The sequence below is a fragment of the Lysobacter helvus genome, from assembly GCF_018406645.1.
Classification (GTDB): domain Bacteria; phylum Pseudomonadota; class Gammaproteobacteria; order Xanthomonadales; family Xanthomonadaceae; genus Noviluteimonas; species Noviluteimonas caseinilytica.
The window spans coordinates 2,904,908-3,017,862 of the sequence record NZ_AP024546.1 but is presented as its reverse complement, the minus strand read 5'-3'; the positions used below and the strand labels follow the sequence as shown (position 1 = coordinate 3,017,862).

104 protein-coding genes, 2 tRNA genes and 1 other RNA gene (2 of these 107 running past the window's edge) are annotated in these 112,955 nt (G+C 67.6%); 66 read left to right on the top strand and 41 right to left on the bottom strand.

Annotation, left to right across the window (positions count from 1 at the left end; all coding sequences use genetic code 11):
- Nucleotides 1-1,169: the 5' portion of a heavy metal translocating P-type ATPase gene (locus tag LYSHEL_RS14745; RefSeq protein ID WP_244858570.1), read on the bottom strand. 1,036 nt of this gene lie to the left of the window's left edge; 1,169 of the gene's 2,205 nt are visible here — the first part of the coding sequence; its start codon is at nt 1,167-1,169; its stop codon lies beyond the left edge, outside the window.
- A gap of 152 nt (nt 1,170-1,321) precedes the next feature.
- On the opposite strand from LYSHEL_RS14745, the gene LYSHEL_RS14740 reads away from it, so the two are divergent.
- The 15 genes from LYSHEL_RS14740 to LYSHEL_RS14670 all read left to right on the top strand — a co-directional run bounded on the left by LYSHEL_RS14740 (nt 1,322) and on the right by LYSHEL_RS14670 (nt 16,400).
- A complete protein-coding gene (locus tag LYSHEL_RS14740; protein WP_213434798.1) occupies nt 1,322-1,555 on the top strand; it encodes a heavy-metal-associated domain-containing protein in 234 nt (77 codons plus the stop codon).
- A 13-nt stretch (nt 1,556-1,568) separates the two neighbouring features.
- The gene (locus LYSHEL_RS14735; protein WP_213434797.1) at nt 1,569-1,823 is read left to right on the top strand and encodes a heavy-metal-associated domain-containing protein; all 255 of its coding nucleotides are present in this window, start codon (nt 1,569-1,571) and stop codon (nt 1,821-1,823) included.
- A gap of 136 nt (nt 1,824-1,959) precedes the next feature.
- Nucleotides 1,960-2,355, top strand: a complete 396-nt coding sequence (locus LYSHEL_RS14730; RefSeq protein WP_213498459.1) for a hypothetical protein — start codon at nt 1,960-1,962, stop codon at nt 2,353-2,355.
- Between the two features lie 89 nt (nt 2,356-2,444).
- Nucleotides 2,445-2,885 (top strand): CopL family metal-binding regulatory protein, encoded by a 441-nt coding sequence (locus LYSHEL_RS14725; RefSeq protein ID WP_213434795.1) that lies wholly within the window; start codon nt 2,445-2,447, stop codon nt 2,883-2,885.
- Between the two features lie 81 nt (nt 2,886-2,966).
- Complete coding sequence (locus LYSHEL_RS14720; protein WP_213434794.1) at nt 2,967-4,796, top strand: copper resistance system multicopper oxidase; 1,830 nt, start codon at nt 2,967-2,969, stop codon at nt 4,794-4,796.
- Complete coding sequence (locus LYSHEL_RS14715) at nt 4,793-5,827, top strand: copper resistance protein B (RefSeq protein ID WP_213434793.1); 1,035 nt, start codon at nt 4,793-4,795, stop codon at nt 5,825-5,827. The genes LYSHEL_RS14720 and LYSHEL_RS14715 overlap by 4 nt, the downstream gene beginning before the upstream one ends.
- Before the next feature lie 71 nt (nt 5,828-5,898).
- Nucleotides 5,899-6,561 carry a c-type cytochrome gene (locus LYSHEL_RS14710; protein WP_244858569.1) on the top strand — a complete coding sequence of 221 codons (663 nt, stop codon included), beginning with the start codon at nt 5,899-5,901 and terminating at the stop codon, nt 6,559-6,561.
- Nucleotides 6,562-6,691: 130 nt separating this feature from the next.
- Nucleotides 6,692-8,788, top strand: a complete 2,097-nt coding sequence (locus tag LYSHEL_RS14705; protein WP_213437859.1) for a copper-transporting P-type ATPase — start codon at nt 6,692-6,694, stop codon at nt 8,786-8,788.
- Between the two features lie 20 nt (nt 8,789-8,808).
- Nucleotides 8,809-9,315, top strand: coding sequence for a DUF305 domain-containing protein (locus LYSHEL_RS14700; RefSeq protein WP_213434791.1), 507 nt, complete (start codon nt 8,809-8,811; stop codon nt 9,313-9,315).
- Nucleotides 9,316-9,394: 79 nt separating this feature from the next.
- A complete protein-coding gene (locus LYSHEL_RS14695) occupies nt 9,395-9,607 on the top strand; it encodes a hypothetical protein (RefSeq protein ID WP_213434790.1) in 213 nt (70 codons plus the stop codon).
- Between the two features lie 64 nt (nt 9,608-9,671).
- On the top strand, nt 9,672-10,052 hold the full coding sequence (locus LYSHEL_RS14690; protein ID WP_244858568.1) for a hypothetical protein: 381 nt from the start codon (nt 9,672-9,674) through the stop codon (nt 10,050-10,052).
- A gap of 75 nt (nt 10,053-10,127) precedes the next feature.
- The gene (locus tag LYSHEL_RS14685; RefSeq protein WP_244858567.1) at nt 10,128-11,420 is read left to right on the top strand and encodes a TolC family protein; all 1,293 of its coding nucleotides are present in this window, start codon (nt 10,128-10,130) and stop codon (nt 11,418-11,420) included.
- Nucleotides 11,417-12,880: an efflux RND transporter periplasmic adaptor subunit gene (locus LYSHEL_RS16055; protein WP_213434789.1), complete on the top strand. Its 1,464-nt coding sequence runs from the start codon at nt 11,417-11,419 to the stop codon at nt 12,878-12,880. The genes LYSHEL_RS14685 and LYSHEL_RS16055 overlap by 4 nt, the downstream gene beginning before the upstream one ends.
- The gene (locus LYSHEL_RS14675) at nt 12,877-16,035 is read left to right on the top strand and encodes an efflux RND transporter permease subunit (protein ID WP_213434788.1); all 3,159 of its coding nucleotides are present in this window, start codon (nt 12,877-12,879) and stop codon (nt 16,033-16,035) included. The genes LYSHEL_RS16055 and LYSHEL_RS14675 overlap by 4 nt, the downstream gene beginning before the upstream one ends.
- Nucleotides 16,032-16,400 (top strand): copper-binding protein, encoded by a 369-nt coding sequence (locus tag LYSHEL_RS14670; protein ID WP_213434787.1) that lies wholly within the window; start codon nt 16,032-16,034, stop codon nt 16,398-16,400. The genes LYSHEL_RS14675 and LYSHEL_RS14670 overlap by 4 nt, the downstream gene beginning before the upstream one ends.
- 1,380 nt (nt 16,401-17,780) lie before the next feature.
- On the opposite strand, the gene LYSHEL_RS14665 is transcribed toward LYSHEL_RS14670, so the two are convergent.
- The 4 genes from LYSHEL_RS14665 to ssrA form a co-directional block, all read right to left on the bottom strand.
- Entirely contained in the window at nt 17,781-18,194 is a 414-nt protein-coding gene (locus tag LYSHEL_RS14665) for a hypothetical protein (protein ID WP_213434786.1), read from the bottom strand.
- 384 nt (nt 18,195-18,578) lie between these two features.
- The gene (locus tag LYSHEL_RS14660) at nt 18,579-19,028 is read right to left on the bottom strand and encodes a hypothetical protein (protein WP_213434785.1); all 450 of its coding nucleotides are present in this window, start codon (nt 19,026-19,028) and stop codon (nt 18,579-18,581) included.
- A 72-nt stretch (nt 19,029-19,100) separates the two neighbouring features.
- A complete protein-coding gene (locus tag LYSHEL_RS14655) occupies nt 19,101-20,360 on the bottom strand; it encodes a tyrosine-type recombinase/integrase (protein WP_213434784.1) in 1,260 nt (419 codons plus the stop codon).
- 161 nt (nt 20,361-20,521) lie between these two features.
- Nucleotides 20,522-20,875: a transfer-messenger RNA gene (gene ssrA / locus LYSHEL_RS14650) on the bottom strand.
- A gap of 120 nt (nt 20,876-20,995) precedes the next feature.
- Here ssrA and LYSHEL_RS14645 point away from each other — a divergent pair.
- Nucleotides 20,996-22,864: a sensor histidine kinase gene (locus LYSHEL_RS14645; protein WP_213434783.1), complete on the top strand. Its 1,869-nt coding sequence runs from the start codon at nt 20,996-20,998 to the stop codon at nt 22,862-22,864.
- A 6-nt stretch (nt 22,865-22,870) separates the two neighbouring features.
- Here LYSHEL_RS14645 and smpB read toward each other — a convergent pair whose 3' ends face one another.
- Nucleotides 22,871-23,404: an SsrA-binding protein SmpB gene (smpB, locus tag LYSHEL_RS14640; protein ID WP_213434782.1), complete on the bottom strand. Its 534-nt coding sequence runs from the start codon at nt 23,402-23,404 to the stop codon at nt 22,871-22,873.
- 46 nt (nt 23,405-23,450) lie between these two features.
- On the opposite strand from smpB, the gene LYSHEL_RS14635 reads away from it, so the two are divergent.
- The gene (locus LYSHEL_RS14635; protein WP_213434781.1) at nt 23,451-23,882 is read left to right on the top strand and encodes a type II toxin-antitoxin system RatA family toxin; all 432 of its coding nucleotides are present in this window, start codon (nt 23,451-23,453) and stop codon (nt 23,880-23,882) included.
- Between the two features lie 11 nt (nt 23,883-23,893).
- A complete protein-coding gene (locus tag LYSHEL_RS14630; protein WP_213434780.1) occupies nt 23,894-24,157 on the top strand; it encodes an RnfH family protein in 264 nt (87 codons plus the stop codon).
- Nucleotides 24,158-24,167: 10 nt separating this feature from the next.
- Here the strand turns inward: LYSHEL_RS14630 and LYSHEL_RS14625 are convergent, their stop codons facing one another.
- A complete protein-coding gene (locus LYSHEL_RS14625) occupies nt 24,168-24,563 on the bottom strand; it encodes an outer membrane protein assembly factor BamE (RefSeq protein ID WP_213434779.1) in 396 nt (131 codons plus the stop codon).
- A 50-nt stretch (nt 24,564-24,613) separates the two neighbouring features.
- Between LYSHEL_RS14625 and fur the strand changes: the two genes are divergently transcribed.
- Nucleotides 24,614-25,015 carry a ferric iron uptake transcriptional regulator gene (gene fur, locus LYSHEL_RS14620; protein ID WP_213434778.1) on the top strand — a complete coding sequence of 134 codons (402 nt, stop codon included), beginning with the start codon at nt 24,614-24,616 and terminating at the stop codon, nt 25,013-25,015.
- On the opposite strand, the gene recN is transcribed toward fur, so the two are convergent.
- The gene (recN, locus tag LYSHEL_RS14615; protein WP_213434777.1) at nt 25,012-26,688 is read right to left on the bottom strand and encodes a DNA repair protein RecN; all 1,677 of its coding nucleotides are present in this window, start codon (nt 26,686-26,688) and stop codon (nt 25,012-25,014) included. The two genes, fur and recN, sit on opposite strands and share 4 nt — an antisense overlap.
- Nucleotides 26,689-26,784: 96 nt before the next feature.
- Between recN and hrcA the strand changes: the two genes are divergently transcribed.
- The 4 genes from hrcA (at nt 26,785) to dnaJ (ending at nt 31,719) form a co-directional block, all read left to right on the top strand.
- Nucleotides 26,785-27,843, top strand: a complete 1,059-nt coding sequence (hrcA, locus tag LYSHEL_RS14610) for a heat-inducible transcriptional repressor HrcA (protein ID WP_213434776.1) — start codon at nt 26,785-26,787, stop codon at nt 27,841-27,843.
- A gap of 88 nt (nt 27,844-27,931) precedes the next feature.
- Nucleotides 27,932-28,438, top strand: a complete 507-nt coding sequence (grpE, locus tag LYSHEL_RS14605) for a nucleotide exchange factor GrpE (RefSeq protein WP_213434775.1) — start codon at nt 27,932-27,934, stop codon at nt 28,436-28,438.
- 110 nt (nt 28,439-28,548) lie between these two features.
- Nucleotides 28,549-30,468, top strand: coding sequence for a molecular chaperone DnaK (dnaK, locus tag LYSHEL_RS14600; RefSeq protein ID WP_213434774.1), 1,920 nt, complete (start codon nt 28,549-28,551; stop codon nt 30,466-30,468).
- A 114-nt stretch (nt 30,469-30,582) separates the two neighbouring features.
- Nucleotides 30,583-31,719: a molecular chaperone DnaJ gene (gene dnaJ / locus LYSHEL_RS14595; RefSeq protein WP_213434773.1), complete on the top strand. Its 1,137-nt coding sequence runs from the start codon at nt 30,583-30,585 to the stop codon at nt 31,717-31,719.
- A 33-nt stretch (nt 31,720-31,752) separates the two neighbouring features.
- Here the strand turns inward: dnaJ and LYSHEL_RS14590 are convergent, their stop codons facing one another.
- Nucleotides 31,753-33,255, bottom strand: coding sequence for a tyrosinase family protein (locus LYSHEL_RS14590; RefSeq protein ID WP_213434772.1), 1,503 nt, complete (start codon nt 33,253-33,255; stop codon nt 31,753-31,755).
- Between the two features lie 148 nt (nt 33,256-33,403).
- Nucleotides 33,404-34,945: a tyrosinase family protein gene (locus LYSHEL_RS14585; protein WP_213434771.1), complete on the bottom strand. Its 1,542-nt coding sequence runs from the start codon at nt 34,943-34,945 to the stop codon at nt 33,404-33,406.
- 252 nt (nt 34,946-35,197) lie between these two features.
- Between LYSHEL_RS14585 and dapB the strand changes: the two genes are divergently transcribed.
- From dapB to LYSHEL_RS14510, 15 genes are all read left to right on the top strand, one after another.
- Nucleotides 35,198-35,914, top strand: a complete 717-nt coding sequence (dapB, locus tag LYSHEL_RS14580; protein WP_213434770.1) for a 4-hydroxy-tetrahydrodipicolinate reductase — start codon at nt 35,198-35,200, stop codon at nt 35,912-35,914.
- A gap of 241 nt (nt 35,915-36,155) precedes the next feature.
- The gene (carA, locus tag LYSHEL_RS14575) at nt 36,156-37,325 is read left to right on the top strand and encodes a glutamine-hydrolyzing carbamoyl-phosphate synthase small subunit (protein WP_213434769.1); all 1,170 of its coding nucleotides are present in this window, start codon (nt 36,156-36,158) and stop codon (nt 37,323-37,325) included.
- Nucleotides 37,322-37,723: a four helix bundle protein gene (locus LYSHEL_RS14570; RefSeq protein WP_213434768.1), complete on the top strand. Its 402-nt coding sequence runs from the start codon at nt 37,322-37,324 to the stop codon at nt 37,721-37,723. Before carA ends, LYSHEL_RS14570 begins: the two co-directional genes overlap by 4 nt.
- The gene (locus LYSHEL_RS14565; RefSeq protein WP_213434767.1) at nt 37,723-38,148 is read left to right on the top strand and encodes a DUF6973 domain-containing protein; all 426 of its coding nucleotides are present in this window, start codon (nt 37,723-37,725) and stop codon (nt 38,146-38,148) included. Before LYSHEL_RS14570 ends, LYSHEL_RS14565 begins: the two co-directional genes overlap by 1 nt.
- Nucleotides 38,149-38,160: 12 nt before the next feature.
- Complete coding sequence (gene carB, locus LYSHEL_RS14560; protein WP_213434766.1) at nt 38,161-41,406, top strand: carbamoyl-phosphate synthase large subunit; 3,246 nt, start codon at nt 38,161-38,163, stop codon at nt 41,404-41,406.
- Complete coding sequence (gene greA / locus LYSHEL_RS14555; RefSeq protein ID WP_213434765.1) at nt 41,403-41,882, top strand: transcription elongation factor GreA; 480 nt, start codon at nt 41,403-41,405, stop codon at nt 41,880-41,882. The genes carB and greA overlap by 4 nt, the downstream gene beginning before the upstream one ends.
- Before the next feature lie 4 nt (nt 41,883-41,886).
- Entirely contained in the window at nt 41,887-42,828 is a 942-nt protein-coding gene (locus LYSHEL_RS14550) for a phosphoglycerate mutase (RefSeq protein ID WP_213434764.1), read from the top strand.
- Nucleotides 42,825-44,549, top strand: coding sequence for a single-stranded-DNA-specific exonuclease RecJ (gene recJ, locus LYSHEL_RS14545; RefSeq protein WP_213434763.1), 1,725 nt, complete (start codon nt 42,825-42,827; stop codon nt 44,547-44,549). The genes LYSHEL_RS14550 and recJ overlap by 4 nt, the downstream gene beginning before the upstream one ends.
- 146 nt (nt 44,550-44,695) lie before the next feature.
- Complete coding sequence (locus LYSHEL_RS14540; protein WP_213434762.1) at nt 44,696-45,637, top strand: class I SAM-dependent methyltransferase; 942 nt, start codon at nt 44,696-44,698, stop codon at nt 45,635-45,637.
- A gap of 77 nt (nt 45,638-45,714) precedes the next feature.
- Nucleotides 45,715-48,744 (top strand): VIT domain-containing protein, encoded by a 3,030-nt coding sequence (locus tag LYSHEL_RS14535; protein WP_213434761.1) that lies wholly within the window; start codon nt 45,715-45,717, stop codon nt 48,742-48,744.
- Between the two features lie 74 nt (nt 48,745-48,818).
- Nucleotides 48,819-49,947 (top strand): peptide chain release factor 2 gene (gene prfB / locus LYSHEL_RS14530; RefSeq protein ID WP_213434760.1). Its coding sequence is split into 2 segments (ribosomal slippage): nt 48,819-48,893 and nt 48,895-49,947, totalling 1,128 coding nucleotides; the frame shifts between segments, so codons are not numbered across the junction.
- A 14-nt stretch (nt 49,948-49,961) separates the two neighbouring features.
- Nucleotides 49,962-51,488 (top strand): lysine--tRNA ligase, encoded by a 1,527-nt coding sequence (gene lysS, locus LYSHEL_RS14525; RefSeq protein WP_213434759.1) that lies wholly within the window; start codon nt 49,962-49,964, stop codon nt 51,486-51,488.
- A gap of 41 nt (nt 51,489-51,529) precedes the next feature.
- Nucleotides 51,530-51,916 carry a PilZ domain-containing protein gene (locus LYSHEL_RS14520; protein WP_213434758.1) on the top strand — a complete coding sequence of 129 codons (387 nt, stop codon included), beginning with the start codon at nt 51,530-51,532 and terminating at the stop codon, nt 51,914-51,916.
- 136 nt (nt 51,917-52,052) lie between these two features.
- Nucleotides 52,053-53,129 (top strand): cyclic di-GMP phosphodiesterase response regulator RpfG, encoded by a 1,077-nt coding sequence (gene rpfG, locus LYSHEL_RS14515; RefSeq protein ID WP_213434757.1) that lies wholly within the window; start codon nt 52,053-52,055, stop codon nt 53,127-53,129.
- Nucleotides 53,129-55,312 carry a response regulator gene (locus LYSHEL_RS14510; RefSeq protein WP_213434756.1) on the top strand — a complete coding sequence of 728 codons (2,184 nt, stop codon included), beginning with the start codon at nt 53,129-53,131 and terminating at the stop codon, nt 55,310-55,312. Before rpfG ends, LYSHEL_RS14510 begins: the two co-directional genes overlap by 1 nt.
- 59 nt (nt 55,313-55,371) lie before the next feature.
- Here the strand turns inward: LYSHEL_RS14510 and LYSHEL_RS14505 are convergent, their stop codons facing one another.
- Both LYSHEL_RS14505 and LYSHEL_RS14500 read right to left on the bottom strand, forming a co-directional pair.
- Nucleotides 55,372-56,244 carry a crotonase/enoyl-CoA hydratase family protein gene (locus LYSHEL_RS14505; protein ID WP_213434755.1) on the bottom strand — a complete coding sequence of 291 codons (873 nt, stop codon included), beginning with the start codon at nt 56,242-56,244 and terminating at the stop codon, nt 55,372-55,374.
- A 177-nt stretch (nt 56,245-56,421) separates the two neighbouring features.
- Nucleotides 56,422-58,101: a long-chain fatty acid--CoA ligase gene (locus LYSHEL_RS14500; protein ID WP_213434754.1), complete on the bottom strand. Its 1,680-nt coding sequence runs from the start codon at nt 58,099-58,101 to the stop codon at nt 56,422-56,424.
- A 146-nt stretch (nt 58,102-58,247) separates the two neighbouring features.
- On the opposite strand from LYSHEL_RS14500, the gene LYSHEL_RS14495 reads away from it, so the two are divergent.
- The gene (locus LYSHEL_RS14495; protein WP_213434753.1) at nt 58,248-58,685 is read left to right on the top strand and encodes a nuclear transport factor 2 family protein; all 438 of its coding nucleotides are present in this window, start codon (nt 58,248-58,250) and stop codon (nt 58,683-58,685) included.
- A 49-nt stretch (nt 58,686-58,734) separates the two neighbouring features.
- Here LYSHEL_RS14495 and acnA read toward each other — a convergent pair whose 3' ends face one another.
- From acnA to LYSHEL_RS14470, 5 genes are all read right to left on the bottom strand, one after another.
- Nucleotides 58,735-61,506: an aconitate hydratase AcnA gene (acnA, locus tag LYSHEL_RS14490; protein ID WP_213434752.1), complete on the bottom strand. Its 2,772-nt coding sequence runs from the start codon at nt 61,504-61,506 to the stop codon at nt 58,735-58,737.
- 148 nt (nt 61,507-61,654) lie between these two features.
- Nucleotides 61,655-62,284, bottom strand: coding sequence for a high frequency lysogenization protein HflD (gene hflD, locus LYSHEL_RS14485; RefSeq protein ID WP_213434751.1), 630 nt, complete (start codon nt 62,282-62,284; stop codon nt 61,655-61,657).
- Nucleotides 62,281-63,405 (bottom strand): tRNA 2-thiouridine(34) synthase MnmA, encoded by a 1,125-nt coding sequence (gene mnmA, locus LYSHEL_RS14480; protein ID WP_213434750.1) that lies wholly within the window; start codon nt 63,403-63,405, stop codon nt 62,281-62,283. The genes hflD and mnmA overlap by 4 nt, the downstream gene beginning before the upstream one ends.
- A 19-nt stretch (nt 63,406-63,424) precedes the next feature.
- Entirely contained in the window at nt 63,425-63,886 is a 462-nt protein-coding gene (locus LYSHEL_RS14475; RefSeq protein WP_213434749.1) for an NUDIX hydrolase, read from the bottom strand.
- Nucleotides 63,887-64,396 carry a hypothetical protein gene (locus tag LYSHEL_RS14470; protein ID WP_213434748.1) on the bottom strand — a complete coding sequence of 170 codons (510 nt, stop codon included), beginning with the start codon at nt 64,394-64,396 and terminating at the stop codon, nt 63,887-63,889.
- Nucleotides 64,397-64,476: 80 nt separating this feature from the next.
- Here LYSHEL_RS14470 and clpS point away from each other — a divergent pair, with 80 nt between their 5' ends.
- Entirely contained in the window at nt 64,477-64,797 is a 321-nt protein-coding gene (gene clpS / locus LYSHEL_RS14465; protein WP_036168938.1) for an ATP-dependent Clp protease adapter ClpS, read from the top strand.
- A 103-nt stretch (nt 64,798-64,900) separates the two neighbouring features.
- A complete protein-coding gene (gene clpA / locus LYSHEL_RS14460) occupies nt 64,901-67,171 on the top strand; it encodes an ATP-dependent Clp protease ATP-binding subunit ClpA (RefSeq protein WP_213434747.1) in 2,271 nt (756 codons plus the stop codon).
- 70 nt (nt 67,172-67,241) lie between these two features.
- Here clpA and infA read toward each other — a convergent pair whose 3' ends face one another.
- The 4 genes from infA to trxB form a co-directional block, all read right to left on the bottom strand.
- A complete protein-coding gene (gene infA, locus LYSHEL_RS14455; protein ID WP_036168934.1) occupies nt 67,242-67,460 on the bottom strand; it encodes a translation initiation factor IF-1 in 219 nt (72 codons plus the stop codon).
- A 116-nt stretch (nt 67,461-67,576) separates the two neighbouring features.
- A complete protein-coding gene (gene aat, locus LYSHEL_RS14450) occupies nt 67,577-68,308 on the bottom strand; it encodes a leucyl/phenylalanyl-tRNA--protein transferase (RefSeq protein WP_213434746.1) in 732 nt (243 codons plus the stop codon).
- Nucleotides 68,305-69,438 carry a GNAT family N-acetyltransferase gene (locus LYSHEL_RS14445; protein ID WP_213434745.1) on the bottom strand — a complete coding sequence of 378 codons (1,134 nt, stop codon included), beginning with the start codon at nt 69,436-69,438 and terminating at the stop codon, nt 68,305-68,307. The genes aat and LYSHEL_RS14445 overlap by 4 nt, the downstream gene beginning before the upstream one ends.
- Nucleotides 69,438-70,391, bottom strand: a complete 954-nt coding sequence (gene trxB, locus LYSHEL_RS14440; protein WP_213434744.1) for a thioredoxin-disulfide reductase — start codon at nt 70,389-70,391, stop codon at nt 69,438-69,440. The genes LYSHEL_RS14445 and trxB overlap by 1 nt, the downstream gene beginning before the upstream one ends.
- 156 nt (nt 70,392-70,547) lie before the next feature.
- On the opposite strand from trxB, the gene ald reads away from it, so the two are divergent.
- From ald to LYSHEL_RS14400, 8 genes are all read left to right on the top strand, one after another.
- On the top strand, nt 70,548-71,615 hold the full coding sequence (gene ald, locus LYSHEL_RS14435) for an alanine dehydrogenase (protein ID WP_213434743.1): 1,068 nt from the start codon (nt 70,548-70,550) through the stop codon (nt 71,613-71,615).
- 46 nt (nt 71,616-71,661) lie between these two features.
- Nucleotides 71,662-74,025, top strand: coding sequence for a DNA translocase FtsK (locus LYSHEL_RS14430; protein ID WP_213434742.1), 2,364 nt, complete (start codon nt 71,662-71,664; stop codon nt 74,023-74,025).
- 73 nt (nt 74,026-74,098) lie between these two features.
- On the top strand, nt 74,099-74,719 hold the full coding sequence (gene lolA / locus LYSHEL_RS14425) for an outer membrane lipoprotein periplasmic chaperone LolA (protein ID WP_213434741.1): 621 nt from the start codon (nt 74,099-74,101) through the stop codon (nt 74,717-74,719).
- A gap of 17 nt (nt 74,720-74,736) precedes the next feature.
- Nucleotides 74,737-76,098, top strand: a complete 1,362-nt coding sequence (locus LYSHEL_RS14420) for a replication-associated recombination protein A (protein WP_213434740.1) — start codon at nt 74,737-74,739, stop codon at nt 76,096-76,098.
- On the top strand, nt 76,098-77,279 hold the full coding sequence (locus tag LYSHEL_RS14415; protein WP_213434739.1) for an MFS transporter: 1,182 nt from the start codon (nt 76,098-76,100) through the stop codon (nt 77,277-77,279). The genes LYSHEL_RS14420 and LYSHEL_RS14415 overlap by 1 nt, the downstream gene beginning before the upstream one ends.
- 20 nt (nt 77,280-77,299) lie before the next feature.
- Nucleotides 77,300-77,674: a fluoride efflux transporter CrcB gene (crcB, locus tag LYSHEL_RS14410; protein ID WP_213437852.1), complete on the top strand. Its 375-nt coding sequence runs from the start codon at nt 77,300-77,302 to the stop codon at nt 77,672-77,674.
- A gap of 72 nt (nt 77,675-77,746) precedes the next feature.
- Entirely contained in the window at nt 77,747-78,316 is a 570-nt protein-coding gene (locus LYSHEL_RS14405; RefSeq protein ID WP_213434738.1) for a C40 family peptidase, read from the top strand.
- Nucleotides 78,317-78,359: 43 nt separating this feature from the next.
- Complete coding sequence (locus tag LYSHEL_RS14400) at nt 78,360-80,498, top strand: sensor domain-containing diguanylate cyclase (RefSeq protein WP_213434737.1); 2,139 nt, start codon at nt 78,360-78,362, stop codon at nt 80,496-80,498.
- On the opposite strand, the gene LYSHEL_RS14395 is transcribed toward LYSHEL_RS14400, so the two are convergent.
- A complete protein-coding gene (locus LYSHEL_RS14395) occupies nt 80,495-81,241 on the bottom strand; it encodes an MHYT domain-containing protein (protein WP_213434736.1) in 747 nt (248 codons plus the stop codon). The two genes, LYSHEL_RS14400 and LYSHEL_RS14395, sit on opposite strands and share 4 nt — an antisense overlap.
- Nucleotides 81,242-81,279: 38 nt before the next feature.
- On the bottom strand, nt 81,280-82,053 hold the full coding sequence (locus LYSHEL_RS14390) for a V4R domain-containing protein (protein WP_213434735.1): 774 nt from the start codon (nt 82,051-82,053) through the stop codon (nt 81,280-81,282).
- Nucleotides 82,054-82,376: 323 nt separating this feature from the next.
- Here LYSHEL_RS14390 and LYSHEL_RS14385 point away from each other — a divergent pair, with 323 nt between their 5' ends.
- From LYSHEL_RS14385 to LYSHEL_RS14370, 4 genes are all read left to right on the top strand, one after another.
- The gene (locus tag LYSHEL_RS14385) at nt 82,377-82,763 is read left to right on the top strand and encodes a DUF4124 domain-containing protein (RefSeq protein WP_213434734.1); all 387 of its coding nucleotides are present in this window, start codon (nt 82,377-82,379) and stop codon (nt 82,761-82,763) included.
- Nucleotides 82,764-83,176: 413 nt separating this feature from the next.
- Complete coding sequence (locus LYSHEL_RS14380; protein WP_213434733.1) at nt 83,177-83,527, top strand: hypothetical protein; 351 nt, start codon at nt 83,177-83,179, stop codon at nt 83,525-83,527.
- Nucleotides 83,515-83,748 carry a hypothetical protein gene (locus tag LYSHEL_RS14375; RefSeq protein WP_213434732.1) on the top strand — a complete coding sequence of 78 codons (234 nt, stop codon included), beginning with the start codon at nt 83,515-83,517 and terminating at the stop codon, nt 83,746-83,748. The genes LYSHEL_RS14380 and LYSHEL_RS14375 overlap by 13 nt, the downstream gene beginning before the upstream one ends.
- A 308-nt stretch (nt 83,749-84,056) precedes the next feature.
- Nucleotides 84,057-84,380, top strand: a complete 324-nt coding sequence (locus tag LYSHEL_RS14370; RefSeq protein WP_213434731.1) for a hypothetical protein — start codon at nt 84,057-84,059, stop codon at nt 84,378-84,380.
- Nucleotides 84,381-84,489: 109 nt separating this feature from the next.
- Here the strand turns inward: LYSHEL_RS14370 and LYSHEL_RS14365 are convergent, their stop codons facing one another.
- A complete protein-coding gene (locus LYSHEL_RS14365; RefSeq protein ID WP_213434730.1) occupies nt 84,490-85,044 on the bottom strand; it encodes a hypothetical protein in 555 nt (184 codons plus the stop codon).
- 708 nt (nt 85,045-85,752) lie between these two features.
- Here LYSHEL_RS14365 and LYSHEL_RS14360 point away from each other — a divergent pair.
- Both LYSHEL_RS14360 and LYSHEL_RS14355 read left to right on the top strand, forming a co-directional pair.
- Nucleotides 85,753-85,828: transfer RNA gene (locus tag LYSHEL_RS14360), tRNA-Ala, on the top strand.
- A 35-nt stretch (nt 85,829-85,863) separates the two neighbouring features.
- Nucleotides 85,864-85,939 (top strand) — tRNA-Glu (locus tag LYSHEL_RS14355).
- Nucleotides 85,940-86,076: 137 nt separating this feature from the next.
- Here LYSHEL_RS14355 and LYSHEL_RS14350 read toward each other — a convergent pair.
- A complete protein-coding gene (locus LYSHEL_RS14350) occupies nt 86,077-87,147 on the bottom strand; it encodes an MBL fold metallo-hydrolase (protein ID WP_244858564.1) in 1,071 nt (356 codons plus the stop codon).
- A gap of 213 nt (nt 87,148-87,360) precedes the next feature.
- Here LYSHEL_RS14350 and LYSHEL_RS14345 point away from each other — a divergent pair, with 213 nt between their 5' ends.
- Genes LYSHEL_RS14345 through LYSHEL_RS14320 form a run of 6 tightly spaced genes read left to right on the top strand, consistent with a single transcriptional unit; the run spans nt 87,361 to nt 91,275 of the window.
- Nucleotides 87,361-87,690, top strand: a complete 330-nt coding sequence (locus tag LYSHEL_RS14345) for a BufA1 family periplasmic bufferin-type metallophore (protein WP_213434728.1) — start codon at nt 87,361-87,363, stop codon at nt 87,688-87,690.
- 40 nt (nt 87,691-87,730) lie between these two features.
- On the top strand, nt 87,731-88,627 hold the full coding sequence (bufB, locus tag LYSHEL_RS14340; RefSeq protein WP_213434727.1) for an MNIO family bufferin maturase: 897 nt from the start codon (nt 87,731-87,733) through the stop codon (nt 88,625-88,627).
- A complete protein-coding gene (locus tag LYSHEL_RS14335; RefSeq protein ID WP_213434726.1) occupies nt 88,624-89,385 on the top strand; it encodes an HvfC/BufC N-terminal domain-containing protein in 762 nt (253 codons plus the stop codon). Before bufB ends, LYSHEL_RS14335 begins: the two co-directional genes overlap by 4 nt.
- Nucleotide 89,386: 1 nt before the next feature.
- Nucleotides 89,387-89,920 (top strand): DoxX family protein, encoded by a 534-nt coding sequence (locus LYSHEL_RS14330; protein WP_213434725.1) that lies wholly within the window; start codon nt 89,387-89,389, stop codon nt 89,918-89,920.
- Between the two features lie 34 nt (nt 89,921-89,954).
- Nucleotides 89,955-90,620, top strand: coding sequence for an RNA polymerase sigma factor (locus LYSHEL_RS14325; protein ID WP_244858562.1), 666 nt, complete (start codon nt 89,955-89,957; stop codon nt 90,618-90,620).
- Entirely contained in the window at nt 90,613-91,275 is a 663-nt protein-coding gene (locus tag LYSHEL_RS14320) for a DUF1109 domain-containing protein (RefSeq protein ID WP_213434724.1), read from the top strand. Before LYSHEL_RS14325 ends, LYSHEL_RS14320 begins: the two co-directional genes overlap by 8 nt.
- Here LYSHEL_RS14320 and LYSHEL_RS14315 read toward each other — a convergent pair.
- Complete coding sequence (locus LYSHEL_RS14315; protein ID WP_213434723.1) at nt 91,272-91,760, bottom strand: DUF1249 domain-containing protein; 489 nt, start codon at nt 91,758-91,760, stop codon at nt 91,272-91,274. The genes LYSHEL_RS14320 and LYSHEL_RS14315 overlap by 4 nt on opposite strands.
- 116 nt (nt 91,761-91,876) lie before the next feature.
- A complete protein-coding gene (gene ppsR / locus LYSHEL_RS14310; RefSeq protein ID WP_213434722.1) occupies nt 91,877-92,698 on the bottom strand; it encodes a posphoenolpyruvate synthetase regulatory kinase/phosphorylase PpsR in 822 nt (273 codons plus the stop codon).
- Between the two features lie 92 nt (nt 92,699-92,790).
- Between ppsR and ppsA the strand changes: the two genes are divergently transcribed.
- Complete coding sequence (gene ppsA, locus LYSHEL_RS14305) at nt 92,791-95,163, top strand: phosphoenolpyruvate synthase (protein ID WP_213434721.1); 2,373 nt, start codon at nt 92,791-92,793, stop codon at nt 95,161-95,163.
- Here ppsA and LYSHEL_RS14300 read toward each other — a convergent pair.
- Both LYSHEL_RS14300 and orn read right to left on the bottom strand, forming a co-directional pair.
- A complete protein-coding gene (locus LYSHEL_RS14300; RefSeq protein ID WP_213434720.1) occupies nt 95,160-98,174 on the bottom strand; it encodes a ligand-binding sensor domain-containing diguanylate cyclase in 3,015 nt (1,004 codons plus the stop codon). The two genes, ppsA and LYSHEL_RS14300, sit on opposite strands and share 4 nt — an antisense overlap.
- A gap of 48 nt (nt 98,175-98,222) precedes the next feature.
- Nucleotides 98,223-98,792 carry an oligoribonuclease gene (gene orn / locus LYSHEL_RS14295; RefSeq protein ID WP_213434719.1) on the bottom strand — a complete coding sequence of 190 codons (570 nt, stop codon included), beginning with the start codon at nt 98,790-98,792 and terminating at the stop codon, nt 98,223-98,225.
- A 66-nt stretch (nt 98,793-98,858) separates the two neighbouring features.
- On the opposite strand from orn, the gene LYSHEL_RS14290 reads away from it, so the two are divergent.
- Nucleotides 98,859-99,314: a DUF2721 domain-containing protein gene (locus LYSHEL_RS14290; RefSeq protein ID WP_213434718.1), complete on the top strand. Its 456-nt coding sequence runs from the start codon at nt 98,859-98,861 to the stop codon at nt 99,312-99,314.
- A gap of 1 nt (nt 99,315) precedes the next feature.
- Here the strand turns inward: LYSHEL_RS14290 and tadA are convergent, their stop codons facing one another.
- From tadA to folD, 5 genes are all read right to left on the bottom strand, one after another.
- On the bottom strand, nt 99,316-99,765 hold the full coding sequence (gene tadA / locus LYSHEL_RS14285; RefSeq protein WP_213437848.1) for a tRNA adenosine(34) deaminase TadA: 450 nt from the start codon (nt 99,763-99,765) through the stop codon (nt 99,316-99,318).
- Between the two features lie 26 nt (nt 99,766-99,791).
- Nucleotides 99,792-100,214, bottom strand: a complete 423-nt coding sequence (locus tag LYSHEL_RS14280; RefSeq protein ID WP_213434717.1) for a YciI family protein — start codon at nt 100,212-100,214, stop codon at nt 99,792-99,794.
- Nucleotides 100,215-100,317: 103 nt separating this feature from the next.
- The gene (gene guaA, locus LYSHEL_RS14275; protein WP_213434716.1) at nt 100,318-101,886 is read right to left on the bottom strand and encodes a glutamine-hydrolyzing GMP synthase; all 1,569 of its coding nucleotides are present in this window, start codon (nt 101,884-101,886) and stop codon (nt 100,318-100,320) included.
- A 97-nt stretch (nt 101,887-101,983) separates the two neighbouring features.
- A complete protein-coding gene (guaB, locus tag LYSHEL_RS14270; RefSeq protein ID WP_213434715.1) occupies nt 101,984-103,441 on the bottom strand; it encodes an IMP dehydrogenase in 1,458 nt (485 codons plus the stop codon).
- 38 nt (nt 103,442-103,479) lie between these two features.
- On the bottom strand, nt 103,480-104,367 hold the full coding sequence (gene folD / locus LYSHEL_RS14265) for a bifunctional methylenetetrahydrofolate dehydrogenase/methenyltetrahydrofolate cyclohydrolase FolD (RefSeq protein ID WP_213434714.1): 888 nt from the start codon (nt 104,365-104,367) through the stop codon (nt 103,480-103,482).
- A 101-nt stretch (nt 104,368-104,468) separates the two neighbouring features.
- Between folD and LYSHEL_RS14260 the strand changes: the two genes are divergently transcribed.
- From LYSHEL_RS14260 to LYSHEL_RS14250, 3 genes are read left to right on the top strand one after another with little or no spacing between them, the layout of a single operon-like run.
- A complete protein-coding gene (locus LYSHEL_RS14260; RefSeq protein WP_213434713.1) occupies nt 104,469-104,780 on the top strand; it encodes a DUF1244 domain-containing protein in 312 nt (103 codons plus the stop codon).
- On the top strand, nt 104,777-105,562 hold the full coding sequence (locus tag LYSHEL_RS14255) for an alpha/beta hydrolase (RefSeq protein ID WP_213434712.1): 786 nt from the start codon (nt 104,777-104,779) through the stop codon (nt 105,560-105,562). Before LYSHEL_RS14260 ends, LYSHEL_RS14255 begins: the two co-directional genes overlap by 4 nt.
- A gap of 19 nt (nt 105,563-105,581) precedes the next feature.
- Nucleotides 105,582-105,785 carry a hypothetical protein gene (locus LYSHEL_RS14250; RefSeq protein ID WP_213434711.1) on the top strand — a complete coding sequence of 68 codons (204 nt, stop codon included), beginning with the start codon at nt 105,582-105,584 and terminating at the stop codon, nt 105,783-105,785.
- A gap of 6 nt (nt 105,786-105,791) precedes the next feature.
- On the opposite strand, the gene LYSHEL_RS14245 is transcribed toward LYSHEL_RS14250, so the two are convergent.
- The 7 genes in view from LYSHEL_RS14245 to LYSHEL_RS14215 are tightly spaced (at most 57 nt apart) and all read right to left on the bottom strand, a layout consistent with a single transcriptional unit that may run on beyond the window.
- Nucleotides 105,792-106,811, bottom strand: a complete 1,020-nt coding sequence (locus LYSHEL_RS14245) for a DUF2272 domain-containing protein (protein WP_213434710.1) — start codon at nt 106,809-106,811, stop codon at nt 105,792-105,794.
- A 34-nt stretch (nt 106,812-106,845) separates the two neighbouring features.
- Nucleotides 106,846-107,973, bottom strand: a complete 1,128-nt coding sequence (gene moeB / locus LYSHEL_RS14240; RefSeq protein ID WP_213434709.1) for a molybdopterin-synthase adenylyltransferase MoeB — start codon at nt 107,971-107,973, stop codon at nt 106,846-106,848.
- Between the two features lie 23 nt (nt 107,974-107,996).
- A complete protein-coding gene (locus tag LYSHEL_RS14235) occupies nt 107,997-109,217 on the bottom strand; it encodes a molybdopterin molybdotransferase MoeA (protein WP_244858560.1) in 1,221 nt (406 codons plus the stop codon).
- Nucleotides 109,218-109,219: 2 nt separating this feature from the next.
- Nucleotides 109,220-109,804 carry a molybdenum cofactor guanylyltransferase gene (gene mobA, locus LYSHEL_RS14230; RefSeq protein WP_213434708.1) on the bottom strand — a complete coding sequence of 195 codons (585 nt, stop codon included), beginning with the start codon at nt 109,802-109,804 and terminating at the stop codon, nt 109,220-109,222.
- Nucleotide 109,805: 1 nt separating this feature from the next.
- Nucleotides 109,806-111,206 (bottom strand): ribosome biogenesis GTPase Der, encoded by a 1,401-nt coding sequence (gene der, locus LYSHEL_RS14225; protein ID WP_213434707.1) that lies wholly within the window; start codon nt 111,204-111,206, stop codon nt 109,806-109,808.
- A 57-nt stretch (nt 111,207-111,263) separates the two neighbouring features.
- Nucleotides 111,264-112,478 (bottom strand): outer membrane protein assembly factor BamB, encoded by a 1,215-nt coding sequence (gene bamB, locus LYSHEL_RS14220; protein ID WP_213434706.1) that lies wholly within the window; start codon nt 112,476-112,478, stop codon nt 111,264-111,266.
- Nucleotides 112,478-112,955, bottom strand: the 3' portion of a protein-coding gene (locus LYSHEL_RS14215) for a YfgM family protein (protein ID WP_213434705.1). It continues 164 nt past the right edge of the window; the window shows 478 of its 642 coding nt (coding positions 165-642); the start codon falls outside the window, past its right edge — the gene reads right to left on this strand; it ends in the stop codon at nt 112,478-112,480. The genes bamB and LYSHEL_RS14215 overlap by 1 nt, the downstream gene beginning before the upstream one ends.

The window sequence follows — 112,955 nt, the reverse complement described above, 5'->3', positions numbered from 1 at the left end:
CCCAGGGCGCACGGACAGGCGATGACGAGCACCGCGATCGCGTGCAGGATCGCCGCGCTCCAATCGCTGGTCCCAAGGCCCCAGGCAGCGAAGGTAACGAGCGAGATCCCCACCACGACGGGGACGAACACGGCGCTCACCCGATCAACGACCTGTTGGATCGGCGCCTTGCGCCCTTGCGCTTCCTCGACCATGCGGATGATGCGGGCCAGCACGCTTTCGGAGCCGACCGCCGTCGCGCGCAATACAACGCGACCATCGCCGTTGATGGCGCCGCCGGTAACACGGTCGCCGACCTCCTTTGCCACCGGCAGCGATTCGCCCGTGACCAGCGATTCGTCGGCATGCGTGCGGCCTTCGACCACATCGCCATCCACGGGGAAGCGCTCGCCGGGACGCACGATCACGACGTCGCTGGTGACGACCGCGTCGATCACAAGGTCTTGCTCGACGCCGTCGCGGATGACGCGCGCCGTGCCCGGCCGCAGCGCCTGCAACGCTCCTATCGCCTCAGTGGTCTGTCGCTTCGCGCGTCCTTCCAGCCACTTGCCGAGCAAGACCAACGTGGTCACCGCGGCCGACGCCTCGAAGTACAGCGGCCAGTTGCCGTGGTGACCTGGTGCGCGCAGCAGGTTGAACAGGCTCAACCCGAATCCCGCCGACGTGCCCAGCGCGACGAGCAGGTCCATGTTGCCCGTGCCTGCGCGCACGGCCTTCCACGCTGATTTGTAGAAGCGCAGGCCGAGCCCGAACTGCACCGGCGCAGCGAGTGCCAATTGCCACCAGCCCGGCAGGCCCCAGTGCAGCCCGAAAGGCATGGCTGCCATCGGCAGCATGAGCGGCAGCGACAAGACTGCGGCGACGATCAGGTTGCGTGCTTCGGTCGACATGCCAGACACCGAGGCCTCGTATTCGGGCATGCGCGGGTTGGCCGCTTTGACGGCGTATCCGGCATCGACCACCGCGGCGTGCAGCGCCTCATCGGCTACGTCGTCATCGACGTGGACGGACGCTCGTTCCGTGGCCAGGTTGACGGTGGCCCCGACCACGCCAGGCACCTTTCGCAACGCGCGCTCGATGCGGGCCACGCAGGACGCGCAGGTCATGCCCTCGATGGCGAACTCCATGGTCCGCTGCGCTGCGTTCGAGGGGACGGCGATGGCGTTCATGGCGATGGCCTCGGGAAGGATGCGGCGCACTTTCGGGCTTCCCATGAGGGGAAGGTCAACCACCGCATCCCATGGGTTGCTTCCGCTTGACCTTCCCATCGGGGTAAGCCGGAGTCTCCTTCCGCCGGCAATTCGCCGGACGGGAGAAGGCCATGAAACTGATCGTCGAAGGGATGACGTGCGGGCATTGCGTCCGCGCAATCACCAAGGCCATCCAGTCGTTGGATGCGAATGCAACCGTGCAGGTGGATGTCGCCGGCGGCAGCGTGATCATCAAGGGCGGCGTGGACGCCGGCCTGGCGACCGCAGCGATCGAATCGGAAGGTTATCGAGTGGTGTCGGTGCAGGACGCGCCGAAAGCTTGCTGCGGTACGTGCCAAGCCTGATCGGAGAGGCGAAATGAAATTCCTCGTTGACGGCATTCGCTGCGGCGATTGCGTGCGTGCCATCGTAGACGCGGTGCTTGATATCGACATCGGCGCGCGCATCAAGGTCGATGCGGGCACGCGCCATGTAGGCATCGCGGGCCGGATGTCGCTCGAACAAGCATGCACGGCCATCGAAGCGCGCGGTTTCCACATCAGATCGGTTCTCGACGGGTCGATCGAGGATGCGATCTGGAACGGCACGCGACCCCCCACGCAGTACGTCTGATCCGCGAGGCTCGCTAGTTCCGGGCCCCAATGATCCCGCACCGTGCCATTTACACCCGTCCCATCCATCCGCAGACTCGCCCAAGTCGGGCCCGGGTCGTGCCCGTCTGAACCCCTCGATGAGTGGAGGCACCGCAATGGGTTACATCGCAGGCACCCTGGTCGCGTTCATCTTGCTCGGACTGGCGGCATTGTCGGGTTTCTCGCGCGACCGCTCCTTCCACGCCACGCTTTTGATGGTGGTCGCGTCGTACTACGTGCTGTTCGCGGCGATGGCAGGTTCGATATCGGCGATGGTGGTGGAATCAGCGATCGCGACCGCCTTCCTCCTTGCCGCCGTCGCAGGCTTCAGGCGCTGGCATTGGCTCATCGTCGTTGGACTTGCGGCACACGGCGTCTTCGACTTCGTGCTCCACCCGCTCGTGACCAATCCCGGCATGCCTGCATGGTGGCCCGCCTTCTGCGGCACCTTCGACATCGCGGCAGCCGCGTGCATTGCCCTGCTGCTGTCCACCAGGCATCGCCGCGCATGAGGACGGCGTCGCAGCCGAGCTGGCCCCGCCGAAAACCTGCCGCGGGTACAGTTGACCTGTCCTCCGCCTGGTTCGGGTAGAGTGCCGCCATGCGTCTCCGGTCCATCCTGCTTCGCCTACTGCTGTGCATCGCCCTCGTGGCGAACGGCACGTCGGCGGTGTATGCGAGCACGATGATGGCCTTCAACGCCGGCATGGCTGCTACGCCCGCCGCCGGGCAATTTGCCGAACGGCCGTGCCACGACATGCCAGGGATGACGCACGCGGCGATGGCTGCGGACCACGCCATGCCGGCGATGATGCATGCGGCCATGGCTGCCGACCACAACGCACCCGCACCACCGGCCGCGCATTACGACTGCTGCCTGCCGGGCGCCTGCCTGTGCAGTTGCGTTTCGCACGCGCCCACGATCCCTGCGTTCGGGGCGTTTGCCATCTCGACGCTACCTTCGGCCGCGCCCGTCGCTGCGTTGCGCGTTTCGTTCGCGAGCCCGGCGCTTCCACACCTGATCCGACCTCCCATCGGCTAAGCGGACCCCCAGCGCCTGCGTGGCGCTTCCGCTCGTGCGCGTTCGATCGCGTACGCATGCCCGATTCTTTGGAGTGGTTGGATGTCTTCCGATCGTTTTCTAGGAGCGCCTGTCTATCCGGCGCGTCGTCAGTTTTTGCAAGGTCTTGCCGCAGCCGGCGTACTGGCCGGCTTCGGCGGCTTCCCGCTGCGCGCTTCCCCTGGTGTCACGCGCAACGCCACGTTGAGCGGCACCGAGTTCGACCTAGTCATCGGCGAGTCGCCGGCCAACTTCACCGGCCGCACGCGCACGGCCATTACCGTCAACGGCTCCATCCCCGCGCCCTTGTTGCGCTGGAAGGAAGGCACGACGGTCAACCTGCGCGTGAGCAACGCGCTGCCCGCCGGATCGATCCACGGGCATGAAGCCTCGATCCATTGGCACGGCATCCTGCTGCCCGCCAACATGGATGGCGTGCCGGGCATCAGCTTTGACGGCATCGGGCGCGGCGAGACGTACCACTATCGCTTCACGGTGAAGCAGGGCGGCACGTACTGGTATCACAGCCACTCCGGGTTCCAGGAGCAGGCCGGGCTCTACGGGCCGCTCGTCATCGACCCCATCGCGTCCGAGCCGTTCTCATACGATCGCGAGCACGTCGTGATGCTCACCGACTGGACCGATCTCGACCCCACGGCACTGTTCGCGCGCTTGAAGAAGATGCCGGGGTACGACAACTACTACAAGCGCACCGTCGGCGATTTCATGCGCGACGCGAAGCGCGATGGTCTGTCCGCCACGATCGACGACCGCAAGTTGTGGGGCAAGATGCGGATGACGCCGACCGACCTGTCGGACGTCAACGCGAATACCTACACCTACCTGATGAATGGCGCGACGTCGCTCGCGAACTGGACCGGCCTGTTCCGGTCCGGCGAAAAGGTGCGCCTGCGCTTCATCAACGGCTCGTCGATGACCTACTTCGACGTGCGCATCCCGGGCCTCAAGATGACGGTGGTCGCCGCCGACGGGCAGTACGTGCATCCGGTGACGGTCGATGAGTTCCGGATGGCGCCTGCGGAAACGTACGACGTCATCGTCGAACCGACCGGGCAAGACGCCTACACGATCTTCGCGCAGGACATGGCCCACACGGGCTACATCAGCGGCACGCTCGCGGTGCGCGACGGGCTGCGCGCGCCCGTGCCCTCGCTTGACCCGCGCGCGATCCTGGCGATGGCTGACATGGGTCACGGCGGCATGGGACATGACATGCCCGGCATGGGCGGCGGCGCGATGCAGCACGACATGGCGGGGATGCAACCTGGCGCGATGCAACACGACATGGCTGGGATGGACCATGCGGGCATGGGGCACGACATGCCCGGCATGCAGCATGGCGCCGCGATGCCGGTGCATCCGACAAGCGAAGCCGGCAATCCGTTCGTCGACATGCAAACGATGTCGCCCATGCCGCGGCTCGACGATCCCGGCATCGGCCTGCGCGACAACGGCCGCAAGGTCCTCAGCTACGGCATGTTGAAGAGCGCGTTCGAGGACCCCGATGGCCGCGACCCCGGCCGCGAAATCGAATTGCACCTCACGGGCCACATGGAACGCTTCGTATGGGGCTTCAATGGCCAGAAGTTCTCGGAGGTTGAACCCCTGCGACTGAATTACGGCGAGCGTCTTCGGATCGTGCTCGTCAACGACACGATGATGTCGCACCCCATCCACCTGCACGGCATGTGGAGCGACCTGGAAGACGATGACGGCAATTTCCACCTACGGAAACACACGCTCGATATCCCGCCGGGAACGCGGCGCAGCTACCGCGTGCGCGCAGACGCGCTCGGTGGCTGGGCGTACCACTGCCACCTTCTGTTCCACATGGAAGCCGGGATGATGCGCGAAGTGAGGGTCGAAGAATGAAGATGTTCAAGTTCAAGACTCTCGCGATCGGGTTGATGCTGTCGACCGGCGCGGCCGCGCAACATCACGATCATTCGTCAATGCCGATGCCGATGCCGATGCCGGCGAAGCCCGCGCAGCCGCCGAAGGCAACGCCGCCTGCGAAGCCAGCACCCAAGCCAGCGACCAAGCCGAAGCAGAAGCAGAAGCCTGCGCAGAAGCCGCGCGCCGAAAAACCCGTCGACCACTCGACGATGGACCATTCGCAGATGCAGATGGAGCACCCGACGATGGACCATTCGCAGATGCAGATGGACGGCGCGGTGCCCGTGCCCGGCGAGCTTCGCACGCCGATCCCGGCGTTGACCGACGCGGACCGTGAAGCAGCGCGACCTACCGAGCACCACCACGCTGAGCACGACAACACCGTGCACTCGAAGGTCCTGTTCAATCGCCTCGAAGCCTTCGATGCCGACCATGGCAACGGGCTGGCCTGGGAAGGGCAGGCGTGGATCGGCACCGACACCGACAAGGTGTGGCTGCGTTCCGAAGGCGAGCGTGTCGACGACCGCACGGAATCCGCCGATCTTGAGGTCATGTATGGCCGACCAATCGCTCGCTGGTGGGATGTCGTCGGCGGCGTTCGACACGACTTCAAACCCGGCAAGTCGCAAGATTGGGCCGCGATCGGTCTCGTGGGCATCGCGCCCTACAAGTTTGAAGTCGAGGCCACGGCGTACGTCGGCGCGTCAGGCCGAACAGCGGCGCGGATCGAAGCCGAGTACGAGGTGTTGCTGACCAACCGGCTCATCCTGCAACCGCTTGTGGAGGCCAACTTCAACGGCAAGGACGACGAGCGCCGCGGGGTTGGCTCCGGCCTCTCGACGATGGAGGCGGGACTTCGACTTCGGTACGAGGTGCACCGCAAGTTCGCACCCTACATCGGCGTCGTGTACGAGCGCGCGTTCGGCGACACGGCGGACTTTCGTCGCGCGCTGGGCGAAGACAAGAGCGACACCCGCATCGTTGTGGGCGTCAGGGTTTGGTTTTGAAGGGGAGAGCCACCATGCCATTCGTAAAGCGATCAACGCTTCTCACACTCGCAGTCCTGTCAGGCGTGGGCGTGCTCGCCTTCGCTGGATTCGTTTACTCCGGTTCGTACGACATCGGCGCCGACAACGCGCACACGCGCCCGGTGTTGTCGCTCTTGAGGACGATGCGCGAACGGTCCATTGCCGTCCGCGCGAAAGAGCTCACGCTACCGCCGTTGAACGATCCCGCCCGTATCCGCCAGGGAGCCGGAAACTACGACGCCATGTGCACGGGATGTCACCTCGCGCCGGGTATCGCGGAAACCGAGTTGAGCAAAGGTCTTTACCCAGCGCCACCCAACCTGGCGCGCGAGCAAGTGCCGCCTCGTGAGGCGTTCTGGGCAATCAAGCACGGCATCAAGGCGTCGGGCATGCCGGCCTGGGGCAAGAGCATGAACGACGAGTACATCTGGAACATGGTCGCGTTCCTCCAAAAACTGCCGAAGCTGGACGCCGACGCCTACCGCGACACGGTGGCGCATAGCGAAGGGCACTCGCACGGAGGTGGCGAAACCGGCCACCACCACCACGACAACGACGATCACGAGATGGAAGAAGCGCATGGCGAGCATCACGAGCACGAGATGCCCGCGTCCTCGTCGACGGTGTCCGCGCACGCCGAGCAACACGAGCATCAGATGCCGGCCGCCGCGTCGACGGTGCCCGCGCACGGCCAGCCTGGTCATCATCACTGAGCCACCGAGCATGAACAACGCCAATCATGACAATCCGCACGCGCATGGCCACGCGCATCACCATGGTGACGGGCATACGGCGGTTTCGATGCCGCCCGCGAAGGATGCGGGAACGATCTACACCTGTCCGATGCATCCCCAAATTCGCCAGGCCGGCCCGGGCATTTGCCCGATCTGTGGCATGGCGTTGGAGCCGGAACTCCCGTCCCTGGACGACGACGAGAATCACGAGTTGCGGGACTTCTCCCGGCGCTTTTGGTTAACGCTGCCGTTGACGATCATGGTCGTCGTGCTCGCGATGTGGGGCCATCGATGGACCGCGTTGTCGCCGCAGGCAAGGGCGTGGTTGGAGATGGCGCTCAGCGTGCCGGTCGTAGCGTGGGCGGGGTTGCCGTTCTTCGTGCGTTGCGTGCAATCCATCCGCCACCGCAGCCCCAATATGTGGACGCTGATCGGCATCGGTGTGGCGGCGGCTTTCGGGTACAGCGTCGTCGCCACCGTTGCGCCAGGGCTGTTCCCGGCGTCGTTCCATGCGCACGGGCGTGTCGGCGTGTATTTCGAGGCGGCCGTGGTCATCGTCTCTCTCACGCTGTTGGGACAGATGTTGGAGTTGCGCGCAAGGTCCAAGACATCTGCGGCGATCAAGGCGTTGTTGGGGCTCGCACCGAAGACCGCGCGCCGGATCGGAGACGACGGCGCCGAAGAGGATGTTCAGCTTGAGGACGTGCACGTCGGCGATCGGCTGCGCGTGCGCCCCGGAGAAAAGGTGCCGGTGGACGGAACGGTGTTGGAGGGGCAGGGCAGCGTCGACGAATCGATGATCACCGGCGAGCCGATCCCGCAGCGCAAGGACGCGGGCGCGCGCCTGATCGGTGCGACGATCAACGGCACCGGCTCGCTCATCATGCGCGCCGAAAAGGTGGGCGCCGACACCGTGCTGTCGCAGATCGTGCAGCTCGTCGCGCAGGCTCAGCGGTCGCGTGCGCCGATGCAGCGCATGGCCGATCGCGTCGCCTACTGGTTCGTCCTCGCGGTGCTGGCCGCTGCTGCGATCACGTTTCTGGCGTGGGGCTTCTTCGGGCCGGAACCCGCATGGACCTACGCGGTGCTGAACGCAATTTCGGTGCTGATCATCGCGTGCCCGTGCGCGTTGGGCTTGGCAACGCCGATGTCGATCATGGTCGCCACCGGGCGCGGTGCGACGGGCGGCGTGTTGTTCAAGGATGCGGAAGCGATCGAGCGCATCCGTCGCATCGACACCTTGATCGTCGACAAGACGGGCACGCTGACCGAAGGGCATCCCGCGTATCGCGATGCCGTGGGCGCCGACGGTGTCGCGCCAGCAGAAGTATTGCGCATCGCGGCAAGCCTGGACCAGGGAAGCGAGCATCCGCTGGCCGCGGCGATCGTCGCGGAAGCGCGACGGCGTGAAATGACACTTGCTGCCGTCGACGGATTCGACTCAGTGACCGGGTTCGGCGTGCGCGGCCACATCGAAGGGCGCGACGTGGCGCTCGGCAACACCCGCTTGATGGAACAGGTCGGCGCGGATATCACGCAATGGCGGGACAGGGCGGAAGCGTTTCGGAAGGACGGCGCCAGCGTGATGTTCCTCGCCATGGACGGTCGCGTTGCGGGTTTGCTCGCCGTTGCCGACCCGATCAAGGAATCGGCGCTGCCCACGTTGGAGGCGCTGCGGCGCAGCGGCCTGCATGTGGTCATGGCAACCGGGGACGGCGAAACGACCGCGCGCGCGGTCGCCGCGCGCCTCGGCATCGACGAGTTCCACGGCGAAGTCAGTCCGGCAGACAAGGCGGAGCTCGTGCGCGCTCTACAGGCGCAGGGAAAACAGGTCGCGATGGCGGGCGATGGCATCAACGATGCACCGGCGCTGGCAGCGGCCGACGTGGGCGTGGCGATGGGCACGGGCACGGATGTCGCGATGTCCAGCGCCCAGGTCACCTTGGTCAAGGGCGACTTGCGCGGCATCCTGCGCGCGCGCGAGCTGTCCGACGCCACGGTGCGCAACATGAAGCAGAACCTCGGGTTCGCATTCGCCTACAACGCGCTCGGCGTCCCGATCGCGGCCGGTGTGTTGTACCCGGTGTTCCACCTCTTGCTCAGCCCCATGATCGCGGCCCTCGCGATGAGCCTGAGTTCGGTTTCCGTAGTGGCCAATGCGCTGCGCCTGGGCGCAGGTGCGCGCATCACCCCCGATTCGCAGTAGCCAAGACAAGGAGAAACACCATGCAGCACGAACATGCGGCACACGGAAAGCAGGCGAAGCAGCAAATGCACGGCGGGCATTACGTTCGCCTGCTGGTGATGATGGGCCTGTCGTTCCTGGCGATGTACGCCTTGATGTACGCGATGGTGGATCGATTGGGGAATGTGTATGGAAGCGTCAACCAAGCCTGGATGGCTGGGCTGATGGCGGCCCCGATGCTTGTGATCGAATTGCTGGTCATGTGGGGCATGTATCCCGACAAGAAGCGCAACGCGCTCCTGGTGTCCATCGGGGTCGTGGCGATGATCGTTTTCTGGGCACTGATCCGGCAGCAGGCCGCCGTGACCGAACGCCAGTTCCTGCGCTCGATGATCCCGCACCATGCCGGCGCGATCCTCATGTGCGAGGAACGCAAGGGTCGCGATGGCGCCGAAGTGCAAGCGTTGTGTGCGGAAATCCTGGCGTCGCAGCGCGACGAGATCCGGAGGATGAAGGCGTTGCTCGGCGACGAGAATCCGAGGCCATGAACATCGCCGACGACCGGATGCAAAGCGGTTGCTGGGCAGGTACGTATTCCGACAGGCGACTCAAGGGGAGCGACACACCATGACGTTCAACTTGTTCCGATGCAGCGCTGGATACGTGCTCACGCCTAACAACTCACCCGAGCCGGAGAGTAAGCGCGATCTGGGGCCGCTGGAGTACATCGGGCAATTGACCGGCGACGCGCTGGGGCAGGAGGTGTATCGGCGCGTCGTTGTCGAGATCGCCCGGAGCACCTTTGCCGTGATTTCCAAGTCCGAGCTTGGACTTGCATGAGGGGGCCATGCAGGCTTCGCCAAGACGCTCCACCATCGGCCGGGCCGGTAGTAACATCCCGCCCATGACCCGGCGCGCCCGCCATCGCCTGAGGATTGCCTTGTTGGCAATCGTCTGCCTGCTGTTCCAGCAGGCCGCGCTGGCGGCGTACCTGTGCCCCATCGAGCAGATGCCGGCCGGGATGGCGGCAATGGCCGGGCACTGCGCGGAGATGGGGATGGACCTGGCCCGGGATAACCCCGCGCTGTGCGACAAGCACTGCAATCCGGAACATTCCGTGGTCGTCGATACGGTGAAACTGTCGGTGCCCCCACTGGCGCTGCCGGCACCGATGCTCGTGCCACTCGTCCTGCAATCCACCTCCCGCGTCGCAGTCCAGGCCGACGTGCCGATCGCGCGATCGGACCCTCCACCGCGGCTGCGTTTCTGCAGCCTTCTGATCTAGCCCCCGAAATGACGTAGCAATCCGCGCCGGTGCCAGTAGCGCCGCGCGCGTCGCCATGTCCGTTTTGGAGGCTTCATGAACGCCCGATTCGATCGTTGCAGCGCGTGGCGCTTGCCAACGCACGCGCTCGCCCATTTCTTCAGCGTGGTCATGTTGACCACGCCATTCGCGACTGCGGTCGCGGCCGATGACATCTCATTGTCCGAGGCCTTGCGCCTGGCCGGCACGCGCGCGCCCATGCTCGATGCCCGTCGGTTCGGCGTCGCCGCCGCGCAGGAGGAAGCCGCCCGCGCCGGGGCCCTTCCTGATCCCAGGCTGACGATTGGCGTCGATAACTATCCGGTGACGGGAAGTGATGCGTTCGATGCGAGCGCGGACGACATGACCATGAAGAAAATTGGTCTGTGGCAAGAGATCCCGTCCCGTGCGAAACGTTTGGCGCGAGTGTCGTTCGCGGACCGGCAGGTCGACGAGGCGACGGCCAAGGCGGAGGCAGAAGCGCTGGCGGTACGCCGTGCCACCGCGGAAGCATGGATCGCCGTGTGGTCGGCCCATCGCGAATTGACAGCGCTGCAGATGCTGAGGGAGCAAGCCGCGCTGGCGGCGAAACTGGCCAAGGCGCGCGTGTCGGGCGGTAGTGAAACGGTCAGCGACGCACTCGCCACCGAAGCCGCCCTGCTCGAACTCGACAACCGCATCGAGGCCACGCAGGCAGAGAAACGCGCAGCGCAAGCCGGACTCGCGCGCTGGGTGGGTGATGCCGCGGTCGAGGTGAGCAACGTGGCGCCGGATTTCAATTCGCTCCCGATGTCCGAGTCCCAGTTGCTTGCGGCGGTTGATCGGGTCGGCCCGTTGCTGCCCGCGACCGCGCAAGTCGAAACAGCGGCGGCCGCGATTGACGTGGCCCGCGCGGACAAGCGATCGGACTGGAGCGTTGGGGCTTCGTACGGCCAGCGCGCCGGTGGTCGCAGCGACATGATCATGTTGGAGGTGGGCATCGGCTTGCCGCTCTTCTCGCGCAATCGGCAAGACCGTGGAATCAGCGCCCGAGAGGCCGACTACCAGGCAGCGCTCGCAAGCCGAGAGGACCTCCGCCGCCAGGAAGCAGCGCGCATTCGCGCCGATATCGCTCGGTGGGAAGGATTGAAACGCCAGGTCGTGTTGCACGAGGACGCCTTGTTGCCCCTCGCGCAGGACCGCAGCGCGACGACGCTCGCCGCATACCGCGCCGGCGGCGATCTGCAACCATGGCTCAGCGCTCGTCGAGACGAGCTCGATGTCCATCTCGCGCACGCCGAACACCTCGGTGAACTGGGACGTGCCTGGGCCGCGTTGGCCTTCCTGTTGCCCGCGGAGACGCAGCCATGACCACCACGCATCGCCGTTTGCAAATCGTTGCCGGATTCGTCGCGCTCCTGGCGGCCGTCGGCATTGGCTACTGGTTCGGGCGGTCCCGCGAGAGCGCATCCACGACCGCTTCGCCCAACATGCAGCCAGCCGACCGCCAGGTCATTTATTGGTACGACCCGATGGTGCCGGACCAGCACTTCGACAAACCCGGCAAGTCGCCCTTCATGGACATGCCAATGGTGCCGAAGTACGCCGATGAGGCGACATCGGGGGGCATTTCCATTGCACCCGGCGTGCGCCAGAACCTCGGCATGCGCACGGCGGTGGTCAAGCCCGGACGATTGGGCGCGACGCTTGAAGTGCCCGGCACGATCACTTGGGACTTGCGCCAGGAGCGCATCGTCAGTGCCCGCGTCGATTCGGTTGTCGAGCACCTGGATGTGCGCGCGCCATTTGAACGGGTGCGGGCAGGACAGCCTTTGGCCCGCATCATCGCGCCGAGTTGGAACACCGCGATTGCCGAGGCGCAGGCGCTGGGCAACGCAAGCTCTCCCGCGGCGCAGGGGTTGCGACCAGCCGCGCATGAACGATTGCGCGCATTGGGTCTTCCCGAAGGGAGTGGCACGGGCCAGCGCGGCCGCCTCACGTTGACCTCGCCGGTCACCGGCGTCGTCAGTGAAATCGGAGTTCGCGAGGGCCAAGCCGCGCCGATGGGCACGTTGTTGTTCCGCATCAATGGCACGCAGACCGTCTGGCTCGAAGCCGCCATTCCGCAGGCGGGGCTCGCAGGCATTGCGAACGGGACGCCGGTGGATGCGACGGTCGACGCATTGCCGGGCGAAACCTTTCGTGGCCGCGTTGAAGCCGTGCTGTCGCAAGTCGACACGAACAGCCGCACGCAACAAGCGCGCATCGTGCTCGACAACCCGCGTGGCGTGCTCGTGCCGGGCATGTTCGCGCGCATTGCATTGCATCCGTCCGCGGGCGGCGAACGACCGCTCGTGCCGACCGAAGCGCTGATCGGCGCCGGGTCCCAGGCGCGGGTGATAGTGCTCGCGGCCGACGACACCTTTCGCGCGGTGCATGTGGAGGCAGGCCGCAGCGGTGGCGGGATGACCGAGATTCTCACGGGCTTGAAAGGCGGCGAGCGGGTGGTGGTTTCTGGCCAGTTCCTGATTGATTCGGAAGCGAACCTCTCGGGTGCGCTCGAACGCCTCGACGCAACCGACCGCGACAAGATGCCGAGCGACGTCATGCCGGGCATGCCGGAGATGACGATGCCACCTTCGCCTTCGGCGTCCGCCCAACGGAAATGCCCGGTGGTGTATTGGTACGACCCGATGGCGCCGGACAAGCACTTCGACAAGCCCGGCAAGTCGCCTTTCATGGACATGCAACTGGTGCCCAAGTTTGCCCCGAAGGCGAACGCGGACTGCACCATCCGTGATGTGCCTGACGCCGCAGGGCAGCAGCCATGATCGCCCGCATCATCCGGGCGTCGATCGCCCATCGGCTGTTCGTGCTGCTCGCCGCCGTTGCGCTAGCGGTCGTCGGGATCTGGTCGACGATGCACACGCCGCTCGATGCCTTGCCCGATCTGTCGGACACGCAGGTCATCATCCGCACCGAGTGGCCCGGCCAGGCGCCACGCATCGTCGAGGATCAGGTCACCTATCCACTCACCACGACGATGCTGTCGGTGCCTGGCGTGAAAGCGGTGCGCGGTTTTTCCTTCTTCGGCGACTCGTTTGTGTACGTGCTGTTCGATGACAAGACCGATCTGTACTGGGCGCGGTCCCGCGTCCTCGAATATCTGAGCCAGGTGCGCGATCGCTTGCCGGCCCAGGTCAATCCTGCGATCGGACCTGATGCGACCGGCGTGGGCTGGATTTACGAGTACGCGCTCGTCGATCGCACGGGTCGCCACGACCTCGGACAACTGCGCGCGTTGCAAGATTGGTTCTTGCGCTACGACCTCAAGACTGTGCCCGACGTCGCCGAAGTGGCCAGCGTGGGCGGCATGGTGCAGGCGTGGCAGGTCACGCCCGATCCGCGGGCACTGGCCGCTCGCGGGATCACCATCGACCAGCTTACTGGGGCGATCCAATCCGCGAACGGTGCGACCGGCGGATCGGTGATCGAGCAGGGCGAAGCCGAGTTCATGGTCCGGAGTGAGGGCTATCTGCGCACGCGCGAGGATTTTGAAAATGTGCCGGTCTCGATGATCGCAGGCGGTGTGCCGGTCCTCCTGCGTGACATTGCCACCGTGGAACGCGGGCCTATCCTGCGACGTGGCATCACCGAACTCGACGGGGAAGGCGAGGTCGCCGGCGGCGTCGTCATCCTGCGTTCCGGCAAGAATGCGTTGGTAGCCATCGAAGCCGTCAAGGCGCGGCTGCAGGCGTTGAAGGCGAGCCTGCCGCGCGGTGTCGAAATCGTGCCGACGTACGATCGGTCCGAGCTGATCCTCCACGCCGTGCACAACCTCACCCGCAAGCTGGGGGAAGAGTTCCTCGTGGTCGCGCTGGTGTGCGCGCTGTTCTTGTGGCACATCCGCTCGTCGCTGGTCGCGGTGATCACGCTGCCGCTGGGCGTGCTCGCGGCGTTCATCGTCATGCGCTACCAGGGCATCACCGCCAACCTGCTTTCGCTGGGCGGTATCGCGATTGCGATCGGCGCGATGGTCGATGCGGCGGTCGTCATGATCGAGAACGCGCACAAGCACCTCGAACATTTCCGCGGGGCGCATGGGCGCGAGCCGGAAGGCGACGAACGCTGGGCGTTGATGGCCACTTCCGCCAGCGAAGTCGGCCCGGCCCTGTTCGTGAGCCTGGTGGTGATCACGCTGTCCTTCGTGCCGGTGTTCGCGCTGCAGGCGCAGGAAGGGCGGCTGTTCTCACCGCTGGCGTTCACCAAGACCTACGCGATGGCCGCGGCAGCGGGCCTCTCCATCACCCTGATCCCGGTGCTGATGGGCTACCTGATCCGCGGGAACATTCGCTCCGAGCGGGACAATCCGCTCAATCGCATGCTGATCGCGATGTACAAACCAGCGCTTGACCTCGTGCTGCGTTTCCCGAAGCTGACGCTCGCGCTGGGGGGCGCCGCGCTGCTGCTGAGCGCGATCCCGATGTTGCGCCTGGGCAGCGAGTTCATGCCGCCGTTGGAAGAAGGCACGTTGCTGTACATGCCCTCGGCGCTCCCGGGCATGTCCGCAGGCAAGACGGCGCAACTGCTGCAGTTGACGGACAGGATGCTCAAGGCCGTGCCCGAAGTGGACCACGTTTTCGGCAAGGCAGGTCGCGCTGAAACCGCAACGGACCCTGCGCCGCTGGAAATGTTCGAGACCACAATCACATTCAAGCCGCGAAGCCAATGGCGGCCGGGGATGACACCGGAGAAGCTCCGCGTCGAACTCGATCGCGCCGTGCGTGTGCCGGGGCTCACGAACTTGTTCGTACCTCCGATCCGCAACCGAATCGACATGCTGGCCACTGGCATCAAGAGCCCGATCGGCATCAAGGTGTCGGGGCCAGACGTCGCCGTGCTGGCCGAGTTGAGTGATCGCATCGAACGCATCGCGCGCACGGTCCCGGGCGTCAGCTCGGCGCTGGCAGAGCGGATAGCCGGGGGGCGCTATCTCGATGTCACGGTTCGACCCGACGCGGCGGCACGGTACGGCCTGAGCCAGGCCGACGTGCAGCGGCTGATTGCGACGGTGGTGGGCGGCAGCCCCGTCACAGAGACCCTTCAGGGACGCGAACGCTACCCGGTGGTCGTGCGCTACCCGCGCCAGGTTCGCGACTCGTTGCCAGCACTCGCGCAACTCCCGATCATCGCGCCCGGCGGGGCGCAACTGACACTGGGGCAGGTGGCCGAACTGACCTTCAGCGAAGGGCCGCCGATGCTCCGCAGCGACAACGCGCGCTTGAGCACCTATGTGTACGTCGATGTGGCGGGACGCGATCTGGGATCGGTTGTCGCCGACTTGCAACGCAACGTCGCCAAGCAAGTGGCGATGCCGGCGGGCTATGCCGTGGATTGGTCCGGCCAGTTCGAGTATCTGAAACGCGCTGGCGAGCGCCTGCGTCTCGTCGTGCCGGCGACGTTGGCGATCATCTTCTGCCTGATCTACTTCGTCTTTCGGCGCGCTTCGGAGGCCCTGGTCATCATGCTGAGCCTGCCGTTGGCATTGATTGGCGGGTTGTGGCTGATCTGGGCGCTGGGGCATGCCGTGTCGGTGGCGACGCTCATTGGATTCATTGCACTCGCCGGCGTTGCCGCGGAGTTCGGCATCATCATGCTCCTGTACCTGCGCCACGCATGGGAGCGACAACTCGCAGCCAATCCTGAGGCAGGCGGTGTCGAACTCGACGCAGCCATCCGGGAAGGCGCGGTGCAGCGCGTCAGGCCGAAGGCGATGACGGTCGCCGTCATCCTTGCCGGTCTCTTGCCGATCATGATCGGCGGCGGTGCAGGGTCGGAGGTGATGCAACGCATCGCGGCCCCGATAGTCGGCGGCATGATCAGCGCGCCCCTCTTGTCGATGCTCGTAATCCCCGCCGCGTTCGTGCTGCTACGGCGCCGCGAGCTCGCCCGAAACAATTCCACTACAACCAGGAAAACGAAATGAAGCACCTCACCTTGCTGTTTGTGCCCATGTTGCTGGCCGCGTGCTCGCAGGATCGACCGCCCCAGGAAACAGGCCCCCAGCCAGTTGCGGCGGCGACGTCCGCTCGCGCCATGGCTGACGTCGCGCCCGCTACCGTTGCGACTGCTAGCGGCGTCGTCGAAGCAATGGACCCGGCAGGCGGAACGATCACCATCGCGCACGGTCCCGTGGCGCAATTGAAGTGGCCGCCCATGACGATGAAGTTCCGGACCGGAGCGATCGACGTGACTGCAATCCGCCTCGGTGACCACGTCGACTTCAAGTTCAAGTCGCAAGGCATGGATGCAACGCTGACCGAAATCGCACGTCGCCAGCCCGAGAACTGAGCGGCGCCCACGCGCTGCACTGCTTCGTGCTGTCGGGTTACAAGTAGATTCATTGCCCGGGCCGCGCAGCGCGACGGGGCTCGGTTTCTATGCCGATGAGGGCGACATGCGATTTGATATTCGTGCGGCCACAATGAGCGACGCCGCCTCGTCGCCGCAACTGCTTGTCAGTCAATGTCCGCCTTTACGACCCTTGCGGTCCGTGTCAGGCGCAACTGGGTTCGGAAAGAGGCTTCGCCAATCGCGTCGAGAGTTGTCGAATAGGTCAGGCTCCGCGCTTGCGCTTCCCGCGGCGATCAGTCCCGCGCGGCGCGGTGTTTGCCGCGAATTCGGAAGCAGGCGGAGGGCCCGACGACTCCCCATTACCGCAGCGCAGACACCGCGCCAATGTGCAGTGGCGTCACGGGTTCGGTTCCGCACCAACATTGCTGCTCGCGCTTCTGCCTCTTCGCACACAAGGTGTACGTGATCTCGCATGGCCGGGATGTCGGCGCGCACGAAATGACCGAAGGGCACTGCTTTGAACTCCCGGTCCCACATGGCGAGTTCCGCCTCCGTGAGATCTTCTGGCGGACCAACAACGTGCGGGGCGGGGGATTCAATCGGCTTTCTGGCCATCGCTCACCTCATGGTTTTCGAACCTAAGCCATTAATTACAAGCGCAGGGGGTGGCCGGCTGCCGCGGTGCGCATAGATTTTTCCATCCCCCCCGTGCCCTCGGCGCCCGGCTCGGTCGCCACGGCTTCCCTCCACGCACCTCAAGCTGTTTCGTGCGGCAGGCAAGTAGCCTCTTCGCCGTTGATGTTATGGACATGGTGAATTCAAAGGTGCCCTTGTCGCGGGCCACCGCACATCGCGGCGACAATGTAGTTGGCCCTGTCTGAAGGCCTACCGCGACCGGCTGCGCCTTTGGGGAAGGCTTCGATGGCCCTTTCACAGGGGCGATATGGCCCGCTTCAAAGGCTGGTGCTTCATTCGCACCCGACACCTCGAACTTCTGCCACAGACTGGAAGGCGTTGCCGTCGGCCTAACATCAAGCTTGCCTTCGCATGCGTCGATGGCCATCCAAGTGAATGCGAAAAGTGAGCATCGATGGAGGCCGCCTTGTCTGGTCAACTCGATCAAGCCTGCCGCCAGCAGTTCGTTGATGGCGCTCTGAAGTGAGGAGTTAGACGTCCATCCACGCCTGCGCATGATGGTCCTGGTAGCCGCGATGTCACCGTTGTGGCCGAAGCGGAAGCCCGCCATGAGGTCGAACAACAGACGTTTGGAGTTGGCCGACCTGCTCATGAAAGCCGGCGATTCGAGGACGGCGCGCGGGATCGTGACGTAGGGGCCGGATGCCAACCGACCCTTCAGATTGAAGAGCTTCCCGGCCATCACGGTTCCCCTTTGGCGTGCACGCATTCGAGTTGAGTGAGCGCCCATGTCGCCTCCAGGAGCATCTGGTGCGCAGCCCATGCCCACTCTTCTTCGTCGGCGTGCTGGACGGCCTCAATCAACGCGGTGCGCAGGCCGCCGGCAACCCAATTCAGGTGTTCCGCCGCCTCGTGCAGGTCGACCGCCCACGCATGGTCCGGTTCGACGTGCATTGTGAGCTGAACCTCGGGCGCGGGCGCGGCGAGCGCGTGGGCTGTGAACCGACGCAATGTCTCGCCGATGTCCCAGAGCGTTTGATGGGCGAACGGAAAACCATCAATCGAAGGACTTCGGGCAACGTCGACCAGGACGTGGTAACTGGCCTCGGCCATGGACTTCAACTTCGTCGCAAGTTCGCGCGAATCAATCGACATCCGGATTTACCTCCGAGAACGGGCGTGCCTTCCGCGGGCGACCGCGCCCTGCATGAGCGTTACGGGCCGGCGCAGCAAGACAAGTCGCAGGGGCTGGATGTTTCGATGCGCGATAACGATCGGCTAGCGAAGCCGCAAAGCGTTCGATGTCGGCTTGAAGCCATTGGGGGGCGCGACCCGGCCGTCGAACGGGTAGGGGGAAATCAGGGTCGTGATAGCTGCCGGTCGCGCCGTAGAACGTTGTTCGGCATTCGCCGAGCGCTTCTCGGACATCCTGCACGTGGAGCAACACCTTCATCGCCGGGGCACCGATCTGTTACTGGTGCGGCAACGGTAGTCTGCACGCGGCTGCGACGCGGCTACCCTTTTGGATTCAAAAGGGGATCAAATCTTCAACTTGACCGCCCGCGCGCGCGCGCGTTTGGCAAGTTTGTCGACCGTATGCTTGGGTATTTCGCGGGCTAATCGAAGGAATTCCTGCAGGTCGTCGAAAGTCACGAGCTCGGCTTCGCTTGCGGCGGACCGTAGCTTCAACAACGCCTCCGATGCCAAGTGATACCGGGCTGCCGCCGTATAAGTGATCGGACGACCGATCATGCGACGAGTGCGAAAGTGCGAGATCACCGCGTTGATTCGCTCGCTTGAACGACCGCGATGGGGGTTCGACAGGTGCATTAAAGCTTCGACGGCTTCTTCGGTCGCAGCTTTCAGTTCCGCCCGGGTCGATCCGGACTGAAGCTCGAAGCGCAGTTTATGGGCAACGCCGCGAATGACCAGCTTACCGAGCGGAGACAACCCGCGCTTGCGCCTGGGCGCAGACGATTGCGTTGGCATAGTTGAACTCCCAGTGGTTGGTAAAGCGAATCAGGCTCCGAAGCTCCACACAACAGAACGCCGACGAGGGGGCTAGCGTGCCTTCGCGGCCAGGAGAGTGGTCGCCCACCATTCAAGAATGACTCGTAGTCGGGGCAGGGCGCGCGCGCGGTCGTAGCTGCGGACGGTATCGTTTAGAATTTCGTGGTCGAGCACATGTTCGATGTCGACGCGATCGAACATGCGGCTTGCATCCTTACGGCTCGCCGCGTTGGCCAACGTCGAGAACGAACTTCTAAACCCGTGCGGGGTGTGTGTGCCGGCGAAACCGATTGAACGAAGTAACTTGCTCGGCGCCTCCAACGTCACATGGCCGGTCGTCGTTTCGAACACGAACTCGATGCCGCGCGGAAGCGTCTTCAGCCAGTTCACAACGTTCGGCGCAAGCGGAATAACGTGATCGCCGCGCGAACCGTCGGAGTTCTTCTGAAGGTCGCGGGGGATCGTCCAGGCCGGGTTCTTCCCGGTTAGGTTGAATTCGTCCCAGCGCGCGGCGACGACGCGCCCGGGTCGCTGTGCGGTCATCGCGCACAGGAACAGCGCGCCGCGTACCTGCCACGATGCCTGTGCCTGATCGATCCTTCGAAGGAGATCGCCCAACGCCCGCAGTTCGGTGACCGCCGGCAAACGCTTGCCCTCGCGTTCCATTGCCCTCCGGCCTCGCATGCCGCTTCCCGGCCTTGTTTCTGGGATGGGGTTGTGCGGCACGACGCCGCGCGCCAACGCCCAACGGAATATCCCATTGAGCATTTGCTTTATCTTTTTCGCCGTGTCTGGCTTTTCGCGGTGCAGTTTGTCGAGAAGCGGGGTGACCGTTGCTACGTCGATGTCACGAATCGGCGTCTGCCACAATGCTGTCGGCCTGAGATGAAGGTCGAGCCTGCCGCGTGTCTTTTTGGCGGTGCTGTCCGACCAAGCGTCTGCTTTCGCCATGTCGAACCACTTCTCGGCGACTTCCCCGAGCGTCGACCCGTTCGCACGCGTCGCGCCCCGTGCACGTTGTTCCGCACGCTTGACCCCGAGCGGCCGGATGCCCACTTTGACTTCCCGGCGTGCGTCTTCGGCTGCCGCGCGCGCCTTTGCGAGGCTCATCGCGGGATATGTGCCAAGCACCGCGATCGCCGCGCGGCCGTCGAAGCGGTAACGAAGCCGCCAACTCATCGTGCCAGTCTCAAGCACGTGCAGCGCGAGGCCGCCACCGTCGACGTATACGCCAGACTTCTTTATCGAAGCGATGAACCTATCCGTCAGTGCGGACTCGCGACGGGAACGTGCAGGCACGGGCGCGGACATTGTGCATACCGAGGAACTGAGAGGTGATCTCAGTGTATATATCTACACAACCGGCGCGACAACGATCTGATATGGGGGTAACACCTTCATAGCACTTCGATCGCTAAGGTATTGAAAGTAATAAAGAAAAGGCCCGCGCTGGGCGGGCCTTTTCCTTCAACTGGTGGAGGTGGGGGGAATTGAACCCCCGTCCGAAGGCACTCCATCCCCGGCACTACATGCTTAGCTCGCCGTTCGTTCTCGGCCTGTGGCAACACGACGTGCGAGGCACACCGCAGGACATACCCGCTTTAAGTTAAGTCGAAGCTGACGGGTCGCCACTCCAACCGATCCTGTGATGATGACCCTACATCCACGAGCACAGGCACAAGTGGGTTCGGGGCTAGGCCTTAAGCGGCCAGAGCGTAGACGTCGTCGTTCGCGTCTAGGTTTTTGCAGCTGGATTAACGAGGAAAGCTACCCCCTCGGCATGCGCCAAGCGATTTCGCGACCCCCGTCGAAGCCAGTGCACCCCCGGGGAACATCAATCACGCTGACCGGCGCAGTATAGGCCCGCGCGCCGTGCAGGCAAGGCGAAGCGCCGGATCGCGGCCGGAGGGGCCAGCGGCGATTCATCGCAGTCTATGCTTCGCCCCATGCAGCCCGTGCCCCCGAACGAGCCCATCCCGCCCGACCAGGACGCCATCGAGGCCACGAGCCGCAGTGGCTTCGTGCTGGCGGTGCTCGTGCTGATCGCCTCCACGTTGCTGGTCGTGCTGGCCTGGCGGGCGGCGCGCGAGCGCGAACTGAAGGCCGCGCACGCCGAGTTCCAGGCCTCGTGCCAGGAAATCGTGGAGCTGGTGCAGCAGCGCCTGGTGAACTACGAACTGACCATCCGCGGCGGCGCGGCGCTGTTCGCCAGCGTGACGCGGCCTAGCCCGCGGCAGTGGCAGGCGTACGTGGACGGGCTGGACCTGCCGGTGCGCTTCCCGGCGATGACGGGCCTGGGCTTCGCGGCCTACACCGACGCGCACGGGATGGAGCAGTTGCAACTGGATGCGCGCGCGGCGGGCCGCGGCTTGTTCAGCGTTTGGCCGCACGGCGTGCGCACGCACTACGCGCCGATCTTCTACCTCGAACCCAAGACCGCCGAGAACCTCAACGTCGTCGGTTACGACATGTATTCCGAGCCCGTGCGCCACGCCGCGATGGAAGCGGCGTTGCGCGACGCGGCGCCGCGCATGACAGGTCGCGTGCACCTGCTGCAGGACCTCGATCCCGAAGCGGCGGGATTCCTGGTGTATGCGCCGGTGTTCCGCGGCGGCCAGGCGCCGGCGACCTATGCCGAACGCTACGACGCGCTCAGCGGCTGGGTGTATTCGCCAGTGCGCGTGCCGCGCTTCGTGGCGACGGCGCTGCGGCCGATCCAGCGCAACGTCGCCTTCCGCATCCTCGATGTCACGGGCGGCACGCGCGCGATGCTGTATTCGGACGGCGACTATCCGTTGCGTACCGACGCGACGTTCCGTTACGAACAGCGCGCGAGTTCGTACGGCCGCACGTGGCAGTTCGAATTCGCGTCGGCGCCGCAGGAAGTGGCCGCGCCAGGGCTGCGTCCTTTGCGCACCGCGTTGGTCGTCGGCCTGCTTGCATCGCTGCTGTTGTTCGGCATCGCGTGGTCGCTGGCCTATACCGAATCGCGTGCGCAGCGGCTGGCGGCACGCATGTCGGCGGCGCACCGGCGCAGCGAGTCCCGCGTGCGTGCGCTCAACCGCACGCTGGAGGCGCGCGTCGAAACGCGCACGCGCGAACTGAGCGAAGCCAATCGCGGGCTGGAGACGTTCGCGTATTCGATCTCGCACGACCTGCGCGCACCATTGCGCGCGATCGAAGGCTTCGGCCGCGTGCTCGGCGATCGCTACGCGCCGGTGCTCGACGACACCGGCCGCGATTACCTGGTGCGCATCCGCGGCGCGGCGGCGCGCATGAGCGAGCTGATCGAAGCGTTGCTGAAGGTGTCGCGCGTGGGCCGCGGCGAACTGCAGCCCGAACTGCTCGACCTGTCGCGCATGGCGCACGAGATCATCGCGGAGTTGCAGGCCATCGAGCCGCAGCGCCGCGTGGCCGTGGAGATCGCACCGCACCTCAGCGCGCGCGGCGACCGCGCATTGGTGCGCAGCCTCCTGCAGAACCTGCTCGGCAATGCGTGGAAGTTCACGCGCGAGAAACCCGACGGGCGCATCGAGTTCGGCGTGGAAGCCGACGGGTTTTCGTTCTACGTCAGCGACAACGGCATGGGCTTCGATCCGGCGTACGCGGACAAGTTGTTCCGCCCGTTCCAGCGCCTGCACGACGATGCGAAGTTCGCGGGCGAGGGCATCGGCCTGGCGACGGCCAAGCGCATCGTCGAACGCCATGGCGGCGCGTTGTTCGCCAGTGGCGTGCCGGGCGAGGGCGCGGTGTTCTCGTTCACGCTGGCGCCGCATCCGGACGCGGAGCCGGACCGCAGGCGCACGCCGCGCTGAAATGCGTCAGGCGTTCTTGTTGTGCCGGCGCAGCACGCGCTGCTTCTCGCGGTTCCAGTCGCGTTCCTTGCTGGCCTCGCGCTTGTCGTGCGTCTGCTTGCCCTTCGCCAGCGCGAGCTCGGCCTTCACCTTGCTGCCGCTCCAGTACAGCGCAGTGGGTACCAGCGTGTAGCCGTCGCGCTGCACGCGGCCGACCAGCTGGTCGATCTCGCGGCGATGCAGCAGCAGCTTGCGGGTGCGGTGCGCGTCGGCGATGACGTGCGTGGACGCCATGATGAGCGGGGTGATCTGCGCGCCGAACAGGAAGAGTTCGCCGTCCTTCACGATCGCGTAGCTTTCGCCGATGTTGGCCCGGCCCGCCCGGATCGCCTTGAGTTCCCAGCCCTGCAGCGCCAGGCCCGCTTCGACCTTCTGCTCCAGGTGGTACTCGTGCTTGGCGCGCTTGTTGAGCGCGATGGTCTTCTGGGCCGGCGCCTTGTCCTTCTTCTTCGGCGCGCCCGCGCCGCTGTTTCCCTTATCCTTGGCCGCCTGCTTGTTCATGGCGGGCATTCTCGCCGATGCCGCCCCCGTAAGCGAACCCGCGCCCATGCCCACCATCACACGCAGCGCCCTCGTCGAGCATTCGGCGGCCCGCATGTTCGCGCTCGTGAACGACATCGCCGCGTATCCGCGCCGGTTCGACTGGTGCGAATCGGCGGACATCCTGGAACGCGACGACACCCGCGTGGTCGCGCGGCTGGACCTGGGGCTGGGCTCGCTGCGCACGTGGTTCACGACGGAAAACACCCTGTCGCCGCCGCACCACATCGACATGCAACTCCGGGACGGGCCGTTCAAGCAGTTGCACGGGCGCTGGCAGTTCCATGCGCTCGACGAATCGGCGTGCAAGGTCACGCTGACGCTCGACTTCGAACCGAAGAACAAACTGCTGGGGCCGGCCTTCGCGATCGGCTTCCAGGGGCTGGCCGACCGCATGGTCGACGACTTCGTGCGCGCCGCCGACCGCGGCGCGGAGTGAGCGGCGCGCGCATGCGCATCGACATCGTGCTGGCGTGGCCGCATCGCTGCGAGGCGTGGGCGGTGGACGTGCCCGAAGGGGCGACGCTGGGCGATGCGCTGGTGCAGGCGGGCCTGGACGCGGAGGCGCTGCGGGCGCGGGGCGTGGATGGCCAGGCGATCCACGGCGTGCGCGCGGAAGCCGATGCGGTGTTGCACGCAGGCGACCGCATCGAGTTGCTGCGGCCGCTGGTGGTGGATCCGAAACAGGCGCGGCGGAACCGGGCCGCGCGGTGACGACGCGCGCTTAGTGGCGCGCGCCCTTCTTTTTCTTGTCCTTCGGCAGGTTGCCGAAGCGCGAACGCATGTCCGCCGCCAGGGCCTTGTCCTGTTCGGGGAAATATTCGCCTTCCCACTTCTGCAGCTGGTCGTTGGCGAAGAAGACCGTGAGCGTCTTGACCTCGGTCTTGCCCACGCGGCCGGTGCGCTCGGTGGCGATGTAGTCCCAGCGATCGTGGTGGAAGGGATCGGCGACGGAGGGCGTCCCGAGCAGCGCCATCACCTGGCGCTTGTCCATGCCTTCGGCCAGTTGGTCGACGTTGGACTTCTCGAGGAGGTTGCCCTGGTAGATCGGCTGGCGGTAGAGCATGCCGCAGCCCGCGGTGAGGACGGCGAGGGCGAGGACCATCAAGAGCTTGCGCATGGAACCTGTCGCGGGGGGTCGGAAGGGGGCCGATGATACACTCCGCCGCCATGGAACAGCAGGATCTGCGCAAGCTCGGGCTCAAGGTCACGCATCCGCGGATGCGGATCCTCGAGCTGTTGGAACAGTCCCGCCCGCGCCACATGACGGCCGAGGACATCTACCGGTTGCTGCTGGACCACGGGGACGAAATCGGGCTGGCCACCGTTTACCGGGTGCTCACGCAATTCGAGGCGGCCGGGCTGGTGCTCAAGCACAACTTCGAGGGTGGCCACGCGGTGTACGAGCTGGACCGCGGCGAGCACCACGACCACATGGTCGACATCGAGACCGGCAAGGTCATCGAGTTCCAGAGCGCGGAGATCGAAGACCTGCAACGGCAGATCGCGGCGCAGCACGGGTACGAGATCGAAGAGCACGCGCTGGTGCTCTACGTGCGCAAGAAGCGCTAGCCCACGTCCGCCAGCAACCGCCGCGCCGCGGCGCGCGCTTCCTTGCTCACTTCCACGCCACCCAGCATGCGGGCGAGTTCTTCCTCGCGGTCCTTCGCTTCCAGCTGGCGCACGGCGCTCTGGGTCATGCCGTCGCTGGCGGCCTTGCTGACGCGGTAATGGGCGTTGCCCTGCGCGGCGACCTGCGGCAGGTGGGTCACGCACAACACCTGGCGTTTCGCACCGAGCGCACGCAGCTTCTGGCCGACGATGTCCGCCACCGCGCCGCCGATGCCCGAATCCACCTCGTCGAACACCATCGTGGGCACGGCGTCCAGGCCGAGCGCGGCGACTTCGATCGCGAGCGAGATGCGCGAGAGTTCGCCGCCGGAGGCGACCTTGCGCAACGCGCGCGCGGGCTGGCCGGGATTGGCGGCGACGAGGAATTCGATGCGCTCGGCGCCTTGCGGATCCGGATCGGCCGCGGGGTTGGGTTCGATCGACACCGAGAACGCGCCGCCGCCCATGCCGAGCTCGCCGATCAGCGTGGTCGTGGACGATGCGAGCGACTTCGCCGCCTGCGTGCGGGCTTTCGTCAGCGTGGCGGCGTGCTTCGCCCACGCGAGGCGGGCCGATTCGATTTCGCCATCGAGCGCGCGCACGCGGTCTTCGGCGCCGCGCAGGGATTCGAGCTCCGCGACGAGGGCATCGCGTTGCGCGGCCAGGCCTTCGGGCGCGATGCGGTGCTTGCGCGCCAAGTCGTGCAGGCGCGTGAGCTTGCGGTCCAGGTCGTCGAAGGCGGTGGGGTCGAGGTCCAGGTCGGCGCGGACGCGTTCCAGCAGGGACGCCGCTTCGTCGAGCTGGATCGCGGCGGTGTCGAGCATCGCGTCGATCTCGAGCAGGCGCGGTTCGTGTTCGGCCTGGCGCGCGAGGTCGTTGCGCATCTGCTGCAGCTGGCGCCCGAGGGCCGGACCGTCTTCGCCACCCAGGCGCGCGGCGGCGGCGTCGCAGGCTTCGATCAGGCCGGCGGCGTGCGCATGGCGGCGGTGCGCGGCGACGAGGTCGGCGAACGCCGCGGGCTCCAGCGCATCGCGCTGCAATTCCTGCAGCTGGTGTTCGAGGAAGGCGATGCGATCGCCGGGATCGCCGCGTTGCGAGAGCGCGTCGCGTTCGCGCACCAGCGCCGCCCACGTGCGCGCGGCGGCCTGCACCTGCGCCTGCAACGGCGCGTGCCGGCCGAAGGCATCGAGCAGCGCGAGCTGGCTGCCGCGCGCCATCAACGCCTGGTGTTCGTGCTGGCCGTGGATTTCGACCAGGCGCCCGGCGAGTTCGGCCACCTGGGCGATCGTCGCGGGGCGGCCGTTGATCCACGCCTTCGAACCACCGTCGGCGCGCAGCGTGCGGCGCAACTGGCATGTCGCGCCGGCATCGGTGTCGTCGAGGTCCTGTTCCTGCAGCCAGGCGGCGGCCGCGGGCGCATCGGACAGGTCGAACACCGCGACCAGTTCCGCGCGTTCAGCCCCGTGGCGCACCACGCCGCTGTCGGCGCGCGCCCCGGACAGGAAGCCCAGCGCGTCGACCAGCAGCGACTTGCCCGCGCCGGTTTCGCCGGAAATCACGGTCAGGCCCGCGGCGAAATCGAGTTCGGCCGCGCGGACGACCGCGAAGTCCTTGATGGCGAGATGGGTGAGCATGGGGCGATAGCGTAAAAGATTCGTCGTCGCAGGAACCGAGACTGCGTGCAACGCAATCCGCTTGCGCCCACCTGCCGCGCGCCGTATACCCGCCCCATGGCTTCGCGCACGCAACTCCCCGGCGACCTCGATCCGCGCGCACGGCACCTGCTGCGCACGCTGATCGGGCGCTACATCCACGATGGCGAACCGGTCGGTTCGCAGACGCTGGCCCGCCACGCGGGCCTGGACATCAGCCCGGCGACCATCCGTAACATCCTCGCGGACCTGGAGGAGGGCGGGCTCCTGAGTTCGCCGCACACCTCCGCTGGCCGCATCCCGACCACGCAGGGCTACCGGGTGTTCGTGGATTCGCTGCTGCAGGTGCGTTCGCTGCCCGAAGGGGAGCTCGCGCGCCTGCGCCAGGAGCTGCCGGCCGGGTCGGGCACGCAGGCCCTGCTGGGCAGCGCGTCGGAACTGTTGTCGGCGATGACGCATTTCGTCGGCGTGGTCGGGGTGCCCAAGCGCGAGCAGTTCGCCTTCCGCCACATCGATTTCGTCCCGCTGGATGCGCAGCGCGTGCTGGCGATCCTCGTCTTCGCCGACAACGACGTGCAGAACCGCATCCTGCACACGCGCCGCCCCTACGACGCGGGCGAGCTGGAACGCGCGGCCAACTACCTCAACCAGCACTTCGCCGGACGCCCGCTCGCGGAGATCCGCGCGCGCCTGGTGCAGGAGTTGAACAACGCGCGCAGCGAAATGGAAACGCTGCTGGCGCACACCGTCGAACTGGCCGAACAGGCGCTGGCGCCGGGCGTGGAGGACGACGTGGTGCTGGCCGGCCAGACGCGCCTGATGGGCGTGCAGGACCTGTCCGACCTGGACCGCCTGCGCGACCTGTTCGAAGCCTTCGCCCGCAAGCGCGAGATCCTGCAGCTGCTCGAACGCACCGCGCGCGCCCCGGGCGTGCGCATCTTCATCGGCGAGGAGACCGGCATGGCGCCGCTCGAATCGGTCTCGATGGTCACCGCGCCCTACGTCGCCGGCGGGCGCGTGCTGGGCGTGCTCGGGGTGATCGGCCCCACGCGCATGGCCTACGACCGGGTGATCCCCGTCGTGCAGGCCGCCGCCGACGTCCTCGGGGCCGCCCTGGAGGCGCCGCCGAAGGACTGAACGGGGCCCCGGGCCTTGAAAGCCCCGGCCGGCGACCGCATGCGGGGGGTTCGGGCGGAGGACGCCGCCGAACCACGGACCTTTCCAGATGACCCACGAACACCCGCAGGACAGCGACGCCGCCCTGGAAGGCGAGCTGTCTCCCCAGGACCAGATCGAACAACTCAAGGGCGAAGTCGAGCAATTGCGCGCCGAGGCGCTGCGCGAACGCGCCGACCTCGACAACCAGCGCAAGCGCCTGGCCCGCGACGTGGAGCAGGCGCGCAAGTTCGCCAACGAACGCCTGCTCACCGAGCTGCTCCCGCTGTTCGACAGCATGGAAGCGGGCCTTGCCGCCGCCGCGCAATCCGACCCCCTCCGCGAAGGCCTGGAGCTCACGCTGCGCCAGCTGCACCGCATCGCCGAGACCAACGGCCTCGTCGAAGTGTTCCCGCAGGCCGGCGACAGCTTCGACCCCGAACGCCACCAGGCGATGAGCATGGTCGAGGCCGGCGCGTTGCCGCCCGGCGCGGTCGCGCAGACCTTCCAGAAGGGCTACGTGCTGAACGAGCGACTGCTGCGCCCGGCGCTGGTCGTGGTCGCGAAACACGATTGAACGCAACGACCGAGCCTTGAAGGCGGCCAAGCGGCCCCTACATCACGTGCAGTCCGGCGGGCAGCCCGCCAACCAATTTCGAATAGCGACATCCCCGGAGGGAGCAACACATGGGCAAGATCATCGGCATCGACCTCGGCACCACCAATTCGTGCGTGGCCATCATGGAAGGCGGCAAGGCGCGCGTCATCGAGAACAGCGAAGGCGACCGCACCACCCCGTCGATCGTGGCGTACACCAAGGACGGCGAAGTGCTGGTCGGCGCATCCGCCAAGCGCCAGGCCGTCACCAATCCCAAGAACACCTTCTTCGCCGTCAAGCGCCTCATCGGCCGCAAGTTCCAGGACGCCGAAGTGCAGAAGGACATCGGCCTGGTCCCGTACCAGATCATGGGCCATGACAACGGCGACGCGTGGGTGGCCACGAGCGACGGCAAGAACCTCTCGCCGCAGGAAATCTCCGCGCGCGTGCTGGAGAAGATGAAGAAGACGGCCGAGGCCTACCTCGGCGAGACGGTGACCGAAGCGGTCATCACGGTGCCGGCGTACTTCAACGACAGCCAGCGCCAGGCCACCAAGGACGCCGGCCGCATCGCGGGCCTGGACGTCAAGCGCATCATCAACGAGCCCACCGCGGCCGCGCTGGCCTATGGCATGGACAAGAAGGGCGGCGACCGCAAGATCGCGGTGTACGACCTGGGCGGCGGCACGTTCGACGTGTCGATCATCGAGATCGCGTCCGTGGACGGCGAGATGCAGGTGGAAGTGCTCTCCACCAACGGCGACACGTTCCTGGGCGGCGAAGACTTCGACAAGCGCGTCATCGATTACCTCGTCGAGGAATTCCTCAAGGACCAGGGCATCGACCTGCGCAAGGATCCGCTCGCGCTGCAGCGCCTGAAGGACGCCGCCGAGCGCGCGAAGATCGAGCTGTCCTCCGCGCAGCAGACCGAAGTGAACCTGCCGTACGTCACGGCCGATGCCTCGGGCCCGAAACACCTCAACATCAAGCTCACGCGCGCCAAGCTCGAAGCGCTGGTCGACGACCTCGTCAAGAAGACGATCGAACCGTGCCGCATCGCGCTGAACGACGCCGGCCTGCGCGCGAGCGAAATCAGCGAAGTCATCCTCGTCGGCGGCCAGACCCGCATGCCGAAGGTGCAGCAGGCGGTGGGCGAGTTCTTCGGCAAGGAACCGCGCAAGGACGTCAACCCGGATGAAGCGGTCGCGCTGGGCGCGGCGATCCAGGGCGGCGTGCTGGCCGGCGACGTCAAGGACGTGCTGCTGCTCGACGTGACCCCGCTCAGCCTGGGCATCGAAACCCTCGGCGGCGTGTTCACCAAGATCATCGAGAAGAACACCACCATCCCGACCAAGGCCTCGCAGGTCTTCTCCACGGCGGACGACAACCAGTCCGCGGTGACGGTGCACGTGCTGCAGGGCGAACGCGAACAGGCGCGCTTCAACAAGTCGCTCGCGCGCTTCGACCTGGCCGGCATCGACGCCGCGCCGCGCGGCATGCCGCAGATCGAAGTCTCCTTCGACATCGACGCCAACGGCATCCTGCACGTGCACGCCAAGGACAAGAAGACGGGCAAGGAGCAGAAGGTCGAGATCAAGGCCGGCTCGGGCCTGTCGGAAGACGAGATCAAGCAGATGGTGCAGGACGCCGAAGCCCATCGCGAAGACGACAAGAAGTTCCATGAGCTGGTGACGGCGCGCAACACCGCCGACGCGATGATCCATTCGGTGCGCAATGCGATCACCGAGCACGGCAGCAAGGTGCCGGGCGACGTGATCGGCCGCGTCGAAGGCGCGCTCGCCGACCTCGAGACCGCGATGAAGGGCGACGACAAGGGCCAGATCGACGCGAAGACCCGCGCGCTCGAGGAAGCCGCGCAGTCGCTGGTGGCGGCGGCCTCGGCCGGGCAGGGCGGCGGCGGCGACGCCGGCGGCCCGCAGGGAGGTGCGCCGCGCAACGACGACGTGGTGGACGCTGAGTTCACCGAAGTCAAGGACGACAACAAGTAACGGCCGTCCCGGTCATGCGGAAACGGGGCCCGGGTCTGCGAAAGGCGACATCCGCCGATCCGGTCCCGGGCCCCGCCGTATAAGCTTTCGCACTTTTTCGAAGAACCCGGCTCCATGAGCAAACGCGACTACTACGAAACCCTGGGCGTGGCCCGCGACGCCAGCGACGAAGACCTGAAGAAGGCCTATCGCCGCTGCGCGATGAAGCACCACCCCGATCGCAATCCCGGCGACCACGCTGCGGAAGCCGCGTTCAAGGAATGCAAGGAAGCCTACGAAGTGCTGTCGGACGCGGCCAAGCGCCGCATGTACGACCAGCACGGCCACGCTGCATTCGAACACGGCATGGGCGGCGGTGGGGGTGGTGGCCCGGGCGGTTACGCCGACATGGGCGACATCTTCGGGGACATCTTCGGCAACATCTTCGGCGGCGGGGCCGGCGGGCGCGGTGGCCCGCGGCGCGGCGCCGACATCGGCTACGTGATGGAGCTCGATCTCGAAGAAGCGGTCTCGGGCATCGAGAAGCGCGTCGAAGTCCCCACGCTCGTCTCGTGCCAGCACTGCAACGGGTCGGGATCGGCCGACGGCCAGGTGGAAAACTGCACCACGTGCCACGGCCGCGGCCAGGTGCGCATGCAGCGCGGCATCTTCCAGATGCAGCAGACGTGCCCGCATTGCGCAGGGCGCGGCAAGGTCATCATCAACCCGTGCAAGCCGTGCGTGGGGCAGGGGCGCCTGGAGGAAGAAAAGGTGCTCTCGGTGAAGATCCCCGCGGGCGTCGACAACGGCGACCGCATCCGCTTGTCCGGCGAAGGCGAGGCCGGTCCGCCGGGCACGCCGCCGGGCGACCTGTACGTGGAAGTGCGCGTGCGTCCGCACGACATCTTCGAGCGCGAAGGCGACGACCTGCATTGCGAAGTGCCGGTGCGCATCTCGCAGGCGGCGCTGGGCGATTCGATCCGCGTGCCCACGCTGGGCGGCGACATCGAACTGCGCATCCCCGCCGAAACGCAGAGCGGCAAGGTGTTCCGCCTGCGCGATCGCGGCGTGCGTTCGGTGCGCAGCCGCGCGCCGGGCGACCTGTATTGCAAGGTCGCGGTGGAAACGCCGGTCAACCTCACGCCGGAACAGCGCGAGTTGCTGGAGAAGTTCGAAGCCACCTTCGTCGGCGAGGGCGCGCGGCGCCATTCGCCGAAAGCCTCGACGTTCCTCGACGGGGTGAAGGGCTTCTGGGACCGAATGATCAGTTGACCCCTCTCCCGAACGGGAGAGGGGCCCAGGCAGTTACTGCCGCACCAGTTCGATCGAAGCGACCATCGGGTTCGCACCCGACACCGGGCGTCCGCCCGGCACGAAAGTCACGTACAACTCGCTCCCCGCGGCCACGCCGTGGGGCTTCTTCGCGATCGTGTTCAACAGCGCGGTGACGTCGAAGCTGAAGAAATTCTCGCCCAACGCTTCATCGAGCTTGCTGCCGCCGCCGTGGTCGTGGAACTCGGCGTCGAAGAAGTTGATCGCGCCGACGTAGTGCGCGTTGTCCACCGGATCGGTGGGGCGCGCGGTGATGTACACGTGGTACAGCACTTCCGGCTGCTTCCAGGTGTGCAGCTTGCGCAGCACGAGCAATGCGCGGCGGTTGTCGGTGTCCAGGCCCAGCACGTCCGTCTTGCGCGTGCCGCTGATGCGCAGCATGCGCACCTTGGTGGGCGTGGCGCCGAGGTCGGCTTCGGTCTGCGCGGCGGCGATGCGCGTGGCGGTCGCGGCCGCGGACTTGGCGGCCAGCGTGGTGGTGGGCGGCGGCGTGGTGGTGGTCACCGGCGGCTTCGGCACGAAGCGGTCATAGTCGTATCCCAGCTGCAATGCGCTGTAGAGATTCTTGACCTGGCGCGAGATGCGCGCGCCGTTGGCGTCGGCCATCGCGAACGACGTGGTGATCCACGGGTAGGCGATCGGATCGGTCGGGTTCTTGTTGCCGTTCTTGTTCCAGCTGGCCCAGATGCGGTCGATGTTGGCGTGGTGCACGCAGAACAACGGATCGTTGCCCGCGTACGGCACCGCGCCCATGCCGCGGCCGTTGCCGACCAGCGTGTGGATGCGGCCGTGGATGCCCGAGTCGATCGCGCGGCAGAAGCCCGTCACCGAGCCGACGGTGTTGTAGGCCGTCTTCGCCATGATGTCGTTGATGTCCATCGCATCGCCCGGCTGGTTCAGCTGGATCGGCTGGCCGGAATTGGCGAGCGTGGTGCGATTGGCGCGATACAGGCAGTCGTACACCGGGTCGTTCGGCAGGCGGAACTGTTCCGGCAGCACGCCGCGGCGCGCGGGATCGGCGGAGCAGTAATCCCAGTAGGGCATCGTGAATTCCGGATGCCCGCTCACCTGGCGCACGATGCGTTCCATCGTCCACACGTAGAAGCGGTGCCACGGCAGGAAGTAGCTGGCGTTCTGCCCGGAGTGCGACTGGCACGTGTTCCAGACTTCCTCGGCCAGCGTGCGCATCGGCGTCGGTGTGTCGCCGAAGATGCGCGTGAGTTCGGCGGCCTTGTTGGTCGCGCCGTTGACGAAGTGCGTGTACCACTGCCACGACCAGCTCAGGGGATTGTCGGGGCCCATGCCCTGCATCGCGCGCACGGCGTTGGCGTAGATCTCGAGCATGCGCGCACCGTCGGCGGTGGCGATGTCGTAGCGGACCGGCGTGGTCGCAGCGAACACGGAGCCCGAAGCGCCAAGCGCGATGGGCGCGGCCGCGAGGCCTTGCAGGAACGTACGGCGGGAAAAGCTGGTCACGACCACTCCTTCATCGCGTTGTGCGAATCAATGGGCCGCACCTTCGGGTGCCCCCGGTGATGGCAGAGTCAATGCGAGTGAACGAGTCGTTCATGCGCCTCCCTGCGCTCCCGTCGCGCGCCCCGCGGGGCGCGCGACACATGCGGTCTTACTGCCGCACGATTTCCACGGTCGCGACCATCGCGCCTGCATCCGCGCGAGCCTTCCCGCCCGGCACGAACGTGACTTGCAGCGCATCGCGGCTGACCGCGCCGCTGCGTTCGTAGCGACGCAGCAGGTCGGTCACATCGAAGCTGAAGAAGTTCTCGCCCAGCGCTGCGTCCAGCTTGCTGCCGCCGCCGTGGTCGTGGAATTCGGCGTCGAAGAAGTTGATCGCGCCCACGTAGTTGTTCTTGTTGAGGCCACCGCCGCGGGACGGCGTGAGGTACACGTGGTACAGCACTTCCGGCTGCTTCCAGGTGTGCAGGTTCTTCAGCACCAGGTAGCTGCGCAGCGGCGAGGTTTCCGCGGCCAGGCCCAGCACGTTGCTGGTGGCGGCCTTGGCGGCGGAGATCGGACGCACGGTCACGTTGGTCGCGGTGGCGCCCAGGTCGGCCATGCCGGTGGACGCGGCGATGCGATCGACGGTGCTGCCCACCACGAGCTTGTGGCCCTTGGTCTTCGGCGTCGTGGTCGTGCCGCTGCCGGACGGCGGCGGCTGCTGCGGCGGGGGCGGCGGGGGCGGCGGCGGGAAGATCAGGTTGTCGTACGAGAACCCGAGCGGCGCGATGTCGAAGAAGTCCTTCAGCTTGCCGCTCACGCGCTGGCCGGTGCGGTCGGCGAAGGTGAACACCTTCGTCGCCCACGAGGCCGTCGCCGGGTTCACGCCACCGAAGTTCGCGTTCCAGCTCGCCCACAGGCGGTCGATGTTGGAGTGGTGCACCCAGAACAACGGATCGCGCGCCGCGTACGGCACCGCGCCCATGCCCTTGGTGTTGCCGACCAGCACGTGGATGCGACCGTGGATGCCCGAGTCGACCGCGCGGCAGAAGCCCTGCACGTCGCCGACGACGCTGTAGTTGGTCGTCGCCATCGTGGACGTGATGTCCATCTGGTCGGTCGGCTGGTTCTTGTCGATGCGTTGTCCGCCGTTCGCCAGCGCCAGGCGCTCGGGGCGATACAGCACGTTGAACACCGGATCGTTCGGCGAGCGGAACTGGATCGGCAGGATGCCGCGCTTGAGGGGATCGCTGGAGGTGTAATCCCAGTAAGGCAGCGAGAAGTCCGCGCGACCGCTGACCTCGCGCACGATCTGTTCGAAGAAGAACGTGAACATGCGGTGCCACGGCAGGAAGTGGTTCGTGTTCTGCCCCGCATGGGACTGGCACGTATTCCACATGTCGTTGGCCAGCGTGCTCTCCGGCGTGACGGTCGTGCCGAAGATGCGGGTGACTTCCGCGGCCTTGGTGGTCGCACCGTTGACGAAGTGCGTGTACCACTGCCACAGCCAGCTGCGCGGATCGTTCTCCGGGCGCGACTGCATCAGGCGGATCGCATTGGCGTAGGTCGCCAGCATGTCCGCGCCCTGCGGCGTGGCGATGTCGTAGCGGACGATGGGCGCCGATTGCGCGAATGCATTGCGTGAAAGCCACAGCGCCAGCGGCATGGCGGCCGCACCCTGGACGAACTTGCGGCGGGAAAGCGAAATCATGGGGAGGGGCTCCTGCAGAACGGCGGAATTTCGTCGAAGCACCGTTCGGCAGCCACGTGCGCGCGATGCGCACCGTCCCCCCGTTCGGTCGTCTTCGAACAGCAGACCGTGAAATGCGTGACAGACCGGTCAACACGGGTCACGGGGCGACCAGTGGAGGACGCCGTGCGAGCAACGGTCGAGCTGTTCGCGTGAAATCTTCGACACATCCATGAATGGCGCGCACGCGTGAAGTCCGTTAGCCTCGCGTCCATGCAAACGAACACACCCCTGCGCGTGTTGCTCCATGGCGCGAATGGCCGCATGGGCCAGGCACTGCTGCGCTTGTCGTCGTCGCGTGAAGACTTGCAGGTCGTCGGTGCGGTGTCGCGCAAGGTCGGGCAGCGCGTCATCGACGGCGTCTCGCAATTCGCCGCCGGCGAACTGGGCGGCACGCCCGACAGCGACGTGGTCATCGACTTCAGCCTGCCGGAAGCCTTCGATGCATTGCTCGCGCATTGCGTCGAACACGGCCGACCGCTGGTCACCGGCACGACGGGCCTGTCCGATGCGCAGCAGGCCGCGCTCGATGCGGCGGCCACGCGCATCCCCGTGTTGTGGGCCACCAACTTCAGCCTCGGCGTGGCCGTGCTCGTGGACATGGTCGAACGCGCGGCGCGTGCACTGCCGGGCTGGGACTGCGACATCGTCGAGCAGCACCACGTGCGCAAGCTCGACGCACCGTCCGGCACCGCGCTCACGCTGGGCGAAGCCGCCACGCGGGGCGGGGCGACGCCGCGGTATGCATCGCTGCGCGCGGGCGACATCGTGGGCGAGCACACCGTGCAGTTCGCCACCCTCGGCGAGCGCATCGAACTGATCCATCGCGCCACCGACCGCGACATCTTCGCCCGCGGCGCGCTGCATGCCGCCGCCTGGCTCGCGCGCCAGCCGGCCGGCCGCTACCGCATCGCCGACGCGCTGGGATAACCCATCGGGGGCAGCAAGCCTCACGCCTCGTGCGGGGCGGGGCGGGGCCGGGCAGGCGATAACGCAAAGAAATCGTTGGTATTTCCGGGCGACGCCCGTACAATTCCGGCTCGCCCGCCCACTGCCAGCCGGACCGGAAAGATCCCGAGTCCGTGCTTTGCTGCAACCTGCGATTTTCGTGCGCCAACGTCGCGCGATCCGGGGTGCAGCCAGGGGGCACTCCCCCATCAAGGCGAAGCCCGTGACCCTACCTGCCATCCTCGCGCTCGAAGACGGAACGATCTTCGAGGGCGTTTCCGTCGGCGCGCCCGGCCTGTCGGTCGGCGAAGTGGTGTTCAACACCGCGATGACCGGCTACCAGGAAATCCTCACGGATCCCTCCTACGCCCGCCAGCTCGTCACGCTGACCTATCCGCACATCGGCAACACCGGTTGCACGCCGCAGGACGACGAAGCCCGCCAGGTGTGGGCCGCGGGCCTCATCGTGCGCGACGTGCCGCGCCGCCCGAGCAACTGGCGCAACCAGCAGGCCTTGCCGGAGTGGATGCGCCAGCGCGGCGTGGTCGCCATCGCTGACATCGACACCCGCAAGCTCACGCGCCTGCTGCGCGACGGCGGCGCGCAGAACGGCGCGCTGCTGGCCGCGGCCTCGGCCGATGACGTGCTGGATGTCGAGAAGGCGCTGGAAGCCGCGCGCAAGTTCCCCGGCCTGAAAGGCATGGACCTGGCGAAGGACGTGACCACGCGCGACGCCTATTCGTGGCGCGAAGGCCAGCTCGACCTCGATTCCAACCTGTTCGCCTCCACGCCGGCGAAATACAAAGTGGTCGCCTACGACTTCGGCGTGAAGCAGAACATCCTGCGCATGCTGGCCGAGCGCGGCTGCGACGTCACGGTGGTGCCGGCGCAAACCCCGGCCGACCAGGTGCTCGCGATGCAGCCGGACGGCGTGTTCCTGTCGAACGGCCCGGGCGATCCGGCGCCGTGCGATTACGCGATCGCCGCCATCCGCACCTTCGTAGACAAGAAAGTCCCGACCTACGGCATCTGCCTCGGCCACCAACTGCTCGGCCTGGCGATCGGCGCGACCACCAGCAAGATGAAGTTCGGCCACCACGGCGCCAACCACCCGGTGATCGACCTCGATACCGGTCGCGTGATGATCACCTCGCAGAACCACGGCTTCGCGGTCGACGAGGCATCGCTGCCGGCGAACGCGCGCGTGACGCACCGGTCGTTGTTCGATGGTTCCAACCAGGGCATCGCACTCACGGATGCACCGGCGTTCTCCTTCCAGGGCCACCCGGAAGCCAGCCCCGGCCCGCACGACGTTGCGCCCTTGTTCGACAAGTTCATCGACGCGATGCGGGACCGGGGACCGGGGACCAGGGACCGGGGAGGAGCGGCGTGACACCGAGCCACTTCCGCGAACTGGATGTCTGGCAGAAGTCCATGGACCTCGCTGCGTCCGTGTACTCGCTGACGTCGGCCTTTCCGCGCGACGAGCGATTCGGGTTGTCGTCCCAGATGCAGCGTTCCGCGGTTTCGATTCCGTCGAATATCGCGGAGGGCAATGCACGCGCAACAACTCGCGATTACGCGCGGTTCGTTTCGCAAGCGTGCGGCTCCGCGGCCGAACTGCAGACGCAGCCATTGCTGTCGAAGGCGCTCGGATTCGCCATCGAACCCGACATCAGCGAAGCCCTGGAGCGCTGCGAAACGGTCAGCAAGATGCTTCGTCGTCTCCATCAGGCGCTGATCGAAAAGCTCGAGCCCCGGTCCCTGGTCCCCGGTCCCCGGTCCCGCTGATGTCCAAGACTTCGCGCAAACTGAAATTGTTCGCCGCCACGTTCCTGGTGCTCGCGGCCTATCCGACGTTCGTGCTCGGCACGGTGTACGCGCACTGGTTCAGCGCGAACCTGCCAGGCGGGCGCAACGGGCCCGCGGATGCGTATCGCCACACGCTGGCCAGCGCGACCGTCGCGTACACGACGTCGCCGCGCCTCGTCGCGCTCGTCACGCACGTGATGGAACGCGACGGCCAGGGCAGCGACATGCGCGCGATGGACGCCCACAACAACCGCATCGGCGCGCAGATCGGCGCGACGGCCCCCAGCTGGAACGAGATGCAGGCGCGCGTGCGCGCCGCCATCGACGCCGGCCAGGTGCAGGCCACCGATGCGAACAAGATCACCTGGCTGCCGCGCGAGCGGTGGCTGGATCGTTTGTACTGAGTCGAGGACGCAATGCCCAAGCGCACAGACATCAAGACCGTCCTGATCATCGGCGCAGGGCCGATCGTCATCGGCCAGGCCTGCGAGTTCGACTACTCCGGCGCACAAGCCTGCAAGGCGCTGCGCGACGAGGGCTATCGCGTCGTGCTGGTCAACTCCAACCCCGCCACGATCATGACCGACCCGGGCATGGCCGATGCGGTCTACATCGAGCCGATCCAGTGGCAGACGGTGGAGAAGATCATCGCGAAGGAGAAACCCGACGCGCTGCTTCCCACGATGGGCGGCCAGACCGCGCTGAACTGCGCGCTCGACCTGGCCGACAACGGCGTGCTGGAGAAATACAACGTCGAGCTGATCGGCGCCTCGCGCGATGCCATCCGCATGGCGGAAGACCGCGAACTGTTCCGCGTGGCGATGGCGGAGATCGGGCTGGACTGCCCGAAGGCCGCGGTCGCGCGCACGTTCGAACAGGCGGTCGAGATCCAGACCACGGTCGGCTATCCCACGATCATCCGCCCCTCGTTCACGCTCGGCGGCACCGGCGGCGGCATCGCCTACAACAAGGAAGAGTTCGAAGAGATCGCCAAGCGCGGTCTGGAACTCTCGCCTGTGCACGAGATCCTCGTCGAGGAATCGGTGCTGGGCTGGAAGGAATTCGAGATGGAAGTGGTCCGCGACACCGCGGACAACTGCATCATCGTCTGCTCGATCGAAAACCTCGATGCGATGGGCGTGCACACCGGCGACTCGATCACCGTCGCGCCGGCGCAGACGCTCACCGACAAGGAATACCAGCGCCTGCGCGATGCCTCGGTCGCGGTGCTGCGCAAGATCGGCGTCGACACGGGCGGTTCGAACGTGCAGTTCGGCATCAACGCGCAGACAGGCCGCGTGGTCGTCATCGAAATGAATCCCCGCGTGTCGCGTTCCTCCGCGCTGGCGTCCAAGGCCACGGGCTTCCCGATCGCCAAGGTCGCGGCCAAGCTCGCGGTGGGCTACACGCTGGATGAACTGCGCAACGAGATCACTGGCGGCAAGACGCCGGCCTCGTTCGAACCGTCGATCGACTACGTGGTCACCAAGATCCCGCGCTTCGCGTTCGAGAAGTTCCCCGCCGCCGATGCGCGCCTGACGACGCAGATGAAGTCGGTGGGCGAGGTGATGGCGATCGGCCGCAGCTTCCAGGAATCGCTGCAGAAGGCATTGCGTGGCCTGGAGACCGGCAAGGTCGGCCTCGACCCGACGGGCCTGGACCTCACCAGCGACGAGGACATGCTCAAGCTGCGCCGCGAACTGAAGGAACCGGGCCCGGAACGCATGTTCCACCTGGGCGATGCGTTCCGCGCCGGCATGTCGGTGGAAGACGTGCACGCGCTGTCGTTCGTCGATCCGTGGTTCCTCGACCAGATCGAGGAACTGGTGGCGATCGAAGGCGAAGTCGCCGCCGCGGGCCTGGGCGCGCTCGACAAGCGCCGCCTGCGCGCGCTCAAGCGCAAGGGCTTCTCCGATGCGCGCATCGCGCAACTCGTGGGCACGAACGAATCGGCCGTGCGCGCGCTGCGCAAGGCGCTCGGCGTGCGCCCCGTTTACAAGCGCGTGGACTCGTGCGCGGCGGAGTTCTCCACCAGCACCGCCTACCTGTACTCCACGTACGAAGACGAGTGCGAAGCGCTGCCGACCAAGCGCGACAAGATCATCGTGCTCGGTGGCGGCCCCAACCGCATCGGGCAGGGCATCGAGTTCGACTACTGCTGCGTGCACGCGGCCCTCGCGCTGCGCGAGGACGGGTACGAGACCATCATGGTCAACTGCAACCCGGAAACTGTGTCCACCGACTACGACACGTCCGACCGCCTGTACTTCGAATCGCTCACGCTCGAAGACGTGCTGGAGATCGTCGAGCTCGAACAGCCCAAGGGCGTGATCGTGCAGTACGGCGGGCAGACGCCGCTCAAGCTCGCGCGTGCGCTGGAAGCCAACGGCGTGCCGGTGATCGGCACCTCGCCGGATTCGATCGACCTGGCCGAAGACCGCGAACGCTTCCAGCAACTCGTCGACAAGCTCGGCCTGCTGCAGCCGCCGAACCGCATCGCGCGAAACCCCGACGAAGCCATCGCGCTCGCGCGCCAGGTGGGCTATCCGCTCGTCGTGCGCCCGAGCTACGTGCTCGGCGGCCGCGCGATGGAGATCGTGTATTCCGACGCCGACCTGTCGCGCTACATCCGCGACGCGGTGAAGGTGTCCAACGATTCGCCGGTGCTGCTGGACCGCTTCCTCGACAACGCGGTGGAAGTGGACGTCGACGTCATCGCCGACCACACCGGCGCCGTGCTGATCGGCGGCGTGATGGAGCACATCGAGGAAGCCGGCGTGCATTCGGGCGACTCCTCGTGCTCGCTGCCGCCGTATTCGCTGTCGGCCGCCACGCAGGACCGCCTGCGCGAGCAGGTGATCGCCCTGGCGCGCGCGCTGAACGTCGTCGGCCTGATGAACACGCAGTTCGCGATCCAGCAGGACGAAGCCGGCAACGACACCATCTTCCTGCTCGAAGTGAACCCGCGCGCCTCGCGCACCGTGCCGTTCGTGTCGAAGGCCACCGGCGTGCCGCTGGCGAAGATCGCCGCGCGCTGCATGGCGGGCAAGACGCTCGCCGAGCAGGGCGCGACGAAGGAAATCGTGCCGGACTACTACTCGGTGAAGGAAGCCATCTTCCCGTTCGCCAAGTTCCAGAACGTCGATCCGATCCTCGGGCCGGAAATGCGTTCGACCGGCGAAGTGATGGGCGTGGGCCGCAGCTTCGGCGCCGCGTTCGCGCGCGCGCAGGAAGCCGGCGGCATCAAGTCGCCGCCGGTGGGCAAGGCGTTCGTCTCCGTGCGCGACCCGGACAAGCAGCGCGTGCTGCCGGTGGCCGAAGACCTGGTGCGCCGCGGCTACAAGGTGGTCGCCACCGGCGGTACGGCCGCCTACCTGCGCGAACACGGCATCGCCTGCGAACAGATCAACAAGGTGATCGAAGGCCGGCCGCACATCGTCGACCTGATCAAGAACGGCGAGATCGTGTATATCGTCAACACCACCGAGGGCAAGCAGGCGATCGCCGACTCGTTCTCGATCCGGCGCGAAGCCCTGCAGCATCGCGTCACGTATTCCACCACCATCGCCGGCGCCCGCGCGCTCCTCAACTCGCTCGACCATCGCGGCCGGGGCGACGTGAACGCGCTGCAGGACCTGCACCAGGAATTGAACCTCGCATGAGCCGTGCACCGTTGACCGTCCAGGGCGCACAGCGCCTGCGCGCGGAGCTGGAAGAACTGAAGTCGGTGAAGCGCCCGGCGGTGATCCACGCGATCGCCGAAGCGCGCGCGCACGGCGATCTCAAGGAAAACGCCGAGTACCACGCCGCGCGCGAGCAGCAGGGCTTCATCGAAGGCCGCATCAAGCAGCTGGAAGCGGAGCTCTCGCACGCGCAGGTGATCGACGTGGCCTCGCTCAACGCCGGCTCGCGCATCGTGTTCGGCGCGACAGTGGAACTGGCCGACGCCGACAGCGGCGAAGAAAAGCGCTACCAGATCGTCGGGGACCTGGAAGCCGACATCAAGCAGGGCCTGATCGCGATTTCCTCGCCGGTGGCGCGTGCGCTGATCGGCAAGCACGAGGGCGACGTGATCACCATCGACGCGCCCGCGGGGCAGCGCGAGTTCGAGATCGTCGCGGTCCGTTACGAGGGCTGAGGCCATGGCCGCGCCCGGGCGCGCGACGTTCCTGCTGCCGGCGCGCATCCGCCTGGCGGGGCAGGGCATGCCGGCATCGCTCGCGATCGCACTGGGGCGGGCCGATCGCGCGGATGGCGAAGCCGGCGAACGCGCGCAGTTGCTGCGGCATTTCGACTTGTTGCCGCGCGGCTGGCCCGTCGCGGCGTTGACGCGTGCATTCGATGCGAGCGATGCGAACACCGGCGCGTGGTTGCGCGCGGATCCCGCGTACGTACAACCCGACCTCTCCGGCGCACGCTTGCTGGCGTGCGGCGATGCGTTGCAGCTCGATGCCGCCGAAGCCGAAGCGTTGCTGCAACCCTTGCGGCCGTTGTTCGGCGACACCGGATTTCCCATCGATGCGCCGCGGCCTGCGCGCTGGTACCTGCGCTTGCCGCGCGAGGCGAAGTTGCCGTCGATGGCCTCGCCCGACGAAGCCCTGGGCGCCGATTTGTTCGATCACCTGCCCGAAGGGCCGGAAGGCCGTCGCTGGCGTGCCTTGCTGAGCGAAGCGCAGGTGGTGCTGCACCAGCATCCGGTGAACGCGCAGCGCGTGGCGCGCGGGAAGCCGCCCGTGAATTCCTTGTGGTTCTGGGGCGGCGGCGTATTGCCGGACCACGTGACGACGCTGCACGCGTCGATCGCTTCCGATGAAGTGACGTTGCGTGCGCTTGCGCAGTTGACGAATTGCGCGGCGACCGACCTGCCTGCGCGATTCGCGGGCGGCCCTGCGCTCTACGACCTGCGCCCGCAGCGCGACCTGCATGCGTTGGCGGACGCGTGGCTGTCGCCCGCCATCGACGCCGTGCGCGCCGGCACGCTCGCGCAACTCGACCTCGACTGCGAGGACGGCACGCGGTTCACGCTGCGCCGCCATCAGCGCTGGCGTTTCTGGCGCAAGCCGCTCGCGGCGATGGACGCATGACGCTCGAACGCCGCATCGTGCGTCGTGCGCCGGTCGACCTGCGCGGCGACTGGCCCGACCACGTGCTGCCGTTGCTGCGCCGCTTGTATGCAGCGCGTGGTGCGGCGAACTGGGACGACGCACAACCGCGCCTGGCGCGCCTGCATGCGCCCGAAACGATGGGCGGGCTCGATGTTGCGACGCAGTTGCTCGCCGATGCGATCGCGCAGGATCGGCACATCGTGGTCGTCGGCGACTTCGATTGCGATGGCGCGACGGCGTGTGCGGTCGGCGTGCGCGGCCTGCGGTTGCTGGGCGCGCAGCGCGTGTCGCACGCGGTGCCGAATCGCGCGGTGCACGGCTACGGGTTGTCGCCGGGCCTCGTCGATGACCTGGCGGCGCTGCAGCCCGACCTGCTGGTGACGGTCGACCACGGCATCGCGTGCCACGCCGGCGTCGCCGCGGCGCGGGCGCGCGGCTGGCAGGTCCTCGTCACCGACCACCACTTGCCGGGCACGACGCTGCCCGATGCGCACGCGATCGTCGATCCGAACCTGCGCGACGACGGCTTCCCGAGCAAGGCGCTCGCGGGCGTCGGCGTGATGTTCTACGTGCTGCTTGCCCTGCGTCGCCGCCTGCGCGAAGGCGGCGCGTTCACCGCGGGCGCGGAGCCGGACCTGTCGGTGCTGCTCGACCTCGTCGCCGTCGGCACCGTCGCCGACCTCGTGCCGCTCGATGCGAACAACCGCGCGCTCGTCGGCGCGGGCATGCGTCGCCTGCGCGCGGGGCAGGGGTGCGCGGGCCTGCAGGCCTTGATCGAAAGCGCCGGCCGCGATGCGCGCACGCTCACCGCGTCCGACATCGGCTACGCGCTCGCGCCGCGCATCAATGCCGCCGGGCGCCTGGAAGACATGGCGCTGGGCATCGAATGCCTGTTGTCCGACGACGCCTCGCACGCGCGCACGCTGGCCGCCACGCTGGGCGAGATCAACGCCGAACGCCGCGGCGTGCAGCAGGACATGACCGACGATGCGGAAGCCGCGCTCGCACGCGTCGTGCTCGACGGCGCGTTGCCACCGGTGGTGTGCCTGTTCGATCCGGCGTGGCATCCGGGCGTCGTGGGGCTCGTCGCCTCGCGCATGAAGGAACGCGTGCATCGTCCGGTGGTGGCGTTCGCGCCCGCGGAACCCGGCAGCGATTCGTTGCGGGGTTCGGCGCGTTCGATCCCCGGGCTGCACATCCGCGATGCGCTGGCCGCGGTGGACACCGCGTTGCCGGGCCTGATCCCGCGCTTCGGCGGGCATGCGATGGCGGCGGGCCTGACGTTGCCGCACGCGGCGCTCGACGCGTTCTCCGAAGCGCTGCGCACGCATGTCGAACGCGTACTCGATCCGGCGGCGCTGCAGGCCGAACTGGTCAGCGACGGCGCGCTCGACGTCGCCGAGTTCGATCGTCGCCATGCCGAAGGCCTGCGCGACGGCGGCCCGTGGGGCCAGGCGTTCCCCGAGCCGATGTTCGATGGCGAATTCGACGTCACCGACTGGCGCGTCGTGGGCCAGCGGCATTTGAAGCTGACGGTGCGCGTGCCCGGCCGCGCGAAGCCCGTCGATGCGATCCATTTCGGCGGCTGGACCGGCACGCCGCCGCCGTCGCGCGTGCACCTGGCGTATCGCTTGTCGGTGGACGATTACCGCGGCGGCGATGCGATCCAGCTGATCGTCGAGCACCGCATCGCGGTCTGACGGAAGCGGAATCTGCCCGAAAGGTCCGGGCCCCAAGAACAATACCGGGGCATTCGCAGAGCTTGCATAGTCCCGCCGCAGACGTTGCGCGGGGACCTTTCCGGTCTGGACAGCGACGATCGCGCTCCCTTCCGCAGGACCGCTTCGTGCCCCCGGTCAACAGCCACGCCTATTGGGATCATCGCTTCCGCACGGACTGGGCGTCGCTCGGTGGCGAAGCGCAATCGCGTTGCTTCGCGCACGTCGCGCTGGAGGCGATGCCGGGGTGGTTCAAGGCATGCATCGCGGGTCGACGGTCGCGCTTGTGCGACTGGGGCTGCGCGGAAGGATCCGGAACACGTGTGCTGGCCGAGGCGTTGGGAGTCGACGCGGTCGGCGTGGATTTCTCGGACGAGGCGATCGCGCGCGCGCAGGCCCGGCATCCGCAGCTGCGGTTCCGCGTCGGCGACATGCGCGCTGCGCCGGGCGCCGAGGGCGCATTCGACGAACCCTGCGATGTCGCCTTTTCGTCCAACACCTTGGCGCACTTCCGCGACCCGTGGGCCGTGTTCGACGCGATCGCCGCGCGCGCCGAGCGCTTCGTCGTGTTGTTGTTGCCGTATCGCGAACGCAAGCTGCATCCCGAGCATTTCGTTGCGTTCGCGCCGAACACGTTGCCCGTCGCGCGCAACGGCTGGATGCTCGCGCACGCCGCGGCCACCGACCTGCGCGATTGGCCGAATGCCGGCGGGGCGGGCGAACAGGTGCTGTGCATCTACGCGCGCCCGGACGCCCTGGCCGACGCCGGCGTCACGCTCGCCCACCTGCGCATGGATACGGCGGACCGGGAAGCGACACGCACCGAGCTCGCGCTGGCCACCACGCAGGTGCGATTCGAAATTGCGCGCGCCCGCGCCTCCGAGGAAGCGCGCGCCTGGACCGCCGACCAGCTGACCGATCGCGAACTCCAGCTGGCCGCGCTCGGCGAAGCCCATCGCCTCGTGTTCGGGCGATTGCCGGCGCTCGAACAGGATGCCGCGGTCCTGGCCCGCATCCGCGCGTCCCGCCTCTGGCGCTGGAGCGCGCCTGTCCGACGGTGGTTGCGCTGAGGTAACGTTCCGCCTGCCGAACCCCATTGCCGCGACGGGAGCGTTGCAAGGGGCACCACGGTCCAGGGGAACCCAAAATGCAGCGTTTGTCCGTCGCGATCGCCGCCTGCGCGATCACGTTGTGCGTGACTACCGTCGACGCGCAGCGTCGCCATTCGCTTCCGCCGCAGGACGTCACCGCGCCGCCGCTCGTGCGGATCACGGGGGAGGTCGCCGCCAGGTTGCAGCCCATCCGCCTGCATTCGGCCGCGGTGCACGTCGATGTCGCCGGGCGCCTGGCGCGCACCACGATCGAACTCGAACTCCTCAACCCCAACGCGCGGCAGCTCGAAGGGTCGCTCGAATTCCCGCTGCAGCCGGGCCAGCAGATCGCGGCGTTCGCGCTCGACATCGGTGGCCAGATGCGCGAGGCCGTGCCGGTGCCGAAGGACCAGGGCCGCCAGGTGTTCGAGAGCGTCGAGCGCCGCCGCGTGGACCCGGGCCTGCTGGAACAGACCGCCGGCAACCAGTTCCGCCTGCGCGTGTATCCGATCCCCGCCAATGGCACGCGCCGCGTGCGGCTGGCGATCGACGAGGTGCTGCGTCGCGAAGGTGGAATGGGGCGGCTCGATATCCCGGTGCAGTTGCTCGCGGGGGCGGAGGCCTTCGCGTTGCGCGTGTCGGCGCGTGGGTTGCGTGCGGCGCCGGAGACCACCGGCACGTTCGATGGCTTGCGCTTCGCGCGCGCGGGCGATGGGTGGGACGCGCAGGTGCAGCGCGCGGCCTTCCGCGCCGCGACGCCGATCGGCCTGCGCTTTCCGATCGCCGATGCGCCCGCCGCGTACGCGACCACGACGGCCACGGGCGAACGCTACGTCCTCGCGGAAGTCCCGCTGCATCCCGCCGCACCCGCGCCGCGCACGATGCCGCATGCGGTCGGCCTGCTGTGGGATGCGTCGGCCTCGGCGCGCAAGCGCGATCGCGCCGCGGAATTCGCGCTGCTCGACCGCTACTTCGCGCGCATGGGCGAGGGCAGGGTGGTGCTGCGCTTCCTGCGCGACGTCGGCGAAGACGGCGGCCGCTTCGACATACACGGTGGCGACTGGTCCGCGTTGCGAAACGCGCTGGATCGCGCCGTGCTGGATGGTGCGAGCGATCTCGGCGATTGGTCCGCCGATCCCGCGATCGAGGAATACCTGCTCGTCAGCGATGGCCTGCGCACGTACGGCACCAAGGAACTGCCGCGCCTGTCGCCCACGCAACGCCTGTATGCGATCGATACCGCCGGCGCCGCCTCCGACACCGTGCGGCTCGGCAAGCTTGCGCAACAGCGCAACGGGCGCCTCGTCGCATGGCAGGGCACGCAGGGGCTCGAGGCCGCGACGCATGCGTTGCTCGACGAAGGCGTGCGCATCGTCGGCCTCGCGCCGCACGGCGTGACCGATCTCGAAGTGCCGTCGCGCTTCGTCGAGGACGGCGTGCTGCGCGTCGCGGGCCGCGTCACCGATCCCGACGCCTACGTCGATTTCACCCTCTCCGACAACGGCGTGCGCAAGACCGTGCGCGCGGCGATGCCCGCCAGCGATGCCACGCATCCGCAAGTCGGCGGCGTGTGGGCGGGGTGGAAGATCGCGGGGTTGTCCGTCGATCCGGAGGCGAATCGCGCGGAGATCGCGCGCATCGGGCAGCAGTTCGGCGTGGTGACGCCGGGCACGTCGCTGATCGTGCTCGATGCCGTCGAGGATTACGTGCGTTACGACATTGCGCCGCCGCCGGCCTTGCGCGAGGAGGTTGCGCGGCTGCAGGCGCAGCAGCGCGAGGAACGCGCACAGACCCGCAGCGAACGCCTGGACCAGGTGGCGTCGGAATTCGACGCACGCATCGCGTGGTGGAAGACGAAGTTCCCGAAGAAGGAAACGCGCCGCGACGCGGGATGCCCCGAGTGCGACGTTGCAGCGCCCGCCGCAGCGCCTCCTCCCGCTCCCGCGCCTGTCGCTGCGAACGCGCCGGAGGTCTCCGCAGTGGAGTCCACGACGATCCTCACCGCCGAGCAGGCGCAGGCGCTGGAAGTGCGACGCGACGCGGCGCGTGTGGATGCACGCGAGGCTGCGGACGCGGCGGCCGCGGCATCGGACCGCGACGCAGCGGCGGCCTCGCAGCGCAGTGCCGCGCCGCCGCAAGGCCTGCTGGCCCCGGGCGTCGAGCGGAAAGCCAACCCCGCCGCCACCATCACCCTCCAACCCTGGCAGCCCGATTCCCCGTACGCCCGCCGCCTGCGCGCCGCGCAACCCGATGCGCTCTACGCCCTCTACCTCGACGAACGCGACAGCCACGCCGACAGCACCGCCTTCTACCTCGACGTCGCCGACCTGCTGCTCGAGAAGGGGCGGCGCGCCGAAGCCCTGCGCGTGCTCTCCAACCTCGCCGAACTGCGCCTGGAGAACCGCCACGTCCTGCGCGTGCTCGGGTATCGCCTGATGCAGGCGAAGGATTACGGGCGCGCCGTCGAGGTGTTCCGCACCGTGCTCGCCCTGGCCGACGAGGAACCGCAAAGCCACCGCGACCTGGGCCTGGCCCTGGCGGCGACGGGCCAGCGGCAGGAAGCGATCACGCACCTGTACGACGTGGTCGCGCGCACGTGGGATTCGCGCTTCTCCGAGGTGGAACTGGTCGCGCTCAACGAGCTCAACGCGATCGCGGCCACGAGCCCCGGGCCGCTCGACCTGGCCTTCGTCGATCGCCGCCTGCGCCGCAACCTGCCGCTGGACCTGCGGGTCGCGCTGTCCTGGGACAGCGACAACAGCGACATGGACCTGTGGGTCACCGATCCGGACGGCGAGAAGTGCTACTACGCCCACACGCTGACGCGGCAGGGCGGGCTGATCTCGGACGATTTCACCGGCGGCTACGGCCCCGAGGAATTCGTGCTGCGCAACGCCAGGCCCGGCCGCTACAAGGTGGAAGCGCACTATTTCGGCGACCGCCAGCAGATCGTCACCGGCGCCACCACGCTCACGCTGTCCCTGAGCACGGGCTGGGGCACGAAGGCCCAGCGCGACCAGCGGGTCACGCTGCGGCTGGACGGCAAGGACGACACGGTGTTCGTCGGCGAATTCGACGTGAAATGAGCCTGCCACGCGGCCGGGGCCCGCGCCCCGGCTGCTATCATTCGCGGCCTCGCAACACGCAGCAAACGCCACCCATGATCGAACTCAATCCCGTCCGCCAGCGCATCGCCGACCTCTCCGGTCGGCTGCATGCGCTGAGGGGGTATCTTTGACTACGACGCCAAGCGCGAGCGCCTGGAAGAAGTCAACCGCGAACTCGAAAGCCCCGACATCTGGAACGACTCGCAGCGCGCGCAGGCCCTGGGCCGCGAACGCTCGCTGCTAGACAAGACCGTCAACGGCATCCGCGACCTCACCGAAGGTCTGGACGGCGCGAGCGAACTGCTCGAACTGGTCGAGCTCGAAGACGACCAGGACACCGCCAACGCCATCGCCGCCGACGTCGAGCGTTACGCGAAGCACGTCGAACAGCTGGAATTCCAGCGCATGTTCTCCGGCCAGATGGATTCGCATTCGGCCTTCGTCGACATCCAGGCCGGCGCCGGCGGCACCGAGGCGCAGGACTGGGCCGAGATCCTGCTGCGCATGTACCTGCGCTGGGCCGAATCGCGCGGCTGGAAGACCGAACTGCTGGAAGTCTCCGGCGGCGAAGTGGCGGGCATCAAGTCGGCCACGTTCCGCGTGGAAGGCGACTACGCCTACGGCTGGCTGAAGACGGAAACCGGCGTGCATCGCCTGGTGCGCAAGTCGCCGTTCGATTCCGACAACCGCCGGCATACCTCGTTCACGTCGCTGTTCGTCTCGCCGGAAGTCGACGACGAAATCGACATCGACATCAACCCCGCGGACCTGAAGACCGACGTGTACCGGTCGTCCGGCGCCGGCGGCCAGCACGTCAACAAGACCGAATCGGCGGTGCGCATCACGCACGTGCCGTCCGGCATCGTGGTGGCGTGCCAGACCGAACGCAGCCAGCACGCCAACCGCGACCGTGCGATGAAGATGCTGGCCGCGAAGTTGTACGAACTGGAAGTGCAGAAGCGCAACGCCGTGCGCGACGCGGTGGAAGCCACCAAGTCCGACATCGGCTGGGGCAGCCAGATCCGCAACTACGTGCTGGACCAGAGCCGCATCAAGGACCTGCGCACGGGCATCGAGCGCAGCGATACGCAGAAGGTGCTCGACGGCGACCTCGATGAATTCATCGAAGCCAGCCTCAAGTCCGGCCTGGAGGCCGGTTCCAAGCGCAGCGACGCGGCATGAACGACGAGCGAAGAATGACCGACACCCCGCAAGACATCCCGCCGCACGACGAGAACCGCCTGATCGCCGAGCGCCGCGCCAAGCTCGCCGCGCTGCGTGCGAAGGGCAACGCGTTCCCGAACGACTTCCGCCGCGCCGACTACGCCGGCGATGTGCAGTCGACGTACGCCAACGCCGAAACCTGGACCGCCGAGGCGCTCGCGGAGAAACCGCACCGCGTCGTGCTGGCGGGCCGCGTGCTGCTCAAGCGCGACATGGGCAAGTCGGGCTTCGCGCAGGTGCAGGACGAATCGGGCCGCATCCAGTTGTGGCTGAAGCAGGACGTGCTGGGCGTCGACGCGTACGCCACGTTCAAGGACCTCGACCTCGGCGACATCGTCGCGGTGGAAGGCGAGCTCACGCGCACGCGCACCGGCGAGTTGTCTGTGCGCGCCGAGACGCTGCGGTTGCTGACCAAGGCGCTGCGCCCGCTGCCGGACAAGTTCCATGGCATGGCCGACGTCGAGCAGCGCTATCGCCAGCGTTACGTCGACCTCATCGTCTCGCCCGAATCGCGCGAAGTCTTCGTCAAGCGCTCGCAGGTGATCGCCGCGATCCGCCGCTGGCTGGATGCGCGCCGCTTCCTGGAAGTGGAGACGCCGATGATGCATTACATCGTCGGTGGCGCCACGGCCAAGCCGTTCACCACGCACCACAACGCGCTGGATCTCGATCTGTTCCTGCGCGTGGCGCCGGAGCTGTACCTCAAGCGCCTGGTCGTCGGCGGCTTCGAGCGCGTGTACGAGATCAACCGCAACTTCCGCAACGAAGGCGTCAGCACGCGGCACAACCCGGAGTTCACGATGCTCGAGTTGTACGAGGCCTACGCCACGTACGACGAGATCATGGACCTCACCGAAGACATGATCCGCAACGCCGCGCAGGAAGCCATCGGCACCACCGCGCTGACGTGGGAAGGCAACGCGATCGACCTGGGCCCGCGCTTCCGTCGCTGGCGCCTGGAAGAAGCGGTGCGCGAACTCAACCCGCACATCACGGTCGCCGACTGCCGCGACCGCGCCGCGCTCGTGCGCCATTGCGAAGCGCTGCGCATCCCGGTCAAGGCCAACGATGGCTGGGGCAAGCTGCTGCTCGAAATCTTCGAGAAGACGGTGGAAGCCGGGCTCACGCAGCCCACGTTCATCACGCACTACCCGGTGGAAGTCTCGCCGCTCGCGCGCGAGTCCGACACCGAGCCGGGCATCACCGACCGCTTCGAACTGTTCGTCGGTGGCAAGGAACTGGCGAACGGTTTCTCCGAGCTCAACGATCCGGAAGACCAGGCCGCGCGGTTCCGCGCGCAAGTCGAGGCGAAGGAAGGCGGCGACGACGAAGCGATGCATTTCGACGCCGACTACATCCGCGCGCTCGAAGTGGGCCTGCCGCCCACCGGCGGGCTGGGCGTCGGCATCGATCGCCTCGTCATGCTGCTGACGGATTCGGCGTCGATCCGCGACGTGCTGCTGTTCCCGTACATGCGGCCCGAAGCGCACGGCGGCTGATCGATCGCCGCCGCGCGTGTGAAGGCCGGATCAAGCCGTCGTTGCCGTTGTTCCAGGGCATGACGCCCCCGGCGCAGTCCGACATCCGACGCTCGCGCGTGGCGCTCCCGGGGGAAGCCATCCTCCGGGGTCCCGCGGGCGACTGGCACGCGCCACTCGAAGACCTCTCGGTGACGGGGCTCTCCATGCCCCGTCCGGCGGGCCATGGCCTTGCGCTGGGGCAGGCGGTGGAAGTCGAACTGGTCGCCGGACCGCCGGGCGTGGCGCTGCAACTGCAGTTGCTGGCCCGCGTGGCCCGGTCCGACGCGCGCGGGGTGGGGCTGCACTTCGCCCCGATGCCCGACCGCCTGGAGATGGCCTTGCAGCGCCTGCTGACCCGGTTCGGCACCGTCCGGGACGGCGGAGACGACGACGAGGAGGCGTGTTGAGCGCGCCCCAACGTGAAAGCCAGCGGAATCGCTGCGGACGCCATCCCGGTTCGCAAGCAGAAACAGTGCTCCCGCTCGACACGGCGGGGTATGCTCCGGGCCAACGCCGGGGAGGGATTCCAGGGGGCGCCATCTCATGCGGGTGAATGAAGTGAACGTGGTCATCGTCGACGACCAGACATCGGCGCGAACGATGCTGCGGCACATCCTCGAGGACATCGGTCCCGAGCTGGCCGTGCACGACTTCGGCGACCCGAACGCCGCCCTGGCCTGGTGCGAGAGCAACCGCCCGGACCTGCTGCTGCTCGATTACCGCATGCCGGGCATGGACGGGCTGGAGTTCGCCCGCCGCTTCCGCCGCCCGCCGGTGCACCGCGACGTGCCGATCGTGCTGGTCACGGTGGTGGGCGACGAGCCCGTCCGCCAGGCCGCGCTCGAGGCCGGCGTCATCGATTTCCTGGTCAAGCCGGTGCGCCCGCGCGAACTGCGTGCGCGCTGCCGCAACCTGCTGCACCTGCGCCAGCAGGCCGAGACCGTCAAGCAACGCGCGCTCTCGCTCGAACAGCGATTGCTGTCGAGCATGAACGAAGTCGAGGAACGCGAACGCGAGACGCTGTCGCGCCTGGCGCGCGCGATCGAATACCGCGACATCGGCACCAGCGCCTACCTCGAGCGCATGGCGCACGTCGCCGGCCTGATCGCCGAAGGCCTCGGGCTCACCGAAGACGAAGCGCGCCTGATCGAACTCGCCGCGCCCCTGCACGACATGGGCAAGATCGCGATCCCCGATGCGATCCTGCTCAAGCCGGGTCCGCTCACGGAGCAGGAGACGACGATCATGCGTCGCCATCCGCGCATCGGGCACGAGCTGCTCAGCGGCAGCCAGAGCCGTTTCATCCAGACCGGCGCCACGGTCGCGCTGCGCCACCACGAGCGCTACGACGGCAGCGGCTATCCCGACGGCCTGGTGGGCGAAGCGATCCCGCTGGAGGCGCGCATCGTTGCCGTGGCCGACGTGTTCGACGCGCTGATCTCGCCGCGCCCGTACAAGGACGCCTGGACCATCGACGCGGCACTGGCCTACCTCTACGCGCAACGCGGTCGCCTGTTCGACCCGCGTTGCGTGGAAGCGCTGATGCGCTCGCGCGATCGCCTGGACGACATCTGCCAGCGCTTCTCCACCACCAGTTCGCGGCCCGCACTGGAAGCCTGATGCAGGCGCTGACCGCCCTCCGGCAGCGATTGACCAACCGGCCCGACAGCGAGCACGGACAGGCCCTCGTACGCCTGGCGGTGTTGTCGGTGGTGCTCGCGTACCTGATGGTGCGCGGCCCGGATCCGACGAGCCCGATCGCCGAATACCACGACGTGCTGATCATGGTCGCCACCGGGTTCGCGGTGGGGCTGGGCATCGTGGTGTCGATCCTCGTGCGGCCGGGCGTGTCGCACGTGCGCCGCGCGATCGGCATGGTGTCCGACTACGGCCTGATGGGCCTGGCGATGATCCGCATGGGCGAACCGCTCGCGTGGGTCTACGTCATCCTGATGTGGGTCACCGTCGGCAACGGCCTGCGCTTCGGCAACCGGTACCTGTACCTCGCGGTGCTTGGCGCCACCACCAGCTTCGGCGCCACGCTGGTCTTCAACGATTACTGGCACGCCAACCGCACGCTGGGCCTGGGTTTGCTGCTCGGCCTGGTCGCAGTGCCGCTGTACCTGTCGGGCCTGCTGCGCGCGTTGACGCGCGCCACCGAGGAAGCGCGCCGCGCCAACGAAGCCAAGAGCACGTTCCTGGCGAACATGAGCCACGAGTTCCGCACGCCGCTCAACGGCCTGGCGGGCATGTCGGAACTGCTCGCCACCACGCGCCTGGACAGCGAACAGCGCGAATGCCTCAACACGATCCAGGCCTCCACGCGCTCGCTGCTGTCGCTGGTCGAGGACGTGCTGGACATCTCGGCGATCGAGGCGGGCAAGCTCAAGCTGCACACGGTCGAGTTCTCGCTGCACGAACTGCTCGGCAACATCGGCGCGATCCTGCAGCCCACCGCGCGCAACAAGCGCATCGACTACATCCTCAAGGTCGCGCCCGACGTGCCCGAACGCCTGGTCGGCGACGCCGGCCACGTGCGTCAGGTGCTGATCAACCTGGCGGGCAACGCGATCAAGTTCACCGACGAAGGCTCGGTGAAGCTCGACGTCGCGCTCGCGCACGCCGAAGACCACAAGGTGCGCCTGCGCTTCACCGTGATCGATACCGGCATCGGCATCCCGGCCGCGGCGCGCGCGCGGTTGTTCGAAGCCTTCGAGCAGGCCGACGCCAGCCTGTCGCGCCGTTACGGCGGCACGGGCCTGGGCACCACGATCGCCAAGGGCCTGACCGAAGCGATGGGCGGCAGCATCGGCTTCGAGAGCTCGGAAATGCGGGGCAGCCGCTTCTGGGTGGAACTGCCGTTCGACCTCGTGCCGTTCGTGGCGCAACCGGTCGGCGTGCCGCGCGAAGCCGAAGCACCGTCGCCGGCGCCGGTGTCCTACGGCAACGAGACGGGCGCCAACGTCATCGCGTTCGGCGATCCGTTCCTGCGCCACCGCGCGCGCGTGCGCACGCTGGACTTGCTGATCGCCGACGACCACGCCGCCAACCGCATGGTGCTGCAGCGCCTGCTGCAGAAGGCGGGGCACCGCGTGGTGAGCGTGGACGATGGCGAACAGGTGCTCGACGCGCTGGCCGCCAACAGCTTCGATGCGGCGATCGTCGACCTGCACATGCCCGGCGTCAGCGGCCTGGACCTGCTGCGCGAATTGCGCGTCATGGAAGCCGGCGGCGGCAAGCGCACGCCGGTGATCGTGCTCACCGCCGACGTCACGCCCGAAGCGATCCAGCAATGCGCGCAGGCCGGTGCCCGCGCGTTCCTGCCCAAGCCCATCGTGGCGGCGCGCCTGCTCGATACCCTGGCCGAGGTGGCCACGAGCGGGCAGGCCTCGTCCACCACGGCCGCGAACGCACGCGTGGAATTGCCGATGGGCGAGGACGACTTCGATCCGGGCGTGCTCGAGGAACTCGGATCGCTCGGCATGGGTGAATCGTTCGTGCGCGAATTCATCCAGCAATGCCTGCGGGACGCCGAGGCGTGCCTGGCGTCGCTGGAGAAATCCGGCGAAGCCGGCGAATGGGCGCAGGTCCGCGACCACGCGCACGCGCTGAAGGGCGTGTCGAGCAACCTGGGCCTGGTGCGGCTGGCCGCGGCCAGCAGCGAATGGATGCGGCTGCCGGAATGGCAGCTCACGCGGGAATGGCGCGCGCGGTTCGCGGTGTTGCGCGAACGCATGGCGCAGGGGCGCGCAGCGCTGGACGCGCGCGGACACAAAGCCGCGCGCGACAACGAAAACGGCTGACGCCTGCATTACGCAGGCGGGTCTTTCCTACAGCAGTTCCACATCGATCCCGACTGACGTTACGCGGCCACTTCCGCCCCGGAGCGACGTTCCTGCGCGCGGACGATGCGGTCCATGGTCTTGAGCGAGCGATCGCCCAGCGCCAGCGCCGTATCCACCCACACTTCGGTGATGCCCATCAGCTCGTCGTAGCCCACCGGCTGCGCGATCGCGCGGCACTGGTTGAGCGCCAGGTGCGCATGCGGCGAACGCTGCTGGTTGCGGATGAGGTCCTGCACCGCGGAGGCGCCTTCGCCCTTCGGCACGAGGATGTCGACCACGCCCATCTTGTGCAGTTCGTCGGAGGAATAGATCTCGCCGCTGAGGATCATCTTTTCGGCCAGTTGCGGCGACACGCGCTTGCAGAGGAACGAATAGGCGCCCATGCCCGGGAACAGACCGAACAGCACTTCCGGCAGGCCCATGCCCACGCCTTGCTCGGCCACGATGGTGTGGCAGGACAGCGCGAGTTCCATGCCGCCGCCGAGCGCGTCGCCCTGGACCAGCGCGATGGTGCGGACGTCGCCGCCCAGGCCCGTGTGGAAGTGGTGCACGCCGTCGATGCACTTGCGTGCGTAACCGAGCAGCTGTTCGCGGTTGTTGTCGCGGATGAGGCGGGCAAACAGTTCGAGGTCGCCGCCGAGGTTGAACGCGGGGGCGTCCGAGGCGAGCACGACATGGCGCATGACGCCCGGGCGGCGCTGGTTCTTGGTCAGCGTGATGCTGTTCAGGAAGCGCCACATTTCGTCCATGAGTTCCGTACGGAAACAAGGACGAATGCCGGTGCCGGCGTCTGCGTGCATGTACAGCCAATGACTGGCGCCGCTCGGTTCGGATTCCACACGCATGGTGGGAAAGCGGGAGCTGCGCTGCAGCTTCTCGATGTTGCTCATGGTCGTTCCCCTTGGGAACCCGTCCGCGAACAGGGGTGGGCAGCGGGCGGGCAATAGCCCACGTGGGGGATGCTACACCCCGGCTGGCGCGAGGACCGAGTGAAAATGCAAGCGTTTACAGTCACGGGGCGACGAGCGGTCACCCCATGATTCGGTCACTGGAAACCGATGCAAGAATCAGGCCGCGGGCGTGGGTCCGCGCAGTTCGCGACGCAGGATCTTGCCCACGTTGGTCTTCGGCAGCTCGGTGCGGAACTCCACGTACTTCGGCTGCTTGTAGCCGGTGAGGTTTTCCTTGGCGTGCGCCTTGACCTCTTCGGCGGTGAGGTTGGGGTCCTTGCGGACGATGACCACCTTGACCGCCTCGCCGGACTTCTCGTCCGGCACGCCGACCGCGCCGACTTCCAGGACCCCGGGAAGCATCGCGATCACGTCTTCCACTTCGTTGGGATAAACATTGAAGCCGGACACCAGGATCATGTCCTTCTTCCGGTCCACGATGTAGAAGAAACCCTTCTCGTCCATCTTCGCCATGTCGCCGGTGTGCAGCCAGCCTTCGGCGTCCATGACGTTGGCCGTTTCGTCCGGCCGCTGCCAGTAGCCCTTCATGACCTGCGGGCCCTTGATGCACAGCTCGCCGACTTCGCCCTGGGCGACGCGGTTGCCGGATTCGTCCTTCAGGCACGCATCGGTGGACGGGACGGGCAGGCCGATCGAGCCGTTGTACTCGGCCAGGTCCATCGGGTTGATGCACGCGGCGGGCGAGGTTTCGGTCAGGCCGTAGGCCTCGACCAGGGTGACGCCGGTGATCTTCTTCCAGCGCTCGGCCACCGCGCGCTGCACGGCCATGCCGCCGCCGAGGGTGAGGTGCAGGCGCGAGAAGTCGATCGAGTCGAAGCCCGGCGTGTTGAGCAACCCGTTGAACAGCGTGTTGACGCCGGTGATGGCGGTGAAGGGGACTTTCTTGAGTTCCTTCACGAACGCGGGCATGTCGCGCGGATTGGTGATCAGGTAATTGAGGCCGCCGAACTTCATGAAGACCAGGCCGTTCGCCGTCAACGCGAAGATGTGGTACAGCGGCAACGCGGTGATGATCAATTCTTCGCCATAGCGCACGTTGGTGCCGATCCACGCCGCGGCCTGCTGCATGTTGGCCACGAGGTTGCGGTGCGTGAGCATCGCGCCCTTCGCAACGCCGGTGGTGCCGCCGGTGTACTGCAGGAAGGCGAGGTCTTCGGCATCGATGGCCACCTGCGGCAGCGGATGCATCTGGCCGAGGGTGAGCGCATCGCGGAAGCGGATGGCGCCCGGCAGCGAATAGTCCGGCACCATCTTCTTGACGTGGCGCAGCACGAAATTGACCAGCGGGCCCTTCGGGAAACCGAGCATGTCGCCCAGGCCCGTGGTGACCACCTGGCGCACCTGCGTTTCCGCAAGCACTTCCTGGACGACGGCGCCGAAGTTGTCGAGCACGACCAGCACGCTGGCGCCGGAGTCTTCAAGCTGGTGCTTGAGCTCGCGTGCCGTGTACATCGGATTGGTGTTGACGACGGTGAGGCCCGCGCGCAGCACGCCGAAGGTGGCGATGGGGTACTGCAGGCAGTTGGGCATCATGATCGCGACGCGATCGCCCTTCTTGAGCTTGAGCTCGCCCAGCAGGTAGGCGGCGAACTGCTGGCTGAGGCGATCGATCTCGGCGTAGGTGATCACCTTGCCGAGGTTGGCGAACGCGGGCCGGTCGCGGAATTTCTCCAGCGAGGACTGCAGCACGGAGACGATCGACGGGAATTCGTCGACATCGATCTCCGCGGGCACGCCCTGCGGATAACTGGACAGCCACGGACGTTCAACCTGCATGCTGCGATCTCCCCGGGATCTACTGCTGACGGTGCCGGAAGGCGCAGGAAAATCCGCTGCCGTACGGTCGCGGCCGATTGGAGCATAGGCACTACAGGCTGGCAAGGCGCTGGATTAGCCTTGCCGGCAGCCTCCGGGAGATTGCGATGCCAGCTGTCCTGCGCACCTTGTTGATCGCATTGTCGCTCGCCGTCGCCATCGCGGGGTGCAAGCGCGATGCCCCGGAAGTCGCATTGCGGCGCGACATCGCAACGATGCAGTCGGCGATCGAAGCGCGCGATGCCGGCGCGCTGGCCGACGGGCTCGCGGACGATTTCATCGGACCCGACGGGATGGATCGCACGCAGGCCAAGCGGTTCGCGCAGGTGATCTTCCTGCGCAACCGCACGGTGGGCGCGACGTTCGGCCCAATGGACATCGCGATGCAAGGGGAGGGCGCCACGGTGAAGTTCACCGCGGCGGTGACCGGCGGCGCGGGCGGCCTGCTGCCCGATTCGGGCCAGGTGTTCGATGTCACCACCGGCTGGCGCAGGGTGGGCGGCGACTGGAAGCTGGTGAGCGCGGAGTGGGCGCCGAAGTCCTGAAACGAAAAAGGCGGCCGGAGCCGCCTTTCCCGATCTTGCGTGCGTTGGCTTACGCCGCTTTCTTGGACGCCAGCTGGCGCAGCACGTAATGCAGGATGCCGCCGTTGCGGAAGTACTCGACTTCCTTCGGCGTCAGCAGCAGCACGCGCACGTCGAAGCGCTTCTCGCCATCGGGGCCGCGCGCGACGACGGTGGCGGTGCGCGCCTTGCCGTCGTCCAGGCCGGTGATGTCGAACGTCTCGGCGCCGGTGAGGCCCAGCGACTTCGCGTTCTGGCCGTCCATGAACTGCAACGGCAGCACGCCCATGCCGACCAGGTTGGAGCGGTGGATGCGCTCGAAGCTTTCGGCCACCACGGCCTTGACGCCCAGCAGGTTGGTGCCCTTGGCCGCCCAGTCGCGCGACGAACCGGTGCCGTATTCCTTGCCCGCGAACACCACCAGCGGCACGCCGTCGGCCTTGTACTTCATCGCCGCGTCGTAGATGGCGAGCTTTTCGCCTTCCGCGCCGCGCTTGTCGAAGTACAGCGTGTTGCCGCCTTCTTCGCCGCCGAACATCAGGTTCTTGATGCGGATGTTGGCGAAGGTGCCGCGCACCATGACGTCGTCGTTGCCGCGGCGCGAACCGTAGCTGTTGAAGTCCGCCGGCTGCACGCCGCGTTCCTGCAGGAAGCGGCCCGCCGGCGAATCCTTCTTGATGTTGCCGGCCGGCGAGATGTGGTCGGTGGTGATCGAATCACCGAACAGGCCGAGCACGCGCGCGCCGTGGATGTCGGCGATGTGGCCGACTTCCATCGTCATGCCGTCGAAGTACGGCGGATTCTTGATGTAGGTCGACTTTGCGTCCCACGCGTACGCCGCGCCATCGGGCGAAGCGATCTGGTTCCAGCGCGAATCGCCCTTGAACACGTCGGCGTAGTTCTGCGCGAACAGTTCCGGGCCCACGGTGGCGGCGATGGTGTCGCCGATTTCCTTGTTGGTCGGCCACAGGTCGCGCAGGAAGACGTCCTTGCCGTCCGGCGTGCGGCCGAGCGGTTCCTTCGTCATGTCGATGTCCACCGTGCCGGCGAGCGCGTAGGCGACCACCAGCGGCGGGGAGGCGAGGTAGTTCATCTTCACTTCGGGATGCACGCGGCCTTCGAAGTTCCGGTTGCCCGACAACACCGAACCGACGACCAGTTCGTTCTCCGCGATGCCGCGCGAGACTTCGTCCGGCAGCGGGCCGGAGTTGCCGATGCACGTGGTGCAGCCATAGCCGACGACGAAGAAGCCGAGCTTCTCCAGGTCTGCCAGCACGCCGGCCTTCTTGAGGTAATCGGTGACCACCAGCGAACCCGGGCCGAGCGAAGTCTTCACCCACGGCTTGACCTTCAGGCCCAGCTTCACCGCGTTGCGCGCGAGCAGGCCCGCACCCAGCATCACCGCCGGGTTGGACGTGTTGGTGCACGAGGTGATCGCGGCGATGACCACGGAGCCGTCGGTAAGTTCGCAATCCTGGTCCTGGATGCGGATCTTCGACTTCGGGCTGGCGGCGAGGTGTTCGGCCTGCGGCTGGTCGCCGCCCTCGGCGTCCATGCGCACGAGTTCGTTCTTCTTCGCGCCGCGCGTGGCGGTGAGGCCTTCGAGGTTGGCGTGGAAGTTGTCCTTCACCTTCTCGAGCAGCACGCGGTCCTGCGGACGCTTCGGGCCGGCGAGCGAGGGCTTGACGTCGCCGAGGTCCAGCTCGAGCGTGGCCGAGTACGTGGCGTGCGGCGTGGCCGCGTCGTGCCACATGCCCTGCGCCTTCGCGTAAGCCTCGACGAGCGCGATCTGTTCTTCGCTGCGGCCCGACAGGCGCATGTAGGTGAGCGCTTCGTTGTCGATCGGGAAGATGCCGCACGTCGCGCCGTATTCCGGCGCCATGTTGGCGATCGTCGCGCGGTCGGCGAGCGGCAGGTGCTGCAGGCCGTCGCCGTAGAACTCGACGAACTTGCCGACCACGCCGAGCGCGCGGAGCATCTGCGTCACGGTGAGCACGAGGTCGGTGGCGGTGGTGCCTTCCGGCAGCTTGCCCGTCAGCTTGAAGCCGACGACCTGCGGGATGAGCATCGAGGACGGCTGGCCGAGCATCGCCGCCTCCGCTTCGATGCCGCCGACGCCCCAGCCCAGCACGCCGATGCCGTTGATCATCGTGGTGTGCGAGTCGGTGCCGAACACGGTGTCCGGGAACGCCTGCAGTTCGGTCGTGCCGTCGATGTTGGTGACTTCGCGTTCCACCACCACGCGCGCCAGGTTCTCGAGGTTCACCTGGTGCACGATGCCGGTGTTGGGCGGCACCACCTTGAAGTTGCGCAGCGCCTTCTGGCCCCAGCGCAGGAAGCTGTAACGCTCCAGGTTGCGCTCGAATTCGATCTTGCCGTTGAGTTCCAGCGCATCGGCGCGGCCGAACACGTCGACCTGCACCGAGTGGTCGATGACCAGTTCCGACGGGATCAGCGGGTTGATGCGGTTGGCGTCGCCGCCGAGCTTGGTGACGGCGTCGCGCATCGCGGCCAGGTCGACCACGCACGGCACGCCGGTGAAGTCCTGCAGCACCACGCGCGCGGGCATGAATGCGATTTCGGTTTCGTCGTCGCCCTTGGCGTCCCACGTCGCGACCGCTTCGATGTGTTCGGCGGTGACGGTCACGCCGTCTTCGTGGCGCAGCAGATTCTCGAGGAGGATCTTCATCGAGTAGGGCAGCTTCGACAGGTCGAAGCGCGGCGACAGGCGCGGCAGGCTGTAATACGTCAGCGACTTGCCGTTGACGTCGAGTTGGGCGCGGGTGGCGAAGGAGTCGGCCATGCGTGGGGCTCCGTGGGGCGTGCGAGTGGGGGCGGCCTGCGATCCGCGGGAAAACCACGGAAAGGGCGTCGCTGAGCCCGCGAATTATGCCGGATCGAACCGTCGGTTCCCAAATTTGGGTTTACGCGCGGTCCCCGCGCGCCCCGGTTCAGAGTCGCAGGTGCGATTGCACCGCGCCCACCAGCGCGCGCCGGCGGAGCAGGAAATCCCACAGGCTGCCGCCCATTTGCCGCCACAGCACCGCCGAGCGCAGCGCCGCGAGCAGCACGGCGCGGATTTCCGAAACGATGGCCGCCTGGCCGAGGTAATGCGGGTTGCCCTGGACCATCACGCGCGGACGCAGGTGACTGACGGTATCGGCGTACAGGGTGCCGAGCGAGGCCAGCACGTCGGGATGGGTGCTGCCGAGGCGCTCGGCGGTGGGCGCGAGCGCGAGCAGGCCTTCCTGCACTTTCGTCGCGGTGGCGCCTTCGCGCACGAAGCGGCGTTCCAGCTGCATCACCGACAGCGCCAGGCGCGGCAGCAACGCATCCTTCGCATCGCCTTCGTTGGCGAAATAGTCGAACAGCAACTGCATCCCGGGCGCGACGGCGTGCGCGTTGCCGTAGATCTCCAGCGGCGAGGTGGCGTCGATGCGGAACACGCTGTCGAGCGCCGTCTGCAGCACGGCGCTGTCGGCCTGGCCGGTTTCGGCGATCTGGCGCACCTGGCGCAACGCCTGCACGAGGCCGGCGAGGGCGATGGCGCGATCGTCGAGCGGATTGGCGGCTGGGCTCATGCGGCGTGGAACTCCCGGGGGAAGGAAGGATCGAGGGGGGCGTCGGTGCGCAGGATGATCGCACCCCCGAGGCACGCATCCCCGTCGTACAGCACGAGCGATTGTCCCGGCGTGACAGCGCGCTGCGGCCGATCGAACGCGACGGCCACCGATCCGTCGCTTTCCACCGTCACCGTGCAGGGCTCTTCGCGCTGGCGATAGCGCGTCTGCGCGGTGCAGGTGAAGCGCGTGGCGGGCGGGGCGCCGGCGATCCAGTGCGCGGGCTCGGACCACAGGCGATCGGATTGCAGGAAACGACTGTCGCTGCCCTGGTCGACGACCAATACATTCGTGGCGACGTCCTTGCCCACCACGTACCACGGCGCCGCCGCGCGCCCGCGCACGCCGCCGATGTGCAGGCCTTCGCGCTGTCCGAGGGTGAAGAAGAACACGCCGGGATGTTCGCCGACCACGGCACCGGAGGGATCCCGGATTTCGCCCGGCGTGGCGGGGAGGTAGCGCGCGAGGAATTCGCGAAAGTCCCGTTCGCCGATGAAGCAGATGCCGGTGGAGTCCTTCTTCGCGTGCGTCGGCAGGTTGGCCTCGCGCGCGATGCGGCGCACGGCGTCCTTCTCCAGTTCGCCCAGCGGGAACACCGTCTGCGACAACTGCGCCTGCCCGAGCTGGTGCAGGAAGTAACTCTGGTCCTTGTTGCGATCCACGGCGCGCAGCAACTGCGCGCGGCCGCCCTGGATCGCCACGCGCGCGTAGTGCCCGGTGGCGATGCGCTCGGCGCCCAGCGCATGCGCGGCGTCGAGGAAATGCTTGAACTTGATCTCGCGGTTGCACAGCACGTCGGGGTTCGGCGTGCGGCCCGCGGCGTATTCGGCGAGGAAGTGCGAGAACACGCCGTCCCAGTATTCGCCCGAGAAATCGCGGAAGTGGATCGGCAGGCCCAGGCGTCCGCACACCGCGACCGCATCGCGGCGATCGTCATCGGCCCGGCAGTCGCCGCTGCCGTCGTCGGCCCAGTTCTGCATGAACAAGCCCGCGATCGGTTCGCCCGCGTCGCGCAGCAACAGCGCGGCGACCGACGAATCGACGCCGCCGGACATGCCGACGATGGTGCGGACCTGGGTCATGCGCAGTGCGGCCGAACGCTCACGCCAGCTGCTGGACCATCGACAGCGGATGGCGGCGGCCGGCGAGGTGGTCGGCGACCGCGCGCCACACCAGCGGGCTGCGATGGCGGTCGCGGGCGGCGTCGAGTTCGGCGGGCGTCATCCACAGCGCGCGTTCGATGCCGGTGTCGAGCTTGCGGTCGGGATCGTGGCGTTCGGGTTCGGCGGAGAACGCGAAGCGCAGGTAGTGGCGGCCGGTCTCGGCCTTCCACTGGTACGCACCGACGAACCCGGTGAGGCGCACGTCCCAACCGGTTTCCTCGCGCGTTTCGCGCAGCGCGGCCTCGACCAGGCTTTCATCCGGTTCCAGGTGCCCGGCGGGCTGGTTGAGCACGAGCTGGCCGTTGACGCGTTCCTCGACGACCAGCAGGCGCCCGTCGCGGACCACGATCGTGGCCACGGTGACGTCGGGTTGCCAGAAGCGGCCCTCGCGGTAGCTCACTCAGAAGTCGTCCTTGCCGGGGGTGAGTTCGTTTTCCATCGCATCGGCGGTGTCGGCCGCGGCTTCGATGGTTTCACGCAATTCTGCGGCGGGGGCGTCGGCGTCGATCTTCACGACGAACACCGCCACGTCGCCTTCGGCCGCCCAGGCGCCGATCTTGTTGGCCATGGTGGCGTCGAGCAGGCGATTGGCGACGTCCATCGGGACCTGCCCGTCGGCCTCGGCCTTGTAGGCCGGCGACCAGATCTCGCGGATGCGGCGCTTGCCGAAGGTTTCCACCGGCGCGCGGAGGAACACCACCTGCGTCCGCTTGTCCTCCATCTCGAACACCATCTTGTAGTCGCCTTCCTCGTCCACCTGGTACGACATGCCGGCCGCGTCCAGCTGCGCCGTGACCTTCAGGTCCGGCTTGGGCGGGTCCTTGGCCACGGCAGGGCCGGCGGACAACGCCAGGCCCAGGCCACAAGTGAGGATGCAGGCGTGCAAGGTCAACGGCTTGGCATGGCGCATGTGGATGGGTCCCCTGTGTGTTCGGGCATTGTGGCGACACGGCTGCCGGTCGTCCACGACGCTTCCCTATAATCCCGTCCATGGCCCGCAAGCACGAACACGAACGCGACCACGGCGCGATGGTCGAGACCAGCAAGCCGGAAACCGCGCGTCCGCCCCTGTATTCCGTCCTCCTCCTCAACGACGACTACACGCCGATGGACTTCGTCGTGGACGTCCTGATGCGGTTTTTCGCCATGAACCTCGAAAAGGCGACCCAGGTGATGCTGCACGTCCACACCCGCGGGCGCGGCGTCTGCGGCGTGTTCACGCGCGACGTCGCAGAGTCGAAGGTGGCACAGGTCAACGAATACGCACGGGTCAACCAACACCCCTTGCTGTGCACCATGGAAAAGGCGTAAACGGCGTATGTGAGTCGCGGTATTGAAGGGCTGGAAATGGTCGGTTGCACCCCCATCTCGGGGAACAGTCACCAACGGCCAAGTCTTCGGAGGCCAACGCACCATGTTCAGCAAGGATCTCGAGCAGACCATCGGCCAGTGTTACAAGCGGGCACGCGAAGCGCGTCATGAGTTCATGACCGTCGAGCACCTGCTCCTCGCGCTGCTCGACAACCCCTCCGCCGAGGCCGTCCTCAAGGCCATCGGCGCGGATTTCCCCCGCCTGCGCCACGAACTCGACAAGGCCATCGAAACCTCGGTGGCGCGCCTTGCCGACGACGACGGCCGCGACACGCAACCCACGCTGGGCTTCCAGCGCGTGCTGCAGCGCGCCGTCTACCACGTGCAGTCCTCCGGCAAGAAGGAAGTCACCGGCGCCAACGTGCTGGTCGCCATCTACGGCGAGAAGGATTCGCACGCCGTCTATTTCCTGAACCAGCAGGACGTCACGCGCCTGGACGTCGTCAACTACCTGTCGCACGGCATCACGCGCCAGGGCGAAGGCGAGGAATCGCCGCAGCAGGACGAGGCCAAGCAGGGCGAGGAAAGCGAACACAAGGGCGACGCGCTCGCCGAGTTCGCGTCCAACCTCAACGACCTCGCGCTCGCCGGCAAGATCGATCCGCTCGTCGGCCGCAGCGACGAAGTGGAACGCACCATCCAGGTGCTGTGCCGCCGCCGCAAGAACAACCCGCTCTACGTCGGCGAAGCCGGCGTGGGCAAGACGGCGCTCGCCGAGGGCCTGGCCAAGCGCATCGTCGAAGGCAACGTGCCGGAAGTGCTGGCCGATGCCGTCATCTACGCGCTGGACCTCGGCGCGCTGGTCGCGGGCACCAAGTACCGCGGCGATTTCGAGAAGCGCCTGAAGGCGGTGCTCGCGCAGCTGAAGAAGCACCCGGGCGCGATCCTCTTCATCGACGAAATCCACACGATCATCGGCGCGGGCTCCGCGTCCGGCGGCACGATGGACGCGTCCAACCTGATCAAGCCGGTGCTCGCCTCGGGCGAACTGCGCTGCATCGGGTCCACCACGTTCCAGGAATACCGCGGCATCTTCGAGAAGGACCGCGCGCTCGCGCGGCGCTTCCAGAAGATCGACATCGTCGAGCCGACGGTGGGCGAGACCTTCGAGATCCTGCAGGGCCTCAAGCCGCGCTACGAATCGCACCACGGCGTCACCTACGCCGACGAAGCGCTGCAGGCCGCGGTGGACCTGTCGGTCAAGCACATCGGCGACCGCCTGCTGCCCGACAAGGCCATCGACGTCATCGACGAAGCCGGCGCGCGCCAGCGGTTGCTGCCGGCCGCCGTGCGCAAGTCGCTGATCGATGTCGAAGAGATCGAAACGATCGTGGCCAAGATGGCGCGCATCCCGGCCAAGCAGGTCAGCGCGTCGGACAAGGACGTGCTGAAGAACCTCGACCGCAACTTGAAGATGGTGATCTTCGGGCAGGACCCGGCGATCGACACCCTGGTCTCGGCCATCAAGCTCGCGCGCTCGGGCCTCGGAAATCCCGACAAGCCGATCGGCAACTTCCTGTTCGCCGGCCCTACCGGCGTGGGCAAGACCGAAGTCACGCGGCAGCTCGCGCTGCAGTTGGGCATCGAGCTCGTCCGCTTCGACATGTCCGAATACATGGAGCCGCATTCGGTCAGTCGCCTGATCGGCGCGCCCCCGGGTTACGTCGGTTTCGACCAGGGCGGCCTGCTGACGGAGAAGATCGTCAAGACGCCGCACTGCGTGCTGCTGCTCGACGAAGTCGAGAAGGCGCATCCGGACATCTTCAACATCCTGTTGCAGGTCATGGACCGCGGCACGCTCACCGACACCAACGGGCGCGAAGCCAACTTCAAGAACGTGATCGTGGTGATGACCACCAACGCCGGTGCGGCACAGGCCGCGCGTCGCACGATCGGCTTCACCCGCCAGGACCACAGCACGGATGCGATGGAAGCGATCCGCCGCGGCTTCAGCCCGGAATTCCGCAACCGCCTCGATGCGGTGGTGCAGTTCCAGGCGCTGGGCTTCGACCACATCCTGCGCGTGGTGGACAAGTTCCTGATCGAGCTCGAAGTGCAGCTGCACGACAAGAACGTCTCGCTGTCGGCCACGCCGGCCGCGCGCGACTGGCTGGCGCAGCACGGCTTCGACCCGCTGATGGGCGCACGCCCGATGGCCCGCGTGATCCAGGACAAGATCAAGCGGCCGCTGGCGGACGAACTGCTGTTCGGCAAGCTGGTGGGCGGCGGCCGGGTCAACATCGACGTGCGCGATGGCGAGTTGTACGTCGAGGCCTCGCCGGAGCCGGAAAAGCTGCTGCCGGTGACGGTGTAAGCGCGCAGCGATACTCGTAAACGAAAAAGGCGGCCAGTGGCCGCCTTTTTTTTCAATCACTTAGCGCACATTACTTCATGCGATACGTGATGCGCCCCTTGGTCAGGTCGTAGGGCGTCATTTCGACCTTGACCTTGTCGCCGGTGAGGATGCGGATGTAGTTCTTCCGCATGCGCCCGGAGATGTGGGCGATGATCTCGTGGCCGTTCTCGAGCTTCACCCGGAACATGGTGTTCGGAAGGGTTTCGGTGACCGTCCCTTCGAACTCGATGACATCGTCTTTGGCCATTTGTTTCCTGGATGAGAGCGCGGGGCGGCGATGGGCCGCCCGCAAAGTCGCGCATTCTGGCACGCCGGGGGAGGGCGGGGAAAGCGGGCGGCCGCCCCGGGGTTCAGACCCGCGGGTCAGCGGGCGAGGTCGGCGGCGGGCAGGGTGCCGAAGCGATCGGTCCATGCGCCCGGGGATTCCGGGGCCTGCACCAGGGCCTGCACGCGGTCGAGGAAGGCCTGCCGCGGCAGCGATTGCGCGCCCAATGTCGGCAGGTGGTCGTTCTCCACCTGCGCGTCGATCAGCGGGTATCCCCACGCATGCAGGGCGCGGGCGAGGGCGGCCAGCGCGACTTTCGATCCGCCCGATTCGGCGCTGAACATGCTTTCGCCGAACACCATCGCGCCGATCGCCACGCCGTAGATGCCCCCCACCAGCCGGTCGCCGTCGAGCACTTCGACGCTGTGCGCATGCCCCAGGCGATGCAATTCCCCGTAGGCGCGACGCATCGCCGGCGTGATCCACGTACCGCGCTGGCCGGGGCGCGGGATGCGGGCGCAGGCGTCGACGACGTCGTCGAAACGCGTATCCGCGCGCACGCGCCACGTCGAATGGCGCAACGTGCGCCGGAAGCGCGACGACAACCGCACGCGATCGGTGTGGAACACCATGCGCGGATCCGGCGACCACCACAGGATCGGTTGCCCCGCGGAATACCACGGGAAAATCCCGTGCCGGTACGCATCGAGCAAGCGCCCGGGCGACAGGTCGCCGCCGATCGCGAGCAAGCCGTTGGGATCTTCGAGCGCGTGGTCCGCGGGCGGGAAGGGGATGCCCGGGCCGAGCATCACCGGGGCGTGCGCACTCATGCGCCGGTGCCCGCGCGAAACGGCGAATGCGCGTCGAGTGCCGCCTGGTATCCGCGCACCGACGCCGCTTCCTCCGCGCACCACGGGCGGATCGCCGCGGCGAAATCCGGATCGGCGATCCAGTGCCGGCTGTGCACCAGCGTCGGCAGGAAACCGCGCGCGAGCTTGTGTTCGCCCTGCGCACCGGGCTCGAAGCGCGTGAGGCCTTCGCGCAGGCAGTAGTCGATGCCCTGGTAGTAGCAGGTTTCGAAATGCACGCCGGGCAGCAGTTCGTTCGCGCCCCAGTAGCGCCCGTACAGCGTGTCGCCACCCCGCAGGCAGAGGGCACCGGCGATCGCTTCGCCGTCGCGTTCGCCGAGCACCAGCACGAGCGCGCGCGGCATGGTGCGCGCGAGATGGCGCAGGAACTCGAGCGTCAGCGCCGGCGTGTTGCCGTATTCGTGGAAGGTCTGCAGGTAGAAGCCGTGCATCGCCGCGAGGTCGGCCTCGCTCGCTTCGTCGCCGTGCACCACGCGGAATCCGACGCCGTGCCGCGCCAGCTTCGCGCGTTCCTGGCGGATGTTCTTGCGGTGCTTGTGGTCCATCGCGCCGAGGTAATCATCGAACGTGCGCCAGCCGCCGAAGTTGCGCCAGTGGTACTGCACGTCGATGCGCGGGATCCATGTGTCGTCGAACGCCGCGGCTTCGTCGTCGCGATGGAAGTTCACGTGCGCGGACGACCAGCCGGCGTCGCGCGTGAACCCGACGATCGCCGAGACCAGCGCCGCGCGTGCCGCATCATCGCGCGCCAGCAGGCGCGGCCCGGTCACCGGCGTGTACGGCACCGCGCCCAGCCATTTCGGGAAGTAGTGCAATCCGTGCCGCGCGTAGGCCTGTGCCCAGGCATGGTCGAACACGAATTCGCCGTGCGAGTTGCGCTTGCGGTAACCGGGCGCGGCGGCGATGAGGGCGTCGCCTTCGAACACCCCCACGTGGCATGGCGTCCAACCGTAGGTCGGACGCAGGCATCCGGTGTCTTCCAGCCCGGCGAGGAACGCATGCGAAACGAACGGATTGCCGCCATCGTGCAGCGCATCCCACTGCGCCGCGGGGACGGATCCAAGCGCGCCGAAGATGCGCGCTTGCGCCATCAACTTTCCTTGTCGAGGAACTTCTCGGCATCCAGCGCGGCCATGCACCCGAAGCCCGCCGACGTCACCGCCTGGCGATACACCTGGTCGGCCACGTCGCCCGCGGCGAACACGCCCGGCACCGACGTCTGCGTCGCCATGCCCGACAGGCCCGAACGGATCTCGAGGTAGCCGTTGTTCATCGCCAGCTGGCCTTCGAACAACGAGGTGTTGGGCGTGTGGCCGATCGCGACGAACAGGCCGTGGATGTCGAGCACCTGCGAGGTGCCGTCCTGCGTGGACTTCACCTTCAGGCCGGTCACGCCCGCATCGTTGCCGACGACTTCCTCGACCACGTGGTGCCACACCGGCACGATCTTGCCGGACTGGATCTTCGCGAACAGCTTGTCCTGCATGATCTTCTCGGCGCGCAGCGTGTCGCGGCGATGCACGATGTAGACCTTGCGCGCGATGTTGGACAGGTACAGCGCTTCCTCGACCGCGGTGTTGCCGCCGCCGACCACCGCCACGTCCATGTCCTTGAAGAAGAACCCGTCGCACGTCGCGCACGCCGAGACGCCGCGCCCGAGGTAGTGCTGTTCCGATTCCAGCCCCAGGTACTTCGCGGTGGCGCCGGTGGAGATGATCAGCGCATCGGCGGTGTATTCGCCGGCGTCGCCCTTCAGGCGGAACGGCCGCTGCGACAGGTCGGCCGTGTGGATGTGGTCGAAGATGACTTCGGCTTCGAAGCGCTCGGCGTGCGCCTGCATGCGCTCCATCAGCGCCGGGCCCATCAGGCCGTGCGCATCGCCGGGCCAGTTGTCGACCTCGGTGGTCGTCATCAGCTGGCCGCCCTGCTGCAGGCCGGTGATCACCACCGGGTGGAGGTTGCCGCGCGCGGCATAGACGGCGGCGGTCCAGCCGGCGGGGCCGGAACCGAGGATGAGCAGGCGGCAGTGCTTGGAAGTGGTCATGCAGTGGGGGTCCAAAGTAAGATTCGCGGCCGGCGTGGCACGCCGTCCCATGCGTTCAAGCGCAACAGGATGGCGGCGGGCCCGCTTCGACACAAGGCGTCCAACCGCCCCATGGCGCAACGCGCCGTCCCCCACCCAAGACAATCGAGAATCACGATGCGCATCGGCGTACCCAAGGAAACCAAGACCCTCGAAGGCCGCGTGGCACTCGTGCCGGCCGCCGCGGGCGACCTCGTCAAGCGTGGCCACGAAGTGTGGCTGGAGCAGGGCGCGGGCCTGAAGAGCGGCTTCAAGGACGAGCAGTACACGCAGCTGGGCGTCAAGATCGCCCCGGATGCGAAGTCGCTCTACGAAAAGGGCGAACTCATCGTGAAGGTCAAGGAGCCGATCGAAGGCGACCTGGCCCTGCTGCGCAAGGACCACCTGCTGTTCTGCTACCTGCACCTGGCGGCCGAGCCCGCGCTGACCAAGCGCCTGCTGGACATCGGCCTGACGTCGGTCGCCTTCGAAACCGTCGAGCTGCCCAACGGCGACCTGCCGCTGCTGGCGCCGATGTCGGTGATCGCCGGCAAGATCGCGGTGCAGGTCGGCACGCACCTGCTGCACCAGCCCGAAGGCGGCAAGGGCAAGCTGCTCGGCGGCCTGCCGTCGACGGAGCGCGGCAAGGTCGTGGTGTTCGGCGGCGGCAAGGCCGGGCGCGCGTCGGCGGAACTCGCCGCGGCGGGCGGTTCGAACGTGGTCGTGTTCGAAATGCGCCAGGACCGCATGGAAGAAATGATGCAGCTGGGCAACAACGTGACCACGCTGTACCCGTACGCCGACGTCGTCGCGCGCGAAGTGGCCTCGGCCGACCTCGTCGTCGGCGCGGTGCTCGTCACCGGCGCCCGCGCGCCGCACGTGCTGACCCGCGAGATGCTCAAGGGCATGCAGGACGGCAGCGTGGTGGTGGACATCTCGATCGACCAGGGCGGCTGCTTCGAAACCTCGCGTCCGACCACCTGGAAGGAACCGACCTACGTGGAAGAGGGCGTCACCCACTTCTGCGTCACCAACATGCCGGGCGCCGTGCCGCAGACCAGCTCGCAGGCGATCTGCGCGGCCATCCTGCCGTGGGTAAACAAGCTTGCCTCGGGCAACTGGCGCGACAACCAGGCCCTGGTCCGCGGCATCAATACCGAAGCCGGCAAGATCGTGCATCCGGCGCTGCAGGACATGAAACTTTGACGTAGGATCAAGGCCCTAGGGGATTTCCTTAAGGCAGGATCGTACGGTGGCAGCAGCACGTCCCGACACGGAACGCGCGACCCAACGCAGGACGAAGCGTGCAGCCGCACCTTCGTCCGGCGGGGGCACGCGTCGGCAGAAGCTCTGGCGCGACCTGGCCCTCATCGCCATCGCGCCCCTGCTGCTGTACCTGCTCGCCAGCCTGGTCACGTATTCGCCGGAAGATCCGGGCTGGTCGCATTCGGGCAGCGTCACGGCGCCCTTGCACAACTTCGGCGGCATCGTCGGCGCGTGGATCGCCGACGTCATGTTGTACCTCTGCGGTTTCGTCGCCTTCCTGCTTCCGCTGATGCTGGGACTCATCGCGTGGATCGCGTTGTTCGGCATGGACAGCGACGGCGATGGCGAAGCCGACCTCGGGCCTGCGTTGCGGCTCGTCGGCATCGTGGGATTCCTCGTTTCGGCGGCGGGCTTCCTGCACCTGCGCCTTGGCGGTGCGCCGGATTTCTCGGCGGGCAGCGGCGGCATCCTGGGACAACTCGTCGGGCGTTCGCTGTTCCATGCGTTCGGGCCCGTCGGCGCCAATCTCTTCCTCGTCGCGTTGCTGCTGATTTCCACCACGCTCGCCACCGGCCTCTCGTGGCTCACGGTGATGGACAAGCTCGGGCAGTGGGTGCTCGCGCTGGGGCCGTTGTTCCGCCGCAGTTCGCAGCAGGCCGCCGAATGGCAGCAGGCGCGTGCGTTCCGCGAAGAGCGCGAAGAAACGCGCAAGATCGAAACCGAACTGCGTGCGAAACGCGCACCGGTCAAGATCGAACCGCCGCCGGCGCCCGTCGTGGAGAAGAGCGACCGCGCCAAGCGCGAACAGCAGATCCCGCTGTTCCATGTCGGCGACGGCACCGGCATTCCGCCGCTCGCCTTGCTCGACGATCCCAAGCCGCAGCCGAAGGGCTACAGCGAGGAAACGCTCGAGACGATCTCGCGCCAGATCGAATTCAAGCTCAAGGATTTCCGCATCGATGCGCAGGTGGTCGGTGCGTATCCGGGCCCGGTGATCACGCGCTTCGAACTGGAGCCCGCACCGGGCGTCAAGGTCAGCCAGATTTCCTCGCTCGACAAGGACATCGCGCGCGGCCTGTCGGTGAAGTCGGTGCGCGTGGTCGACGTGATCCCCGGCAAGTCCGTCGTCGGCCTGGAAACGCCGAACACCTCGCGCGAGATGATCTACCTCAGCGAGCTGCTGCGTTCGAAGGAATACGACAAGTCGCCCAGCCCGCTCACGCTGGCGCTCGGCAAGGACATCGCCGGCCGTCCCACCGTCGCCGACCTGCAGCGCATGCCGCACTTGCTGGTGGCGGGTACCACGGGCTCGGGTAAATCCGTCGCGGTCAACGCGATGGTGTTGTCGCTGCTGTACAAGGCGTCCGCGAAGGACGTCCGCATGTTGATGATCGATCCGAAGATGCTCGAGTTGTCCGTGTACCAGGGCATCCCGCATCTCCTCGCGCCGGTCGTCACCGACATGAAGGAAGCGGCCAACGGCCTGCGCTGGTGCGTGGCCGAAATGGAACGCCGCTACAAGGTCATGTCCGCCGTCGGCGTGCGCAACCTGGCCGGCTTCAACAAGAAAGTGAAGGACGCCATCGACGCGGGCCAGCCGCTGATGGATCCGCTGTTCAAGCCGAACCCCGAACTCGGCGAAGCGCCGCGTCCGCTGGAACCGCTGCCCTTCATCGTCGTGTTCATCGACGAATTCGCCGACATGATGATGATCGTCGGCAAGAAGGTCGAAGAACTCATCGCGCGCCTGGCGCAGAAAGCGCGCGCGGCAGGCATCCATCTCATCCTCGCCACGCAGCGTCCGTCGGTGGATGTCATCACCGGCCTGATCAAGGCCAACATCCCCACGCGCATCGCGTTCCAGGTGTCGAGCAAGATCGACTCGCGCACCATCCTCGACCAGTCGGGCGCGGAAACACTGCTCGGCCACGGCGACATGCTGTACCTCCCGCCGGGCACCGCGATGCCCGAGCGCGTGCACGGCGCGTTCGTGTCGGACGAGGAAGTGCATCGCGTCGTCGAACACCTCAAGCAGGTCGGCGGCCGCCCCGATTACATCGAAGGCGTGCTCGACGAAGTGCAAACGATGGGCGATGGCGTCGTCGTCGGCGCGACCGGCCTGCCGGAATCCGGCGGCGGGGGCGGGGACGAGTCCGATCCGCTGTACGACGAAGCGGTGCGCATCGTCACCGAGACGCGCCGCGCCTCGATCTCCGGCGTGCAACGCCGCCTGAAGATCGGCTACAACCGCGCCGCGCGCCTGATCGAAGCGATGGAAGCCGCGGGCGTGGTCACGCCGCCGGAGCACAACGGCGACCGCAGCGTGCTGGCACCGCCACCGCCGAAGTGACGCGGCGCGTGGAGAGCGCATTCAGCCCGGGCCGGGCACACTCGCGCCCGGTCCAATCCTCCAGGAATCCCCCATGCGCAAGCTGATCGCCTTCGGCCTCGCCGCGACGCTGTCGTTCACCGCCGCCGCCGGCGGGCGCGATGACCTCAATGCCTTCGCAAAGGGCCTCAAGGGCCTGGACGGCACGTTCACGCAGCAGGTCTTCGACGCCAACGGCAAGAAGAAGGAAGCCTCGAGCGGCCGCGTCGCGATGTCGGCGCCGCGCCTGTTCCGCTGGGAATACGCCAAGCCCTTCGAACAACTGATCGTTGCCGATGGCAAGACCGTCTGGGTGTACGACCCCGACCTCAAGCAAGTCACCAAGCGCGCGCAGGGCGTGGAAGAACAGAGCTCGCCGCTGGCCGCGCTGATCGATCCCTCGCGCCTGGACAAGGAATTCCTGGTGAAGGAATTGCCCGCCACCGACGGCATGGACTGGATCGAACTGCGCCCGCGCACCAGCGACAACGCCAGCTTCGAATCCGCGCGCCTGGGCTTCGACGCCAAGGGCGGCCTGTCGCGCATGCGCATCGTCGATCCGCTGGGCCAGCGCACCGAGCTCACGTTCGCGGGCTGGAAGCGCAACCCGAGCTTCGCGAAGGGCACCTTCACGTACGCGCCGCCGAAGGGCGTGGACGTCGTCTCCGGCGGCTGACCGATAGAATCGCCGGCGTGGCCCGATCCAAGACGCCGGCATTCGACGAACCCGACCTGTTGCAGGTCGACCGCGACGCATTGCGCCCGCTCGCCGAGCGCATGCGTCCGCGCACGCTGGACGACATGGTCGGGCAGCGACGCTTGCTCGCACCCGGTTCCGCGGTACGACGCGCGATCGAATCCGGCCGCGTCCATTCGATGATCCTGTGGGGCCCGCCGGGCTGCGGCAAGACCACGCTCGCGCAGTTGCTCGCGCATTACGCGGAGGCGGATTTCCGTTCGGTCTCCGCGGTGCTCGTCGGCTTGCCGGAAGTGCGCCAGGTGCTCGCCGAGGCGGGCCATCGTTTCGCCGAAGGGCGGCGCACCGTGTTGTTCGTCGACGAAGTGCATCGCTTCAACAAGGCGCAGCAGGATGCGTTCCTGCCGCACATCGAACGCGGCACGATCCTGTTCGTCGGCGCCACCACCGAAAACCCGTCGTTCGAACTCAACTCCGCGTTGCTGTCGCGCTGCCGCGTGCACGTGATGGATGCGGTGTCGCCGGAGGACATCGTCGTCGCGCTGCAACGCGCGCTCGAGGATGTGGAGCGCGGCCTCGGCGATCGCCACCTGCACGTCGCGCCGGAACAACTGCTGCTGATCGCGAAGGCCGCCGACGGCGATGTGCGCCGCGGCCTGACGTTCCTTGAAATCGCGGCGGAACTGGCAGGCGAGGGCGGCACGATCACCGAGGCCACGCTGGAACAGGTGCTGGCCGATCGCACGCGCCGCTTCGACAAGGGCGGCGACCAGTTCTACGACCAGATCTCCGCGCTCCATAAATCGGTGCGCAGTTCCAATCCTGATGCCGCCTTGTACTGGCTGGCGCGCATGCTCGATGGCGGCGTGGATCCGGGGTATCTCGCGCGCCGCCTCACGCGCATGGCGGTGGAAGACATCGGCCTGGCGGATCCGCGTGCGTTGCAGATGTCGGTGGATGCGTGGGACACCTACGATCGCCTCGGCAGCCCGGAAGGCGATCTCGCGCTCGCGCAGGTGGCGATCTACCTGGCGACCACCGCGAAATCCAACGCCGCGTACGTGGCATTCAACCAGGCGCGCGACGACGTGCGCACGCTCGGCACGCTCGACGTGCCGCTGCACATCCGCAACGCGCCGACGAAGCTGATGAAGCAACTCGGCTACGGCAAGGGTTACCAGTACGACCACGATGCGGCCGGCGGCATCGCGCTCGACCAGACCGGGTTCCCGGATGCGATGGGCGAGCGTGTGTATTACGAACCCACCGAGCGCGGTCTCGAAGGGCGCTTCAAGGAGAAGCTGGACGCCCTGCGCGCCGCGCGTTCGAAAGCCCGCGGCGAAGGCCACGACGCCTGATGCGTCGCGCCCTCGCCAGCCTGCCACGGACGGTCTGGCTGCTCGGCTTCATCAGCCTGCTCAACGACGCCGCGAGCGACATGATCTATCCGCTCGTGCCGCTGTACATCGCCAGCGTGCTGATGGCCGGGCCGAAGGCGCTGGGCTGGATCGAAGGCGTCGCCGAAGCCGCGGGCAGCCTGCTGAAACTCATCGCCGGCGTGCTGGCCGATCGCATGCGGCGCATCAAGCCGTTCGTGGTGATCGGCTACGGGCTCGCGGGCATCGCGCGGCCGTTGATCGGGCTGGCGACGAGCTGGGTGGGCGTGCTCATCTTTCGCTTCGTCGATCGCGTGGGCAAGGGCCTGCGTTCGGCACCACGCGATGCGTTGCTCGCCTCCAGCGTGGCGCCGGAACAACGCGGGCTTGCGTACGGCCTGCATCGCGGCATGGACAACGCGGGTGCGGTGATCGGGCCATTGATCGCGGCGGCGTTGCTGGCGTCGGGTGTGTCGCTGCGCCATGTGTTCCTGCTCGCGATCGTGCCTGCGGTCTTCGTGCTACTCCTCGCGCTGCGCCTGCGCGAGCCCGAGCATCCGCCGCGCAAGGAAGCCTTGCGCGTCGACTGGCGCTTCTCCGCGCTGTCGCCGGCGTATCGGCGTTACCTCGCTGCCCTCGGACTGTTCACGCTCGGCAATGCGTCGAACATGTTCCTGCTGCTGCGCGCGAACGAACTCGGCTTCGACGCCGCGCACACGACGTTGTTGTGGGCGGCGTTCTCCGCGGTCGCGTCGCTGGCCGCAACGCCGCTGTCGGCCTGGTCGGATCGCATCGGCCGCAAGCGCCTGATCCTGGCGGGGTGGGGCGGCTACGCGGTGCTGTACATCATCTTCGGCGTGCTGCCGATCACCGCGGGGGTGTTGTGGATCGCCTTCCCGCTGTATGGGCTGGTCACCGCCGCGATCGAAGGCAGCGAACGCGCGCTGGTCGCGGACCTGGTCCCGGCCGAACGCGCGGGCACGGCGTTCGGCTGGTATTACCTCGTCACCGGCTTGCTGTTGCTGCCGGCGTCGGCGATCTTCGGCACGCTCTGGCAACACGGCTCGCCGTTGCTGGCGTTCGCGGCGAGTGCGGGTTGCGCGGTCGCGGCGATGGCGGTGCTCGCACCGAAATTCACGAACACCGGAGACGCACGCGCGTGAGCAGCTGGTGGCAGCAACTGATGCTGGTGATGTGCGGCGGGGCGCTGGGCGCGGGCGCGCGCTTCTGGGTCGGCGGCGCGATGTTGCGACGCTTCGGCGATGGCTTTCCGTGGGGCACGTTCTCGGTGAATGTCGTCGGCGCGTTCCTCGCGGGCTTCCTCGCGATCTGGCTCGAATCGCGCGGACCGTCGGCGTTGTACTGGCGCGCGTTCCTGATCGTCGGATTGCTCGGTGGCCTGACGACGTATTCGGCGCTGATGCTCGAATGCCTGCTCTTCACGCGTTCGCATCGCAGCGAGCTTGCGCTCGTGTACCTCGGTGTGACGCTGGTCGCAGGCCTGGTCGCCGTGTGGTTCGGCGCGCGTGGTGCCCATTGGCTGCGGCCGCCGTTCTGAGTTGCCCGGGGCCCGCTTGCGGGTGCATCCTCGCCCGGCGGCCTGTGCCGCGAATCTCTCCGGGGAGTCGGGATGCGCATTCTCATTGCCGGGCTGATCGGCGCCATCGTGTTGTTCGTGTGGGGGATGGTCGCGCACGTCGCGTTGCCGATCGGGGAGATGGGCGTGAAGCTGGCGTCGAACCAGGACGTCACCATCACCGCATTGCAGGGCGCCGCCGACAAGGGCGCCGGCGTGTACATGATTCCCGGCATGTCGCCGGAGCAATGGCGCGACGAAGCGTCGATGAATACCTTCCAGGACAAGTACAAGGCCTCGCCGTACGCGTTCGTCGTGTACGACCCGGCCGGCAATCCGTCGCTCATGACGATGACCGCGCCGCTGGTGAAACAGTTCGTGTTCTGCCTGCTCGCGGCGTTGCTGGCGGCGTGGATCATGGCGGCCGGCAACGTGTCGTTCGGCACGCGCGTGGCGATGGGCGCGGCGATGGGATTGATCGGGTGGTGCTCGATCAGCCTGCCGTACTGGAGCTGGTACCGCTTCCCGCTGGAATTCACCATCGGCCAGTACCTGGATTCCGGCCTGGGCATGCTGTTCGCGAGCCTCCCGATGGCCTGGTGGCTCGGGCGCCGTCGCGCGTGAGGACGTCGCGCGGGTGAACGCACTACATCCAGGCAGCAACGGAATGCTGCAACGGGAGCGTCCGGTCCGCCTGGCGCTCCTGCTCGGCGTCGTGGCGGTCTTCACCTGGATCTCGATCGACCTGACGCGCGTGGCGGGCAGCGTGTCGTCGGTGTGGATCTCCAACGGCATCGTCGTCGGGTTGCTGTTGTTCCGCGCCACGCGCGGGTGGCCGGCGATGTTCGCGGCCACGTTCTGCGGCGAACTGGGCGCGCGTTTGCTTCATGGCGACGCCGCCGTGCCCGCGATCCTGCACGGGCTCACCAACCTGATCGAGATCGCGCTGGTCGCGGGCGCCATCCGCCGGCGCGTGCCCGACATCACCGATCCCGCGCAGCTGACGAAGCTCGCGGTCACGGCTACGTCGTCCACCTTCATCGGCGCCGCGCTGTCGGCGTTGATGGGCGCGACCGTGGAAACCTCGACCGCCGCGGCACGTCCGTTCGGCGAAGTGCTGCTCACCTGGTACACGGCGCACGTGATCGGCATGGTGGTGGTGGCCACGCTGGTCGTCGTGGCGCGGCGCGAACGCGGCGGCCTGCTCGGACGCCCCGGCCACCATCTCGACTTCGCGTCGTGCATGGCCGTGGTGCTGGCGATGTGCGCGGTGGTGTACCTGCAGCAGAGTTTGCCGTTGCTGTTCCTGTTGTTCCCGCCGCTGCTGCTGATCACGTTCCGGCACGGATTCGCGGGCGTGGTGTCGGGCGTCACCGTCATTGCGATCGCGAGCGGCATCGCCGCGGCGTTGCGGGCCGGCCCGTTCGTCCTGATCGCGGACGATGCGTTGCTGGTGCGCACGCTGTTGCTGCAGTTGTTCGTGGCCACCAGTTGCGCGATCTCGCTGCCCTTGGCCACGGTGATGTCCGAACGCAAGCGCCTGGCCACGCAGTACCGCGTGAGCGAAACGCGCTACCGCACGCTCGCCGACTACAGCCGCGACCTCGTGCTGCGGATGTCGGCCGACGGCAGTCGTTCGTATGTGTCTCCGGCCGTGACCGACATGCTGGGCTGGACGCCGGCGGAATTCATGGCGCCGGGCTTCGATGTGTTGCATCCCGAAGATGGGCCGTCGATGCGCGATGCGTTGCAGCGTGTGTATGCCGAGGGCGGCACCGACACCATCACCGGCCGCATGCGTCACAAGGACGGCCACTACGTGTGGATCGAGGCGATCGCCACGCGCGTGCAGCAGGACGATCCGCGCGCGACGCCGGAGCTGATCGCCTCGGCGCGCGACATCAGCAAGCGAATGGCCGCCCTGGCCGCGCTCGACGAAAGCCAGTCGCGCCTGCGCGCGGTGGCGGACAACATGCCGGCCTTCATCGCGCACGTGGACGCGGACGAACGCTACACCTTCCTCAACGCGTATTACGGACGTCTGCTTGGAATGCCGGCGGAGCGCGTGCTGGGCAAGACCGTGCGCGAGACGATGGGCGACAGTGCCTACGATGCGCTGGAACCGCGCATCCGCGCCGCACTGGCCGGCGCCGAGCAAGTGTTCGAACGTCCGCCCGATGCCTCCAACGGCGGGCGTTTCCTGCAATCGCATTTCGTCCCGCACCAGGCGGCCGACGGCACGCCGCAGGGCTTCTATGCGCTGTCGTTCGACATCACGCCGCAGAAGGAAGCCGAACGCGCGCTCGATCGCCTGGCGCGCGTGGATCCGCTGACGGGGCTCGGCAATCGCCGGCAGTTCGAGGAACGCCTGGGCCTGGCGGTGGCGCGTGCGCGCCGGCACGACACGCCGCTGGTGCTGATGTCGCTGGACCTGGACAAGTTCAAGTCGATCAACGACACCTACGGCCATCCCGCGGGCGATGCGGTGCTGCGCGTGTTCGCGCAACGCCTGTCGGTGTGCGTGTACGACATCGATGCGATCGCGCGGCTCGGCGGCGATGAGTTCGTGGTGCTGGTGGAAGACGCCACCGGCCCCGCGGTCGCCGAACTCATCGCGCAGAAGATCCTCGCCGCGATGGACCAGCCCATCCTCGCCGAAGGCACGCCGCTGCGCGTGGGCACGAGCATCGGCATCGCGTATGCGACGACGGTGGCGTCCGGCCGCGCGCTCGTCGCCTTGGCGGACAAGGCGCTGTACGACGCGAAGGTCGCGGGCCGGAACACCTACCGGATGATCGAAGACTAGATCTGCACGAGCTCGCGCTGGCGCTGGCGCAGCAGGCTGGTCGACAGCACGACTGCCAGCAGCACGGTGGTGACGGCGAAGATGCCCATGCCGAGATTGGCGCCGCTGAGGCCGTTGCCCGCCGTCGCATTCGCGTCCGGTACGAACGTCGCCGCTTGCATGCCGGTGTAATGCATGCCGCACACCGCCAGCGCCATCACCAGCGCGCTGCCCGTCATCTGCCACTTGCCGCGCAGGTGGAACGCGAGCCACAGCGCGACGATCGAGGCGACGACAGCGATCGCCGCCGACGCGCCCACGAGCGTCATGTCGTAATGCGTCTGCGCCGGCATCAGCATCGCGGCCATGCCGGTGTAATGCATGCCGGTCACGCCCAGGCCCATGCACAGGCCGGCGACGATCAGCTTGCCCCAACCGAACACGCCCGCGCCCGCCACCGCCAGCCCCGTCATGCACGAGGCGATCGCGATGACAGCGGACAGCGCCGTGATGCCGAGGTCGTACGAGACCTGCACGTCCATGCGGCACGCGAGCATCGCGATGAAGTGCATCGCCCAGATCGCACCGCCGCCCATCGCGGCGCCGGCACCCGCGACCGCGCGCCAGCGTTCGCGCGGCGTGCGTGCGGCCGGGATCGCGATGGCGAGTTGCAACGCAGTGAACGATCCCAGCGCGGACACGAGATAGGAGAGCAGGATCAGCAGCGGATCGTGGACGCATTGCAGCGCGTGGTCGTGGAGCATCGCGGAACTCCTTCGGAGGAGGGGAGGGGCAGGGCGGGTCAGTCGCGGAATTCGAAGCGGCACGCGGCCGCGCCGGTGTTGCGGCAGCGGGTTTCGGTGATGCGCACGGCGTCGCCGCTTTGGGTGGTGCGCAGCAAGCCGTCGAGCATGCCGGCGAGGAAATGGCAGCACGCGCCGTGCTGGCCGCGGTGCGGGAACGGGCTGTCGGGGATTTCGAGGCTCTCGCCGAGCAGCTCGGCCTGCACCACCTGGCGCATCGCGGGCAACGCGATATGGCGGATGGCTTGGGCGAGCGTGAGTTGTGCGCCCAGCGAGAAGTCGCGCTTGTACACCCACGCGCCGACGCGCTGGCCGATGTAGCGCAGCGTGGGTGCGCGATCGGCGGCGTCGAGTTCGTGCTCGAGCGCGTGCACGAACAGGAACATGTTGGGATAGCTGCGCGCGAGTTGCGGGAGCAGGCGTTCGACGCGCTTGTGGTCGATGGCGCCGGGGGATGTGGCGGGTGGTTCGACGGGCGGTGCTTCGACGGGCGCGGGCGCGTGCACCTTGGCCGCAATCGGCGCGATCGGCGCACCGGGCGCATTCGCCAACGCCTCGAAACTGCGCACCAGCGGATGCGTGCCGAGGCGTTCCTCGAGTTCGAGCAATGCGTTGGCGTTGCCGCGCACGACCATCGTCAGCACGACGCCATCGGCTTCGGTGGCGATGCGATGGCGCAGCAACGTGAAACCATTCGCGATGACGACTTGCCCGAGGGCCAGCAGCAAGCCTTCGCGGCGTTCGGCAAGAACGCGGAACTCGACATCCACCACGCGGACACCCCCAGTGCGAACGCCGCCGACTATGCCCAGCGCGCCTGCGCGGGATAAATCGACACAAGGTGCTGGTTGACCGCGCACCAGCGGCGCGCTACGGGCGCGCTGCGCGGGTGCGGCGCGGGTTCCGGAAGTCCTACGACGCAACGCGGTGCAATCCGATATCGGCGGGAACGCCGCTGGGCGAACCTGATCCCGGCGGCGATGGCGCGGCCGTGCCGAAACACCCGCCTGGTGACGGGAGTTCGCTCGAAGGCCGGCGCGGTCGCGTCCTCGCCGCCAACCCTCCAGGGAGGCAGGCCATGTGGCGACGGATCGTGGTGAGCGTGGTGCTGGGCAGCGGCGCGGCGCCGGTGGCGGCGGCGGACCTGTATCGATGCATCGGGCCGGCGAGCGTCACGTACCAGCAGGCGCCGTGCGGCCCGGGTCAGGTGGTGTCGAAGACGATCCCGGTGGTGACGGAGGCACCGGTGGAGAAACCGAAGGCGGCGAAGTCGCAGCGTCGGACCGGGCCGATGCGGTCGGGGCCGTCGTCATCATCGGGCGTGCGTGGATCCGGTTCGGACTCGATCGAACGGCGGCGTGCGACGTGCGCCACGGCGAAGCGCGTGCGGGACGAAAAGCTCGAACGCCTCGGGTTGCGGCGGACGTTCGACGATCTGAGGAAGTTGGATGATCGGGTGCAGGCGGCGTGCCGGGGGCTTTGAGATGGCTCTGGAAAGGGGGATCCGGGTTCAGGCGGCCCGAACCAAGGTCCACTGGACCTATGATGAAGTGCGCATAATGCATCTCGGCTTGACTCAACCGACTGGGCAGGGGCAGAGTTTCATCACCCAGACCTAATCGTGCATGGCGGTGGCGGGGTGCGGCAGGCCGGTCTTTGTGGGAGTGGTCCCACAGAGGCAACTTCAACGGCGAGCCAGAGCCTCCTCACTGCGTACGATCAACCCGCCACATTCGGGTTGTCGGTTGCGGCAACGCAACCCACCGGCGACGCGTGCGAGCACCTCCCGGGAGCATCAGGGGCAAGAGTCGGAGAGAGAGATCTCTCTATCTTGACCCCACAGCCATGCCCAAAGGAAAGCTATCGGCGCAGCCGGCAGGTTGAGGCGGTGCTCGCATGAGCACGAAGCCCACCTCGGAAGAAGCCATGAACTTCATGGCCGATGCGGTCCTGTACCAGCGCATTGACCTCACCGGTCCATGGGAAGGCTGGAAGATCCGCGGGCAGTATCTGGTGTCTCCCAATCGGGAGCGGATCCCGGTGCGCGAGCTCGTCGGGCTATTGATTCACTACCGCGCGAAGTTTGGACACCACCGCAGCAAGCCCAAGGCGCTGACGGTCACAGAGCCCTCTAACGTCATCCCATTCGCCGCTGCGGCTGTGGAGCGTTTGCGCGGCCGGCCAGTGACGCGCGAAACGAAGGCGGCGCTCAGCATCGCAGGGGAGGGCGCGCAATGCTCACCGTGACCTGGGCGTGTGCTGGCGAGAAGCTCGTTGTGTGCCAGGCGCTGCTGGATGCTTACACGCGGGCGCAGAACGCGCTGACGGACGACGAGCGTGACGAGTTCGGTGCGCGCATCCGGGAGAAGCTCGATCGCTTCTCTGCGCTAGTGGAGGCCGCTAGGTTTGAGGTTGTGGCCGAGGAAGCTGGCAATTGTTGTCGCCTAGCCCCGGGAGGCATTGCGTAAACGCACGAATCGCGGCGGGGCGATGCGTGCCGCCCCAAGGCGGCACGCAATCCCCGCCGCCCTCGGGTGCAGGGCGGAGCCCTGCGGGGAAGGGCCATGGATGGCCCGCTTTGCTCTGGCGGTCGGACCCGCGCAGGCGAACTTCCGCTGCGGTCGAATCATTCCTGCTGACCGCTTTCGACCCAAAGCGGACATTAGGTCCGACGGTCGAGGGCGCTTGCGAACCGGTCGTATGACGCCTTGTTTGCTGGATTCGGCTTGCATAAGCTCAACCGCGCAAACAAGTCCTAGCCTCCGAAAGAGCCCGCATGACAATTCGCCAGGTAGTGCGACGCAAAGTCACAAGAGCCCTCACCGTGGCGGTTGTGTTCCTCGTTTCCCTTGTTGCGATCTACCAATTTGCACGTGATGCCGAATGGGCGTGGGTGAGCATCCCGTTGATGCTGGGCGTCATGGCCCCTTTGCTCTATGTCGTCTGGCTTGTTGACTGCCCAAAGTGCCATGCCATTTTTGGGCAGCGTCACGTGTTCAACGTTGCGTTCAACCTTCCTGCTTTGCGCAACAACAGGGTTTGCCCCAACTGCGGAGCAGACGTTGACGCACCCTGCGATCGGCGTGGCGAGCCGGTTTGACTTAGGGCTAGCGAATGTCCGCTTCTGGCCGAAAGCGGTCATTCGCCTCGGGACGTCCGCTTTCTCCAGCGGTTTGGACCGGCGCCCGCGCTAGCGGCCGGCTTTTTCGCTAGTCGATCCAAGTGTCGTGATAGTCGCTATCGAGGAATCTCGTCGCGAGTGCAAGCACGTCGTCCGCGATGCCGATCAGAGTCGAGCTGTGGCCGTCAGTGATCTTCCGTTCGCGTAGTTCGAACAGGGTGTCGAGCCAGCTTTCAATCTCCCAGTCTTCGTGTGCAGCGCCCGCCTGCTCAGCCCATGCGCGGATGAAATTGACCTTTGAAATGTGGTTCGACTCGAATCCTGTGGCACGGCCATCCGGCATGGTCCCGAGTGGTTTCAGTCGTTGCACCGCCGGGGAGTTTAGGTATTCGGGCAGCGTGAGCGTGTGCTGCCCGGTGTGAATCCATGCGGGATAGTCGTAGTGCGCCAATAGGTCAGTCAGCAACGGCACATTGCTACCGAATCGGCAGACGAGAATTCGCAGCTTTGCAGCGACCTCACCGTAGAACCGCGCATCGGTTGGGGCACGGTCCCGGTACTCCTTCAGGAGCGAAACGTGGTCGCGCAGTCGCGCCACCAGGTCACTCGGGCGTCGTCGCATTCCGCGTTCTTTTTTCTTCATCACATCTCGGTGCCGTGGCCGGGTCGGACGTTGCCCGGGCCAGAATTCCACGAAGCCGCCCAGCCGTCACTTCGTGGGGTTGGACGCTTCTGCGCAAAGTGGACGATGATGGCGGCGTTCACCGGCCTCAACGGAAAAGAGGCCGTTCCGAGTTCGCCACGGGTTTCCAAGGACGAAACCTCAAGCGATTCAAGAGGATAGGCCAGATGCAGAGCTATCTTTTGACCAAAGCCGCCATCTGTCCGAGTGCGCATAATGCATCTTACGGGACATGTCCTATAAGCATTCGGGAGGGTTCGGCTTGCTCCTGGGTCCCAGCCCGGTCCTAGGAGCCGCCTCTCCCGGTGCGCCGGACCTGGGCAGCTCCCAGGCATCCCGTTCAGTGCGAACACCTCCGCCGTCGCCCACGCTGATTCGATTGATGGCATGGCGCTCAGCGCAACGTCGGCATTCCAGTGCGCCGATCTGCACAACGCGGCGCGTAACTGCGTTACGAAGTTCGATGCGCAGTCGTCGACTCGCAACGCCGACGACAACCGCGCACACCATGCAGCCCGATTCGCGCACGAGATCGGCGAAAAAATCCGTCCCGCGCACGCGAACCCCGACACGCATTTCCGCGCCCACACACAACGAACTTCACTCGAATGCAAAACAAGGGTTGACGCTCCCCAAGCGCGCCCCTAGACTTGCCGCCTTTCCAGCCGTGGGGCCATAGCTCAGCTGGGAGAGCGCCTGCATGGCATGCAGGAGGTCGCCGGTTCGATCCCGGCTGGCTCCACCAAGTTTTTCGTATCAAATCGCTGGATAACGCTACACGTCCCCATCGTCTAGAGGCCTAGGACATTACCCTTTCACGGTAGCGACCGGGGTTCGAATCCCCGTGGGGACGCCAAACGAAACCCCCGAAGATGAAAATCTTCGGGGGTTTTTCTTTGTCTGATCCTCCGGCTCGCGACGCACGCATCCGCGTCGAAGCGCTGCGCTGGCCGCGTCGAATGATCAACGCTGGTGTGGCATTTGCCGGCGCGTTCAATCGATCGGAAACGGCATCTCCGCCGGCAAGGCTTCGTCCTCCTCCTGCACCACCGGCACCGCACCCGCATCCACGCCGCGCCACCACGGCGCGACGCGCGCGCCCTGCACCGGCTCCACCGCTTCACCAAGCCGCGGCAGGATCAATTGCACGTCGCGCGACGGCGCCAGTTCCAGCAGGCGCTCCACCGGCTGGTCCCACGGATGCATCGCCAGCGCGAACGTGCCCCAGTGCACCGGCAGGAACGCGGGATTGCCGAGCAGCGCCAGCGCTTCCATCGCGTTGTCGGGGCCCAGGTGCACGTCGCCCCACGCAGGATGGAACGCGCCCACTTCCAGCATCGCCAGGTCGAACGGGCCGAAGCGTTCGCGGATCCGTGCGTATTCCGTCGTCAGGCCGGTGTCGCCGCTGAAGAACACGGTGTGGCGATCGGACTGCACCACGATCGACGACCACAATGTCGCGTTGCGATCCTTCAAGCCACGTCCGGAGAAATGCTGCGACGGCGTCGCGGTGACGACGACCTCGGTGCCGGGCACGCGATGCGATTCCCACCAGTCGAGTTCGGTGATGCGTTCGGGTTGCACGCCCCAGGCTTCCAGGTGCGCGCCGACGCCCAGCGACGTCACGAACGGCACGTCGCGCTTGGCGAGTGCACGGATCGTCGGGTAGTCGAGATGGTCGTAGTGATCGTGCGACACGATGACGAGGTCGATCGGCGGCATTTCGCGCAACGACACGGGCACCGGCTGGAACCTTTTCGGCCCTGCGTAACGCGACGGCGATGCACGCGGGCCCCACACCGGATCCGTCAGCACGCGCAGTCCGCCGATCTCGAGCAGCATCGTCGAATGCCCGAGCCACGTCGCGCGCAAGCCGCTGTCGGGTGTGCGTTGCCATGCATCGCGTGGATCCAACGACGGCAAGGGGTTCGCGGGAACGCGATGTTCGCCGCCGCACAGGAATTCGCGGATGGTCGGCATGCGTGCCGCCGGGTCGCGCAATCCGGGCAACACCGGACGCACGTTGCGGAACGTCTCGCCGCGCCATTGTGGCGACGCCCGCATGCGTTCAAGCCGCGCACCGCGTGCGCGTGAGCCGAGGGATTTCATCGAAGTCTCCAGTCGATCTCCCTTCGACGTGCGCCCCCGGTCGCGCCTTTGCAAGGGCCGTGCCGCACACGCCATGTAACTTTTCCGCCCGACGTCCGAAGTCTTCCTTCGTGAGGCCGCTGGCCCTTTTCCGCCAGCCCTCCATCCCGACCACCCAGGAGACTTCCCATGACGACCCGCATCCCGTCCGCCCTGCCCGCCCTCGCCCTCGTTGCCGCGCTCGGCGCCGCGCTGTCTGCCGCCGCTTCCCCCGCCCCCGACAAGGCGAAGGCCTCCGCCGCCGGCAAGGAAAAGTGTTTCGGCGTCGCGCTCGCCGGCAAGAACGACTGCGCCGCCGGCCCCGGCACCACCTGCGCCGGTTCTTCGAAGATGGATTACTCGGCGAACCAGTGGATGTACGTGCCCGCCGGCACCTGCAAGACCACGGCGTCGAAGTCCTCGCCCACCGGCTTCGGCCAGCTCGCCGCGTTCAAGCCGATGAAGGCCGACGCCAAGTAAGTCGCGCACCACGCATTCGTTCCAACGCTGGAGATCGCCGGTGACCCACCTGCATGCCCCCTTCCCTACCGGCGATGTCGCCGATGCCGGCCTGCCCGCGCGGGCCGGCATCGGGTTCAAGCCGCGACACTTCGATGCGATCGAGGCGGACGACGCACCGCCAGCCTTCTTCGAAGTGCATGCGGAAAATTATCTGGGCGCCGGCGGCCTGCCGCATGCGCAATTGTCGGCCCTGCGTGCGCGCGCGCCGATCAGCGTGCATGGCGTCGGCCTGTCGCTCGGCGGCGCCACGCCGCCCGACGCCGCGCACCTGGCCCGCATCGCCACGCTGCTGCGCCGCCACGACGCCGCGGTGTATTCCGAACACCTGGCCTGGTCCACGCACGACGGGCGCTTCTTCAACGACCTGCTGCCGCTGTGCTACGACGCGGCCACGCTCGCCCGCGTGTGCGCGCACATCGATGAAGTGCAGTTGCGTCTGGGCCGCCGACTGCTGCTGGAAAACCCCAGCACGTACCTCGAATTCGAACGCAGCACGTTCGAAGAACCCGACTTCCTCGCGCAGATCGTGCGCCGCACCGGTTGCGCGCTGCTGCTCGACATCAACAACGTCCACGTCTCATGCAGCAACAACGGGCACGATGCGAGCGCGTACCTCGACGCGCTGCCGCTGCAGGCCGTGCAGCAGGTGCACCTGGCGGGCCATGCCGTGGTGCAGGATGACGGCGGCGACACGCTGCTGATCGACGACCACGGCTCGCCGGTCGCACCGACGGTGTGGGCGCTGTATTCGAACCTGCTTGCGCGCATCGGCCCCGTACCGACGCTCATCGAATGGGACACGCATGTTCCGGAGTACGCCACGCTGCGCGCCGAGGCCCATCACGCGCAGGCGTTGATCGACCACGCGTGGCACGACACGGCCTGCTGCGCATGAACGTCCACGCCGCTTTCGCGCACGCCCTCACCTCCCCTGCCGCGCCGGCACCCGGCGGTGTGCGTGGCCACGATGCCGCGCGCCGCTTCGCCGTGCATCGCATTACCTTCGTCGCGACGCTCGTCGATGCGTTGGCGGCGTCGTTCCCGGTCACGCAAGCGCTCGTCGGTGAAGCGTTCTTTCGCGCGATGGCGCGTGCCTGCGTGCTGGCGTCGCCGCCGCGCACGCCGGTGCTCACCGAGTACGCGTTCGAATTTCCCGCTGCCATCGCGACCTTCGCGCCCGCGGCGCAGGTGCCGTACCTGGCCGACGTCGCACGCATCGAAGCGCTGCGCATCCGCGCGTACCACGCCGCCGATGCGCAACCGGTCGCGGACGCGGAGTTCCTCGCGTTGTGCGCGAACCCGGAGCAACTCGCCAACGCCCGCGTCGCGCTGCACCCGGCCTGCACGTGGTTCCGCGCGCGCCATGCGGCGCATGCGATCTGGGCCGCGCACCAGGAGGACGTCGCGCCTTCACTTGCGCACATCGACATCGCGCAGCCTGAAGAAATCCTCGTGACGCGCCCGCACTTCGACGTGCACGTGGCCGCGCTGCCTGCAGGCGCGACGGCTCTCCTCGACGCCCTGCGGCTCGGCCTGCCGCTGGGCGCCGCCTTCGCACAAGCCCGCGCCCTGGCGCGCCACGCCGACGAAGCCGCGTTGTTCGCGGTGCTGCTGCGCCACGGCCTCGTCGTCGCTTTCCACCCGGAGTCCTGACATGCATGCCACGCTCGCCGCGAACGCGCACACGCGCCCGTCCTTCCTCCATGCGATCGCACGCCGCATCGACCAGGCGATCGCGCTGTTCTCGCGCATCCCGCACAGCTTCATCGCGTTCCTCGCGCGGTTCTCGCTCGCGGTGACGTTCTGGGTGTCGGGGCAGACGAAGGTGGAAGGCTTCGTCGCCGATCCCATCGGCTTGACGTTCCAACCCGGCGTGCCGCACCTGTCGGAGAACGCGCTCGAACTGTTCCGCACCGACTACGCCCTGCCGTTCCTGCCGCCGGACCTCGCCGCGGTGATGGCCGCCACGGCGGAGCACGTGTTCCCCGTCCTGCTGCTGCTCGGCCTGGCCACGCGCTTCTCCGCGCTCGCGCTGCTCGGCATGACGCTGGTGATCGAGATCTTCGTGTATCCCGACGCGTACCCGACCCACGGCCTGTGGGCCGCGCTGATGCTGTACCTGATGGCGCGCGGCCCCGGCGTCTTCTCGCTCGACCACCTGGTAGCGCGCCGCTTCCGCGCGGCCTGATGCGCCACGCTTCCCCTGCGCCCCGGTCCGTCGCATGATCGCCGCGATCCTCCCGTTCCCGCGACCGGAGCCGCCCCGCGCGATGCTCGAGCCGGAAGCCGCCAACCAGGGCGTCGCCAGCCGCACCGCGCCGGCCGACTCCGGCCCGGCCTGGGCGGCACTGATGACGCGCGCGCAGGACGGCGACCGCGACGCGTACCACGCCTTGCTCATCGACATCACGCCGTACCTGCGCGCGATCGCGGCCCGTTACCTGGGCCGCGACGAAACCGAGGACGCGGTGCAGGAGATCCTGTTGGTCGTCCACGACATCCGCCACACCTGGGAACGCGCGCGTCCGTTCAAGCCCTGGCTCAGCACCATCGCCACGCGGCGTTGCATCGACATGCTGCGCAGCCGGTCGCGCCGCATCGAACGCGAACTGTTGTCCGACGATCCCTTCGAGCCCTTCGAAGACGACGCACCCGGCCCCGAAGCCAGCACCGAACGCGCGCACGCCGCGCGTGCCCTGCACGATGCCGTGGACGAACTGTCGCCGCGCCAGCGCGAAGCGGTGCGCCTGCTGCACCTGCGCGATCTCTCGTTGTCCGAAGCCTCCACGCAAAGCCAGCAAAGCATCGGTTCGCTGAAGGTCGCCGCACATCGCGCGATCAAGGCGCTGCGCGATTCGCTCGGCGGCAAGGACGGTCCGCATGGCTGACACCCGCACCCTCATCGAACGCCTCGCACGGGACGCGCGCCCGGTGCGCCCGATCGCCTCGCCGTTGCGTCGCACGGTGCTGTGGCTGGTGCTGGCGGTTGTCATCGCCGCGCTCGTCATCGCGCATTACGGTTTGCGCGCGAACCTGGGCGACGTGATGCATTCGGGCCCCGACCTGGTCGAGTGGATCGCCAGCCTGCTCACCGGCGTGTGCGCGGCATACGCGGCGTTCCAGGTCAGCGTGCCCGGGCGGTCGAAGGCCTGGGCGTGGTTGCCGGTGCCGCCGTTGCTGTTGTGGCTCACGGGCCTGGGCTGGGGCTGCCTGCGCGACTACGCGCACATGGGCGCGGCCGCGTTCGTGATGGAAGCGGCGACGTCGGAATGCGCCATCGCGATCGCGTTCACCAGCGTGCCGCTGGGACTGGCGTTGTTGTGGATGGTGCGATTCGCGGGGGTCGTGCGCCCGATGCAGAGCGCGTTGCTCGCCGCGCTGGGTGCGGCCGCGCTATCGGCGGCCAGCGTCACGCTGTACCACGAAGGCGAGAACATGCTGATGGTGCTGCTGTGGCACTTCGGCGCGGTGCTGGTGCTGTCGCTGGCGTGCCTGGCGCTGGGCCGCCCCTTGTTCGCGTGGATCGGCCCGGTGAAACGCTAGGCCGCGATCGGTGCGGTGGCTTCGCTCACCGGCACCAGCGTGGCCACGCCGTGCCCCTGTTCGGCGAGGTATTGCACCCACTTGCCGAGGAAGGTGTTCATGCGCAGGCGATGGGTGACGACTTGCGCCGGCGGCGGGTACATGCCGATCACGTCCTGCCAGCGGCGGCCCACGTAGCAGTGCGTGGCTTCCACCTGTTTTGCGTCGCGATACAGACGCAGGTGGGCGGAAGGATCGGGCTCGCCGGTGACCGGATCGATGACCGCGTAGCTCAGTCGCAGTTCCACCGTGTACGCGTGGCGCGCGACGACATCGAGCACGACATCCAGGCCATCGCCCACGCTGGAGACGTAACGCCCGACGGCAAGATCCTGCGGCTCGAACAACCGCACCAGGCGCACGTGGTTCTCTGCGTACAACCCCATCAGCCAGCCGAAGCGACTGAGTTTCGGGATGCGCGCGGAACGGGCTGCGATGCGGTCCATGGCGTCGAATCCTACACGCCAAATCCGCATCGCGGCAGCATTGACGTACCCCACTTGCGGGCATAACGTAACGGCTCCGCACATCGTTCAGCGAACCCTTCCAGGGGTTCACGCCATCAGAACATTTCGCGGTGGATCCCCAGCGTCGTGAGCACCTTGCTCGAGATTTCCTCGATCGAGGTATGCGTCGTGCTGAGCACCGTCAGGCGCTCGTTCTGGAAGATGTGTTCGGCCTGCGCCACTTCGCGGCGGCACGTGTCCATCTGCGAATACTTGGAATTGGGCCTGCGTTCCTGGCGGATCTGCTGCAGGCGCACCGGGTCGATCGTCAGCCCGAACAACTTGTGCCGGTGCCCGCGCAGTTTCTGCGGCAGGCGATCGGCTTCCAGGTCTTCCTCGGTGAGCGGGTAATTGGCCGCGCAGATGCCGTAGTGCAGCGCCAGGTACACGCACGTGGGCGTCTTGCCCGCGCGCGAGACGCCGACGAGGATGATCTCCGCGTCGTCGAAGTCCATGATCATCCCGTCGTCGTGCGTGAGCGCGTAGTTCATCGCGTTGATGCGGCGGTGGTAAGCCTCGAAGTCGACCATGCCGTGCGCCTGGCCGACGCGGTTGGTGCGGGGCTGGCCGAGCTCGCGCTCCAGCGGCTCGATGAAGGGCGCGAAGATGTCCAGCATCAGCCCGCCGCTTTCGGCCAGCAGCCGGTAGAGCTCGTTGTCCACGCAGGAATTGATCACGATCGGGCGCACCCCGGCGGCCTCCCCGGCCGCGCGGATGCGCAGGGCGGCCTCGCGGGCCTTGTCCGGGGTGTCGACGAAGGGGATGCGATCGGTGGCGAACCGCGTGTCGCCGAACTGGGTCAGCAGGCTGTGGCCGATGGTCTCGGCCGTGATGCCGGTGCCGTCGGAGATGTAGAAGACGGGGCGCGTGGGGGTCATGTGCAGGCGTCGGCGGCGCGGGGCTTGTAAAATACCGCGCTTCGCGGCCGGCGCCTGCCTGCCCTCCCCCATCGAAAAGCCGGAGCCCCGCCTTGAGCGCGAACATTTTGTGGCTGCACGACCTGCGATTGACCGACCTGGCGCAGGTGGGCGGCAAGAATTCCTCGCTCGGCGAGATGATCGGCAACCTGGCCAAGCTGGGCGTCTCGGTGCCCGGCGGCTACGCCACCACGGCCGACGCCTTCAAGGCCTTCATCGCGCACAACACGCTGCACCAGCGCATCTTCGACCGCCTGGCGGGCCTGGACGTGGAAGACGTCCCCGCCCTCAACCGCGCCGGCGCGGAGATCCGCGGCTGGGTGATCGACGCCCCGCTGCAGGCCGACCTGGACCGCGACATCCGCGACGCCTACGCGAAGCTGTGCGCGGAGAACGGCGGCGGCGACGTGGCGGTGGCGGTGCGCTCCTCCGCCACCGCCGAAGACCTGCCCGACGCCAGCTTCGCCGGCCAGCAGGAAACCTTCCTCAACGTCGAAGGCGCCGACGACGTCGTGCGCAAGGTGAAGGAAGTCTTCGCGTCGCTGTACAACGACCGCGCCATCGCCTACCGCGTGCACCACGGCTTCAAGCACGAAGACGTGTTCCTGTCCGCCGGCGTGCAGCTGATGGTGCGTTCGGATGTGGGTTCGTCCGGCGTGCTGTTCACGCTCGACACTGAATCAGGCTTCCGCGACGTGGTCTTCATCACCGCCAGCTACGGCCTCGGCGAGAACGTCGTGCAGGGCGCGGTCAACCCGGACGAGTTCTACGTCTTCAAGCCCACCCTCCGCCAGGGCAAGCCGGCGATCCTGCGCCGCTCGCTCGGCAGCAAGCAGATCCGCATGGTGTATTCGGATGCGCCGGGCGAACGCGTGCGCAACGAAGACACGCCGGCGGAGTTGCGCAACAAGTTCTCCGTCAGCGACGACGACGTGCACGAACTCGCGCGCCAGTCGCTGATCATCGAACAACACTACGGCCGCCCGATGGACATCGAGTGGGCGAAGGACGGCGTCAGCGGCAAGCTCTTCATCGTGCAGGCGCGCCCCGAGACCGTGAAGTCGCGCGGCCATGCCACGCAGATCGAACGCTTCACGCTCGGCGAGCGCGGCCCGGTGGTCGCCGAAGGCCGCGCGATCGGCCAGAAGATCGGTGCGGGCGTGGCGCGCGTCGTGCGCTCGCTCGACGACATGAACCGCGTGCAGCCCGGCGACGTGCTCGTCGCCGACATGACCGATCCCGACTGGGAGCCGGTGATGAAGCGCGCCGCCGCCATCGTCACCAACCGCGGCGGCCGCACCTGCCACGCGGCGATCATCGCGCGCGAACTCGGCGTGCCGGCGGTCGTGGGCACGGGCAACGCGCTCGACCTGATCAAGGACGGCAGCGAGGTCACCGTCAGCTGCGCCGAAGGCGACACCGGCTTCATCTACGACGGCAACCTGCCCTTCGAACGCACCACGACGGACCTGGCCAACATGCCGCCCGCGCCGCTGAAGATCATGATGAACGTGGCCAACCCGGACCGCGCGTTCGACTTCGGCATGCTGCCCAACGCGGGCATCGGCCTTGCGCGCCTGGAAATGATCATCGCCAGCCACATCGGCGTGCATCCCAAGGCCCTGCTGGAATACGACAAGCAGGACCATGCGACGAAGCAGAAGATCGACGCGAAGATGGCCGGCTATGCGAGCCCGGTGGACTTCTACGTGGATCGCCTCGCCGAAGGCATCGCGACGATCACGGCCTCCGTGGCACCGCATCCGGTGATCGTGCGCCTGTCGGACTTCAAGTCCAACGAATACGCCAACCTCATCGGCGGCAGCAAGTACGAGCCGCACGAAGAGAACCCGATGATCGGCTTCCGCGGCGCCAGCCGTTACGTCGATGCGTCGTTCAAGGACGCCTTCGCGCTGGAATGCCGCGCGGTGCTGAAGGTGCGCGACACGATGGGCCTCACCAACTGCTGGGTGATGATCCCGTTCGTGCGCACGCTGGACGAAGGCCGCAAGGTGATCGAGGTGCTGCGCGAGAACGGCCTCGTGCAGGGCAAGGATGGCCTGAAGATCATCATGATGTGCGAGGTACCGTCCAACGCATTGATGGCGGACGAATTCCTCGACCTGTTCGATGGCTTCTCCATCGGCTCCAACGACCTGACGCAGCTCACGCTGGGCCTGGACCGCGACTCGGCGATCGTCGCCAACCTGTTCGACGAACGCGACCCGGCGGTCAAGAAATTGCTGTCGATGGCCATCAAGGCCGCGCGCGCGAAGGGCAAGTACGTCGGCATCTGCGGCCAGGGGCCGAGCGACCATCCGGACCTGGCGCTGTGGTTGATGGAACAGGGCATCGAATCGGTGTCGTTGAATCCGGACACCGTGGTCGATACCTGGCTGCAGCTGGCGAAGGCGAAGCAGGGCTAACCGACGATCCTGTTCCGCCCTGCCCGCTTCGCCTCGTAGAGCAACTGGTCGGCCCGGCTGACCAGTTTCTCGTGGTGCGACAAGCCGGTGCGCTCGCACACGCCGCCACTGAGCGTCATGTGGAAGCCGGGCGCGAACGCATCGCAATTCATCGCCTCGATTGCCGCACGCGCGGCTTCGCACAGCTCGCGTGCGCGCTCCAGCGACGTGATCGGGAACAGCACCGCGAATTCCTCGCCGCCCCAGCGCGCCAGCATCGTGCCGCCGTCGAACAGGCGCGACAACACCTCGGCTACTGCCCGCAGCGCTTCATCGCCCGCCGCGTGCGAGTACTCGTCGTTGATGCGCTTGAAGTGGTCGATGTCCAGCAACGCGAGCGTCAGCGGTTGCTGCGTGCGCACCGCGAGGTCGAAGGCCTGCGCCAGGCGTTCGTCGAGCGACCGGCGATTGGCGAGGCCGGTCAGCGGATCTTCGCGCGCCTGGCGCTCGAACGCTTCCGACTTCTCCTGCAGCTCGCGTACCAGGCGCGTCTTTTCTTCGTCGGCCACCAGCAGGCGCGTGGTCTGGTCGCGCAGGTCGCGCGTGCGTTGGTCGACCACGGTTTCGAGCGCGACCGCGCGGACGCGCAAGCTGCGCGTGCGCCAGCGGATGTAGCCCACCACCAGCAGCGCAAGCGCGAGGATGCATGCCGCGGCGAACCACGGGTGTTGCCAGAGTTGCGGCTGGATTTCGATCTCGGTCGTCGTGACCTGCGGATTCCACCCCTGCCCCAGCCCGGGCGCGGACGAGGTGACCATGAACTTGTACTTGCCCGGCCCCAGGTTGGTGTACTGCGCCACGCGCTGGTTGCCGCGCTCCACCCAGTCCGCATCCACGCCCACCAGGCGATGCCGGTAGCGCAGCAGGCGCGGCATCTGGAAGTTGAGCCCGGCGTAGTGGAACTCGAGCTTGCGCGTGCCCGGCGCGAGCGTCAGCGCCGCATCGGTCGGCATCGCGTGGTCGTCGGCGAGGATCTGTTCGATCACCACCGGCGCGATCGTGCGGCGGTAGCTGTGCAACACCGTCGGATCCACCGTGGCCGCACCGCGCGCGGTCGCCACCCAGATGCGTCCCTGCGAATCGCGGATCGCCGCGGGCCCCGAACCGCCGTTGCACTGGCTGCTCGCCAGCCCGTCCGCTTCGCCGAACTGGTCGGGGTTGAGCGTCTTGCGCCGGCCGTCGAGCACCGCTTCGGCATCGCTGCGCTGCACGCGCATCACGCCGCGGTTCGACGTGAGCCACAGGCTGCCGGCTTCGTCGTCGACCACCTGGAACAACGTATCCACCGGCAGGCCCTGCGGCAGCCCGATCGCCGCCTTCCGGCCGTTGCGATACCGCACCAGCCCGCGATCGGTGGCGATCCACACCGTGCCGTCGGCGTCTTCGTGGAAATCGAAGACGTCCTGCGCATCGTTCATCGAATGCAGGTCGATCGGTTCGACGCGCTCATCCACCACGCGCGCCGCACCGTTCGCCGTGCCCACCCACACGGCGCCGTCGCGCGCGACGTGCAGCGCGAGGACAAAATCGCGCGGCAAGCCCGCATCCGAACCGAACAGCTTGAACTTGCCGTCCTGCATGCGGACGAGCCCGCGCGAAGTGCCGATCCACAACGCACCGTCGGGCCCGCGCGCGAGCGCGCGAACCTGGTTGCTGCCGGGCATCCCGTTCGCGTTGTCGTGGTGTTCGACCACCTTGCCGTCGCGCAAGCGCAGCAGGCCGCCGACATACGTGCCGACCCACAGGCTGTCGTCGTCGTCCGGCATCAGGCTGAGGATGGAATCGCCCGGCAAGCCGTCGGCGCTGGTGTAGACGTTGGTGACCTTCCCGTCGCGCCAGCGGTTGAGGCCGCGGCTGGTGCCGATCCAGACGCTGTCGTCGCGCGATTGCGCGATCGCGCGCACGTAGTCGTCGCTCAGGCCCTGCTCGGTGTTGTACGTGGTGAACGGCGCATCGCGCAGGCGCAGGAGCCCGGCGTTGGTGCCGGCCCACAGGCTGCCTTCGCGATCGACGAACAACGCGGCGACGCGGTTGTTCGGCAAACCCTTCTGGCTGCCGAGTGCATCCACGCCGTTGGCGCCCAGGCGCAGCAGGCCGTGGTTGATCGTGCCCACCCACAAGTCGCCCGCGGCGTCGCGCACGATGCTCGGCACGCCGTCGGCGGGCAGCAGCGGCGACACCGCTTCGAAACGCTCGCCCGTGCGCACGAACGCGCCGCGTTCGGTGCCGGCGTACAGGCGGCCGTCGTTGGTCTGTTCGAGGTGGAAGATCGGTGCGTCGGGCAGGCCGTCGTGGTGGTCGTACACCACGATGCGACCGCTGCCGGCGAAGTGCACGATGCCCGCGGCGGTGGACAGCCAGATCGAATCGTCGCGATCGCGCACGAGCCCGAACGTCACGTTCGACGGCAGGCCGTGGCCCTGCGAATACACCTGCACGTGGCCGTCGGGATCCACGCGTGTCAGGCCCGCGCTTTCAGTGGCGACCCACAGGCGGCCGCGCTGGTCGCGCACGGCATCCATGATCTCGTCCTGCGACAGGCCCTGCGCCTTGCCCCAGGTGCGCCACGTGCCGTTCTGCAGCACGCTCACGCCGCCGCGCGAAGTGCCCACCACCAGCGCGCCGTCGGGCGCGACGCGGATCGAACGCACGCCGTTGTCGCGCAGCGCCGGCGTGTTGCTGCGATCGATGACGTGGAATTCGAGCCCGTTGTAGCGGACCAGCCCTTCCCAGGTGCCGAACCAGAGATACCCGTCGGGCGTCTGCGCGATCGCGTTGACCTGGTTGTGCGGCAGGCCTTCGCGCGTGGTCCAGACTTCGCGGAAGTACGCGTTGACGGGTTTGTCGTGGGGCGCGGCCTGCGCGGCGGCCGGCAGGACGATCGCGGCCAGGGCCAGCAGCGCGGCGCAGGCCAGCAACGCCGCGGTGCGTGCGCGCCGCGCGGGCCGGGCCTGTGCTTGGTCAGCGTGCATGCGATCGATCGCGCGGCCCTCGTTCGGCTTCCGCGGCGCGCCCTGCCCCTAGTTGGTCGGCAGGCCCGCCAGCGGCCCCATGTGCTTCCGATAGTAGGCCAACTCCGCGATGGAATCGCGCACGTCGCTGAGGGCCGTATGGGCGGCCTGCTTGCGCAGGTTGCCGAGGATCCCGGGCGCCCAGCGCCGCGCGAGTTCCTTGAGCGTGCTCACGTCGAGGTTGCGGTAGTGGAAGTGCCTCTCGAGCGACGGCATCAGGCGATGCAGGAAGCGGCGGTCCTGGCAGATCGAGTTGCCGCACATCGGCGAGGCGTTGGCGGGCACCCATTCGGACAGGAAGGCCAGCGTGCGCGCCTCGGCCTCGTCCAGCGTGACCCGGCTGGCGACCACGCGCTGCCACAGGCCGGACTTGCGGTGCTGGTTGCGGTTCCACTCGTCCATCGATTCGAGGATGGCGACGGGGTGGACGATCGCGAGTTCCGGGCCTTCGGCCAGGACCTCCAGGTTGGAGTCGGTGACGATGGTGGCGATCTCGAGGATCGAATCGCGACCGGTATCCAGCCCGGTCATCTCCAGGTCGATCCAGATGAGCCGTCCTTCGCTCTGGGAATTCGCCATGCGCTCGCGGTGCCTGCCTAGGGTGACGCATCATAGCCCGGCCCCCCGCCCCCGGATGCAGGCCCCATGTTCCAGAACGCGCTGGCGCATTACGCCATCCTGACCGCGATGCTCGCCCCCGCCCTGCTGATGGCGGCCACGGCCTCGCTGCTGGTCTCGGCCAATGCGCGCCTGGCCCGCGTGGTGGACCGGCTGCGGGCGCTGATCGTGAGCTGGGAATACGACGCCCCGGACCGCGCCGAGCGCGACGACCAGATCAACCGCCATCGCCGCCGCGCGCACCTCGTGCTGCGCGCGTGCCAGTTGCTCTACGGCGCGCTGGGCGCGTTCGTCGGCACCAGCCTGAGCCTGGCGGTGGATGCGTTCACGGGGAACCGGCTGGTACTGCTGCCAACGGCGCTCGCGCTGGTGGGCGTGCTGTTCCTGCTCATGGCGAGCATCGTGATGGGCAGCGAGGTGAGCCTGTCGGTGCGCAGCTTCGACCTGGAGATCGACCAGGAACTGGACCGCAAGCGCACGTAGGTCAGAGCGCCGGCTTGCCGCGCTTGCGGCGGAAATAATTGGTCAGGCGCGTGCCCGCTTCTTCGGCGAGGACGCCGCCCACCACGTCGACGCGATGGTTGTGGCGCGGATCGGCCAGCAGGTCGAACACGCTGCCGGCCGCACCGGTTTTCGGATCGCTCGCGCCATAGACGACGCGTGCGACGCGCGCATGCACCATCGCCATCGCGCACATCGCGCAAGGCTCGAGCGTGACGTACAGCGTGCTGCCGAGCAGCCGGTGGTTGCCGATGCGCGCGCCGGCCTGGCGCAGCGCGACGATCTCCGCGTGCGCGGACGGATCGCGATCGGTGATGTTGCGGTTCCAGCCTTCGCCGAGCACTTCGCCGTCGGCCGACACCAGCAGCGCGCCAACGGGAATCTCGTCGTCTTCGTGCTCCGCGCGCTCGGCCAGTGCGAGCGCGCGTTGCATCCAGGCGATGTCGGTGTCGGCTTGGCTCACGCGACCCCGAGCCTGCCGCGATCGCCGTCGCGCGGCGCCGCCAGTTCCTCGGGCGACACGAAGCCTTCCAGGTCCGCCGCCTCGAAGAACGGGCGGATCTCGACCGCGCCCATGCCGAAGTTCGGGGCCTTCATCGCCCAGGCCAGGGCTTCGTCCATGTCCTTCACTTCCCAGATCGAGAAGCCGGCGACCACTTCGCGCGCTTCGGCGAACGGACCGTCGACGACCATGCGTTGCGTGCCCTGGTCGACGATGCGCTTGGACTCGGATTCGGGCTTGAGGCCCGCGCCTGCCACGAACACGCCGGCGGCGACGAGTTCTTCCGTGAAGCGATCCATCGCCTGGAAGGCTTCCAGCTGCTCGGGCGTGGGTTCCATCGGGACGTTCGGGTCCATCTTTGCAAAGACCATGACGCGCATTGTCGATCTCCTCGTTGGCAGGCCCGTCCAGGCCCTTACCCTTGACGACGAACGAGCGGGGCGAAAATCGACATGCCCGCCGGAATTATTTCGTGAGGGCGCCCTACTCCCACTCGATCGTCGCGGGCGGCTTGCCGCTGATGTCGTACACCACGCGCGACACGCCGCGCAGCTCGTTGATGATGCGGTTGGACACGTGGCCGAGGAACTCGTGCGGCAGGTGCGCCCAGTGCGCGGTCATGAAGTCGATGGTTTCCACGGCGCGCAATGCGATCACCCACTCGTACGCACGTGCATCGCCCACGACGCCCACCGACTTCACCGGCAGGAACACCGCGAAGGCCTGGCTCACCTTGTCGTAGAGATCGGCCTTGCGCAGTTCGTCGATGAAGATGTGGTCGGCCTTCGCGAGCAGTTCGGCGTACTCCGGCTTCACTTCGCCGAGGATGCGCACGCCCAGGCCCGGGCCCGGGAACGGATGGCGATACACCATCGCGTGCGGCAGGCCGAGTTCGACACCCAGGCGCCGCACTTCGTCCTTGAACAGTTCGCGCAGCGGCTCGACCAGGCCGAGCTTCATGTGTTCCGGCAAGCCGCCCACGTTGTGGTGCGACTTGATGACGTGCGCCTTGCCCGTCTTGCTGCCGGCCGATTCGATGACGTCGGGATAGATGGTGCCCTGCGCGAGCCAGCGCGCGTTCGCGAGCTTGCTGGATTCCTCGTCGAAGATGTCGACGAAGAGGTTGCCGATGACCTTGCGCTTGGCTTCCGGGTCCGCGATGCCGGCGAGCTTGTCGAAGTAGCGCTGGTGCGCATCCACGCGCAGCACCTTGACGCCCATGTGGCGCGCGAACATCGCCATCACCTGGTCGCCTTCCTCGAAGCGCAGCAAACCGGTGTCGACGAACACGCACGTCAGCTGGTCGCCGATCGCCTTGTGCAGCAGCGCGGCGACGACGGACGAATCCACGCCGCCCGACAAGCCGAGGATCACTTCGTCCGAACCCACCTGCGCGCGCACGCGCTCGACGAGGTCGTCGATGATGTTGGCCGCGGTCCACAGCGTGTCGCAGCCGCAGATGTCCACGACGAAGCGGCGCAGCAGCGCCTGGCCCTGCCGCGTGTGCGTGACTTCGGGATGGAACTGCACGCCGTACCAGCGGCGCGCGTCGTCGGCCATCGCGGCAACGGGAATGCGATCGGTGCGCGCGGTGACGGTGAAGCCCGGCGGCGCGGCGGCGACGTGGTCGCCGTGGCTCATCCACACGTTGAGGCGCGGCGGCGAACCCGGCTGGTCCTTCAAGCCGTCGAGCAACGCATCCTGCGCGACGATCTCGACTTCCGCATGCCCGAACTCGCGCGCATCGGCGGCTTCCGTCGCGCCGCCCAGCTGCGCGGCCATCGTCTGCATGCCGTAGCAGATGCCGAGGATCGGCAGGCCCGCGTCCCAGACCTGCTGCGGTGCGCTGGGCGCGCCCGGCAACGTGGTGGATTCCGGACCGCCCGACAGGATGATGCCCTTCGCGCCGAACTTGGCGATCTCGGACGGTTCGTGGTCCCACGCCCAGATCTCGCAGTACACCCCGAGTTCGCGGATGCGGCGCGCGATGAGCTGCGTGTACTGCGCGCCGAAATCGAGGATGAGGATCTTGTCGCGATGGATGTCGTGCATGGAATCTCCGGGACCGGGGACCCGGGACCGGGGACCGGGGAAATCAAAACGTCGTTGCTGTTACTGGTCCCGGGTCCCTGGTCCCCGGTCCCTTGCCTCAGCTCGCGCGGTAGTTCGGCGGTTCTTTCGTGATCTGCACGTCGTGCACGTGGCTTTCGCGCGTGCCGGCCGCGGTGACTTTCACGAACGAGGGCTTGACGCGCATGTCCTCGATCGTCGCGCAGCCGACATAGCCCATCGTCGCGCGCAGGCCGCCGGCCAGCTGGTGCACCACGCCGCTGAGCGCGCCGCGATACGGCACGCGGCCTTCGATGCCTTCGGGCACGAGCTTGTCGGCGTCGCTGGCGTCCTGGAAATAGCGGTCCTTCGATCCCAGCTCCATCGCACCGAGCGAGCCCATGCCGCGATAGCTCTTGTAGCTGCGGCCCTGGAACAGTTCGGTTTCGCCCGGCGATTCCTCGGTGCCGGCGAACAGGCCGCCGATCATCACGCTCGACGCGCCGGCGACGATCGCCTTGCCGAGGTCGCCCGAGTAACGGATGCCGCCGTCGGCGATCAGCGGGATGCGGTCCTGCAGCGCCTCGGCGACCATGTCGATCGCGGTAACCTGCGGCACGCCCACGCCGGCGACGATGCGCGTGGTGCAGATCGAACCGGGGCCGACGCCGACTTTCACCGCGTCCGCGCCCGCGTCCATCAAGGCGAGCGCTGCATCGCCGGTGACGATGTTGCCGCCGATGACTTCGAGCTTCGGGAAGGTTTTCTTGGCCCAGCGCACGCGGTCGAGCACGCCCTGCGAATGGCCGTGCGCGGTGTCGACGATGATCACGTCCACGCCCGCGGCCACCAGCGCTTCGATGCGCTGTTCGGTGTCGCCGCCCACGCCCACCGCCGCGCCGCACAGCAGGCGTTCGCTGCTGTCGTAGGCCGCGTTGGGGTTGTCCTGTTTCTTCTGGATGTCCTTGACCGTGATCAGGCCGCGCAGCTCGAACGCATCGTTGACCACCAGCACCTTCTCGATGCGGTGGCGATGCAGCAGCTGCAGCACTTCGTCGTCGCTGGCGCCTTCGCGCACGGTGATCAGGCGATCCTGCTTGGTCATGATGTGGCGGACCGGATCGTCGAGTTTCTTCTCGAAGCGCATGTCGCGCCCGGTGACGATGCCGACGAGGCGACCGCCATCCACCACCGGCACGCCGGAGATGTTGCGTGCGCGCGTGAGGCGCAGCACTTCGCCGATCGTGGTGTCGGGCGCGACGGTGAAGGGTTCCTTGATCACGCCGGCTTCGAACTTCTTGACGCGCGCGACTTCGGCGGCCTGTCGTTGCGCGGACATGTTCTTGTGCAGGATGCCGATGCCGCCCAGCTGGGCCATCGTCACTGCGAGGCGCGCTTCGGTCACCGTATCCATCGCGGCGGACACGATGGGCAGGTTGAGGCGCAGGTTGCGGGTAAGGCGCGTGGCGAGCGAGACGTCCTTGGGCAGGACGATGGAATGCGCGGGAACGAGCGAGACGTCGTCGTAGGTCAGCGCTTCTGCCTGGATGCGGAGCATGGAGCCCCCCGAGTGCGGGAAGCGCGGCATTCTACCTCTTAAGCGGCGCCGTCCGATGCCTCTGCCGCCTCCAGAGTGTTCTGCATGAGGGTGGCCACCGTCATCGGGCCCACGCCGCCGGGGACGGGCGTGATCCAGCTGGCGCGCTGCGCGGCCGCGTCGAAGCCCACGTCGCCCACCAGGCGGCCGTCGTCGAGGCGGTTGATGCCCACGTCGATCACGACCGCGCCGGGTTTGACCCATTCACCGGGCACCAGACCCGGGCGGCCCACGGCCACGACCAGGATGTCGGCGCCGCGCACGGAGGCCTCCAGCACCGCCGGCGGGGTGAACTTGTGGCAGCTGGTGACCGTGCAGCCGGCGATCAGCAGTTCCAGCGCCATCGGGCGGCCGACGTGGTTGGACACGCCCACGATGGTCGCGCTGGCGCCGCGCACCGGGCGGTCGGTGTAGGCCAGCAGCGTGGTGATGCCGCGCGGCGTGCACGGGCGCAGGCCGAACTGGCGCAGCGCCAGGTGGCCCACGTTCTCCGGGTGGAAGCCGTCGACGTCCTTGCGCGGGTCGATGCGGTGGATCAGCTGGGTGGCGTCGCGGCGGTCGGGCAGCGGGAGCTGGACCAGGATGCCGTGGACGTCCGGGTCGGCGTTGAGGCGGTCGACCAGGGCCAGCAGCTCGGCGTCGGTCGTGGATTCGGGCAGGTCGTAGTCGATCGCCCGGATGCCCACCTTCTGCGCGGCGCGGCGCTTGTTGCGCACGTAGACCGACGAGGCCGGGTCGTTGCCGACCAGCACCACGGCCAGCCCGGGCGCGGGCTTGCCCTGCGCGATGCGCGCGCGGACCCGCAGGGCGAGCGAATCGAGGAGGTCCTCGGAGATGCGCTTGCCATCGAGGATGCGGGCGGGAGGCGGGGTCGAGGCGTTCGTCATCCGGAGGCCACCGGGCCTGTGATGCAGTCGGGCTGCGCATTATGCCGGCCCGTTGTAGCCTCGCGAGCCGTTATGCCAGGAACAGGACACGCGCGGACGCCATGGACGCCGATTTCGAAACCACGCAGATCGAGGCCGCGGCCTTCCGCCGCCTGCGCGACCACCTCGTGCGCGAGCGCGCGGACGTGCAGAACATCGACCTGATGATCCTCGCCGGCTTCTGCCGCAACTGCCTCGCCGACTGGTACCGCGAAGCCGCCGAGGCGCGCGGCATCGCGATGACGAAGGACGAAGCGCGCGAGTCGGTCTACGGCGAACCCTTCGCCGACTGGAAGCGCAGGCACCAGCGCGAAGCGACCCCGGAACAACTCGCGGCCTTCGATGCCGCCCAGCGCAAGGATGCCGGCCGATGAATCGCAAGAAGACCCTCGCCGCCGCCCTGGCCGCCCTGCCCGTCCTCGCCTACGCCGGCATGTGCGGGTGGATGTACGCCAAGCAGCGCGACCTGTTGTACCTGCCGCAGGACACGCGCGCGGACGTCAAGCAGACCGACTTCGGCATCGCGCGCAACGGCGTGATGCTCAACGGCTGGCTGGTGAACATCGGGCAGCCCGGCGCGGTGGTGTATTTCGGCGGCAACGCCGAGCGCATCGAAGACCGGCGCCAGCAGTTCGGGCGCTGGTTCCCGCACAGCAGCATCTACCTGGTGCCCTATCGCGGCTACGGCGCGAGCGAAGGCACGCCGACGGAAGCGGACATCCTCGAGGACGCGCTGTACGTGTTCGACCAGGTGCAGGCGCGCCAGCCGGGTGCGCGCATCGTGGTGATCGGCCGCAGCCTGGGCAGCGCGGTGGCAAGCTACGTCGCGTCGAAGCGCCCGGTGGCGAAGCTGGTGCTCGTCACGCCGTTCGACAGCATGGCCAACGTCGCGCAGTCGCATTACCCGTGGTTGCCGGTGCGCTGGCTGCTGCAGGACCGCTACGACGAAGCCGCGTACCTCGCCAAATACAACGGGCCGTTGCTCGTGGTGCGCGCGGGCCGCGACGACGTGGTGCCGCCCGCGAGCACCGATCGCCTGCTCGCCGCGTTGCCGAAACCCCCGCAGGTGCTGGACCTTCCGCACGCCGATCATTCCTCGGTCGCGAACGATCCGGCCTACGCGAAGGCGATATCGAACTTCGTTTCGTCACCCTGATCGTTTCCGAGGACGCCGCATGATCAACCTGGCCGAATGTCCGAAGTGCAACAACCGCGTGTTGCACGTGCGCATCGAATCGGCGGTCGCGACAGTCGACGAAGAATCCAAGGGGCGCTGCCTCACGTTCTCGTGCATCCACTGCAACACGCTGCTCGGCGTGCAGATGGACCAGCGCTCGCGTCCGCGACGCCGGAACGAAGCCGCACCGCAACCGAACTGACGCGCGTCAGGGCGTGGCCGGTGGCTGCACCTGCAAGGGCGCGGCCGACGGTGCAGGGCAACGCTGCATCCCCGGCGGCATGGGCAATGCGCACAGCGTGCAGCACGCGGGCGATGGCGGTGCCATCGGCGGCGGCAGCGGCGCCGTGACCTGGAGCTTGAGCAACGCCACCCAATCCTGGCGATCGAAACTGCAGGCCTCGTCCGCGCCCGGGCGACACGCGACCGGGGTGGCGGTCTTGCGCGGCAAGCCCCACACGCGCCCTTCGCGGTTGAGCCGCAACGTGCGCATCGTGACGCCCTGCAGCACGTTGCCGCCGATGGTGTAGAGCGTGCCGCCCGCAGGATCGGATTCCACGACGATGTCGCAATGCATCGCCATGCCGCTGCCGTCGCGGGCGAGCGTGGCGCGGAAATTCGCGGACCCCAACGGCACGGTCAGGCCGCGGGTGAAGCACAGCAGGTCGCCCATCGCGGGCGTTTCCGCATCCGGATCGGCGAAGCGGTACGGCCCTGCGGGATCACCGCGCAGGGCCTGGCGCACGTAATCGACGTGGCTCGCCGAAGCCTGGAACCCCGGCACGCTCGCGCGCATCTCGACGAAGGTGACGAACACCGCCGACCACGGCGTGTCGATCACGAACGCGCGGCAGATCGCGCTGCCGTACAGGCTGTCCAGCGCCGACGTGCCGCATTCGTTCGCACCGGGATGCGAGGACATCTGCGAGAGCAAGCCGGTCGCGCGCCAGTAGTCGACGACGCGGCGCCACGCGGGCGTGGTTCGGTCCTGCAGCCGCACGTTTTCGGCTTCCGCGACGGTGGTGCTCGCCAGGCGTCCGCGCTCGTCGAGGAACGGCGAATACCACAGGCGATGCTCGGCGCAGGCGACCGACGCGATGCGCTGGCCCCACGTGGTGGGCAGCGGTGCGTTGAGCGGGCAAGGCTCCCCTGCCCGCGCATGGCCGGCGAAGGCGAGCGCGAGCAACGTCAGGGCGGCGAAGGGAAGCGATCGGCGGCGTGCGTCCATGGGGTCCCCGTGTCCTTGCGGGGGCCCGAGCGGGTCAGCCCCCGGCGCAAAACCTCGCATAGTCGATGTAACCGGGAAAATCACGCCCGGCAGGACACACGGGACAATCCGGGTCCGGCGCGAGCCGCGTCTCGCGAAATTGCAGGCCCAGCGCGTCGATGTGCAGCAGCCGGCCCGTGAGCGGCTGGCCGATCCCGAGCAGCAGCTTGAGGACTTCGGTGGCCTGCAGCAGGCCCACGATCCCGGGCACCACGCCGAGCACGCCGGCCTCGGCGCAATTGGGCGCGGCTTCGGGCGGCGGCGGTTCCGGGAACAGGCAGCGATAGCACGGCGCCACGCCGCGATGGCGGCCGGCATCGAACACGCTCGCCTGCCCTTCGAAGCGATGCACCGCGCCGTACACCAGCGGCTTGGCCAGCTTCACGCACGCATCGTTGAGCAGGTAGCGCACGGGGAAGTTGTCGGCGCCGTCGACCACGACGTCCACGCCTTGCAGCAGCGCTTCCACGTTGGCCGACGTCACGCGTTCGGCGATCGCTTCGATGCGCGTGCGCGGGTTGAGCGCGGACAGCGTGTCGCGCGCCGATTCGACCTTCGCAACGCCGATGCGCGCATCGGTGTGCAGGATCTGGCGCTGCAGGTTGCTGCGATCGACCACGTCGTCGTCGGCGATGCGCAACGTGCCGACGCCCGCGGCCGCGAGGTAATACGCGACGGGCGAACCGAGGCCGCCGGCGCCGATGACGAGCACCGTTGCGGCTTCCAGGCGCTTCTGTCCCGCGAGCCCGATTTCCGGCAGGCGCAGGTGTCGCGAATAGCGTTCGCTGAAATCGTCGTCGAGTTGCGGCATGTCCATCGGCAGGCCGGCGAGCGACCACGCCTGCGTGCCGCCGTCGACGGACGCGATGTGGCGATAGCCCTTTGCGATCAGGGCTTCGGCGGCGAACTGCGAACGCCGGCCGCTCTGGCAGATCAGCAGGATCTCGGCCTCGCGGTCCGGCAGGTACGCGGCGGGATCGGCTTCGAGCGTGGCGCGGTCGATGCCGCGCGCGCCCTGCGCAGTGCCGAGCGCGCGTTCGTGCGCGTCGCGGACATCGACGAGGATCGCACCGCCCTGCTGGCGCTCGCGGGCCTGGCGGGGCGAAAGGACATGCAGGGACATGGCGCGATTATCCGCTCGTTGCGTCAATACGGCAGCACGTCGACGACGGTGCCGGCAGGAAGCTGTTGCGGGCCTTCCGGGACCACGATCAACGCGTCGGCGCGGGCCGCCGCATGCAGGCGGTGGGAGCCGGTGGCGGCGTCGGGCCAGGCGCGCAGGACGCCGTCGGCGCCCGCGTCAAGGCGGCCACGGAGGAATTCGCGGCGCGCGTGCGGCTTGTCGATCGGCGCGGCGAGTTGCGCGCGGAAGGCGCGGCGCGGTTGGGTGCGGCCCTGCAGGCCGTCGAGCAGGCGGCGGCCGAGCGTGGCGTAGGTGGCGAACACGGAGACGGGATTGCCCGGCAATCCGAGGAACCGCGCGCGATCGAGCGTGCCGAACAGCAGCGGCATGCCGGGCTTCATGCGCACCTTCCAGAAATGGATCTCGCCGTGCGCGACGAGCATCGCGGGCACGTGGTCCTTCTCGCCGACGGAGACGCCGCCGCAGGTGATCACCAGGTCGAAGCTCGACGCGGCGTCGCGCAGCACGGATTCGACGCGCTCCGGGTTGTCGGGCAAGGCGGGCCAGGCGGTGGGTTCGAGGCCGTCGGCGCGCAGCAGGCCCATCAGCAGTTCGCGGTTGCTGTCGTGGATCTGGCCGGGCGCGAGCGGCATGCCGGGCGGGACGAGTTCGTCGCCGGTGGTGAACACCGCGACCGTCGGGCGCGCGAACACGGACAGTTGATCGACGCCGAGCGAGGCCGCGGTGGCGACGCGCGCGGGCGTGAGCACGCAGCCGGCGTCGAGCACGGTATCGCCGATGCGCACGTCTTCGCCGGCGTGGCGGACGTTGGCGCCGGCGACGATGCCCGCGGGAACGACGATGCGATCGCCCTCGTCGCGCACGACTTCGCGGATGACCACGGTGTCGGCGCCGGTCGGCATCGGCGCGCCGGTGGTGATGCGGATGCAGGTGCCCTGCGCGAGGACGAGGTCGCGCGCGAGGCCGGCGAATTGTTCGCCCGCCAGTGGCAGCGTCGTGTCCCCCTGCCCCGCGAGGTCCGCGTGGCGCACGGCGAAACCGTCCATCGCGCTGTTGTCGAACGGCGGCGACGGAATCGCGGCGATGACATCTTCGGCAAGGATGCGGCCATGCGTGCGCGCGAGCGCGAGGCGTTCGACCGGCATGCGGTGTTGCGCCGCGACGCGATCGACGATTGCCTGCGCATCGTCGAACGCCAGTTGCATCGGAACGTCGTCGCGCATGGTCATCCGATCGAAGCGTGGACGGCGGCGAGGTCCGCCGGCGTGTTGAGGTTGCCCAGGCGCACGCCGTTCAAGCGGAGGCGTGGCATTGCGAGGGTGGATTGCACGGCGTGCACGGAATGATCGGTGCTCGCCAACGCATCGATGAGTGCATCGCGGAGCGCGGGCACGTGCCAGAGCGCGACCAGCGGTTGCGGCCCGTCGTCGTCCTCGATGGACGCGCCCTGCCCGCCCGCCGACGCGAGCGTCGGCAGCAGGCAGTCGTTGACGAAGACCAGGTCGACCGGCAGCGTGAGCAACCACGGCGTATCGCAGGCGGACGCGAGTGCGTCGAGGCCACCGAGCGGGCCGAGGTCGGCGATGCGGTCAGGGACGACGCGCAGGCCGGCGTGTTCGTAACGGACGAGATCGCGATTGGCACTCACCAGCACCGCATCGACTTCGCGTTCGAACCGCTGCACGAGGCGCGCCACCTGCGACATCCCGTCGCGCACGATCCACGCCTTGTCGATCCCGCCCAGCCGCGACCCCCGACCGCCGGCGAGCACGCCGAGCGTCACGCCGGTCGCGCGCGGCGCGGCCGTCATCTCACTTGCCCTTGACGTGCTTCATCAGGCGCCGCTTCTTCGCGACCTGGCGCGCGGTGAGCGGGTTCTTCGGCTTGTCCTTGTACGGGTTCTCGCCTTCCTTGAAGAGGAAGCGCACCGGCGTGCCGACGAGCTTGAAGCGCTTGCGGAAGAAGTTCTCGAGGTAGCGCCGGTAGCTGTCCGACAGCGTGCGCAGGCGCGATCCGTGCACGATGAAGGTCGGCGGGTTGTCGCCGCCCGGATGCGCGTAGCGCAGCTTGGCGACGTGGCCGCGCACGACGGGCGGCGGATTGGTTTCGTAGGCGATTTCCAGCGCCTTCGTGGTCTCGGCGGTGGTGAACTGGCGCGTCGCCGACGAATGCGCGCGATGGATCGCCTTGAACAGTTCGCGCATGCCCGAGCCGTGCAGCGCGGAGATGCGCACCGCTTCGGCCCAGTCGACGAACGCGAGCTTGCGCGAGAGCAGTTGTTCGTTCTGTTCGCGCTGGTAGTCGGTGAGGCCGTCCCACTTGTTCACGCCGACGACGAGCGCGCGGCCCGCATCGAGCACGGCGCCGAGCACGCTGGCGTCCTGGTCGGTCACGCCTTCCACCGCGTCGAGCATGATCACGGCGACCTGGCACTGTTCGATCGCGCCGAGCGTCTTGACGATGGAGAACTTCTCCACCGCGTCTTCCACGCGGCCCTTGCGACGCAGGCCGGCGGTGTCGATGAGGCGGTACTTGCGGCCGTCGCGCTCCAGGTCCACCGCGATCGAATCGCGCGTGGTGCCCGGCACGTCCGACGCGATCATGCGTTCCTCGCCCAGGATGCGGTTGACCAGCGTGGACTTGCCGACGTTGGGGCGGCCGACGAACGCGATGCGCACGCGCTCGGGATCGTTGTCGAGGATTTCGGTGTCGCCGTCGCGCGGCAGCACGGCCATCGTGCGCGCCATCAACGCATCGAGGCCCTGCTTGTGCGCGGACGACACGCCCAGCACTTCCTTGATGCCGTAGCGCGCGAACTCGGCGAGCGCGGCCTGTGCGTCGAGGCCATCGACCTTGTTGACGACGAGGAACGTCGGCGTGTCGACCTTGCGCAGCCACGACAGGATTTCGTCGTCGATCGCCGAGGCGCCTTCGCGGCCGTCGACGACGAACAGGATGAGATCCGCTTCTTCGGCCGCCGCGCGCGACTGGCGCGCGGTGGCGCCGGCCAGGCCTTCTTCGCTGCCCGCGATGCCGCCGGTGTCCACGAGCACGAAGGGGCGCTCGGGATCGAGGCGGCACACGCCGTAGTTGCGGTCGCGCGTGACGCCGGGCTCGTCGTGGACGAGGGCGTCGCGCGAACGCGTCAGGACGTTGAAGAGCGTCGATTTCCCGACATTGGGACGACCGACGAGGGCGACGAGGGGCAGCATGGAAGATCCGGGTTGACCGAGCGGAATGGAGCGAAGTCCGCGCGGACGCGGACCGTGTTACTGGATGCGGAACGCGGTGACTTCGCCGTCGATGTTCTGGACGAGCAGCACGCCGTCGGCCACGACGGGGGTGGCGCGCACGGGATCGCCGCCGACGCGCGAACGCGCGGCGAACGCGCCGGTGTCCAGGCGCAGCCAGTGCACGTACCCGTCGTAGTCGGCGACCACGGCGTAATCGCCCTGCACCGCCACACCCGCGAGGTTGCGGCGCGCGAGCGCGGGCTGCTGCCACAACGAACCGCCGGTGGCCTTGTCGATGGCCCACACCGCGCCGGCGGGATCGGCGACGACCACGCGGTCGCTGCCGTTTCCCACGCGGCCGGCGCCGCCGTTGTCGCGCTGCCAGATCGGGCGGCCGCTGGGGCCGTCGATCGCCATGGTCTGCTTCTTGAAGCTGGTGGCGTACAGCGTGGTGCCGTCGATCACGGGCGTGCCGTCGATGTCGGACATGCGGTCCAGTTCGCTGCGGCCTTCGGCCTGGGCGACGGACTGTTCCCACAGCAGGCGGCCGTCGGTGGACGACAGCGCGGTGACCGAGCCGTCGTCGTTGCCGACGAACACGAAGCCCGGGCCGAGCGCGACCGAATCGTTGCCGCGCACGGTGAGCGCGGGCAGTTCGCGCTGCCAGAACCAGCGACGCTCGCCGGAGGCGGCATCGAACGCGGTGACCACGCCGTCGTTGGCGCGCACGAACACCAGGCCTTCGCCGATGACGGGCGCGGCGATGACTTCGTTGCCCACGCGGGCGTGCCACTTCTCGGCGCCGGTGCTCTCGTCGAGCGCGATCACTTCGCCGTCCAGGCCGCCAACCACGACCAGGCCGTTGCCCGCGCCGGGACCGCCGGACAGGCGCAGTTTTTCCTTGCCCTTCTCGCGCTTGGGATCCCACTTCCAGGCTTCGGCGCCCGTCTGCAGGTCCACCGCGCGCACGCCGCCTTCGACCGCGGCCATGAACACCTTGCCGTCGGCGACCGACGGACCCTGGCGCACGCCGATCGCGCCTTCGCCGCCGCCGGCCTTCGCCGACCACAGCTTCTTGACGGTGGCGGTCGGGGTGAACTCGGTGAGCTCGGCGGGCTCGAGCGCTTTCTTCTCGTCCTTGCCGGCGCCGAACCAACCCTTGACGGTGGAACAGCCGGCCAGCGCGATCACGCAGCACAGGACGAGCGAAACGCGTTGCACGGACGACTTCACTGGCGTGGGGGCCTTCATCAGCTGCGGTTCTCCGGACGGGTCGGGTTGCCGCCGACCTGGATGAGCTTGAGTTCGACGACGCGGCGCTGCGGCATGGCCACGTCGAGCTTCGCCAGCGCCTGCGTGTAGGCGGCACGGGCGTCGTCGGTGCGCTTGAGCGCATACAACGCGTCGCCGCGGGCTTCGAGCGCGGCTGCGCCCGTGGGTTTGTCGCCGAGGAGCGCGAGGGCGTCCTGCGGCTTGCCATCGTCGATGAGCAGGCGCGCCAGGCGCGACTGCAGTACGGCGGCGATGGCCGGATCCTTCGATTGCACGGCGCGCAGCGTGGCGATGGCCTGCGTGGTGTCGCCGGCCTCCACCTGCTTCTTGGCCAGCTGCATCGCGGCGAGCGCGGCGTAGTCGTTGCCGGACTTCACCAGCGTGGCGGCGGTGCCCTGCGCCTTCTTGACGTCGCCGGCCTGCACCTCGTGCACCAGCGTGTCGTATTGCTGCGCG

Coding starts and splice junctions, on each gene's coding strand:
- LYSHEL_RS14740 (WP_213434798.1), top strand. CDS start 1,322: ATGAAACTGATCGTCGAAGGGATGACGTGCGGGCATTGCGTCCGCGCA.
- LYSHEL_RS14735 (WP_213434797.1), top strand. CDS start 1,569: ATGAAATTCCTCGTTGACGGCATTCGCTGCGGCGATTGCGTGCGTGCC.
- LYSHEL_RS14730 (WP_213498459.1), top strand. CDS start 1,960: ATGGGTTACATCGCAGGCACCCTGGTCGCGTTCATCTTGCTCGGACTG.
- LYSHEL_RS14725 (WP_213434795.1), top strand. CDS start 2,445: ATGCGTCTCCGGTCCATCCTGCTTCGCCTACTGCTGTGCATCGCCCTC.
- LYSHEL_RS14720 (WP_213434794.1), top strand. CDS start 2,967: ATGTCTTCCGATCGTTTTCTAGGAGCGCCTGTCTATCCGGCGCGTCGT.
- LYSHEL_RS14715 (WP_213434793.1), top strand. CDS start 4,793: ATGAAGATGTTCAAGTTCAAGACTCTCGCGATCGGGTTGATGCTGTCG.
- LYSHEL_RS14705 (WP_213437859.1), top strand. CDS start 6,692: ATGCATCCCCAAATTCGCCAGGCCGGCCCGGGCATTTGCCCGATCTGT.
- LYSHEL_RS14700 (WP_213434791.1), top strand. CDS start 8,809: ATGCAGCACGAACATGCGGCACACGGAAAGCAGGCGAAGCAGCAAATG.
- LYSHEL_RS14695 (WP_213434790.1), top strand. CDS start 9,395: ATGACGTTCAACTTGTTCCGATGCAGCGCTGGATACGTGCTCACGCCT.
- LYSHEL_RS14690 (WP_244858568.1), top strand. CDS start 9,672: ATGACCCGGCGCGCCCGCCATCGCCTGAGGATTGCCTTGTTGGCAATC.
- LYSHEL_RS14685 (WP_244858567.1), top strand. CDS start 10,128: ATGAACGCCCGATTCGATCGTTGCAGCGCGTGGCGCTTGCCAACGCAC.
- LYSHEL_RS16055 (WP_213434789.1), top strand. CDS start 11,417: ATGACCACCACGCATCGCCGTTTGCAAATCGTTGCCGGATTCGTCGCG.
- LYSHEL_RS14675 (WP_213434788.1), top strand. CDS start 12,877: ATGATCGCCCGCATCATCCGGGCGTCGATCGCCCATCGGCTGTTCGTG.
- LYSHEL_RS14670 (WP_213434787.1), top strand. CDS start 16,032: ATGAAGCACCTCACCTTGCTGTTTGTGCCCATGTTGCTGGCCGCGTGC.
- LYSHEL_RS14665 (WP_213434786.1), bottom strand. CDS start 18,194: ATGTCGATTGATTCGCGCGAACTTGCGACGAAGTTGAAGTCCATGGCC.
- LYSHEL_RS14660 (WP_213434785.1), bottom strand. CDS start 19,028: ATGCCAACGCAATCGTCTGCGCCCAGGCGCAAGCGCGGGTTGTCTCCG.
- LYSHEL_RS14655 (WP_213434784.1), bottom strand. CDS start 20,360: ATGTCCGCGCCCGTGCCTGCACGTTCCCGTCGCGAGTCCGCACTGACG.
- LYSHEL_RS14645 (WP_213434783.1), top strand. CDS start 20,996: ATGCAGCCCGTGCCCCCGAACGAGCCCATCCCGCCCGACCAGGACGCC.
- smpB (WP_213434782.1), bottom strand. CDS start 23,404: ATGAACAAGCAGGCGGCCAAGGATAAGGGAAACAGCGGCGCGGGCGCG.
- LYSHEL_RS14635 (WP_213434781.1), top strand. CDS start 23,451: ATGCCCACCATCACACGCAGCGCCCTCGTCGAGCATTCGGCGGCCCGC.
- LYSHEL_RS14630 (WP_213434780.1), top strand. CDS start 23,894: ATGCGCATCGACATCGTGCTGGCGTGGCCGCATCGCTGCGAGGCGTGG.
- LYSHEL_RS14625 (WP_213434779.1), bottom strand. CDS start 24,563: ATGCGCAAGCTCTTGATGGTCCTCGCCCTCGCCGTCCTCACCGCGGGC.
- fur (WP_213434778.1), top strand. CDS start 24,614: ATGGAACAGCAGGATCTGCGCAAGCTCGGGCTCAAGGTCACGCATCCG.
- recN (WP_213434777.1), bottom strand. CDS start 26,688: ATGCTCACCCATCTCGCCATCAAGGACTTCGCGGTCGTCCGCGCGGCC.
- hrcA (WP_213434776.1), top strand. CDS start 26,785: ATGGCTTCGCGCACGCAACTCCCCGGCGACCTCGATCCGCGCGCACGG.
- grpE (WP_213434775.1), top strand. CDS start 27,932: ATGACCCACGAACACCCGCAGGACAGCGACGCCGCCCTGGAAGGCGAG.
- dnaK (WP_213434774.1), top strand. CDS start 28,549: ATGGGCAAGATCATCGGCATCGACCTCGGCACCACCAATTCGTGCGTG.
- dnaJ (WP_213434773.1), top strand. CDS start 30,583: ATGAGCAAACGCGACTACTACGAAACCCTGGGCGTGGCCCGCGACGCC.
- LYSHEL_RS14585 (WP_213434771.1), bottom strand. CDS start 34,945: ATGATTTCGCTTTCCCGCCGCAAGTTCGTCCAGGGTGCGGCCGCCATG.
- dapB (WP_213434770.1), top strand. CDS start 35,198: ATGCAAACGAACACACCCCTGCGCGTGTTGCTCCATGGCGCGAATGGC.
- LYSHEL_RS14565 (WP_213434767.1), top strand. CDS start 37,723: ATGTCCAAGACTTCGCGCAAACTGAAATTGTTCGCCGCCACGTTCCTG.
- carB (WP_213434766.1), top strand. CDS start 38,161: ATGCCCAAGCGCACAGACATCAAGACCGTCCTGATCATCGGCGCAGGG.
- greA (WP_213434765.1), top strand. CDS start 41,403: ATGAGCCGTGCACCGTTGACCGTCCAGGGCGCACAGCGCCTGCGCGCG.
- LYSHEL_RS14550 (WP_213434764.1), top strand. CDS start 41,887: ATGGCCGCGCCCGGGCGCGCGACGTTCCTGCTGCCGGCGCGCATCCGC.
- recJ (WP_213434763.1), top strand. CDS start 42,825: ATGACGCTCGAACGCCGCATCGTGCGTCGTGCGCCGGTCGACCTGCGC.
- LYSHEL_RS14535 (WP_213434761.1), top strand. CDS start 45,715: ATGCAGCGTTTGTCCGTCGCGATCGCCGCCTGCGCGATCACGTTGTGC.
- lysS (WP_213434759.1), top strand. CDS start 49,962: ATGACCGACACCCCGCAAGACATCCCGCCGCACGACGAGAACCGCCTG.
- rpfG (WP_213434757.1), top strand. CDS start 52,053: ATGCGGGTGAATGAAGTGAACGTGGTCATCGTCGACGACCAGACATCG.
- LYSHEL_RS14510 (WP_213434756.1), top strand. CDS start 53,129: ATGCAGGCGCTGACCGCCCTCCGGCAGCGATTGACCAACCGGCCCGAC.
- LYSHEL_RS14505 (WP_213434755.1), bottom strand. CDS start 56,244: ATGAGCAACATCGAGAAGCTGCAGCGCAGCTCCCGCTTTCCCACCATG.
- LYSHEL_RS14500 (WP_213434754.1), bottom strand. CDS start 58,101: ATGCAGGTTGAACGTCCGTGGCTGTCCAGTTATCCGCAGGGCGTGCCC.
- LYSHEL_RS14495 (WP_213434753.1), top strand. CDS start 58,248: ATGCCAGCTGTCCTGCGCACCTTGTTGATCGCATTGTCGCTCGCCGTC.
- acnA (WP_213434752.1), bottom strand. CDS start 61,506: ATGGCCGACTCCTTCGCCACCCGCGCCCAACTCGACGTCAACGGCAAG.
- hflD (WP_213434751.1), bottom strand. CDS start 62,284: ATGAGCCCAGCCGCCAATCCGCTCGACGATCGCGCCATCGCCCTCGCC.
- mnmA (WP_213434750.1), bottom strand. CDS start 63,405: ATGACCCAGGTCCGCACCATCGTCGGCATGTCCGGCGGCGTCGATTCG.
- LYSHEL_RS14470 (WP_213434748.1), bottom strand. CDS start 64,396: ATGCGCCATGCCAAGCCGTTGACCTTGCACGCCTGCATCCTCACTTGT.
- clpS (WP_036168938.1), top strand. CDS start 64,477: ATGGCCCGCAAGCACGAACACGAACGCGACCACGGCGCGATGGTCGAG.
- clpA (WP_213434747.1), top strand. CDS start 64,901: ATGTTCAGCAAGGATCTCGAGCAGACCATCGGCCAGTGTTACAAGCGG.
- infA (WP_036168934.1), bottom strand. CDS start 67,460: ATGGCCAAAGACGATGTCATCGAGTTCGAAGGGACGGTCACCGAAACC.
- aat (WP_213434746.1), bottom strand. CDS start 68,308: ATGAGTGCGCACGCCCCGGTGATGCTCGGCCCGGGCATCCCCTTCCCG.
- LYSHEL_RS14445 (WP_213434745.1), bottom strand. CDS start 69,438: ATGGCGCAAGCGCGCATCTTCGGCGCGCTTGGATCCGTCCCCGCGGCG.
- trxB (WP_213434744.1), bottom strand. CDS start 70,391: ATGACCACTTCCAAGCACTGCCGCCTGCTCATCCTCGGTTCCGGCCCC.
- ald (WP_213434743.1), top strand. CDS start 70,548: ATGCGCATCGGCGTACCCAAGGAAACCAAGACCCTCGAAGGCCGCGTG.
- lolA (WP_213434741.1), top strand. CDS start 74,099: ATGCGCAAGCTGATCGCCTTCGGCCTCGCCGCGACGCTGTCGTTCACC.
- LYSHEL_RS14415 (WP_213434739.1), top strand. CDS start 76,098: ATGCGTCGCGCCCTCGCCAGCCTGCCACGGACGGTCTGGCTGCTCGGC.
- crcB (WP_213437852.1), top strand. CDS start 77,300: ATGCTGGTGATGTGCGGCGGGGCGCTGGGCGCGGGCGCGCGCTTCTGG.
- LYSHEL_RS14405 (WP_213434738.1), top strand. CDS start 77,747: ATGCGCATTCTCATTGCCGGGCTGATCGGCGCCATCGTGTTGTTCGTG.
- LYSHEL_RS14400 (WP_213434737.1), top strand. CDS start 78,360: ATGCTGCAACGGGAGCGTCCGGTCCGCCTGGCGCTCCTGCTCGGCGTC.
- LYSHEL_RS14395 (WP_213434736.1), bottom strand. CDS start 81,241: ATGCTCCACGACCACGCGCTGCAATGCGTCCACGATCCGCTGCTGATC.
- LYSHEL_RS14380 (WP_213434733.1), top strand. CDS start 83,177: ATGAGCACGAAGCCCACCTCGGAAGAAGCCATGAACTTCATGGCCGAT.
- LYSHEL_RS14375 (WP_213434732.1), top strand. CDS start 83,515: ATGCTCACCGTGACCTGGGCGTGTGCTGGCGAGAAGCTCGTTGTGTGC.
- LYSHEL_RS14370 (WP_213434731.1), top strand. CDS start 84,057: ATGACAATTCGCCAGGTAGTGCGACGCAAAGTCACAAGAGCCCTCACC.
- LYSHEL_RS14365 (WP_213434730.1), bottom strand. CDS start 85,044: ATGAAGAAAAAAGAACGCGGAATGCGACGACGCCCGAGTGACCTGGTG.
- LYSHEL_RS14350 (WP_244858564.1), bottom strand. CDS start 87,147: ATGCGGGCGTCGCCACAATGGCGCGGCGAGACGTTCCGCAACGTGCGT.
- LYSHEL_RS14345 (WP_213434728.1), top strand. CDS start 87,361: ATGACGACCCGCATCCCGTCCGCCCTGCCCGCCCTCGCCCTCGTTGCC.
- LYSHEL_RS14335 (WP_213434726.1), top strand. CDS start 88,624: ATGAACGTCCACGCCGCTTTCGCGCACGCCCTCACCTCCCCTGCCGCG.
- LYSHEL_RS14330 (WP_213434725.1), top strand. CDS start 89,387: ATGCATGCCACGCTCGCCGCGAACGCGCACACGCGCCCGTCCTTCCTC.
- LYSHEL_RS14325 (WP_244858562.1), top strand. CDS start 89,955: ATGATCGCCGCGATCCTCCCGTTCCCGCGACCGGAGCCGCCCCGCGCG.
- LYSHEL_RS14320 (WP_213434724.1), top strand. CDS start 90,613: ATGGCTGACACCCGCACCCTCATCGAACGCCTCGCACGGGACGCGCGC.
- LYSHEL_RS14315 (WP_213434723.1), bottom strand. CDS start 91,760: ATGGACCGCATCGCAGCCCGTTCCGCGCGCATCCCGAAACTCAGTCGC.
- ppsR (WP_213434722.1), bottom strand. CDS start 92,698: ATGACCCCCACGCGCCCCGTCTTCTACATCTCCGACGGCACCGGCATC.
- LYSHEL_RS14300 (WP_213434720.1), bottom strand. CDS start 98,174: ATGCACGCTGACCAAGCACAGGCCCGGCCCGCGCGGCGCGCACGCACC.
- orn (WP_213434719.1), bottom strand. CDS start 98,792: ATGGCGAATTCCCAGAGCGAAGGACGGCTCATCTGGATCGACCTGGAG.
- LYSHEL_RS14290 (WP_213434718.1), top strand. CDS start 98,859: ATGTTCCAGAACGCGCTGGCGCATTACGCCATCCTGACCGCGATGCTC.
- tadA (WP_213437848.1), bottom strand. CDS start 99,765: ATGCAACGCGCGCTCGCACTGGCCGAGCGCGCGGAGCACGAAGACGAC.
- LYSHEL_RS14280 (WP_213434717.1), bottom strand. CDS start 100,214: ATGCGCGTCATGGTCTTTGCAAAGATGGACCCGAACGTCCCGATGGAA.
- guaA (WP_213434716.1), bottom strand. CDS start 101,886: ATGCACGACATCCATCGCGACAAGATCCTCATCCTCGATTTCGGCGCG.
- guaB (WP_213434715.1), bottom strand. CDS start 103,441: ATGCTCCGCATCCAGGCAGAAGCGCTGACCTACGACGACGTCTCGCTC.
- folD (WP_213434714.1), bottom strand. CDS start 104,367: ATGACGAACGCCTCGACCCCGCCTCCCGCCCGCATCCTCGATGGCAAG.
- LYSHEL_RS14260 (WP_213434713.1), top strand. CDS start 104,469: ATGGACGCCGATTTCGAAACCACGCAGATCGAGGCCGCGGCCTTCCGC.
- LYSHEL_RS14255 (WP_213434712.1), top strand. CDS start 104,777: ATGAATCGCAAGAAGACCCTCGCCGCCGCCCTGGCCGCCCTGCCCGTC.
- LYSHEL_RS14250 (WP_213434711.1), top strand. CDS start 105,582: ATGATCAACCTGGCCGAATGTCCGAAGTGCAACAACCGCGTGTTGCAC.
- LYSHEL_RS14245 (WP_213434710.1), bottom strand. CDS start 106,811: ATGGACGCACGCCGCCGATCGCTTCCCTTCGCCGCCCTGACGTTGCTC.
- moeB (WP_213434709.1), bottom strand. CDS start 107,973: ATGTCCCTGCATGTCCTTTCGCCCCGCCAGGCCCGCGAGCGCCAGCAG.
- LYSHEL_RS14235 (WP_244858560.1), bottom strand. CDS start 109,217: ATGCGCGACGACGTTCCGATGCAACTGGCGTTCGACGATGCGCAGGCA.
- mobA (WP_213434708.1), bottom strand. CDS start 109,804: ATGACGGCCGCGCCGCGCGCGACCGGCGTGACGCTCGGCGTGCTCGCC.
- der (WP_213434707.1), bottom strand. CDS start 111,206: ATGCTGCCCCTCGTCGCCCTCGTCGGTCGTCCCAATGTCGGGAAATCG.
- bamB (WP_213434706.1), bottom strand. CDS start 112,478: ATGAAGGCCCCCACGCCAGTGAAGTCGTCCGTGCAACGCGTTTCGCTC.